Below are 105,892 nucleotides of genomic sequence, written 5' to 3' on the forward strand. Positions count from 1 at the left end.
GGGCCATAGCTCAGCTGGGAGAGCGCTTGCATGGCATGCAAGAGGTCGCCGGTTCGATCCCGGCTGGCTCCACCAACGTTCCGGACAGCAGGCCGTCCGCAGCGACAAAGTCAACGCGCGTCCCCATCGTCTAGAGGCCTAGGACATCACCCTTTCACGGTGGCGACCGGGGTTCGAATCCCCGTGGGGACGCCAACCGCTGCAGCACACGAACCCGGCCATGCCGGGTTTTTCTTTGCCTGCTTGCAGGTCCGCAGCGCCGTGGCGAGCGCCGCTCGCGGGGGGCATGCCACGGCGGACCCGCCAGACCGGTGCACGTCCATGCCCATGCGGGACGTACGACATGCGCGCCGCGTGTCCGCGCCCGCTGCTCGCGTGCCGACCTGTGCGCCGCTGCGCTCGCCGGCGGCGCTCGCGGCATGGGAGCGGCACAAACGAAAAGCCCCCGGCAAGGCCGAGGGCTTTTGAGCGTTCCTGGGATCGAACGCGATGTCGCTGGTGCCGAAGGTGGGACTCGAACCCACACGCTTTTAAGGGCGGCGGATTTTGAGTCCGCTGCGTCTACCGATTCCGCCACTTCGGCGCGGCCGCGAAGTATAGCCGACCGCGGTTGCGCTTGGGCAGGGGTAAATTCTTCATTTTCGATCCGGCCGCGCAGGGATGGGCCGGCGTATCGGTGCCGCTATACTCTCCGTTCCCAAACCTTAACGAGCAATCGATGTCGGCATTGCGAGGCCTGCGCATCCTGGTGGTGGAGAACGACGAGATGAACGCGACGCTGCTTGAGCTGCAGTTGCTTCAGACCGGCGCACAGGTCGTGGGACCGGCCGAATCCGTGCGCCAGGCGCTGGACTTGATCGCCTCCGAGCGCCCCGACCGCGCGGTGCTGGATTTTCGCCTGGGCGCCGGCGAGACCAGCGAGCCGATCGCGCAGATGTTGACCGAACGCGCCATCCCGTATGTCCTGGCCACCGGCGTGGCCGCCGATTCGCTGCCGGCCGGCTTCGCCTCCGGCGTGGTGCTGACCAAGCCCTACCTGTCCGAGCAACTGGTCAAGGCGCTCGACGACGCTCACGTCAAAATGACCGCCGGGCGCTGATACTGACGGACGGGAACCTGCCGCGCGTGGCGGGGATCGGCACGAGGTAGACCGTCATCGACGTCCATCGCCGTACGACAACCGATGTCTGGCTGCCGGCCGGTAGCGAGGCGGCCGCCTTGCTGCGCGCCACCGACTGGGCCAGCACCGAACTCGGGCCGCTGGCCGAATGGCCGCAGAGCCTGCGCGTGGCGGTGTCGATGTGCCTGGGCTCGCGCTTTCCGATGGCGCTGCGCTGGGGCCCGCGGCTGATCAACATCTACAACGACGCGTATGCCCCGCTCCTGGGGCAACGCCACCCGCAGGCGTTCGGGCGCGCCACCGCGCAGATCTGGCCGGAAGTGTGGACGCTGATCGGCCCGCAGATCGAACGGGTGCTGGCGACCGGCGAGCCGAGCTGGAACGAGCACGTGCCGCTGACCTTGCACCGCAACGGCTACGCCGAGGAAACCTACTTCACCTGGTCCTACAGTCCGGTCGCCGACGAGCGCGGCGGCATCGGCGGCGTGCTGTGTGTGTGCACGGAAGACACCTCCAGGATCCGGCTCGAGCGCGAGCGCGACCAGCTGCTGCGCGCGTTGGACGCGCAGCGCGCGCAGATGGCCGAGGCGTTCGAGCAGTCGCCGGCGGCGCTGGCGGTGTTGCGCGGGCCGGACTACGTGATCGAGAGCGCCAACCAGCGCTACCAGCAGTTGGTCGGCCCGCGCGAGGTCCTCGGCAAGGCCCTGCTCGATGCGCTGCCGGAAATCCGCCAGCAGGGCTTCATCGAACTGCTGGACAGCGTCCGCAGCAGCGGCAAGCCGTTCATCGGCGACTCGCTGACCGTCAGCCTGCGCCGCTCGCCGCACGAAGCCGCCTACGAGGCCACGCTGGACTGCGTGTACCAGCCGATGCGCGACGTCGAAGGCCACGTCACTGGCATCCTGGTGCACGGCATCGACCGCACCGAGCAGGCGCGCGCCGAAGCGCACGACAGCTTCCTGCTGACGCTGGAGGACGCGCTGCAGAACCTGGCCAGCGCCGACGCCATCTGCGAGACCGGCGCGCGCATGCTCGGCCAGCACTTGCGCGCCAACCGCTGCGCCTACGCGATCGTCGGCGAGGACCAGAACCTGTTCCACATCCAGGCCGACTACGTGGACGGCGCGGCCAGCGTGGTCGGCGACTTCCGCTTCAGCGACTTCGGCGGCGACCTGCTGGAATGCGTGCGCGAAAACCGGCCGTGGGTGGTGCAGGACACCGCGCTGCACCAGCCCCCGGTGACGCTGGACGACGACGGCTACCAACGCATCGGCGCGCGCGCGATCCTGGTCGCGCCGCTGCACAAGGGCGGGCGGCTGGTCGCGGCGATCGGCGTGCACCAGCTGACGCCGCGGGTGTGGACGTCGGCGGAGATCGAGCTGGTGCGGCTGGTCGCGGCGCGCTGCTGGGAGTCGATGGAGCGCGCCGGCGCCCAGAGCAGCCTGGCGCTGAGCGAGGCCCGGCTGCGCGAGCTGGCCGATGCGATGCCGCAGATCGTGTTCACCGCCACGCCCGACGGCGACGTGGACTACTTCAACCGGCGCTGGTACGAGTACACCGGCCTGCCCGACGGCGAAGCCGGCTACGAAAGCTGGCGCAAGGCGCATACCGAGGACGGCCTGGCCAGGGCGACGAAGGCGTGGTCGGAGGCGGTGCGCAGCGGCGAACCCTACGAGATCGAGTATCCGCTGCGCCACCGCGGCGGCGGCTACCGCTGGCATCTGGGGCGCGCGCTGCCGATCCGCGACGAGACCGGCAGGATCGTGCGCTGGATCGGCACCAACACCGACATCCACGACCGCCGCGTCACCGAGCAGCGCCTGCAGGAGAGCGAATCGCGCTTCCGCAACCTGTGCGACAACGCCCCGGTGATGATCTGGATGGCCAATGCCGACGGCGACTGCGAGTACGTCAGCCGCCAGTGGTACCTGTTCACCGGGCAGCGCGAAAGCGATGCGCTGGGCAACGGCTGGCTGGAGAAGATCCATGCCGACGACGCGGCCGCGGTCGGGCGCACGCTGGCGCGCGCCTTCGGCGAGCGGCGCCCGTTCGCGATGGAGTACCGGATCCGCCGCCACGACGGCGAGTACCGCTGGTGCGTGGACACCGCCGCGCCGCGTCTCAGCGCCTCCGGCCAGTTCCTCGGCTTCATCGGCTCGGTGCTGGACATCTCCGAGCGCAAGCGGATCGAGAACGCCACCGCGTCCGAACGCGCGGCGCTGGAGATGATCACCACCGGCAAGCCGCTGAAGGCGGTGCTGGAGGCCATCGTGCTGGGCATCGAGGCGCAGAGCGACAACGGCCTGCGCTGCATGATCATGCTGGTCGACGAATTCCGTCAGTGCCTGCTCGAAGGCGCCGCGCCCAGCCTGCCGCCGGCCTACCGGCAGGCCGCGCACCGCCTGCCGATCCGCGAGGACAGCGGCAGCTGCGGCCGCGCCGCGTTCCTGGGCCGGCAGGTGATCTGCAGCGACATCCGCAGCGACCCGAACTGGCGCGGCTTCCTGGCGCCGGCCGCCGAGGCAGGCGTGGCCGCCTGCTGCTCCACGCCGATCCTGGGCAGCGACGGCGTGGTGCTGGGGGTGGTCGCGCTGTACTACCCGTCCCCGCACTACCCGTCGGAGCACGAACAGGAACTGGCGCGCTCGGCCTCGCACCTGGCCGGGATCGTGATCGAGCGCCGCGACATCGACCAACGCCTGCAGCAGCTGCTGGCGGCCGAGCAGAGCGCGCGCGGCGAGGCCGAGCGCGCCAGCCGCATGAAGGACGAGTTCCTGGCCACGCTGAGCCACGAGCTGCGCACGCCGCTCAACGCCATCCTGGGCTGGTCGCGCCTGATGCAGGGCAGCGGCCTGCGCGAGCAGGACCTGGCCAAGGGCCTGGAAGTGATCGAGCGCGGCGCGCGATCGCAGGCGCAGATCATCGACGACCTGCTCGACATGAGCGCGATCCTGTCCGGCAAGGTGCGCCTGGAGCCGGTCGAGTTCGACCTGCTGGCGACGGTCCGCGCCACCATCGACGCGGCGCGCCCGTCGGCGCAGAACAAGGGCGTGGACATCGAACTGACAACAGCGCCCGACTCCGCCCTGCCCTACCTGGGCGACGCGGTACGGCTGCAGCAGGTGCTGACCAACCTGGTCGGCAACGCGATCAAGTTCACCCCCGCATCGGGCAGGATCGCCCTGGGCGTCGACGCGACCGCCTCGCATGTGCGGATCAGCGTCAGCGACAGCGGCGTGGGCATCGAGCCGGCCTTCCTGCCGCACGTGTTCGACCGCTTCCGCCAGGCCGACGCCAGCAGCACGCGCAGCGCCGGCGGTCTCGGCCTGGGCCTGGCGATTGCCAAGCAGTTGGCCGAGCTGCACCAGGGCCAGCTGACGGTCAGCAGCGAAGGGCCCGGGCTGGGCGCGACCTTCACCCTGCTGCTGCCGCGCAACGAACTGCACCTTGCGGCCGGCCCGGCCGGCGGCGGCGCGGCCACGGCATCGGCGGCGCAGGCCGGCAACACGCGCCTGACCGGCGCGCGCGTGCTGGTCGTCGACGACGACATGGATTCGCGCGGCGTCACCCAGCGCTTCCTGCAGGAAGCAGGCGCCACGGTGGAGACCGCGGTGTCCGCCGACGACGCCGAAGCGTTGCTGCGCGAGCGCCAGTACGACCTGCTGATCAGCGACGTGGGCATGCCGCGGCGCGACGGCCACAGCCTGATCCGCAGCGTGCGCTCGCGCGGCGCCGGCGCCACCAGCCGCATCCCGGCAATCGCCTTGACCGCCTACGTGCGCGCCGAGGATCGCGCCAAGGCGCTGGAGGCCGGGTTCAATGCGCACCTGGGCAAGCCGGTGGATCCGCTGAAGCTGGTCGCGCTGGCGGTGTCGCTGACCCAGCCGCCGCTGGCCGCGGCGCAGGATCCGGAGCCGCAGGCGCAACCGGCCTGAGCCCGCTGCGCTGCGCGCGCAGCGTCTCTTCGCCTCGTCAGCTGCGCTTGGCGCGGGCGAAGGCGTCGGCCAAGGCGCTGTTGACCGGCGCGGCCGCCGGCAGCCGCGGCTTGCCGGCGCCGCCCGGGTTGCCGCCGCGTCCATCGCGCTCGCCGCGCCGCGGCGCGCTTCCCGGCATGCGCCCGGCCTCGCGTTCGCCGGCGCGCACCGGTGCCGGGGTGTCCTCCAGGCGCCGGGTCAGGGCGATGCGCTTGCGCGCCACGTCCACTTCCAGCACCTTGACCTTGACGATGTCGCCGGCCTTGACCACGTCGCGCGGGTCCTTGACGTAGCTGTCGGACAACGCGGAGATGTGCACCAGGCCGTCCTGGTGCACGCCGATGTCGACGAACGCGCCGAACGCGGCGACGTTGCTGACCACGCCTTCCAGCACCATGCCCGGCTTGAGGTCCTTGATGTCCTCCACCCCGTCGGCGAAACGCGCGGCCTTGAACTCCGGACGCGGATCGCGGCCCGGCTTCTCCAGTTCCTTGAGGATGTCGCGCACGGTCGGCACGCCGAACTTCTCGTCGGTGAACAGCTCCGGGCGCAGCCCGCGCAGGAAGCCGCCGTCGCCGATCAGCTGCTTGATGCCGCGGCCGCTGGCGCCGGCGATGCGCTCGACCACCGGATAGGCTTCCGGGTGCACCGCCGATGCGTCCAGCGGTTCGTCGCCGTCGGCGATGCGCAGGAAGCCGGCGCACTGCTCGAAGGTCTTCTCGCCCAGCCGCGGCACCTTCAGCAGGTCCTTGCGGCGCTTGAACGGCCCGTTGTCGTCGCGGTGGCGGACGATGTTCTCGGCCACGCTCGACGACAGCCCGGACACGCGCGACAGCAACGCCGCCGAGGCGGTGTTGACGTACACGCCGACCGCGTTGACGCAGTCCTCCACGCGCGCGTCCAGCGCCCGCGCCAAGCGGTACTGGTCCACGTCGTGCTGGTACTGGCCCACGCCGATCGCCTTGGGTTCGATCTTGACCAGTTCGGCGAGCGGGTCCTGCAGGCGCCGCGCGATCGACACCGCGCCGCGCAGCGACACGTCCAGCCCGGGGAACTCCTTGGCCGCGAACTCCGATGCCGAATACACCGAGGCGCCGGCTTCGCTGACCACGACCTTCTCCAGCTTCAGCTGCGGGTTCTGCTTGATCAGGTCGGCGGCGAGCTTGTCGGTCTCGCGGCTGGCGGTGCCGTTGCCGATGGCGATCAGCTCCACGCCGTGCTGGGTGCACAGTTGCCTGAGCGTGTGCAGCGACGGGTCCCACTGCTTGCGCGGCTCGTGTGGATAGATGGTATCGGTGGCGAGCAGCTTGCCGGTGGCGTCGACCACCGCGATCTTGCATCCGGTGCGGATGCCCGGGTCCAGGCCCAGGGTGACGCGCGGGCCGGCCGGCGCGGCGAGCATCAGGTCCTTGAGGTTGTCGCCGAACACCGCGATCGCCTCGGCTTCGGCCTTCTCGCGCGCCTGGTTGAACAGGTCCAGCAGCAGGTGCATGTGCAGCTTGGCGCGCCAGGTCAGGCGGCAGGCGTCGAGCAGCCAGCGGTCGCCGGGGCGGCCCTGGTTGCTGATGCCGGCCTTCAGCGCCACGCGGCCCTCGGCGTACTGGTGGCCGGCTTCGGCATCGGCGCCGGGGTCCAGCTCCAGGTACAGGATCTCCTCGCGGCGCGCGCGGAACAGCGCCAACAACCGGTGCGAGGGGATCTTGTTCAGCGCTTCGGCATGGTCGAAGTAGTCGCGGTACTTGGCGCCTTCGTGTTCCTTGCCCTCGGCCACGCGCGCGCGGATCACGCCCACCTCGCCCAGCCAGCCGCGCAGTTCGCCGACCAGCGCCGCGTCCTCGCCCCAGCGTTCGCTCAGGATCGCGCGCGCGCCGTCCAGCGCCGCCTTGACGTCGGCCACGCCCTTGTCGGCATCGACGAAGCCGGCGGCGAAGCTCTCCGGCGCCAGCGTCGGGTCGGCCAGCAGGCCGTCGGCCAGCGGTTCCAGGCCGGCCTCGCGCGCGATCTGCGCGCGGGTGCGGCGCTTGGGCTTGTACGGCAGGTACAGGTCTTCCAGCCGCGACTTGGTGTCGGCGGCGGCGATCTCCGCGCGCAGCTCGTCGCTGAGCTTGCCCTGCTCGGCGATGCTGGCCAGCACCGCGGTGCGGCGCTCCTCCAGTTCGCGCAGATAGGTCAGCCGGGTCTCCAGATTGCGCAACTGGGTGTCGTCCAGGCCGCCGGTGACTTCCTTGCGGTAGCGGGCGATGAACGGGACGCTGGCGCCTTCGTCGAGCAAGGCGATCGCGGCGCGCGCCTGCGCCGGCTGGGCGCCGATTTCCACGGCGATGGTATGTGCGATCTGCTGGGCAAGCTGAGTGTCGTGCATTGCGTCCGGCCGGAGCCGCCTTGCGGGAAAGCGGCATTTTCGCAGCGCCCGCGCCGGCGGGGAACCCGTTGACAGCGGACGCGCGACCTGTCGGCCTCCATGGCGCGCGTTCGCGGTTCGCGGACTGGACGGCCAGCACAGCGCCGGAGGCCAAGTCGGCTTGCGGGCAGGCCATCGCATGCATCCTGTGCCGGCGACGTCGCCAAGGTTCGGCTTGGCCCTGCTGCGAGCGGCGCCGCAGTGGTTGGTGCGCGCGCCTGCTGGAAGTCCTTTACGCGGATGCGCTCACGCGACCAGGACACAACCGCACGCCGACACAACCGCACGCCGCACGGCGACGTGCGGCTAGCGCGAATACGCCGGCATGTGGTCGCCGTGGTCCAGGCGCGAGTAGTAGTAGTTGTTGAGGCGCTCGACCACGATCTCGTCCTGCAGCGATTCCAGCGCCATGATCCGCACCTGGCGGTCGCTGAGTGCGAGCACGCGTTCGACATAGATTTCCGGGCCGGCGTCGGTCTGCTTCATCGACTTGCTGAAGCCGTACGGCATCACCCCTTTTTCGCCGTCCTTGCTGCCACCGATATAGAGAACCACCGACATGTCGCACTTCCTCTTAAGGGGAATTCGTTGAACTGGCGCGCAGCCTACATAGCGCGCTGTGAGTGATATCTGCACGCAGATTAATCGCGGCTGTTTTCACGCAAATGACTTACTTTCGTGTCACGCGGACTTAACTTTGGCGAGGCGGAAGGCCTGAAAAACCGTAGGCACGGGATGCGCGCCTTGCGCACTGCAACAGATCGCTGCGCAACCGCCGCAGCATTGCGTAACGAAGCGGACGCATAAGGCTGGGCATGTTCGGTAAGAGCAAACGAACGCGCGCTTCGGGCAATCGCCGCCTCGCGGACGGCATGCCGGCGACGTCCCTGCTCGGCGGCGCACAGTTCGGCTCACTCATCGGCTGTGGGCTGGCATCGCGCAGAACGAATTCAATCGTGCGGTTCCGCCCGCATGCGACGGCCGGATCGCTTCAGCGCGTCCCGGGCCACCAGCCGCGGCCGTGCAAGGCGTAGCGGTCGGCCGCGCGTTCGAACGGATTGCGCACGTGCACGCCGCCGCAGGCGAAGTACACCGGCAGGAACAGCGGCCCCAGCAGCAGATACTGCAGCACGTGCGCGCGCTCGTGGTCGCCCAGCCGTATCGCCGGATGCAGGCAATGCCCGGCCGCATGTTCGTAGGTCGCGCAGGCCACGTCGAGGTCGGCGGTCGTGACCAGGATGACGTTGCCCAGGGTCAGCGCTCCGCCCGGCCCCCACGGGAAGCGATGGAACACCAGCGACAGTTCGCGCCGGCTGGCGCGCAGGCGCGCGCCGAACGGCAGGCTGGCCAGCCCCAGCAGCAGGCCGAGCGCGGTGTTGGGCGAGGTCCACAGCGCGCCGAGCGCGAAACCGGCCAGGCGCAGCGACCGCGCCGCCGACGCGCTCAGTCCGCTTCGTTGGGGATCAGCAACCACAGGATCAGGTAGACCAGGATGCCGGGGAACGCCGCCGACGCGATCGAGCCGATCACGTAGATCACGCGCAGCCAGGTGGCGCTCCAGCCGAAACGGTGCGCGATGCCGCCGATCACCCCGGCGATCATGCGATCGTTGAGCGAGCGCGACAGCGTACGGGCGGGCTGGGACATGGCGAAGGGCTCCGTCGACAGGATTCGCGGTCAGTCTATGGCCGGGCGCGCGGCCGGCGCGTGACGGCGCAGCGCATCGAGCTGCTGGCCGAACCATGCCGCCGCGTCCTGCTCCGGCCGGCCCGGACAGGCCACCCGGTAGGCGCGGCCGCTGGCGCTGCTGGCGCTGGCGCCGCGCGCGATGAACTGCTCGGCGCTGTCGGCCAGTTCGCGCTTGCGCAGGTAGTCGTACTTGCGCTGCAGGTGCGCGCTGGCCTCGGCGGCGCCGTACCAGCTGCCGTTGCGCTGGAACCGGCACGGCGAGGCGCGCAACGCCGCCAGCAGGGCCTGGATCTCGCGCTCGGCCGCTGGCGGCGGTGCGGACGCGGCAAGCGGCGCGGCGGTGCACAACGCCAGCGCGAGCGCCCAGCGCAGGCGGCGGCGGCGCGGCGGCATGCCGCCCTGCCCGCGCCTATGCATCGCCGGACCGCTCCGCCAGCCAGCGGTGCAGCGCCGCGGGCACTTCGCGCTGCGCGCGGCCGGACACGTAGATGCCGATATGCCCGCCGCGGAAGCTCAGTTCGGCGTAGTCGTCGCTGCCGACCAGCCCGCGCAGCGCACGCGAGGCGTCCGGCGGCACCAGATGGTCCTGTTCGGCATAGATGTTGAGCACCGGCATGTCCACCTTGGCCAGGTCGACCCGTTGCTCGCCGATGCGCGCGGTGCCGGCGACCAGCGCGTTGTCCTGGTAGAACTGCTTGACGAACTGGCGGAAGGCCTCGCCGGCCAGATCCGGCGAGTCGAAGATCCACTTCTCCATGCGCAGGAAGTCCTCGAGCGCGCGCGGGTCGTCGAGGATGTCGAGCAGGCCGACGTACTTCTGCAGGTTCAGCCGGAACGGCTTGAGCATCAGGTAACTGGCGTTCATCAGGTCGGCCGGGACGTTGCCCAGCGTGTCGACGAACAGGTCCACGTCGACCAGCCGCGCCCAGTTCGACAGCATGTTGTCCGGCGTATGGAAATCCACCGGCGTCACCATCGTCACCAGGTTGCGCACCTTCTCGCGGCGCAGCGCCGCGTAGCACAGCGAGAAGGTGCCGCCCTGGCAGATCCCGAGCAGGTTGACCGCGCCGCCGCCGATGCCGGCGCGCAGGTGGTCCACCGCGCCATCGATGTAGCGCAGCAGGTAGTCTTCCAGGGTCAGGTAGCGCTCGGAGCGGTCGGGATAGCCCCAGTCGAGCACGTAGACGTCTTCGCCCAGCGCCAGCAGGCCCTGCACCAGCGAGCGGTCGGCCTGCAGGTCGACCATGTACGGCCGGTTGACCAGCGCATAGACGATCAGCAGCGGCACCTTGGCGACCGGCGGCTGGCTGCCGACGAAGCGGTACAGCACCGCCTTGCCGTCGCGCCACACTTCCTGCCGCTCGGTCACGCCGTACTGCACCTCGTCCAGGCCGGGCAGCACGCGCAGGGCTTCGAGCAGCTTGCGCTGCAGTTCCAGCGTCTCCTGCACCAGGTCGTCGCTGCTGAAGCTCAACGGTCCCTTCATGCGCGGCTCCCGCGCGCCGGCGATGACTGCTTGCGCTTGCCGCCGGGGGCGGCCGGCGGTGGCTTCGCCGCGGTCCTGGGGGGCGCCTTCCTGGCCGCGGACTTGGCCGCTGCGGCCCGGCTGCCGGCCGGTGTGCGCGCCGGCGGTGCGGCGCCAGCCGCGCGCTTCTTCGTTGCCGGCTTCGCTGCCGGCTTCGCTTCCGGCGCTGCCGCCGGCGCCGCTTCGGCCGGCTGCGGCGCTGCCGCATCCGCCGCCGCGCGCTCCAGCCGGCGCAGCCGGCGCTCCAGATCGGCCACCCGCCGGTGCGCCGCGTCGAGCTCGGTGCGCGTGGGCAGGCCGAGCTGCTCGCAGGCCTGTTCGATCTCGCGCTGCAGCAGCGAACGCAGCCGCATCTGCGCGTTGGCGAAGCCCGCATAGACCTGGCGGAACTCCTCCGACAGCGCGGCGGCCGAATACGCTTCCTCGGCGGCATCGATCCACAGGTCGAACATCGCCCGTGCGCTGGTCAGCTGCCGGCCCGGATCCTCGCGCTCGCGCAGCTTGGCCTCGAACACGCCGAAGGCGCGGTCGATCGCGCCCTGCAGCTGGCTCAGGTAGGCCTGCAGTTGCGCCTGGTAGTCCTGTTGCGCCTTGGCCAGCGCGCGCCAACGCGCATGGTGGTTGCGCCCCAGCCCGAAGCCCGGCATCTCCAGCCACGGCCCGCTGTCGCGCTGCAGGCCTTGCAGCCATTGCGAGGCCTGCTGCAGCCATGGATCGACGCCGGCCTGGCCGGCGCCGCGCGCCGCGCCGAGCAGCCATTGCAGCATCTGCTCGCGCTGGCCCTGCACCTGCCGCTTCCAGGCCTCGGCGACGTCGGCGCTGCTCGCATCGCGCCCGGCGAACTGCGCGGCCACCTGCTGCATCGTGCCGAGCCAGTCGCCGGCCTGCTGACGGAACCGGGCGAGCGCGTCCTCCGCCTCCGGCGCGGTGCCGCGCGGCAGCTGCCGGGTCCATGCGTCGATCGCATCGCGCCATGCCGCCTGCGGCGCATCGCCGGCCGGCGACGCCGCGGACGCGGCGGCGCCCTGGCGCAGGGCCTGGTTCCACGCATCCCAGTACTGCCGCGCCAACGCCTCGAAATCGCCGGCACCGTGGCCGCCGCTAGCCTTCATCGCCACCCTCCCAGGTCAAGCGGGAATGATAGCAACCGCGGCGTCGCGCCGGGGTCAGGGTTTGGGAATGCGCAGCGTCTTGCTGATCATCAGCGAGCCGGACAGCGCGAACAGCAGCACCAGCGGATGCAGCAGCCACGGGCCGATGCGCCATTGGCCCCACCACAATGCATCGCCGATGTGGCCAAGATAGGCCGCCACCGCGAGCACGATCACCAGCGCCAGGCTGGTCGGGATCGGCGTGCCTTCGAAATACGGCACCTTGTCGCCGTCGCCGGTCAGCTGCTCGGCGGTGACGTTGTAGCGCGCCAGGCGGCTCACGCCGCAGCAGACGAAATAGCTCAGCACCAGCCAGTCCCAGCCGCCCTGCATGCCGCAGGCGTAGGCCAGCGCGGCCGGGGCGACGCCGAAGGAGATCACGTCGGCCAGCGAATCCAGTTCGCGCCCCAGCGTGGAGGAGGACTTGCGCCAGCGCGCGACCCGTCCGTCCAGCGCATCGAACACGAACGCCAGCGGGATCAGCGCCATGCCGATCAGCAGGTCGCTGCGCGAGCCCTCCTGCAGGAAGCGCATCGCCGCGAACACCGCGCCGGTGCCGCAGAACGCGTTGGCCAGGGTGAACCAGTCGGCCAGCTGGAACTCGCGCAGCATCGAAAAGTGGCGTTTCATCGGGCTATGGGGCTCGTCCGGGATGGCAGGGATGCGACCGCCACAGGGTAGCGTGGCGTAGCGGGGCTGGCGAGCGCCGCCGCGACGGCGCCCTATGCGCTGTTACGCTGCGCGCTTCCCCCCAGGAGCCACCGCATGCATACCGTCCTCGTCACCGGCGCCGCCAGCGGCATCGGCGCCGGCATCGCCGCCGAACTGACCGCCGCCGGCCGCCACCTGATCGTCAGCGATCTCGACCTGGACGCGGCCGAGGCGGTCGCCGCGCGGCTGCGCGATGCCGGCGGCTCGGCCGAAGCCGTCGCCCTGGACGTGACCCGCGATGCCAGCGTCGCCGCGGCGCTGGCGGCGATCTCGCGCCCGCCGGACGTGCTGGTCAACAACGCCGGGCTGCAGCACGTGGCACCGCTGGAGACGTTTCCGATGCCCAAGTGGAACCTGCTGGTCGAGGTGATGCTCGGCGGCGTGGCGCGCCTGACCCAGGCGGTGCTGCCGGGCATGCGCGAACGCGGCTTCGGCCGCATCGTCAACATCGGCAGCATCCATTCGCTGGTGGCCAGCCCGTACAAGAGCGCCTACGTGGCGGCCAAGCACGGGCTGGTCGGCTTTTCCAAGGTGATCGCACTGGAGACCGCCGACACCGACATCACCATCAACACGCTGTGCCCGAGCTACGTCAAGACGCCGCTGGTGGACCGGCAGATCGCCGACCAGGCGCGCGCGCGCGGCATCTCCGAGGCCGATGTGATCGACCAGGTGATGCTCAAGCCGATGCCCAAGGGCGTGTTCATCGACTACGACGAACTGGCCGGCACCATCGCCTTCCTCGCCACCCCGGCGGCACGCAACATCACCGGCCAGAGCATCGCGATCGACGGCGGCTGGACCGCGCAGTAAGCCACCGCGACGCGCCGGGACGGCACGCGACCGCGCCTGGCGAAAATTTGGTCGAAGCGTGCGCAGGCCTTGCGCCGCAACACGCGCGCACGCTTATCCACAGACTTGCCGGGGTTCGATCCACAGCCGTTGTGGAAAACCCGGGAGCATCGCGGCCTGTGCCCCGCTCTGTTCGACCCGGAAGGTTGGCGAAATTTTCGCCAATCAGCGTCGATGCATCCGGTTTTCAAGCACTTGCACGCCTTGTCCACAGCTTTGCGCGCGCGTGATCCACATCGTGTGTGGACAAGCCGGGCGATGTCCGCGATGTGCGATATCGCGAAAGGCGCCACGCGCGCCTGCTTCTACGCAACGCTGCGCGGCCCGGCTGCGTTCGCGCCGATGGACATCGGCATGGCGAGTACGCCCACTGTGGCGGATGCGCTGGCGCCGGCCCGCGGGCCGCCGGGATATACGAACTCGACGCGCTGGTGGAGGCAAGTCCGCGCATGACGCGCCACGCACCTGCAAGCGAGCTCGGACTAGGCGCCAGCCGCCGCGGCAGACGCTGCGCTCAGATGCGCGAGTACGCCCACGACAGCATGCGCCCGTCGCGGTAGGGCATCACCCCGTGGAACGGGCGCGGATCGGCGTCGAACACCAGCGGCAGGAAATGGCGGTCGCCCTCCCACAGCGGCAGCGTGCCCATCTCAGCCACCGGCACCCAGGCCAGCGTGCCCTCGGCGTTGTCCGCGTAGGGCTCGCCGCTGTAGGCGGTGATCAGGAACAGGAAGCCCAGCCAGTCCTCGCCGTGCTTGCCGAATCCGGGCCAGCTGATCGTGCCGCGCAGCTGCAGCGCATCGCATTCGATGCCGGCCTCCTCGCGGATCTCGCGGCGCATGCCCGCCAGCACGTCCTCGTCCGCTTCGACCTTGCCGCCCAGGCCGTTGTACTTGCCCAGGTGGTGGTCGCCGGGGCGCGCGTTGCGGTGGACCAGCAGGACCCTGGAGCGGTCCGGCGACAGCACGTAGCCCAGCGTGGCGACGATCGGGGTGTAGGGCATGCGACGGAAGGGCGAGTCGAGGGCCGCGCAGTATGCCGCATCGGCGCCGCCGCCGAGCGGGTCACAGCGCCGGGGCGACCGCGCCGCGTACCGCCGGCGCGGTCGGCTTCAGCGTGGCCACGCCATGGCCGCGCTCGGCCAGGTATTCCAGCCATTTGCTCAGGAAGGTGTTCATGCGCATGCGGTGGCTGATCAGTTCCGCCGGCGGCGGGTACAGCCCCATCACGTCCTGCCAGCGGCGGCCGACGTAGCAATGCGTGGTCTCGGCCTGGTGCGCGTCGCGATACAGCCGAACATAGGCCGACGGATCCGGCTCGCCGGTGACCGGGTCGCACAGGTCGTAGGTCAGGCGCAGTTCCACCGTGTAGCGGTGGTGCTCGATCACGTCCAGGCGCAGATCCAGGCCGTCGCCGATCGAGGACAGGTAGCTGCCGGTGGCCAGGTCGCCGGGCGCGAACAGCCGGTTCAGATGGACGTAGTTCTCGGCATAGAGCGCCATCAGCCAGCCGAATCGGCTGAGCCGGGGAATGCGTTCGCTGCGGGTCAGGGCGTGCTGCATGGCCCCGATGCTACACGTTGCATCGCTCGCGCGGCAGCATTGACGCGGCGGCAAACCCGGCCTAACGTGGAGGTCTCGGCGGTGCAGGCCGAACCGTTCAGAACATCTCCCGTTGCAGGCCCAGCGTGGCCAGCACCTTGCTGGAGATCTCCTCGATCGAGGTATTGGTGGTGCTCAGCGTCGGCACCCGCTCCATCCGGAACATCGTCTCGGCGGCGGCCACTTCGCGCCGGCAGGTCTCCAGGTTGGCGTAGCGCGAATTGGGCCGGCGTTCCTGGCGGATCTGCTGCAGCCGGTCCGGATCGATGGTCAGCCCGAACAGCTTGCTGCGGTAGGGACGCAACCGCGGCGGCAGGCGGTCGTGCTCCAGGTCCTCCTCGGTCAGCGGATAGTTCGCCGCGCGCACGCCGTAGTGCAGCGCCAGGTAGATGCAGGTCGGCGTCTTGCCGGCGCGCGAGACCGCCACCAGGATCACGTCGGCCTCGTCGTAGTTGATCGCGATGCCGTCGTCGTGGGTCAGCGCGAAGTTCATCGCGTTGATGCGCCGGTGGTAGGTCTCGAAGTCGACCATGCCGTGCGCCTGCCCTACCCGCGAATGCCGCGGCGCGTTCAGTTCGCGCTCCAGCGGCTCGATGAACGGCGCGAACACGTCCAGCATCAGCGCCCCGCTTTCGGCCAGCAGCATGCTCAGCTGCGGGTCCACGCAGGAGTTCACCACGATCGGGCGGACCTGGTAGCGCTCGCCCGCGGCGTGGATGCGCTGTGCCGCCTCGCGGGCTTTTTCCGGATCGTCTACGAACGACATGCGGTCGGTGACGAAGCTGAAACCGCTGAACTGGGTGAGCAGGCTATGCCCAATGGTTTCAGCGGTGATACCGGTTCCATCGGACACGTAGAACACCGGCCGGATCGTCGACATTGCCTGGATTCTCCTTGCTGAAACCCAACGGACGCCCCTGGCCGAGCTTGTGCCGACTCGGGTGCGCACTGCATGATATCGGCTTCTTCCCTCACGGACGCGGCCACTCAGCCCGCCTAGGGCGATGGCCCAACGGAGCATCGCGCTTGAACGAGAACATCCTTTGGTTGCATGAGCTGCGCCTTACCGACCTGGCCCGCGTCGGCGGCAAGAACTCCTCCCTCGGCGAAATGATCGGCAACCTGGCAGGATTGGGCGTCTCGGTTCCCGGTGGTTACGCTACCACCGCCGAAGCATTCAAGGCGTTCGTCGCCCACAACAACCTCTACCAGCGCATCTTCGACAAGCTCGAGACGCTAGACGTGGAGGACGTCGGCGCGCTGACCGCGGCCGGCAAGGAAATCCGCGGCTGGGTCATCGACGCGCCGCTGCAGCCGGACCTGGACCAGGCGATCCGCGATGCCTACGCCAAGCTGTGCGCGGAGAACGGCGGCGGCGACGTCGCGGTCGCGGTGCGCTCCTCGGCCACCGCCGAGGACCTGCCCGACGCCAGCTTCGCCGGCCAGCAGGAGACCTTCCTCAACGTGACCGGCGCCGACGACGTGGTGCTGAAGGTCAAGGAAGTCTTCGCCAGCCTGTACAACGACCGTGCCATCGCCTACCGCGTGCACCACGGCTTCAAGCACGAGGACGTGTTCCTGTCGGCCGGCGTGCAATTGATGGTGCGCTCGGGCGTGGGCGCCTCCGGCGTGCTGTTCACCCTGGACACCGAGTCCGGCTTCCGCGACGTGGTGTTCGTCACCTCCAGCTTCGGCCTGGGCGAGATGGTCGTACAGGGCGCGGTCAATCCCGACGAGTTCTACGTGTACAAGCCGACGCTGCGCGCCGGCAAGCCGGCGATCCTGCGCCGCTCGCTGGGCAGCAAGCTGATCCGCATGGTGTATTCGGACACGCCCGGCGAACGCGTGCGCATCGAGGACACCCCGGCCGAGCTGCGCAACACCTTCTCGATCAGCGACGAGGACGTGCAGGAACTGTCCAGGCAGGCGCTGGTGATCGAGCAGCACTACCAGCGGCCGATGGACATCGAGTGGGCCAAGGACGGCGTCAGCGGCAAGCTGTTCATCGTGCAGGCGCGCCCGGAGACGGTGAAGTCGCGCGGCCACGCCACCCAGATCGAACGCTTCGCGCTGGACAAGCGCGGCGAGGTGATCGCCGAAGGCCGCGCGATCGGGCAGAAGATCGGCGCCGGCGTCGCCCGCGTGGTGCGCAACCTCGACGACATGAGCCGGGTGCAGCCCGGCGACGTGCTGGTCGCGGACATGACCGACCCGGACTGGGAACCGGTGATGAAGCGCGCCTCGGCGATCGTCACCAACCGCGGCGGCCGCACCTGCCACGCGGCGATCATCGCCCGCGAACTGGGCGTGCCGGCGGTGGTCGGCACCGGCAATGCGATGGAGCTGATCGAGGACGGCCGCGAGGTCACGATCAGCTGCGCCGAAGGCGACACCGGCTACATCTACGCCGGCATCCTGCCGTTCGAGCGCACCACCACCGACCTGGGCAACATGCCGCCGGCGCCGCTGAAGATCATGATGAACGTCGCCAATCCCGAGCGCGCGTTCGATTTCGGCCAGTTGCCCAACGCCGGCATCGGCCTGGCGCGGCTGGAGATGATCATCGCCGCGCATATCGGCGTGCATCCCAAGGCGCTGCTCGAATACGCCAAGCAGGACGCGGCGACCAAGAAGAAGATCGACGAGAAGATGGCCGGTTACGCCGATCCGGTCAGCTTCTACGTCAACCGCCTGGCCGAGGGCATCGCCACGCTGACCGCGTCGGTGGCGCCGAACCCGGTGATCGTGCGCCTGTCGGACTTCAAGTCCAACGAGTACGCCAACCTGATCGGCGGCAGCAACTACGAGCCGCACGAAGAGAACCCGATGATCGGCTTCCGCGGCGCCAGCCGCTATGTCGACCCGAGCTTCTCCGACGCCTTCGCGCTGGAATGCCGAGCGGTGCTCAAGGTCCGCAACGAGATGGGCCTGGACAACATGTGGGTGATGATCCCGTTCGTGCGCACGCTCGAGGAAGGCCGCAAGGTGGTCGAGGTGCTGGAGCGCAACGGCCTTCGGCAGGGCGAGAACGGCCTGAAGATCATCATGATGTGCGAGCTGCCGTCCAACGCGCTGCTGGCCGACGAGTTCCTGGACATCTTCGACGGCTTCTCGATCGGCTCCAACGACCTGACCCAGCTGACCCTCGGCCTGGACCGCGACTCGTCGATCGTCGCGCACCTGTTCGACGAGCGCAACGCCGCGGTCAAGAAGCTGCTGTCGATGGCGATCAAGGCCGCGCGCGCCAAGGGCAAGTACGTCGGCATCTGCGGCCAGGGCCCGTCGGACCATCCCGAACTGGCCGAATGGCTGATGCAGGAAGGCATCGAGTCGGTGTCGCTGAATCCGGACACCGTGGTCGATACCTGGCTGCGCCTGGCCAAGCTCAAGAGCGCCAGCGCATGACGCCGGATTAATATCCGCGTCGCTAGATTCGCCTTGCGAGCCCCGCCGTTGCGGGGCTTCGCATTTCAGCCCCGCCCCGTTCCGGAGAACCCCCCGCATGTCGACCGCACTACCGTTGAACCCGACCAGGCTGGAGGGACTGCTCGGCAAGATCCAGTGGAACGAACTGCTGACCGCGTGGGGCATCAAGATCGCCGCCGCGCTGGCGGTGCTGCTGGTCGGCATGTGGCTGGCGCGGTGGCTGGCCAACCTGCTGCCCAAGGCGATGGGCCGGGTCGGCGTGGACATCATGCTGACCAGCTTCCTGCGCAACGTCGCCTATGCGGTGGGCATCGTCGTGGTGGTGATCGCCGCGCTGGGCACGGTCGGGGTCAATACCGCCTCGCTGCTGGCGGTGATCGGCGCGGCCGGGCTGGCGATCGGCCTGGCGCTGAAGGATTCGCTGTCCAACATCGCCTCCGGGGTGATGCTGGTCACCCTGCGCCCGTTCCGGGTCGGCGATGTGGTCACCATCGCCGGGCAGACCGGCACGGTCGAATCGGTGCGCATCTTCCAGACCGTGCTCAGCGGCCCGGACCGGCAGAGCTTCACCATCCCCAACAACCTGATCACCGCCAGCCCGATCGTCAACCTGACCGCGCAGCCGACCCGGCGCGTGGAGCTGGTGATCGGCATCGGCTACCAGGACGACCTGTCGGTCGCGCGCCAGGTGGCGCTGGAGATCATGCACGGCGACAAGCGCGTGCTCGCCGATCCGGCGCCGGACGTGGTGGTCTACGAGCTTGGCGCCAATTCGGTGAACCTGGGCATCCGCTGCTACGTGATGGCCAGCGACTGGTTCGGGGTCAAGGTGACGCTGCTGGAACAGATCAAGCTCGGCTTCGATCGCGCCAAGGTCAGCATCCCCTACCCGCAGCAGGACATGCACCTGTACCTGCACGACAAGGACGGCGCGCCGGTGCAGCTCGATGCGCTGGTGCGCAATGCGCTGCCCTCGCCCGCCAAGGCGCCGCCGGCGCAAGAGTGACGTTCGCAAACCCCGGCGACGAACGCCGGAACCGGGCTAGACGCTGTCGGGCAGCCCCGACAGCTTGCCCATGAACGGGCGGTAGTAGCGCAGTTCGTCGATCGAGTCGTGCACGTCGCTGAGCGCGGTGTGCGAGGAAGTCTTGTTCAGGCCGCTGGAGATCGCCGGCGCCCAGCGCCGCGCCAGTTCCTTCAGCGTCGACACGTCCAGGTTGCGGTAGTGGAAGAAGCGCTCCAGCCGCGGCATCTGCCGGTGCAGGAAGCGCCGGTCCTGGCAGATCGAGTTGCCGCACATCGGCGAGCTGCCGGCCTTGGACCACTGCGCAAGGAACGCCACGGTCTGCGCCTCGGCCTGGGCCAGGCTGACCTGGCTGTCGAGCACGCGCTGCCACAGCCCGGAGCGGCGGTGCTGGTTGCGGTTCCACTCGTCCATCGCCTCGAGCGTCTCCAGCGGATGGGCGATGGCGAACTCCGGCCCTTCGGCCAGCACGTTCAATTGCGCGTCGGTAACCACGGTGGCGATTTCGATGATCGAATCGCGGTCGGTGTCCAGCCCGGTCATCTCCAGATCGATCCAGATCAGGCGATCGTTGTCCACGTGGTTTTCCGCCATGTCACCATCCATTTGTTCGCGGCGGCTGCGCTGCCACGGGGCCTTGTATCGGCCTTCCATGATAACCCGCGTACCGGAGCGGCTGCAGTGCGGCGCGCGTGCCGTGGCGGCCGCTGCGGGCGCACGGCGCCGGCCCGGCCTGGGGATGGCGGCGCTCATGCGCCGAGCAGCGGCTTGCCGCGTTTGGCGCGGAAATAGTTGGTCAGGCGCAGCGCGGCCTGTTGCGCCAGCACCCCGCCGTGCACCTGCACGCGGTGGTTGTGGCGCGGGTCGGCGAGCAGGTCGAACACGCTGCCGCAGGCGCCGGTCTTCGGGTCGGCGGCGGCGTACACCAGCCGCGCCACGCGCGCATGCACCACCGCCATCGCGCACATCGCGCACGGCTCCAGGGTCACGTACAGGGTGCTGCCGACCAGGCGATGGTTGCCGAGCCGGCGTCCGGCCCGGCGCATCGCCACGATCTCGGCATGGGCGGTGGGGTCGTGTTCGGCGATGTTGAGGTTCCAGCCCTCGCCCAGCACCGCGTCGTCGGCCGACACCAGCACCGCACCGACCGGGATCTCGTCGAACTCGCGTTCGGCGCGGTCGGCCAGCGCGAGCGCATGCGCCATCCAGCGCTCGTCGCGCGCGGTCGCCGGCGCTTGCTCGCCGTCGTTCATCGCGCCGCGCCGGCGGCGTTGCGCACGAACGCGGCGAACACCGCCAGCGTCGCTTCGCTGACATGGTGTTCGATGCCTTCGGCGTCGCGCCGCGCGGTGTCCTCGTCCACGCCCAGCGCCAGCAGGAACTGCTCGACGGTCTGGTGGCGTTGGCGGCTGGCTGCGGCCAGCGCCTCGCCTTCCGGGGTCAGGAACACGCCGCGGTAGGGGCGCTGCACCACCCAGCCGCCCTTCACCAGGCGCTTGAGCATCTTCGCCACGGTCGGCTGGGCCACGCCCAGGCGCGCGGCGATGTCGACCTGGCGCGCCTCGCCGCCGTCGGCGAGCAGGTCGGAGATCAGTTCCACGTAGTCCTCGATCAGTTCCAGGCGGTGCGCCTCGCGCACCTGGCGGAAGCTCTCGACCTGTACCTCGGCGTCGAGCAGCGCCGGACCCGGCGCCGCCAACTTTCCGCTTTTTCCCATCGCAAACGCCCTTGTCCGTTGCCGGCGTACGCGCCGGCCGGTGCCTATTCTGGCCGAAAACCGGCCTATCGCTGCGATTTGATTTGCATATGCTAATCATAATAGCAATTGCTATATAGTACGAACCACCCCGCTTGTGCGTACGCCGCCATGTCCGATCCCCTGCCCTTGTCCTCGTCCGACGGCGCCTGGCCGCAGGCGTCGACCCCGCCGCGGCGCAGTCTCGGGCGGATGAACGCCAGCGTCGCGGTGCCCGGCGGCGGCCTGGGATGGCGCCGCTTCCTGGCCTTCCTCGGGCCGGGCTACATGGTGTCGGTGGGCTACATGGATCCGGGCAACTGGGCCACCGACATCGCCGGCGGCTCGCATTTCGGCTACCTGCTGCTGTCGGTGATCCTGCTGTCGAACCTGATGGCGATCGTGCTGCAGGGGCTGGCGGCGCGACTGGGCATCGCCACCGGCCGCGACCTGCCCCAGGCCTGCCGCGAACACTATTCCAGGCCGGTCAACTTCCTGCTATGGCTGGCCTGCGAGGCGGCGATCGTGGCCTGCGACCTGGCCGAGGTGATCGGCACCGCGATCGCGCTGAAGCTGCTGTTCGGCATCCCGCTGACCCTGGGCGCGATCATCACCGCGGTCGATGCGCTGCTGGTGCTGTATCTGATGCGGCGCGGCTTCCGCGCGCTGGAGGCGTTCGTGATCGCGCTGCTGATGGTGATCTTCGCCTGCTTCGCGGTGCAGATCGCGCTGGCGGCGCCGCCGCTGCGCGAGGTGCTTGCCGGCTTCATCCCGCGCGCCGAAGTGGTGACCAACCCGGCCGCGCTGTACCTGGCGATCGGCATCATCGGCGCGACGGTGATGCCGCACAACCTGTACCTGCATTCGTCGATCGTGCAGACCCGCGCCTACGAGCGCAACGACCGCGGACGCCGCTCGGCGTTGCGCTGGGCGCTGGCCGACAGCACCATCGCGCTGAGCCTGGCGCTGTTCGTCAACGCGGCGATCCTGGTGCTGGCGGCGGCGGTGTTCCATGCGCACGGCCGCACCGACGTGCAGGAGATCGAGCAGGCCCACGAGCTGCTGGCGCCGATGCTGGGCGTCGGCCTGGCCTCCACCCTGTTCGCGGTGGCGCTGCTGGCCTCGGGCATCAACTCGACGGTCACCGCCACGCTGGCCGGGCAGATCGTGATGGAGGGCTTCCTGCACCTGCGCATCCCGGCATGGGCGCGGCGGCTGCTGACCCGCGGCCTGGCGATCGTGCCGGTGGTGGTGGTGACCTCGCTGTACGGCGAACAGGGCACCGCCAGGCTGCTGGTGCTGAGCCAGGTGCTGCTGTCGATGCAGCTGCCGTTCGCGGTGATTCCACTGGTGCGCTTCGTCGCCGACAAACGCAAGATGGGCGCGCTGGTGGCGCCGCGCTGGCTGGTGCGGCTGTCGTGGGCGATCGCGGCGCTGATCGTGGCGCTCAACCTCAAGCTGCTCGCCGACACGCTGCTGCACTGAGGCCGCTCGTCTTCCCCGCGCGCCGACCGCCACCGCGGGATGAACGCGGCGCCCAGACAAACGTAGAGACCGTGCGACTCCCGAGCGACCTGCGACAGCAATTCGCATGACGGCCGGCGAACCTGTCCTTGCCGCCGCCCAACGCGACCGGGGCTTCCCCAGGAGCGTATGCGACGTGCTCGTGCCGCCGCCGGCGCCATCCGGCTCGGTGTACGCCGCGCCGCCGCGCTCAGGAACAGGCGGACGTGGCCTGCTGTTCGCCCGCCGTCGCGCGCACCTGCTGCAGCGCGGCGGCCAGTTCGTCCAGGCGGTAGGGCTTGGGCAGGATCTGCACGCCTTCGGCATCGGCCGCGGACTTGGCCGCTTCGGCGTAGCCGCTGGTGAGCAGCACCGGCAATCCGTGCCGGCGCGCGCGGATCTCGCGGACCAGCTCCACGCCATTCATGCCGCCCGGCATCATGATGTCGGAGAACACCACGTCCACCGCGCGCCCGTTGGCCAAGGCGCCCAGCGCCGCCACCGCACTGGCCACGCGGGTGACCTGGTAGCCCAGCTGGTGCAGCATCTCGCCAACCAGCGCGGCCACTTCGTCGTCGTCCTCCACCAGCAGCACATGCCCCGCCTGGCCCGGGCCGCGGCGCGCGGCCTGCAAGTCCACTAGGTGCCGCTCTTCCGCTACCGGTGCACCGAACGAGCGCGGCAGCAGCAGATGGATCGCAGTGCCCTGCCCCGGTTCGCTGTCGATCCGGATCGAGCCGCCAGACTGCTGCACGAAACCATGCACCTGCGCCAGGCCCAGCCCCGAGCCCTTGCCCACATCCTTGGTGGTGTAGAACGGTTCGAACACACGCGCCTTCACCTCCGACGGCATGCCGGTGCCGGTATCGATGATGGACAGGCCGATGAAATCGGCGCCCGCCGGATCCTGCCGCGGGACGTTCTGCGCCCGCACCACGATGGTGCCGCCGTTGGGCATCGCGTCGCGCGCGTTGACCGCCAGGTTCAACACCACCAGTTCGAGCTCGCCCGGGTCCACTTCGATCGGCCACAGGTCGTCGGCGAAATCGAAATCCACGTGCACGTCGCCGCGCAGGCTGCGGTCCAGCAGGTCGCGCATGCCGCCGATCTGCCGCGGCAGGTCGATCGGCTCGGGCTTGAGCTGCTGGCGCCGCGAGAACGCCAGCAACTGCCGCGTCAGCCCCGCGCCGCGCTGCGCGGCCTGTTGCATGCCGTCCATCAGCCGCTTGCGCAGCGCCGGGTCGGTCTGGATGTCGAGCATCGCCAGGCCGCCGGAAATCACCATCAGCAGGTTGTTGAAATCGTGGGCGACGCCGCCGGTCAGCTGCCCGATCGCCTCGATCTTCTGCGCGTGGCGCAAGGTCTCCTCCATCCGCGCGCGCTCATCCATCTGCGTGCGCAGATGGCGGTTGGCCTGTTCCAGCTCGCGGGTACGCGCGACCACCTGCGCCTCCAGCTCCTGCGCGGCCAGCGCCTGCGCCTGCAGCAGCGAGCGCACTTCGTACTGCCGCGCACGGGCGCGCAGCGCGGCGCGGATGGCGCTGGTGAGGGTGATCGCCTGCACCGGCCGTTCCAGCAGCGCCACGTTGCGCAACGAGGCCACCAGGTTGCGCCGCCAGGTCACCACGAACGGCTGTTCCTGGTGGCTGGTCAGCACCACGAACGGCAGGTCGGACCAGGCCGGCTGCGTCTGCGCCCATTCGAACAGCGGCGTGGCGTCCTTGCCGAACAGCGCCTCCTCGGCGATGAACACCGCCGCCGCGCCGGCGCGCAGTTCGCGCATCAGCGCGTCGAAGTCGGCGCACCCTTGCGCGGCCACGCCACCGCGGCGCAGCAACTCGACCGACGCCGGCCCGTCGCGGCCGATCGGGGCGAAGACCAGTACGCGATCGCCCCCCGTGTCACTCGTCGTCACTGGACTCGGTTTCCATCTGCGGGAGAGTGTCTCCGCCGTAGTGCGGCGTGCCGGTAAAGATGCCGCTGAACTTTTCAATGGGCGGGCCGACATGCACGCCCTTGTTGTCAAGCCGGAACTCGCGGATCGTATTTTCGTGATAACCGCTGCGCTTCTTCACCACCGACAATGCGCGGCGCACCTTACCGCCGACTTCGAAGTAGCGCAGCATCAGCACCGAGTCGCTGAGGTAGCTGAGGTCAAGCGGCGTATCCATCGGCCCAACCAGCCCGTGCTGCGCCAGCACCAGGATGGTCAGCACCCCGCGCTGTCCCAAGTAACTGAGCAGCTCGTGCATCTGCAGGATCAGGAAACGCTCGTCCGGCATCGCGTTGAGATAGCCGTTGAGGCTGTCGATGACGATCACCCTGGCGCCATCGACTTCCACGCTGTGGCGCACGTTCGCGGCGAACTGCCCGGGCGACATCTCTGCCGGATCGATCTGCTGGAACCGGACCACGCCGCTCTGCAGGACATCGTCGAGCGGCAGGCCCAGCCCGCGCGCGCGGGCCTCCACCGTGCCTCGGCCTTCGTCGAAAGCGAAGAACACTACCCGGTCGCCGCGGCGTGCCGCCGCGATGGCGTAGCTCAGTGCCAGGGACGACTTGCCCACGCCGGCTGCGCCCAACAGCAGCGCATTGGTGCCGCGGTCCAATCCGCCGCCCAGCAACACGTCCAGTTCGCGGTTGCCGCTGGATACGTGCTCGTCGATGACGTGGTGCTTGTACTCGGCGGCCACCAGGCGCGGGTAGATCTCCAGCCCGCCCTTTTCGATGGTGAAGTCGTGGTAGCCGCCACGGAACTGGATGCCGCGCATCTTGATCACGCGCAGGCGCCGGCGTTCGGCGCCATAGTCGATCGCCAGCTGTTCCAGCATCACCACGCCATGGGTGATCGAATGCAGCTGCAGATCGTTTTCCTGCGAGGACAGGTCGTCGAGCAGGATCACCGTGCACTGGCGCCTGGCGAAGAAATGCTTCAGCGCCAGCACCTGCCGGCGATAGCGCAGCGGGCTCTGCGCGAGCAGGCGCAGTTCGGACAGGCTGTCCAGCACCACGCGGGAGGGATTGAGCCGTTCGACCTCGTCGAAGATCAGTTTGGTGGTCTCGGTCAGCTCCATTTCCGCAGGATGGAACACGGTCAGCTCGCGCTCCGGATCCAGCGCGGTCTCCGGCGGCACCAGCTCGAATACGTGGACCTGGTCCAGGCTCCAGCCATGGCGCGACGCCACCAGGCGCAGTTCGCGCTGGGTCTCGGACAAGGTGATGTAGAGCACGCGCTCGCCCTGCCGCGCGCCTTCCAGCAGGAACTGCAGCGCGATCGTGGTCTTGCCGGTGCCGGGGCGGCCTTCGTACAGGTACAGGCGATTGGCGTCCACGCCACCGCCGAGGATGTCGTCCAACCCGGCACTTCCGGTGGAAATGCGTGGCAACTCGTCGTCAGTCACGGGATCGCGCTGTCGATGCGGGGTCATGGTCGTCCTTTGGTCGTGCGAAGGGAAACACACGTCGACGTCCGCGTGCCGGCACCACCACGAGGCGGCAATGGCCTCGGCTGACGTGCAGGTCCGAATCGCTTCGACGCCGGACCGGGCAGTGCAGGCGCCGATCCGCCTGCCAGCCCGGGCCCCGACGCACGTGCCGTCGACGCCGGGAACACTACGTTTTGGAAAGTGATTTTCTTGTGTAGACAACACGCCGCCAGGCGGCTTGCGCGGCGCCCGGGCTTGCTGGCGGACTGCGGGCATCCTGCCCTGCCCAGCCGGCGATTCCGGCTGCCTTAGCGATAGCCTACGAGCAGCCATCCACCTGATACGCGCGCCCTGCCCTGCGCCTGGCCCACAAGCAAGCGCCTCGCAGCCGCACGCTCGCGCTGCCGACTAGGCCTGCGCCCCGGCGCCCCGCAGCTGGGCCTGTATCGCGACCTTGTCGATCACCGACCACACCTGCCGGATCCTTCCGTCGCGATATTCATAGAAGACGTTCTCGCTGAAGGCCACGCGCCGGCCGCCGACATCCAACCCGAGGAAACGGCCAGCGGGGGTGCAATCGAAGTTCAGGCGCGCCGCGACGGAGGATGCGCCTGCCACGACCAGCTGTATGGCAAAGCGCAGGTCCGGTATGTCCCGGTAGTTGCCTTCCAGCATCGCGCGATAGCCCATCAAGCCGATCCGATCGCCGTTGTATTCGACGTCCTGGTCGACGAACTCGCCAAGCCGGTCCAGGTTCCGGTCGTTGAGGCAATCGATGTAGCGACGGTAGACGGAAACCAGTTCGCTTTCGCGCATCGCAAGAGCCCTCGCATCCAGATGTCGTCTGCATGGTCACGGCAGAGGCAGGCCCGGCCGCAAGTGCAATGGTAGCTGTGCCACCTGCGCGCGGCGCCGTCGTCACTTCGGCTTTGGCGTGGCCGTGTTGGGCTTGCGCCCGGAGCCCGGCCTCGGCGGCACGCTTTGTCCGTACTCGTTCCACCATGCCGTGAGCGCCTCCAGCACCGGCCCAAGCCCAAGGGCCTTCTGCGTGATCCCGTATTCCACACGCGGAGGCACTTCCGCGAACACGGTGCGCGACACCAGGCCATCGCTTTCCAGCTCGCGAAGCTGCGCCGTCAGCATGTGCTGGGTGATGCCGGGAATCGCCTTGCGCAACTCGCCGAACCGGTAGATCCGCTGATTGAGCAGCCACATGATTTCGAGTTTCCACTTGCCCGACAACAATGCGAACGCGCGGCGCATCTCCTCGTGCATGTTGGCTTCTCCGCCGCCATCGGTCTGCTTTTCCATACTAGGCGCCACGTTTTCATCCTGCTTGATGCCTTCGATAGTAGGCGACATTCTGACTGCACGTCGACGCAACGACGTTCAATCAATCGGAAAACATCGTGACCGCCAATTATCTGTATTGGACAAGCACGGCGCTGCTGTGCCTGCTCTACCTCGCGTCGGCAACCCTGTACATCGCCAGGAGGGGCTGGGTCCGCCAGGCCTTGGCCGATCTCGGCTATCCCGGCTATCTCGTGCCGATCCTCACCGCCGCCAAGCTGCTGGCCGTGGCCGCCGTCGCGTCGCGCTTCAGCGTGGCGGTGAGCGATCTCGCCTACGCCGGCGTCTTCTATCACCTGCTGCTGTCCGCGTTCGCGCACCTCGGCGTTCGCAAGCCCGGCGGCGCCGTGCCGGCTGCGTTGGGGCTGGCGCTTGCGATCGTGTCGTTCGCGACCCAGAACGCCGCCCGCGACGTGCCGTCGCCGTATGCGCCCGACGCGACGCAGCACCACACGACCCTCGACTGACTGGAGATGCACATGGGCCGACTCACTGGAAAAGTAGCCGTCGTCACCGGCGCCGGCCGCGGCATCGGCCGCGCCACCGCGGAACTGTTCGCCGCGGAAGGGGCGAAGGTGGCCGTCCTTTCGCTCACGGCCGCGAACATCGGCCAGGTCGTCGCCGACATCGAAGCCGCTGGCGGCACCGCGCTCGGCGTCGTCTGCGACATCGCCGACCCCGAGCAGATCCGCGCCGCGACGGAGAAAGTAGTGGCCGCGTACGGCGGCATCGACATCCTGGTGAACAACGCGTTCGACGCCGCCTCGGCGCTGTCGCCGATCATCGACCTTTCCATCGCGCAGTTGCAGCGCAACTTCGACACCGGCCCGATCGCCTACCTGCGCACGATGCAAGCGTGCCATCCCTACCTCAAGGCGAGCGGCGAGGGACGCATCATCAACTTCGGCTCGATGGCCGGCGTGGCCGGGCTGGCGGACTACGGCCCCTACGCGATGGCGAAGGAAGCGGTCCGCGCCCTGACCCGGGTCGCGGCGCGCGAATGGGCGGGCGATCGCATCACCGTCAACAACGTCCTCCCGCTGGCCAATACCTGGGGAGCGCAGGACGTTCCACCGCCCAACAACGCGCTCGCGCGCTACGGCTCGGCCGAGGAGGACATCGCGCCGGTGGTGCTGTTCCTGGCCAGCAGGGACGCGCAGTTCATGACCGGCTACAGCCTGGCGCCGGACGGCGGCCTGATCATCGACAGCGCACGTTGAACCGGAGGACGACGCCGAGCGGCACCGTGGCGGCTCGACCGCACGGCCACCGTCGCCTGCCGGCGCTTCGGCATCGCATCGGCCGCCGGTTCGCGCATCGGCGCCGGCGCGATGCGGCGGCGCTGCCAAGCGGCGCCCACCCCCATGGCGCGTTGCCAGGCGGCGAGCTCGATTTCGATATTCGATGCAGCGGTGCCAGGCATCCTGCCTACCGGATCAACCGAAGACCTCCGCCGCATGCATCAGGTCGGTGTATTCCTTCACTTCCACCACCTTTCCGCCGCGAAGCCTGAAGAGCATGTGGTAGTCGTTCTGGTAGATCTTCCCGCTCCTGGTCACGGCACGGGAGCGCACCTCGGCGGCCACACGGTCGCCTTCGGCGATCATGCCCACGACCTCCATCCTCAGGCCGCCAACCAGCCTTGCGTAGAGCCCGTGCCAGACCTGCGCCATCTGCGCCTTGGTCTTGCTGCCCGCTCCGGGAAACAGATGCGGCTTGCCGTTGATCCACCAGGTCGCATCGTCGCTCATCATCGCCAGCACCGCGTCGATGGCGGCGTGCCCGAAGTGGCCGCAGAACATCTCGACGCTACGTTTGTTCTCTTCGATGCCCATCTCGATGCCTCCGTCGATCCACTGCGATGCGATCAGCCCACGCGCGCGATCAACTTGCCGCGGTTCGGATTGCCGCGGTCGTACAGCCGCAGGAACGCGGCGGGGATATTGTCCAACCCATCCACGAACTCCTCGCTGTACTTGAGCCTGCCCTGCGCCACCAGCGGGGCCATCTCGGCGAGGAATGCGGGGTAGTCGGCGACGTGGTCCGGCATCGCGAAGCCGTGGATCCGGATGAAGCGGTACAAGAACAGCTTCAACAACTCCGGCAGGCGATTCGGGCCGGGCGCCGCGCCCGGGTGGGCGTACTGAGCGATCGTGCCGGCGATGACGATCTGCGCGTGGTGGTTGAAGTGCGGCATCAGCGCCTCGAACATATGTCCGCCGACGTTGTCGAACAGCGCATCCAGCCCGTTCGGCAACGCGCGCAGCAGTTGCCCGGCGAAATCCGGCGCCTTGTAGTCCACCGCCTCGTCCAGACCGAGCTCGTCCTTCAGGTAGCGCAGCTTGTCCGCGCCGCCGGCGATACCGACGACGCGATGCCCGCGCAGCCTAGCGAGCTGGGAGGCGACCGACCCCACCGAGCCGGCGGCGGCGGTCACCACCAACGTGCCGCCGGGCCTGGGGCTCATGAACTTGGTGAAGCCGAGCCAGGCGGTCAGGCCGGTATGCCCTAGCACGCCGAGCGCAGTGGACAACGGTGCGGCCTGCGGATCGATCTTCCTGAGATCCGAACCGTCGGACAGGCCGTACTGCTGCCAGCCCGACCAGGCGACGACGTGATCGCCCTCGGCGAACTGCGGGTTCCTGCTGTGCTCGACGATGGCGACCGTCGGACCGGACATGGGCTGGCCGAGGTCGATCGGGGGCAACTCGGTCGACGCGTTGCCCATCAGGCTGCGCTGGTAGGGATCGATGGAGATCAGCAGGTTGCGGGTCAGGACCTCGCCTTCGCCGGGCGACGGGACCGCCCGTTCGACGAATGCGAAATCGCCCAGCCGGGCATCGCCGTCAGGACGTGCCGCGACGACGATCTGGCGGTTCGACTTGCTTGCCATTTCATTTCCTCATGCCGGTGGTTGGAAGGTGGATGACGGAGGCTCCCGCCCTGTGTTCACGTGCTCGAGTTTTGTATCGAGCAATCGATATAGAAATAAAACGCCTGCAAAGGCGACCGCCGCCGCACTGCACTATTTATGTATCGATCAATACATAAAAATACTATGGGCCTTGCTCGCCGAAGTCAACAGGTTTATATAACGACTGATGCAAAATTCAGTGCGACCGCCGCAAGCCACCGCAACGCGCAAGGGCCGCCCCCGTGGCCGACCGCGCGCGTTCGACCGCGAAGCCGCCCTGGCGCAGGCCACCCGCCTGTTCTGGACCAAGGGCTACGAAGCCACGTCCATTGCCGACCTCACCCAGGCGATGGGGATAGGCTCGCCCAGCCTGTACGCGGCGTTCGGTTCGAAGGAAGCGCTGTACGCCGAGGCACTGGATCACTACCGCCGCAATTACGAGGCGCTGGTCTGGGCCAAGTTCCTTGCTGCCGGCACCACCCGCGAAGCGGTCATGTCGCTGTTGCTGGATTCGGCCGCAGCGCTGACCGGGGCCATTGCCGACCTGCCGCGCGGCTGCATGGTGACGCTCTCCTCGGTCGGCAGCGAAGGCCATCCGCAACTCGGCGAACGGGTGAAAGCGGCGCGCGCCGCCACGCTCGACCACCTGAAGGCACGCCTGAGCCGCGCCGTGGCCAAGGGCGAAATGCCGGACTCGACCGACGTCCACGCCCTCGCCCGCTTCGTGCAGACCGTGCAGAACGGCATGTCGATCCTGGCCCGCGACGGCGCCAGCCGCACGGAACTGGAAGACGTGGCGCGGGTCGCCATGCTGGCGTGGGAAGCGCGCATCAGCGGCCCATGAAGGGCGATACCGCGTCCATCACGCGGAAAACAGAAGCAATCGGACCGTTCGCGCGCCTCTGACTGTTCGCCGCTGGTGTGGGGTTTACGAAAGAAGCCGACACGAATTGCGAATCCTCGGACTTCCGGCGCGCCCCGTCGTCAGCTCAGCCTCCCGCGAGCGATGCATTGCGGCCAGCACGGCGACCATAGCCCTCCGGGCGCCACCCGCGGCTCACCCGGCCGATGGAGGCCCATCCCAGGCCGGCGGCGATGGCCATGCCGCCAACCGCGGACCGAGTGCGTTGGCGGCATTGAAGACGACATGCTGATCGACACGGCCAGGTTCCGCCTATCGTGTCCGCCGTCTGAATCCGCCGCCACAGCCGATGCCTCCGTACGCATTGGCGCATGGGCTGCCGACGGAGCATCTGGCGCTTGGCCAGCGCTCTCGGTCGTTGCGCTTGCCACATTCATATATTACGACCATCATATAAATAGGAAAGACCATGCGCCCGCGGACGCCAATCTTGCCGAAGCCGTCCGCGCCTGCACCGGCCCACATTGGAGACATGCCAGTGAATCTCGTCGACCAAATCGCCCCCGGCCTTTCCGGGCTCGAGACCCTGCAGGCGCTGATCGCCGCCGGAGGCCGACCGCCAATCGGCGATTCGCTGGACTTCACCTTCGTCGAAGTCGGCGATGGATGGGCCGTGTTCGCAGGCACGCCCGGCATGCATGCCTACAACCCGATCGGCACCGTCCACGGCGGCTATGCCGCGACGCTGCTCGATTCGGCGTGCGGATGCGCCGTGCACTCCAAACTGTCGGCGGACCAGGCCTACACCACCTTGGAACTGAAGGTGTCGTACCTGCGCCCGATCAGCGCCGACACCGGCCCGCTCCGTGCGGAAGGCCGCGTCCTGTCCGTCGGCCGCCGTGCCGCCTTTGCCGAGGCGACGCTGAAGGACGCCAACGCGCGCATCTACGCCAGCGCGACCTCGACCCTGCTGGTGATGCAGCGCCCGCAAACGCAGCGTTCCTAACCCGAAGAAAACAGCAACTGCAGTAGCCCGAGTGCGCCGGAAGATCCCGATCCGGCCTTCGGCCTCACGCTGCTACCGCGCCGGACGCTTTGGCCGGCGATGGTCACCGAGCGGCCGGTTTCACTCCCACTCGATCGTCGCCGGCGGCTTGCCGGAGATGTCGTAGACCACGCGCGAGACGCCGCGCAGTTCGTTGATGATGCGGTTGGACACGGTGCCGAGGAAGTCGTACGGCAGGTGCGCCCAGTGCGCGGTCATGAAGTCGATGGTCTCCACCGCACGCAGCGCGATCACCCACTCGTAGGCGCGCGCGTCGCCGACCACGCCCACCGACTTCACCGGCAGGAACACCGCGAACGCCTGGCTGGTCTTGTCGTACAGGTCGGCCTTGCGCAGTTCGTCGATGAAGATCGCGTCGGCCTTGGCCAGCAGTTCGGCGTACTCGCGCTTCACTTCGCCGAGGATGCGCACGCCCAGGCCCGGGCCCGGGAACGGGTGGCGGTAGACCATGGTGCGCGGCAGACCCAGCTCCACGCCCAGCCGCCGCACCTCGTCCTTGAACAGCTCGCGCAGCGGCTCGACCAGGCCCAGCTTCATGTGCTCGGGCAGGCCGCCGACGTTGTGGTGGCTCTTGATCACGTGCGCCTTGCCGGTCTTGCTGCCGGCCGACTCGATCACGTCCGGATAGATCGTGCCCTGCGCCAGCCACTTGGCGTTGGCCAGCCTGCCGGCCTGCTCGTCGAAGATCTCGACGAACAGGTTGCCGATGATCTTGCGCTTGGCCTCCGGGTCGCCGACCCCGGCGAGCGCGGCGAAGTAGCGCTCGGCCGCGTCGACGCGGATCACCTTGACCCCCATATGCTCGGCGAACATCGCCATCACCTGGTCGCCTTCCTGCCAGCGCAGCAGGCCGGTGTCGACGAACACGCAGGTCAGCTTGTCGCCGATCGCCTTGTGCAGCAGCGCCGCGACCACCGACGAATCGACGCCGCCGGACAGGCCCAGGATCACCTCGTCGTCGCCGACCTGCGCGCGCACGCGCGCGATCTGGTCGTCGATGATGTTGGCCGCGGTCCACAGCGTCTGGCAGCCGCACACGTCGACCACGAAACGGCGCAGCAGGGTCTGACCCTGCAGCGTGTGGGTGACTTCCGGATGGAACTGCACGCCGTACCAGCGCTTGTCCTCGTTGGCCATCGCCGCCACCGGTATGCGGTCGGTCACGGCGGTGATGGTGAAGCCCGGCGGCGCCTTGGACACGTGGTCGCCGTGGCTCATCCACACGTTCAGGCGCGCGGCGCCGGCGTGGTCGGTCAAGCCCGAGAACAGCGCGTCGGGCGCGACGACCTCGACCTCGGCATGGCCGAACTCGCGCTGGTCGGCCGCCTCGGTGGCGCCGCCCAGCTGCGCGGCCAGGGTCTGCATGCCGTAGCAGATGCCGAAGATCGGCAGCCCGCTGTCGAACACCTGCTGCGGCGCTTTCGGCGCATCGGCCTGGGTGGTCGATTCCGGCCCGCCGGACAGGATGATGCCCTTGGCGCCGAAACCTTCGATCTGCGCCGGATCGTGGTCCCAGGCCCAGATCTCGCAATAGACCCCGAGCTCGCGGATGCGGCGGGCGATCAGCTGCGTGTACTGCGCGCCGAAATCGAGGATCAGGATCTTGTCGGTGTGGATGTTTGGCATCGGGACTCGGGACTCGGGACCCGGGACTCGGGATCCCGCGATCCGGTGGCGATTGACGATGAAGAAACGGCGAGGAGGAATCGCTTCCTCCGTCGCCGCTCAACTGCTGTGCCGAGTCCCGAGTCCCGAGTCCCGTGTCCCGGCATTTAGCCCATGCGGTAGTTCGGCGGTTCCTTGGTGATCTGCACGTCGTGGACGTGGCTCTCGCGCTGGCCGGCGCCGGTGATCTTCACGAACTTCGGCTTGGTGCGCATCTCTTCGATGGTCGCGCAGCCCACGTAGCCCATCGTCGCGCGCAGGCCGCCGATCAGCTGGTGGACGATGCCGCTCAGCGGGCCGCGGTACGGCACGCGGCCTTCGATGCCCTCGGGCACCAGCTTGTCGGCGTCCGAGGCGTCCTGGAAGTAGCGGTCCTTGCTGCCCTTCTCCATCGCCGCCAGCGAGCCCATGCCGCGGTAGCTCTTGTAGCTGCGGCCCTGGAACAGCTCCACTTCGCCCGGGGCTTCCTCGGTGCCGGCGAACAGGCCGCCGATCATCACCGTGGAGGCGCCGGCGACCAGCGCCTTGCCGATGTCGCCGGAATAGCGGATGCCGCCGTCGGCGATCAGCGGGATGCGGTCCTGCAGCGCCTCGGCCACCATGTCCACCGCGGTGATCTGCGGCACGCCGACGCCGGCGACCACGCGCGTGGTGCAGATCGAGCCCGGGCCTACGCCGACCTTGACCGCGTCGGCGCCGGCGTCCATCAGCGCCAGCGCGGCATCGCCGGTGACGATGTTGCCGCCGATCACCTGCAGTTGCGGGAAGCGTTGCTTGGCCCAGGCCACGCGGTCGATCACGCCCTGCGAATGGCCGTGCGCAGTGTCGACGATGATCACGTCCACGCCGGCCGAGGCCAGCGCCTCGATGCGTTGCTCGGTGTCGCCACCGACGCCGACCGCCGCGCCGACCAGCAGGCGCGTGGCGCTGTCCTTGGCCGCGTTGGGATTGTCGGTCTTCTTCTGGATGTCCTTGACCGTGATCAGGCCGCGCAGCTCGAAGCTGTCGTTGACCACCATCACCTTCTCGATGCGGTGCTTGTGCAGCAGCTTGAGCACTTCGTCGGCGCCGGCGCCTTCCTTGACCGTGATCAGCCGATCCTTCTTGGTCATGATGTGGCGCACCGGATCGTCCAGCTCGGTCTCGAAGCGCATGTCGCGATGGGTGACGATGCCGACCAGCTGGCCGCCGTCCACCACCGGCACGCCGGAGATGTTGCGCGCCTGGGTGATCGCGAGCACTTCGCGGATCGTGGTCTCCGGGCCCACCGTGATCGGGTCGCGGATCACGCCGGACTCGAACTTCTTGACCTTGGCCACCTCGGCGGCCTGCTGCTCCACGCTCAGGTTCTTGTGGATGATGCCGATGCCGCCCAGCTGCGCCATGGCGATGGCCAGGCGGGCTTCGGTGACGGTATCCATCGCCGCCGACAGGATTGGCAGTTTCAGCCGCAGCGAGCGGGTCAGCCGGGTTTCCAGGCTGACGTCCTTGGGCAGGACGATCGAATGGGCGGGGACGAGCGAAACGTCGTCGTAGGTTAGAGCTTCAGCCTGGATGCGCAGCATCGGCGGACCCGAATGTGGGGAAGCGCGGCATTTTAACCGGAAATGGGGGGCGGAGGCTAATGGGGAAGAAGCCGGGACCGGGGACCAGGGACCGGGGACCCGAAGAACGTCTCTCGGTAAAGCCACATGTATCGGCCGCCGACGCCTCAGTTCGGCTTTGCTTTTACCGGGTCCCTGGTCCCCGGTCCCCGGTCCCGGCAGCCCCAGCCGCATCGGCCGCCTCGATCGTGTTCTGCATCAGCGTGGCCACGGTCATCGGCCCCACTCCGCCCGGCACCGGGGTGATCCAGCTGGCGCGCTGCGCGGCGGCGTCGAAGCCGACGTCGCCGACCAGGCGGCCGTCGTCCAGGCGGTTGATGCCCACGTCGATCACCACCGCGCCGGGCTTGACCCACTCGCCCGGGATCAGGCCGGGGCGGCCGACCGCGACCACCAGGATGTCGGCGTCGCGCACCCGTGCCTGCAGCACGTCGGGCGGCGTGAACTTGTGGCAGCAGCTGACGGTGCAGCCGGCGATCAGCAGTTCCAGCGCCATCGGCCGGCCGACGTGGTTGCTGACCCCGACGATGGTGGCGTTGCGCCCGCGCACCGGCTGGTCGGTGTGCCCGAGCAGGGTCACGATGCCGCGCGGCGTGCACGGACGCAGGCCGAACTCGCGCAGCGCCAGGTGGCCGACGTTCTCCGGATGGAAGCCGTCCACGTCCTTGCGCGGATCGATGCGGTGGATCAGCCGGCTGGCGTCGGGGATGCCCGGCAGCGGCAGCTGCACCAGGATGCCGTGCACCTTGGGATCGGCGTTGAGCCGGTCGATCAGGGCCAGCAGCTGGGCCTCGCTGGTGCCGGCAGGCAGGTCGTGGTCGAAGGCCTCGATGCCGACCTTCTCCGCCGCGCGGCGCTTGTTGCGCACGTACACCGCCGAGGCCGGATCGCCGCCGACCAGCACCACCGCCAGGCCCGGGCGCGGCTGCCCGGCGGCCAGGCGCGCGTCGACCCGGAGCTTGAGCCCGTCGAGCAGTTCTTCGGCGATGCGCCGCCCGTCGAGAATGCGGGCTGGAACGGACGGGACGGGCGCGGAATCGGTCATCGGGGCAAGCGGGTGTAGAGTCTTGGGACCCCATTGTCCCCGATTCCGCCATGACCGACACCACCGCCATCGAAGCGGCCGCGTTCCGCCGGCTGCTGCAGCACCTCAACCACGACCGCCGCGACGTGCAGAACATCGACCTGATGATCCTGGCCGGCTTCTGCCGCAACTGCCTGGCCGACTGGTACCGCGACGCCGCCGCGGCGCAAGGCCAGACGCTGAGCAAGGAGCAGGCGCGCGAGCGCATCTACGGCATGCCGTTCGCCGAATGGAAGGCGCAGTTCCAACAGGACGCCACGCCGGAACAGCTGGCGGCGTTCGACGCCGCGCAGCGGCGGCACGGCTGAGGATGCTGCGTTACCTGGCGGTGGCGCTGGCCATCGTGGCCGCGGCCTACCTGGCGATCTGCGCGCTGCTCTATGTCGGCCAGCGCGAGCTGATCTATTTCCCGGCCGCCACGCGGGTGCCGGCGGCGCAGACCGATTTCACCCTGGAGCGCAACCCCGGCCTGCGCCTGCGCGGCTGGCAGGTGAACCCGGGCCGCGACAAGGTGCTGCTGTACTTCGGCGGCAACGCCGAGGACCTGCGCGGCTTCCGCGCGCAGGCGGCGGCATGGCTGCCCGACCGCACCACCTACCTGCTCGCCTACCGCGGCTACGGCGCCAGCGACGGCGCGCCCGACGAGGCGGCGCTGGTCGCCGATGCGATGGCGCTGTACGACCGGGTCCGCGCCGACCACCCGCGGGCCGAGATCGCGGTGTTCGGTCGCAGCCTGGGCAGCGGCGTGGCCAGCCAGCTCGCGGCGCGGCGTCCGGTGGCGCAGCTGGTGCTGGCCACCCCGTTCGACAGCCTGGCGACCGCCGCGCAGGCACACTACCGCTGGGCGCCGGTGCGCTGGCTGCTGCGCGACCGCTACGACTCGGCCAGCGCGCTGCGCGCCTACCGCGGGCCGCTGCTGATCCTGCGCGCCGGCCGCGACCGGGTGGTGCCGCCGTCGAGCACGCAGCGCCTGCTCGAGGCCTTGCCGCAGCCGCCGACGCTGGTGACGCTGGCCCATGCCGGGCACGACGACATCAGCGCCGACCCGCGCTATGCGCAGGCGTTGCAGACGTTCCTGCGCTGAGGACGCCGTCCCTGAGGGCCGTGCAGAGAAGTACCCGTTTCCCAGGGCTGCGAAGATGCGTTGCCGTCGGGCCTACGAACGGCGCGGCAATGGACCGCGCCTGGCGCCTATCGGTCCTGTAGAGGATCCCCGCGCCGTTGCACGCGTCCCTCGCCCGCGTCGCCCGGCAGCGGACGCGCCCACGGAGCGAGCACGCGCAGCCAATGCGGGCGCCAGGCCAGGGTGAAGGCGACCAGCAGCGACGCGCCGGTCAGGGCCATCACCCAGACCAGGGCCGCCATGGAGGCATGGTCGACCGCCAGGCACAGCCCCAGCGCCACGGCCAGCCCGCACGCGCCCATCCAGCGCAACACGCGCGCCGCGCGCAGCGACGGAATCCCGCCCAGGACCTGTTGCGCGTGCGCCTGCATCGACAGCGCCAGCCAGCCCATGCCGGCCACGCTGGCGAGCAAGGCCGCCGATAGCAGGCAGGCCGCGGAGAGGGCGTCAGGCACGTGCGGGCTCCTCGGCCAGCGACCGCGGCTGCGCGACGGCGGCGCGCCGTCCCAGCCTGCGTGCGGCCACGAACGCCAGCGCGGCGCTGGACAGCAGGAACAGGTCGATGCCGGCGACCGGCCAGTAACCGGCCGCGAGCGTACGCACGAGGTGGTCGCCGGTGGTGATCCAGTTCAACGCCACCGCGGCCAGCGCAGCCGCGGCGATCGCCCAGCACTGTTCGCGCCAGGCGGGATTGGGCAGCCCCTGCGCGACCGCCGCGCTGCGCCAGGTGGCGTGCAGCAGCGCCAGCATCCAGGTCGCCCAGAACGCCCAACGCTCCCAATCGCCGCGCGCCGGCAGGTCTTCCGGCAGCAGGCGGTTGGCCAGCAGGATGCCCAGCGCCGCCAGCACCATGCCGGTCACCGTGGTCACGGCCAGCGCATCGACGATGCGCGCGCCCTGGCTGCCCTGCTTGGCATGCTGGCGCTTGCGTTTCTCGACGAAGAACACGAAGCCGGTCGCGATGCACACCGCGCCGGCCAGCCCGCCCAGCACGTAGAACCAGCGCAGCAGCCAATGGCGGAAGTGCTGCAGGTGCAGCCCGGTAAGGAACTCGCTGACCCGCCCGACCGGCGTGGTCGGCGGGTCTTCCCGGATCAGCGCGCCGGTGGAGGCCTTGAAGTGCACGCCGTCGCCGACCAGCGCGATGCGGTCGGTGCCGGCGCGGTACACGCTGACGTAGCCGTTGGCGTCGCCCACGTGCTGCAGCACCAGGAACCCGACCTCGCCGGCCTTGCCCTTGGCCTGCCAGCGGCGCTGGGCTTCGGCGACCATCGCATCCACCGGCGCCAGGCCCGCGGGCACGCCGGCGCGGTCGTGCGGCAGCCCGGTCTCGCGCGCTTCCACCTGCTCGTGCAGGTCGTGCAGGTCGTGCAGCTGGGTATGGCCGACCGGGAAGTAATAGCTGCTGGCGAAGATCACCAGCCCGGTGAAGGCGAAGAAGAAATGGAACGGCAGCGCCACCACGCCGGTGAGGTTGTGCAGGTCCAGCACGCTGCGCAGCCGCGCCTTGCCCGGACGGAAGGTGAAGAACTCGCGGAACAGCTTGCGGTGCATCACCACGCCGCTGACCAGCGCGACGAGCATCATCAGCGCCGAGAAGCCGACGATCCAGATGCCCAGGTTCTTCCAGTCCAGCGTCAGGCTGTAGTGCATCGGGTAGAAGAACTCGCTGCCGAGCTTGAGGCGGTCATCGGGCAGCGCGCGGCCATTGCGCGGATCGATGGTGCTGTAGGCCCAGATGGCTTCTTCCGGATCCTTGGCGTTGGGCACGTCGTAGCCGGCGTACAGCGCCAGCACCGGGTCGCGGTGGGTGGTGTAGGCGCTCCAGCTGACCACCGTATCGAAGCGTTCGGGCATCGCGCCGTCCACGCGCGGGCGCATCGCGTCGATGGCCTCGGGCGTCGGCCGCATCCGCTCGAACGCCGGGCGCAGCACGCGCTCGAACGAGGGCATGGGCTGCGGCTCGATGCGGGTGGCCGGGATCGCCCAGCGGTCGATCTCGCGGTCGAACACCGACAGCGCGCCGAAGAAGAACGCGGCCATGAGCACGAAGCCCAGGACCAGGCCGAACCAGGTGTGCAGCCAGGCCATGGATTGACGGAAGCTCTGGAACACGACTATCTCCGTTTCAAGGTGGGCACATTCAAGGTCGGCACATTCAAGCCAGCAACGATTGTACGTACGACGCGCCGGCAGCCATCAGCGCGCCGGCGCCCAGCAGCACCGCCCACACCCGCGCCAGGCGCCGCGCCGCGATCGCCCATAGGAACGCTACGAGATAGGCGAGCAGTCCGGCGACGGCACCCAGGAACTCGGCATCGTGGAACTCCAGGTCGGCTGCGAACAGCGCGGCGGTGACTGCGGCGACCGTTCCCCACGCGAAGGCGTAGCCGCCGAGCACCGCCGCGGCGATGCGCGAGGCCAGGCGCAGGCGCGGGGCGGCGAAGGAAGCGGAGGGTGCGGCGGTGCGGGACATGGCGTCGGCTATGGTCTGTGCGTGGGTCGGAGCGGTCAGAACCGCCAGTTCAGGCTGAGCGTGTAGTTGCGCGGCGCGCCGTAGTAGCCGCTGTAGCGCAAGGTGTTGATGTACTTCTCGTCGGCGAGGTTGTTGGCGTTGAGGCGCACCGTCGCGTTGGGCAGGAAATCCCAGGCGACGAAGCCGTTGAACACCGCATAGCTGCCCTGGCGCACGGTGAAGCCGCTGCTCTCCACGTTGGAGATGGCGCTCTGCCAGCGTCCGCCGATCCCGAAGGACAGCGCGGTGTAGCTGGGCAGGCGCGCGCTGAGCATCAGGTTGGCGGTGCGCCGCGGCACCCAGCGGTAGGTGTCGTCGCCGTCCTGGCCGGTCAGCTTCAGCGCGGTGTAGCCGAACACCACGTCCAGGTCGTCGGTGAGCTTGCCGGTCGCCTCCAGTTCCACGCCCTTGGACTCGACATCGACGCCGGTGTAGTAGAACTGGCCGAGCGCGTTGTAGCCGGCGCCGGTGGCCAGCCCGTCCTGCTCGGCCTTGAACACGGCCAGCGTGGTCAGCAGGCGCTGGTCCAGCCAGTCGGCCTTGACGCCGATTTCGTAGTTCGAACCCTTGGTCGGATCCAGGTAGCGGCCGTTCTCGTCCGATTGGCTCTGCGGCTGGTAGATGTCCGAATAGCTGGCGTAGCCGAGCACGTGTTCGTTGAAGTCGAACGTCAGCCCCGCGTACGGGCTGGTCTTGCTCTCGGTCTGGTCGAAGACCACGCCGTAGTTGACGCCGTCGCGGTGGTACTGGGCGTAGTTGACGCCGACCACGGCCTTGAGCCGGTCGCTCAGCGCCAGCCGGGTCGCGCCGTAGGCGCGCTTGAGCCGCTCGTCCAGGGTGCTGTACACGGAACTGTCGCCCCACACCGGCTCGGCGATGGCGTCGCCGGGCCAAGGGAAGCTGGGCATGGCGAGATAGCCGCAAGGCGCGGCGCCGCACATCGCCTGGGCGTATTCGCGATTGGTGTTCTCGCTCCTGGACCAGCTCACCCCCAGCATCACCTCCTGGTCGCGGCCGAACATCTGGAAATGGCCGTTGAGCGTGGCCGCGCCCAGGTCGGCGGTCAGTTCGTCCTTGCCGCCCCAGGGGTAGCCGTACAACCCCAGGTTGGTGCCCGGCTCCAGGCCGGTGCCGGCCAGGTCGGTGGCGTAGAACAGCTTGTCGTCGTTGCGGATGTCGCGGCGGTTGTAGGACAGCTTCAGCAGCCAGTCCGGGCCGAACTGGTGCATGTACTCGACGAACGCGGTCTGGGTGGTGGTGTCCCAGTAGGTCCAGTCCTGCGTGGTCGAGGCGCTGCGGCTCCATTCGGCCTGGGTGCCATCGCTGTACATGAAGCCCAGCGCGCCCCACATGTTGCCGTCGGTCTGCGCGTCCTGCCAGGAGTAGCCGAACGTTAACGTGCCGTTCTCGCCGATCTGCCCGTCGACCACGCCATAGAAGAAATCGCGCTGGTCGTCCTTGCCGCGCAGGTAGGAACCGCCTTCCTCGTGGGCGGCCACCACGCGGCCGGCCCAGGTGCCGTCGGCGGTGAACGGGGTCGAATAGTCCAGCTCTTCGCGCGTGGTGCCCCACGAGCCATAGCTGATGCCGACCGTCCCGCGCGGATCGTTGGTCGGGCGCTTGCGCACGTAGTTGATCGTGCCGGCGGCGTTGCCCACGCCGGTCAACAGGCCGTTGGCGCCGCGGATCACTTCCAGCTTCTCGTAGCCGAAGGTGTCCACCGCGCCGGTGACGATGCCCCAGCCGTTGGGCAGGCCGACGCCGTCGATCTGGGTGTTGGCGATGTCGAAGCCGCGCGCGGTGAAGGTGGTGCGGTTGGTCTCCCACTCCTCGACCTGGATGCCGGTGCTCAGGCGCAGCGCCTCGTTGAGGCTGTCGGTGCCGAACTGCTCCATCTGCTCGGCGCTGACCACGCTGATCGACTGCGGCGTGTCCTTGATGTCCAGGTCCAGGTTGGTCGCGCCGTTGCTGACCCGGCTGGCGCGCTGGGACACGACCAGCACCGCGTCCAGGTCGGTGGCCGCGGTGTCGGCGCTGCCGCCCTGCGCACCGGCCGCGGCGTCCTGCGGCGCGGCGAGCGCGGCGCTCGACAGGCAGGCCAGGCCCAGGCCGATCGCGATGGCCAGGTGGCCGCGCATGAAGGGCGACGGATGCTTATACGTATCGACGGAGTGCAGCCGACTGGAATTCTTTGAGCGCATTGGCCTGTCTGGGGACTAAGGAAGAAACGGTGAGCGCGGCTACGGCACCGGGCAGGCGGGCTTTCAGGAAGCGCGCATGGTCGGTGCCGCCGCGTGGAACACTCGATGAGTGCAATTAAGAATGATTCGCATTTTATAGGCGGGTTCAGCGGCCCGTCAATCGCTGCACTCATTCGAGACATCGCGCAGCCGCAGCCCAATCGGCGCTCAGGCTGGCGTCATGGCGCGCCGTCAGGAACCGCCTGGCCTTCGGAACCTCTCCAGCATCTGAGGTATGGCCCCTGGCCTTTCTGCCGTGGCAGGAGACCGGTCGCGGGGCCCGGGCGTTCTGCCGACCCCACAGGAACTCTTTCCGGACAGTCGAACGTCGGCCGCTTGCCGGACGAACGGAGCGCGGCGTCCCGCTGTCGGCAGCGGCCCTGCCCTACCCGTCCCGGCCCGACGGCGCGTCTTCCGGCACCGGCGCCGGATTGAGCGTGCGGCTCTCGCGCCGCGGCGGCGTGAACGGCGTCGGCTTGGGCACGGTCGGGGTGATGTTGCCGTACATCAGCACGGCGCCGGCGCGCACGTTGCCGGCGGCGATTTCCAGCTCAAAGCGTTCTGCGTCGCGGCGGCGGATCTCGCGCGCGATCGCGCCGGCTTCGTTCTCGTCCACGCCCAGCTCGACCAGCGCGGCCTGGCCGAACTCCACCGCCGACTCGAAGGTCTCGCGGATCTGGTAGTCCACCCCGGCGGCGATCAGCTGCAGCGAATGCTCGCGGTCGTAGGAGCGCACCAGCAGCTTGGCGTGCGGAAACTGCTGCGCAGCCAGTTCGACGATGCGGTTGGCGGCCTCGCGGTTGTCGACGCAGACCGCGATCGCCCGCGCCGAATGCGCGCCGGAGGCGTGCAGCACGTCGAGCCGGGTGCCGTCGCCGTAATAGATCTTGAAGCCGAACTCGGCCGCGCTCTGGATCATCTCGATGTCGTTGTCGATGATGGTCACGTCCACGTCGCGCGCCAGCAGCGACTGACTGGCGACCTGGCCGAAGCGGCCGAAGCCGATGATCAGCACGCTGCCGGACAGGCCATCGGCCTCTTCCACGCCCTCCAGCGACGGCGCTTCCACCGGCGCCCAGCGGCGGTGGGCGAGCACGAACAGCGGGGTCAGCGCCATCGACAGCACCACGATCGCGGTCAGGTTGGCGTTGACCTGCGCGTCGATGACGCCGGCGCTGCCGGCCGCGGCGAACAGCACGAACGCGAACTCGCCGCCCTGCGCCATCAGCACGCCGCGATCCAGCGCCTGCGCGTGGTGGCTGCCGGTCATCCGCGCCACCAGGTAGATGCACGCCGCCTTGGCAGCCATGAACGCGAGCACGCCGCTGACGATCAGCGTCCAGTTCGCGGCCACCACCGCCAGGTTCAGCGCCATGCCCACGCCGAGGAAGAACAGGCCGAGCAGGATGCCGCGGAACGGCTCGGTGTCCGCCTCGATCTGGTGGCGGAAGGTGGACTCGGACAGCAGCACGCCGGCCAGGAACGCGCCCATCGCCATCGACAGGCCGCCGAGCTGCATCAGCAGCGCCGCGCCCAGCACTACCAGCAGCGCGGCGGCGGTCATCACCTCGCGCGCCTTGGCCGCGGCCAGCAGGCGGAACAGCGGATTGAGCGCCCAGCGCCCGACCACCAGCAGGCCGACGATCGCCGCGGCGCCCACGCCGATGCCGACCCAGCGCGACGGCGCGTCCGGCATCGCCGGCAGCGGCGCCATCCATGCCACCACCGCCAGCAGCGGCACGATCAGCAGGTCCTCGAACAACAGGATCGCGACGATCTTCTGCCCGGCCGGCAGGGCGATGTCGCCGCGCTCGCCGAGCAGTTGCATCACCACCGCGGTGGAGGTGAGCACGAAACCGGACGCGGCGATGAACGCGACCGGCAACGGGAACCCGAGCCCCAGTCCGACCCCGGTCAGCACCGCCGCGCAGACCACGATCTGCAGCGTGCCCAGGCCGAAGATCTGCTTGCGCAGGCTCCACAGGTGCGACGGCCGCATCTCCAGCCCGATCACGAACAGGAACATCACCACGCCCAACTCGGCCACGTGCAGGATCGCCTGCGGATCGGCGAACCAGCCCAGGCCGAACGGCCCGATCGCCAGGCCCGCGGCGAGGTAGCCGAGCACCGAGCCCAGGCCAAGGCGCCGGAACACCGGCACCGCCACCACCGCGGCGCCCAGCAGGGCCACCACCTTGATCAATTGACTGCTGTCCACTGCGCTGCTCATGCGCCGATTCTACGCACAAGGCCGCGACCGCCCCACCCCGTGCGCCGGCGCGCGGCATGGTGGCGCGGCGCGCGGCGGGAGTCTCTTCGTGTTGTATGGAGGCAGGCGCGCGTCGGCTGTCGCTGCCCCTTCTCCCACCGGGAGAAGGGGCCCCGCAGGGGCGGATGAGGGTACGGGCGCAGCCTCGTGTACCCAAACCCCACAAGACGCTTCGCGCCGCACCCTCACCCCAACCCCTCTCCCGGCGGGAGAGGGGCGAGGCTGCTCCCTTCTCCCATTGGGACCATGGCCCCCTTTTCGGGGGAAGGTGCCCCGCAGGGGCGGATGAGGGTACGGGCGCAGCCTCGTGTACCCAAACCCCACGAGACGCTTCGCGCCGGACCCTCACCCCAGCCCCTCTCCCGGCGGGAGAGGGGCTTTGTTGCTTCATGGCGTTTTTGCGGCGACCGGCCGCCACTGCATGTCGCGCATAGCGGCGCCCCGGTGTTGGACTCAGATGCCCGCGCCACAGAACTGCGCGTAGTCGATATAGCCGGGGAATGCCTGCCCCGGCGCGCACACCGGGCACTGCGGATCGGCGGACAGGCGGGTTTCGCGGAAGCGCATCGCCAGCGCGTCGAAATACAGCAGCCGCCCGCGCAGCGGTTCGCCGATGTCCAGCAGCAGCTTCAGCGCCTCGTTGGCCTGCAGCAGGCCGACGATGCCGGGCAGCACGCCGAGCACGCCGGCCTCGGCGCAGCTCGGCGCGAACTCCGGCGGCGGCGGCTCCGGGAACAGGCAGCGGTAGCAGGGCGCCTGCCCGCGCCGGCGGCCGGCATCGAACACGCTGACCTGGCCTTCGAAGCGCTGCACCGCGCCGTACACCAGCGGCTTGCCGAGCTTCACGCAGGCGTCGTTGAGCAGATAGCGCGCCGGGAAGTTGTCCGAACCGTCGATCACCACGTCCACGTCCTGCAACAGGCGCTCGACGTTGGCCGAGGTCACCCGCTCCTGCACCGCCTCGACCTGCACGCCGGGGTTGAGCGCGCCCAGCGCCACGGCCGCCGAACGCACCTTGGCCTGCCCTACCCGGTCCTCGGCATGCAGGATCTGCCGCTGCAGGTTGCTGCGGTCGACCACGTCGTCGTCGGCGATGCGCAGGTGGCCCACCCCCGCCGCGGCCAGGTAGAAGCCGGCCGGCGAGCCCAATCCGCCGGCGCCGATCAACAGCACGCGCGAGGCCAGCAGGCGCCGCTGGCCGTGCACGCCGACCTCCGGCAGGCGCAGGTGGCGCGAATAGCGCTCGAAGAAGTCCTGCTCGTGCGCCGGCAGCGCCGGCCGCAGCAGCGGCAGGCCATCGCGCTGCCAGCGCGTGGTGCCGCCCATGACCGACGCCACCTGCGCGTATCCGGCCTGCTGCAGGAACGCCGCCGTGTCGTGCGAGCGCTTGCCGCTCTGGCAGATCAGGATCACCTCGCTGCCGGTGCCGGCGATATGCGCGGCCGGGTCGTCCTGCAGCTGCGCGCGGGCCACCCCGATCGCGCCCTCGGCGATGCCGCTGGCGCGCTCGTGTTCCTCGCGCACGTCGATCAGCCGCGCGCCGTGCGCGAGGCGTGCCCGGGCCTGTGCCGGCGTCAGTTCTCGGATGCTCATGCGAGCATTATCGACTCAAAGCCGCCGCACGTCCGGCGCATGTCCGGAACACTCAGTACGTGAATACCTCGACCACTTCGCCGGCCTCGAAGCGGCGCGCGCCTTCCGGCAGGCGCAGCAGCACGTCGCTGTCGGCGGCGCCGCGCAGGCGGTGCGAGCCATCGGCCGGATTCGGCTCCGCCCACAGCTGGCCGTGCTCGTCGCACTGCATGCGCCCGCGCAGGAACTCCAGGCGGTCGTGGCGCTTGTCCCAGGCCGAGGTCAGCCGCGCACGCCACTGCGGGCGCGGCTCGCGCCGCTGCTGCAGCGCGTCCAGCAGCGGCCGCCCCAGCGCCAGGAACGTCGCCAGCACCGACACCGGGTTGCCGGGCAGGCCCAGGAACAACGCGCGGTCCAGTTCGCCGAACAGCAGCGGCATGCCCGGGCGCATGCGCACCTTCCAGAAGTGGATGCGGCCACGGCGGGACAGCAGCGCCGGCAGGTAGTCCTTCTCCCCGGCCGACACCCCGCCGCAGGTCAGCACCACGTCGAACGCCGAGGCCGCATCGCACAGCATCGTCTCGATGCGCAGCGGATCGTCCGGCAGCGTCGGCCATGCGGTGGGCTCCAGGCCGAGCAGGCGCAGTTGCGCCATCAGCATGTCGCGATTGCTGTTGTAGACCTGCCCCGGCTGCAGCGGCAGGCCCGGTTCGACCAGTTCGTCGCCGGTGGCGAACACGGCCACGGTCGGCCGCGCCGACACCGCCAGCTGCGCCACGCCCAGCGCCGCCGCCAGCCCGATCCGCGGCGGCGTCAGCATCACCCCGGCTTCCAGCACGCGCTCGCCGCGGCGCACGTCCTCGCCGCGCCCGCGCACGTGGGCGCCGGCACGCTGCCCGGCCGGCACCAGCACCTGGCCGTCGCGTTCCTGCACGTTCTCCTTGATCACCACCGTATCGGCGCCCGGCGGCAACGGCGCGCCGGTGGTGATGCGCAGGCATTCGCCGGCACCGACCGCCTGCCGCAAGTCCTCTCCGGCGAACTGCTCGCCGACCAGCCGCAATGCGCTTGGCGCGTCGGCGGCCAGGTCGACATGGCGCAGCGCGAAGCCGTCCATCGCGCTGTTGGCGAACGGCGGCAGGTCGATCGGCGCGTCGACCGGCTCGAGCAGGACGCGCCGGTCGGCGCGCGGCAGCGCCAGCCGTTCGACCGGCAGCGGGCGCGAGGCGGCGACGGCGGCGACGATGGCCAGCGCGTCGGCGTAGGCGATGCGGGTGGGATAGTCGTGGGTAGCGTTCATGGCGCCGGCAGGATACCCGCTGCATGCAGATCCTGCGGCAGGTTGAGGTTGCCCAGGCGCACCCCGGGCAGGCGCACGCGCGCCATCGCCAGGTCCTGCTGCAGCGCGCGCGGCGCGTAGCGCCCGCCCGCCAGCGCCGCGGCCAGCGCCGGGCGCAGCGCCGCGACGCGATACAGCGCCACCAGCGGCTGCACGCCGTCCTCGTCCTCGGCGTAGGCGCCGGCGGCGGCCGCGCCGGCGCAGAGCGTGTCCAGCAGCGTGGCCGGCAGCTGCTGCAGGTCCACCGGCAACGTCAGCAACCACGGGGTGGCGCACGCGGCGGCCAGGGCCTCCAGGCCGGCGATGGGTCCCAGCGAGCGAGACGCGTGCGCGTCGGCGCGCAGCCGATCGGCGAGCGCGACCAGCCCCGCCGCGGCATAGCGTTCGTGGTGCCGGTTGGCGCTGACCCGCACCGCCGCCACCGAAGGCGCCAGCGCCGCCGCCAGCCGCTGCACCAGCGGCTGGCCGTCGAGCTGCAGCCAGGCCTTGTCCAGCCCGCCCAGGCGCTGCGCGCGGCCACCGGCGAGTATCCCCAGGGTCACCTCGCGCCGCGCGTCCATGGGCACGACCTACTTGCCGCGGACGTGCTTCATCAGGCGGCGCTTCTTGGCGATCTGGCGCTCGGTCAGCACGTTCTTCTTGCCCTCGTAGGGATTGGCGCCCTCGCGGAACATGAAGCGCACCGGCGTGCCGACCAGCTTGAAGCGCTTGCGGAAGAAGTTCTCCAGGTAGCGCTTGTACGACTCCGGCAGCACCTTCAGGCGGGTGCCGTGGACGATGAAGGTCGGCGGGTTGCTGCCGCCCGGATGCACGTAGCGCAGCTTGGACACGTGGCCGCGGATGCTCGGCGGCGGGTTGGTCTCGTAGGCCACTTCCAGCGCCTGGTTGACCTCGCTGGTGCTGAACTCGCGCACCGCCGAGGCGTGCGCGTTGTGGATCGCGCGGAACAGCTCGCGCAGGCCCGAACCGTGCTTGGCCGAGATCCGCACCGCCTCGGCCCACGGCACGAAGCCGAGCTTGCGCGACAGCAAGGCCTCGGCCTGCTCGCGCTGGTAGTCGGTCAGCCCGTCCCACTTGTTGACCGCCACCACCAGCGCGCGGCCGGCATCGAGGATCGCGCCGAGCACGCTGGCGTCCTGATCGGTGACGCCCTCGGTGGCGTCGAGCAGCAGCACTGCGACCTCGCATTGTTCGATCGCCTGCAGCGTCTTGAACACGCTGAACTTCTCCACCGCCTCTTCGACCCGGCCGCGGCGGCGCAGGCCGGCGGTGTCGATCAGCCGGTACAGGCGGTCGTCGCGCTGCAGGTCCACCGCGATCGAATCGCGGGTGGTGCCGGGCACTTCGGAAGCGATCATCCGCTCCTCGCCGAGCAAGCGGTTGACCAGGGTGGACTTGCCCACGTTGGGGCGGCCGACGAAGGCGATGCGCATGCGCCCCGGATCGGTGTCCAGGGTGGCGCCGGCGCCTTCCTCGGGCAGCCGCGACAGCACCTCCTCGAGCAGGTCGTCGATGCCGTGGCGATGCGCCGCCGAGACCGCGATCGCATCGCCCAGGCCGTAGCGCGCGAACTCCGCGCGCACCTGGTCCTCGTCGGTACCGTCGATCTTGTTGATCAGCAGCAGCGTCGGCCGCGCCAGCTTGCGCAGCCAGGCCAGGATCTCGTCGTCGAGCGAGGAGGATCCTTCGCGGCCGTCGACCACGAACAGCACCAGGTCGGCCTCGCCCGCGGCGGCGCGCGCCTGGCCGGCGGTCGCGCCGGCCAGGCCTTCTTCCTCGCCGGAGATGCCGCCGGTGTCGACGATCACGAACGGGGTTTCCGGCTCCAGCCGGCACACGCCGTAGTTGCGATCGCGGGTGACGCCGGGCTGGTCGTGGACCAGCGCGTCGCGGCTGCGCGTGAGCGCGTTGAACAGCGTGGACTTGCCGACATTCGGCCGTCCAACCAGGGCGACCAGCGGCAGCATCGCGAATTCCTTCCCTTTATTGACCCAACCGGAACGCGGTCAGGTCGCCTTTCGTGTTCTGGACCAGCAGGATGCCGTCGGCAACCACCGGCTGCGCTAACAGCGCCTTGCGGCCGACGCGTTCGCGTGCGGCGATCTCACCATTGTCCAGCTTCAACCAGTGCAGGTAGCCCTTGTAGTCGCCGACCACGGCGTAGTCGCCTTGGATCGCGACACCGGTCAGCGAACGCCGCGCCAGCGCGGCCTGCGACCAGGTCGCCGAGCCGGTGCTCTTGTCCAGCGCCCACACCGAACCGGCGTTGTCGGCCACCACCACGCTGTTCGCGCTGACTCCGATCCCGCCCGGGCCGCCATGATCGCGGGTCCACAGCGGGCGCCCGCTCGGGCCTTCCAGCGCCAGGGTCTCGTTCTTGAAGCTGGTCGCATACACGGTGGTGCCTTCCAGCACCGGCGCGCCGTCCACGTCGGACATGCGCTCCAGCTCGGTACGGCCTTCCGGCACGCCGATGGTCTGCTCCCACAGCGGACGCCCGTCCTGCATCGCCAGCGCCGCCAGCGTGCCGTCGTCGTTGCCGATGAACACCACGCCCGGACCGGCCACCACCGGCGCGTTGCCGCGCACGGTCAGGGTCGGCAGCTCCTGGGTGTTGAACCAGCGCTGCTGCCCGGTGGCCGCATCGAAGGCGGTGGTGCGGCCGTCGTTGCTGCGCACGAACACCAGGTTCTGCGACACCGCCGGCGCGGCGATCACCTCGTTGGGCACCTTGGCGCGCCACTTCTCGGTGCCGGTGGCCGCGTCCAGCGCGATCACTTCGCCGTTCAGGCCGCCGACCACCACCAGTCCGTCGCCCACGCCCGGGCCGCCGGTGAAGCGCGACAGCGGGCGCTTCTTCTCGATGCGCTTGCGTTCCTTGGCCTGCTGCTTCTCGTTGCGCAGGCGCTGCTTGTAGGCCGCGCGCTCGTCCTTGGACAGGTCCTTGGTCGACTCATCGGCCACCGTGTTGGACTGTTCCTCGTCGGGCTGTTCCTCGATCTGGTTCAGGCGCTCCTTGCGCGCCTTCTTGGCGTCGTATTCCCACAGCGTCTTGCCGGTCTGCAGGTCGAGCGCGTAGACCGAGCCGGACGCCGCGGCGACGTAGACCTTGCCGTCGGCCACGGCCGGACGCTGGCGCACGCCGATGCGCTTTTCGCCCTTGCCCGCGCCGGTCGACCAGATCTCGTCCACCTTCACCGACGGGGTGAAATCGACCAGCTCGGCCGGCTCGGCGGCCTTCTTGGCCTCCGCGTCCTTGCCCGCGAACCAGCCCTTGACCGTGCTGCACCCGCTCAGCGCCACGGCCAGCAGGGCGACGGCCGCAACGCGCTTGAACATGACTACCTTCATCAGATCGGCTCCGCAGGATCCGGCACGGTGCCGCCCGCATCCATCAACTTCGTTTCCAGCAGCCGCCGTTGCGGCGCCGCCACGTCCAGGGTCGCCAGCGACTTGGCGTACGCATCGCGTGCCGCGTCGCGCTTGCCCTGGGCGATCAGCGCGTCGCCGCGCAGCTCCAGGCTGAGGTTGTCGCTGGCCGACAGCAGCTTCAGCGCGTCCTCGCTCTTGCCGGTCTCGATCAGCAGGCGGGCGATGCGCTGGTCGACCAGCAGCTTCAGTTCTTCGCCGGGCTTGATCGCGCGCAGCGTCGCCAGCGCCTGCTCGGGCTTGCCGGCGTCGGCCTGTGCCTTGGCCAGGTGCAGGCCGGCCAGGTCGGCGTAGATGTTGGCGCCGCCCTGCTCGAGCGCCGCCATGTCCTTGGCGGCCTGGTCCAGCTTGTCGGCCTGGACGCTCTTCAATACGGTTTCGTAGCGCGCGTTGGCCTGGGCCAGGTCGCTGGAATGCTGCTTGGTCCACCATTGCCAGCCGATGATCGCCGCAATGCCCAGCGCTACGCCGCCGATGAGGCCGGCGCCGTTTTTCCTGAGCCAAGTGCGGACGCGTTCGCTTTGTTCGTGCTCGTCGAGCAGGTCGTCGATCGCCATGCGTACTCTCGCCCCGCCGATTGGACGGGACATGGAAGTTGATAATGAGGAACCGCGCCGCGGCTCAGTCGGACGCCGGCACCACGGAACCGTCAGAGGATACCGCAAAGCGCGCCACGTTCGCGCGCTTGTACGGCGTCATATCCACGGTACTACCGGATTGCTGAACCTCGACCGCCGAGGCATTGCCGAGCACGATCCGGCCGACCTGACCCGCCGTGTACTCGCGCTTCTCGCCCGCCTTGAGCAGGGCCTTCTCCAGCGAGCTTCCGTCCGGCGCGCTGATCTGCACCCAGCTGTCGCCGTTGAACGACAGGCTGATGCCCGGCTTGGTCGCCGCCAAGGACGCGCGCGGCAGCGGCGTCAGCGACGCGATGTAGGGCGCCGCAGGGGTGGCGTTGGCGCGAGGCGCCGCGGTCGCGGCCGGCACGGGCGCCTGCGGCGTTCCGTCCGTGGCCGGCGCCGCGCCGTCGGCGCTGGCCGGCACCACGTCCAGCGATGCAGTGCTCGGGCCTTCGTTGGCGAAATGCGAGCGCGAGGCGTACCAGATGGGCACCGCCAGGCCGGCGGTGATCACCACGTAGACCATGCGCCGGGTGACGCTCTCGAGCATGCGCCGCAGCGGCGGGGTGTGGGTGTGGCTGATCAGCTCCACCGGCTGCACCGGGGCGATGTGCGCGCGCTCCAGCAGCGGGTCCAGGTCCACCGACAGCAGCCGCGCGTAGCTGCGCAGCTGGCCGCGGACGAACACCGGCGCGCCCAGGCGCTCCCACTGCTCCGCTTCGAGGGCGCGCACCACGCGCGCCGGCATGCGCAACCGGCTGCCCACGTCCTCGATGCTGAGCCCGGCCGCCTCGCGCGCTTCGCGGAGTTGTTGTCCGCAGCCTTTGGCGCCGTCGAAAGCGTTCGGATTGGAATCACTGATCACAATGCACTGGCCCCGGGAGTGGTGGTTGCGGTATTGGGAAACTCCTTGCGCAACCGCTGTTGGTAACGGCCGGCGGCAGCCATGTCGCCCAGCCTTTGTTCAATCTGAACCGCAAGTTGTAACACGGATGCGGTGGCCGCCGCAGCCGACAAACGCCGCTGCGAAAACGCCCTAGCTTCGAAGTAGCGCCCATGCGCGACTTCGTTGCGCGTCATCGCTTCCAAGGCATAGGCGTTGTTCGGCTCCAGCGACAGGGCCTTGCGCAGGTCACGCTCGGCGCGTTCGCCCTGCCCGACCAGCAACGCGCAGCCGCCGGCGTTGGCCAGCGCCGATGCCGGCGTCGCGTAGCCCGGCGCCGCCAGCGCGCGGTCGAACCACAGCAGCGCCTCGGCCGGATGGCCATTGGCGCATAGCCACGCGCCGTAGTTGTTCATGCCCGCGCCCTGGGTGGGCGCAAGCTCGGTGACCTTGCGGTAGTACTCGCCGGCGGTGGCGGCATCGCCGCGGCGGTCGGCGATCACCGCCAGCAGCGTGTACGCATCGACCGAGCCGGGGGACTGCGCCAACGCCTTGCGCGCGCTCTGCTCGGCACGCACCAGATCGCCGGCGCGCAGCCGGCTTGCCGCCAGCCCGAGGTTCTCCTGCAGCGCGTAGCGCGCCTTGACCGTGGCGTTGTCGCGGAAATCATAGTCCGGCGCCACCTGCTCGACGGCGCGCACCTTGCCGGCCTTGGCGTTGCGCCAACCGCATCCGCCCAGCCCCAGCGAGATCGCCAGCAGCAGGCCGATGCCACCGATCAGGCCGTTACGCCGCCGCATCCCGGTCCGCCTGGCGCTGCAGCTGGCGCTGGAAGTCGGCCTGGCGTCGGGTGCGATCCATCACCTGCCCCTTGAGCTGGCCGCAGGCCGCATCGATGTCGTCGCCGCGCGTGCGCCGCACCATCGTCAGCACCTGCGCATCGAGCAGGATCTTCTGGAACGCGCGGATCTCGGTCTCGCCGGAGCGCTCGTAGCGCGTGCCCGGGAACGGGTTGAACGGAATCAGGTTGACCTTGCCCGCGTCCTTGGTCTGGACCGCGTTGTCGAACTGCCGCATCAGCCTGGCCAGCTGCCGCGCGTGCTCGGGCTGGTCGTTGATGCCCTTCATCAGCGTGTATTCGAAGGTCACCGATTCGCGCCGCTTGTTGGCGCGCAGGTAGCGCGCGCAGGCGGCCATCAGCTCGGCGACCGGGTACTTCTTGTTCAGCGGCACCAACTGCTCGCGCAGCGCGTCGTCGGCCGCGTGCAGCGACACCGCCAGCGACACGTCGCTCTCGCTGGACAGGCGGTCGATCATCGGCACCAGGCCGGAGGTCGACAGGGTCACGCGCTTGTTGGCCAGGCCGTAGCCCAGGTCGTCGCGCATCACGCTCATCGCGCGCACGACGTTGTCGAAATTCATCAACGGCTCGCCCATGCCCATCATCACCACGTTGGTGAGACGGCGCTGCTGGTGCGGCACGTTGCCCAGGTGGCGCGCCGCGACCCACACCTGGCCGATGATCTCGGCGGTGGACAGGTTGCGGTTGAAGCCCTGGGTGGCGGTGGAGCAGAACGTGCAGTTCAGCGCGCAGCCGACCTGCGAGGACACGCACAGCGTGCCGCGGCCCTTGTCGGGGATGTAGACCGTCTCGATCGCGTTCTTGCCGTCGGTACCCATCGCCAGCAGCCACTTGTGGGTACCGTCGGTGGAGGGCTTGTCGAACACCACGTTCGGGACCACGACCTCGGCATGCTGCTGCAGCTTGGCGCGCAGCGCCTTGCCCAGGTCGGTCATCTGGTCGAAGTCGGTGACGTAGCGGTGGTGGATCCACTTCATCACCTGGTGGGCGCGGTAGCGCGCTTCGCCGAGGGTCTCGGCGAAGAAGCGCTCCAGACCCTCGCGATCGAGGTCGAGCAGGTTCTGCTTGGCCGCGCCGCTGGCCCTGACCGGGTCAGCGAGCGGCAACGACGTGTGGACGACCTCGTTCACGGTGTCACTCTCTCAGCGCGAGACCACGTCGGTGGCGGCGAAGAAGTACGCCACCTCGATGGCGGCATTCTCGACCGAATCCGAGCCGTGCGCGGCGTTGGCATCGATGGAATCGGCGAAATCGGCACGGATGGTGCCCGCCGCCGCGTCCTTGGGATTGGTGGCGCCGAGCAGTTCGCGGTGCGCGGCGACGGCGTTCTCGCCTTCCAGCGCCTGGATCATCACCGGGCCGGAGATCATGAACTCGACCAGCGCGTTGAAGAACGGACGCTCGCGGTGCACGGCGTAGAAGCCCTCGGCCTCCTGGCGCGACAGCTGCTTGTACTTGGCGGCGACGATCTTCAGGCCGGCCTTCTCGAAGCGGGCATAGATTTCGCCGATGACGTTCTTGGCGACGGCATCGGGCTTGATGATGGACAGGGTGCGCTCCAGCGCCATGGAAGTTCTCCGTTGGGCGGGCCACTGAAGGCCCGAGGTTAGCATGAAAAAAACCCGCGTCAAAACGCGGGCTTAGCCAGAATTGCGATGGAGGATTCTATCCAATCGCAGCCGGCTTTGCACGGCCCGGCGCTGAATCGATGCTGCATTGCAGCATGACGCCGCCGGTGACCGGCCGTAGACTCAAACAATCGTTTGATTGATTCGGCTGGCATCCATGGCAAAGCAGGCCCACTTCTCGACCAAGGACCGCATCCTCAGCGCGGCCGAGGAGCTGTTCGCCCAGCACGGCTTCTCCGGCACCTCGCTGCGCCAGCTCACCAGCCAGGCCGACGTCAACATCGCCGCGGTCAACTACCACTTCGGCTCCAAGGAGAACCTGGTCAACGAGGTGTTTCGCCGGCGCATGGACGAGATGACCGCAGCCCGGCTGAGCCAGCTGGAGGCGGCGCAGCGCGAGCACCCCGGGCAGCTGGGCCGGGTGCTGGCGGCGTTCGTCGAGCCGGCGCTGGCCATGGCCCAGGACCGGCAGAGCGGCGGCGCCTTCGTCCGCGTGATCGCCCGCGCCTACGCCGAGAAGAACGACAGCCTGCGCCAGTTCCTGTCCGACCACTACGGCCACGTGCTGCGCGAGTTCGGCAAGGCCATCTCCGGCTGCGTGCCCGGGCTGAACAAGGAAGAGCTGTACTGGCGGCTGGATTTCCTCGCCGGCGCGCTGACCTACGCGATGGCCGACTTCGGCCTGATCAAGCGTCCCGCCGGCGTCAGCGAGGCCGCGCACCGCGCCCACGCCGCGCGCGAACTCATCCGTTTCGCCGAAGCCGGCTTCCTGGCCCGCTCCGCTCCCTGACCCCGCACTCGTTGCACCCACAAAGGCTGATCGCTATGTCCAACCCCCTGCTAGTCCGCCGTGCCGCCGTCCTGGGCGCGGGCGTGATGGGCGCGCAGATCGCTGCGCACCTGACCAACGCCGGCGTCGACACCGTGCTGTTCGACCTTCCCGCCAAGGAAGGCCATCCCGATGGCATCGTGCTCAAGGCCATCGCCAACCTGACCAAGCTGAGCCCGGCGCCGTTGGCCAGCGCCGCGCTGGCCGAGGCCATCACCCCGGCCAACTACGAGACGGGGCTGGAGCAGCTGAAAGGCTGCGACCTGATCATCGAGGCCATCGCCGAGCGCATGGACTGGAAGCAGGACCTGTACAAGAAGATCGCCCCGTTCGTCGCCGAGCACGCGGTGCTGGCGAGCAACACTTCCGGCCTGGGCATCAACGCGCTGTCCGACGTGCTGCCCGAACAGCTGCGCCACCGCTTTTGCGGCGTGCATTTCTTCAACCCGCCGCGCTACATGCACCTGGCCGAGCTGATCCCGGCCAAGGGCACCGACGCTGCGGTGCTGGAAGGGCTGGAAGCGTTCCTGACCACCACCCTGGGCAAGGGCGTGGTGTACGCCAAGGACACCCCGAACTTCATCGGCAACCGCATCGGCGTGTTCTCGATCCTGTCCACCATCCACCACACCGCGCAGTCCGGCCTGGGCTTCGACGAAGTGGACGCGCTGACCGGCCCGCTGGTCGGGCGGCCGAAATCGGCGACCTACCGCACCTCCGACGTGGTCGGCCTGGACACCATGGCGCATGTGATCAAGACCATGGCCGACACCCTGCCCGACGATCCGTGGCACCAGTACTTCGCTTCGCCGAAGTGGCTGGACGCGCTGATCGGCAAGGGCGCGCTCGGGCAGAAGGTCGGCGCCGGCATCTTCCGCAAGGTCGGCAAGGACATCGTGGTGCTGGACCTTGAGAAGCAGGACTACCGTCCGGCCGACCGCAGCGCGGCGCCGGAAGTGGTCGAGATCCTGAAGATCAAGAACCCGGCGGAGAAGTTCGCCAAGCTGCGCGAGAGCCAGCACCCGCAGGCGCAGTTCCTGTGGGCGACGTTCCGCGACCTGTTCCACTACAGCGCCTACCACTTGGCCGACATCGCGCAGACCGCGCGCGACGTGGACCTGGCGATCCGCTGGGGCTACGGCTGGTCGCTGGGTCCGTTCGAGACCTGGCAGGCGGCCGGCTGGAAGCAGGTGGCGCAGTGGATCGCCGACGACATCGTCGCCGGCAAGACCATGAGCAGCGCGCCGCTGCCGGACTGGGTGTTCGACGGCCGCGATGGCGTGCATGCCGCCGAAGGCAGCTACAGCCCGGCGCGCAACGCCAAGCTGCCGCGCTCGGCGCTGCCGGTGTACCAGCGCCAGCGCTTCCCCGATCCGCTGCTGGGCGAGAAGTTCGCCCCGGGCGAGACCGTGTTCGAGAACGACGGCCTGCGCATGTGGCACGACGGCGACGACGTCGCCGTGGTCAGCTTCAAGACCAAGATGAACACCGTCTCCGACCAGGTGCTCGACGGCCTGCAGGAAGCGGTCGGCCGCGCCGAGCAGGGCTTCAAGGGCCTGGTGATCTGGCAGCACAAGGAGCCCTTCTCCGCCGGCGCCGACCTGGCCGGTGCGCTGGGCCTGCTGCAGGCGGGCAAGGTCGACGCGTTCGAGGCGATGGTCGCCAACTTCCAGGCCACCAGCCAGCGCATCAAGTATTCGCTGGTGCCGGTGGTCGCGGCGGTGCGCGGGCTGGCGCTTGGCGGCGGCTGCGAATTCCAGATGCACAGCGCCAGCACCGTGGCCGGGCTGGAAAGCTACATCGGCCTGGTCGAGGCCGGGGTCGGTCTGCTGCCGGCCGGCGGCGGCCTGAAGGAGTTGGCGGTGCGGGCGGCGCAGGCGGCCGGCCCGAACGGTGACGTGTTCGCCGAGCTGAAGAAGACCTTCGAGACGGTGGCGATGGCCAAGGTCTCAACCTCGGCGGTCAACGCCAAGGAACTGGGCCTGCTGCGCGCCACCGACAAGGTGGTGTTCAACGCCTACGAGTCGCTGCACATCGCCAGGCAGCAGGCGCGCGCGCTGGCCGACACCGGCTACCGCCCGCCGCTGCCGGCGCGGCGCATCGCAGTGGCCGGCGACGTCGGCATCGCCACCTTCAAGATGCTGCTGGTCAACATGCTGGAAGGCCGCTTCATCAGCGAGTACGACTACGAGATCGCCACCCGCATCGCCACCGTGCTGTGCGGCGGCGAAGTCGACCGCGGCGCGCTGGTGGACGAGGAATGGCTGCTCAAGCTCGAGCGCAAGCACTTCGTGGAGCTGGCCCAGCAGGAAAAGACCCAGGCGCGCATCGGGCACATGCTCAAGACGGGCAAGCCGTTGCGGAACTAATGAAGCCGGGACTCGGGACTCGGGACCCGGGACTCGGAAAGCAAGAGCCGCCACGGTGTGCTTTTGACTTTCCGAGTCCCGGGTCCCGGGTCCCGAGTCCCGAACCAGCAAACTTCCAGCCATTCGAGACTCCCCAGATGACCAGACAAATCCAGGACGCCTACATCGTCGCCGCCACCCGCACCCCGGTCGGCAAGGCGCCCAAGGGCGTGTTCCGCAATACCCGTCCCGACGACCTGCTCGCGCACGTGCTGCGCGCCGTCGTCGCGCAGGCGCCGGGCATCGACCTGGGCCGCATCGACGACGCCATCATCGGCTGCGCGATGCCCGAGGGCGAGCAAGGCATGAACGTGGCGCGCATCGGCGTGCTGCTGGCCGGCCTGCCGGACACCATCGCCGCGCAGACGATCAACCGCTTCTGCTCGTCGGGCCTGCAGGCGGTGGCGCTGGCCGCCGACCAGATCCGCCTGGGCAACGCCGACCTGATGCTGGCCGGCGGCACCGAATCGATGTCGATGGTGCCGATGATGGGCAACAAGGTCGCGCTGTCGCCGTCGGTGTTCCGCGACGACCATGTCGCCATCGCCTACGGCATGGGCATCACCGCCGAGAAGGTGGCCGAGGAATGGAAGGTGTCGCGCGAGGACCAGGACGCGTTCGCCCTCGCCTCGCACCAGAAGGCCATCGCCGCGATCGCCGCCGGCGAGTTCCAGCAGGAAATCAGCCCGTACGAGATCCTGTCGCACCAGCCCGACCTGGCCGGAAACGTCATCGCGCTGCGCAAGCGCCTGGTCGACACCGACGAAGGCCCGCGCCCGGACAGCTCGATCGAAGGCCTGGCCAAGCTGCGCCCGGTGTTCCGCAACGGCCAGTTCGGCGGCAGCGTGACCGCCGGCAACTCCTCGCAGATGAGCGACGGCGCCGCTGCGGTGCTGCTCGCCTCCGAGCAGGCGATCAAGGACTACGGCCTGACGCCGCTGGCCCGCTTCGTCAGCTTCTCGGTGGCCGGCGTGCGTCCGGAAGTGATGGGCATCGGCCCGATCGCGGCGATCCCCAAGGCGCTCAAGCAGGCCGGCCTGAGCAAGGACCAGTTGGACTGGATCGAGCTCAACGAGGCCTTCGCCGCGCAGTCGCTGGCGGTGATCCGCGACAGCGGCCTGGACCCCTCCAAGGTCAACCCGCTGGGCGGGGCGATCGCCCTGGGCCATCCGCTGGGCGCGACCGGCGCCATCCGCACCGCCACGCTGGTGCACGGCCTGCGCCGCCGCCAGCAGAAGTACGGCATGGTGACGATGTGCATCGGCACCGGCATGGGCGCCGCCGGCATCATCGAAGCGCTCTGAGGCCTTCGCCGCGGCAAGAGAAAGGGCAGCCTGGGCTGCCCTTTTTCGTTCTGGCGCGTCTGCGCGACCGCTCAGCCCTTCGCTTCCGCCTCGGCGAGTGCGCTGCGCATGATCGCCTGCGCCGGCTTGCTCAGCTTCTCGTGTTCCAGCGCGTAGCGGATGGTCGCCTCGATCAGGCCGATGTGGGTGCCGCAATCGAAACGGGTGCCCTCGAAGCGGTACGCCAGCACCGGGTCGATCTTGATCAGCTCGGCGATGGCGTCGGTCAGCTGGATCTCGCCGCCCGCGCCGGGCGTGGTCTTCTCGAGCAGGTCGAAGATCTTGGAACTGAGCACGTAGCGCCCGACCACGGCCAGATCGCTCGGCGCATCGGCCGGCTTGGGCTTCTCGACGATCGCGTTGATGCGGCCCTGGCTGCCGTCGAACGCGTCGGTGGCGACGATGCCGTAGCTGCCGGTGTTCTCGTGCGGTACGTCCTGCACCGCGATCACGCTGGCGCCCGAGGCTTCGGCCGCGTCGGCCATCTGCGTCAGCGCGCCGGCGCCGCGGTTCCAGATCAGGTCGTCCGGCAGCAGCACCGCGAACGGCTCGTCGCCGATGATCGGCTTGGCGCACAGCACCGCATGGCCCAGGCCCAGCGCTTCGGCCTGGGTGACGAAGATCGCGCGCACGCCGTTGGGCAGCACGTGGCGCACCAGTTCCAGCTGTTCGGTCTTGCCGGCGCGCTCGAGCTTCTGCTCGAGCTCGTAGGCCTTGTCGAAATAGTCCGCGACCGCGTGCTTGTAGCGATTGGTGACGAAGATCAGCGTGTCGCAACCGGCTTCGATCGCCTCGTCGACGGCGTACTGGATCAGCGGGCGATCGATGATCGGCAGCATCTCCTTCGGCACGGTCTTGGTCGCGGGGAGGAAGCGGGTGCCCAGACCGGCCACCGGGAAAACTGCTTTGCGGATTCTCTTGCTCATCAGAGCCTTCTGGCCTCGCGTGCGGGGAAAGGAACGATAGTAGCGGAGCTGTCGTGGTGGACTTGTCGAAGCGGCGCGAACTCCGGCATCGTCGCGCGCAGCACATTGTCGATGGCATCGCAGTCGTAGTCGGCCACCGCCGCGCGCAGCTGCTGCAGGCCCTGCAGCACGTCGTCGCGCGAGAAGCTGCGCACGCCCGCCTCCAGGATCTTCGGATGCGAGGTCGGACGATAGTTCTCGTCGGAATAGAACAGCGTCTCGTGCAGCTTCTCGCCCGGCCGCAGGCCGGTGTAGACGATGGCGATGTCGCGGCCGGGCTGCTTGCCGGCCAGGCGGATCATCTGCTCGGCGAGCAGCCGGATCGGCACCGGCTCGCCCATGTCCAGCGTGTAGATCGCCCCGTGCGACGCCGACGCGGCGGCCTGCACGATCAGCTGGCAGGCCTCGGGAATGGTCATGAAGTAGCGCGTCACCTGCGGATCGGTCACGGTGACCGGCCCGCCCTGGCGGATCTGCTCGCGGAACAGCGGCACCACGCTGCCGGCCGAATCGAGCACGTTGCCGAAGCGCACGGTGACGAAGCGCGTGCCCACGGCCTGGTCGTCCAGCGACTGGCAGACCATTTCCGCATAGCGCTTGGAGGCGCCGAGCACGTTGACCGGGTTGACCGCCTTGTCGGTGGAGATGAACACGAAGGTCGACACCTTGGCCGCCACGCAGGCGCGTGCGACGTTCTCGGTCGCCAGCACGTTGTTTCGCACCGCCTCGCGGAACTGGCGCTCGAGCAACGGCACCTGCTTGTAGGCCGCGGCGTGGAACACCGCGTCCGGCTCGGCGATCCGCATCGCGTGGCGGGTGACCGCGGGATCGCCGCAGTCGCCGAGCACGCATTCGATCTCCAGGTCAGGGAAGGTGCGGTGCAGGTCGGCGTGGATGGTGATCAGCGCCAGTTCGTCGATTTCCAGCAGCACCAGCTTGCGCGCGCCATGACGCGCGCACTGCCGGCACAGCTCCGAGCCGATCGAACCGCCGGCGCCGGTGACCATCACCGTGCGCCCGGACAGCCAGCCCTTGATCAGCTTCCAGTCCGGCGTCACCGGCTTGCGCCCGAGCAGGTCCTCGATCGCCACTTCCTTCAGCTCGCCCGGCAGGTAGTGGCCTTCCAGCACGTCGAGCAGGCGCGGCACGGTGCGGAACGGCAGGCCGGTGCTTTCGCAGATCGCCACCACCCGCTGCATGCCGGCCGCGTCCAGCGACGGGATCGCGATGACCAGCAGCTTGGCCGCGGTCTCCTTGGAGATGGCACCCGCCTCGTCGATGCGGCCCAGGATCGGCAGGCCCTGCAGCTTGGCGCCGTGCAGATGGCTGGCGTCGTCCACGAAGCCGACCGGATGGTAGGCGCCGGAGCGGCGCAGGTCGCGGACCAGCGCCTCGGCGGCGCGCCCGGCGCCGATGATCAGCACCCGCCGTGCGGTGTCGTCCGAGTGCGCGACCTGGTAGTCCTTCCACGCGCGGTACAGCAGGCGCGGCGCGCCCAGCAGCGCCGACAAGGCGAACGGATACACCATCAGCACCGACAGCGGGATCGAGTCGAAGCGGCTGTACGCCAGCCCGAGCACCAGGGCGACCAGGCCGTAGAAGCTGGCCTTGAAGATGTTCAGCAGGTCGGGCACGCTGGCGAAGCGCCACAGCCCGCGGTACAGGCCGATCTTCCAGAACACCAGGCCCTGCGCGGCCAGCACGATGGCCGTGTTGAGGTTCCACAGCGGCAGCGGATGCTCGCCTGGCAGCATCGCGTAGCGCGCGGCATGAAGCAGCTGCCAGCAGATCCACACGATCAGCAGATCGTGCGCCACCACGGCCACCTTGGGAAACAATCCGGTAAAGCGGTCTCTAATCGAGAGCATCAGTCGTCCAATTATTCAGCGCATTCCCTTACGCAAGGTCAGCCAAACAGCACTCGCCAGCACGAACCAGGCAACCGCTGCCCCAGCCTCCCCCCAGGACTGCAGGAACTCACACATCCAGGCGATTGTAATCGCGACGATGCTGAACAGGGCATAGGCAAGCGTGACGAATCCGTGGCTTCTGCCCGTCCGCACCCAACGTTGGTAGACATGTTGCGCGTGAGGCTGCCACCACCGTTCGCCGGCGAGCATGCGCGCCAGCAACGTGAAGCCTGCGTCGACGAGAAACACCGACACCGGCAGCGCCAACAGCAAGGGCGTGCTGTCGCCGGCCACGCTGCACAGCGCGAACACCGTGGCGACCAGATAGCCGAGCGCGCCGCTGCCGACGTCGCCGAGGAAGATGCGCGCCTTGGGAAAATTGAACGGCAGGAAACCCAGGCAGGCTGCAGCCAGCGCGTACGGCAGCCAGCGCAGCGGCGCCGGCAGGAACCAAGCCAGCCCCAGCGCCGCCAGCATCGCCTGGCTGGCCGCCATGCCATTGATGCCGTCCATGAAGTTCCAGATATTGATCAGCGACACCGTGGCCAGCCAGATCAGGACGGTCAGCCACAGGTCGTGGCTGGCGCGGTAAACGAGTCCGGCCAGCAAGGTCGCCGCGACCGCGTGCACCGCCAGCCGCAGGCCCGCGGAAAGCGGCCAGTGGTCGTCGATCCAGCCGATCGCCGCGACCAGGACCAGCCCGGTGGCGAAGACCGCCAGCGCCGGCCGCTGCGCCGGCGCCGCGACGCCCATCCACAGGCAGCACACGAGCAGCGCCGCGACGATCGCGATGCCGCCGCCGCGCGGCGTGGCCACGGTATGGCTGCGTCGCTCGCCGGGCGCATCGAGCAAGCTGCGACCCAGCGCGTAGCGGCGCGCCAGCCAGGTGCCGGCGGCGCCGACGACGACCATCGCCGCCAGCAGCGGCCAACCGATCGGCACCTACACCACCGCGTAGTTGAGCAACGGTTTCACCGTGCCCCACTCCTTGCAGCTCGGGCATTGCCAGTGGTGGGTGCGCGCGCCGAAGCCGCAACGGGTGCAGCGGTAGCTGGGATTGCGCACCAGCAGCTGGTCGGTGATGTGCTTGAGGTCCTGCAAGGTGGCGGTGGAGTCCGCGCCTTCGGCCAGGGTCAGGTCGATCAACGCCGATTCGCCGCGTACCGACGGCCGGTCCTTGAGTTGCCGTCCCAGATAGGCCCGCGCCGCCGAAACGCCCTCCTGCGACTCCATCAGCCTGGTCAGCGCCAGCACCGGCGCGATGCCGCGGTAGTGCTCGGTCATCTCCGACAGGAACGCGCGCGCGCCGGTGAGGTCGCTGCCGCGCCGGTAGCAGTCCATCAGCGCCGGCATGATCTCGGGCAGGTAGTCCGGGTCGTGGCGGGCGGCGCGCTCGAAGGCGCGGATCGCGGCCTCGTCGTTGCCGTCGTCGACATCGATGTGGCCCTCCAGGATGCCGGCGCGCACGCACTTGGCGTCGGCCTGATACGCGCGCGCGATGGCCTGCCGCGCCAGTTCGGACTTGCCCGAGGTGCGGTAGCGGTCGGCCAGCTCGCACTCGAACTGCGCGATCAGCTTGCCCATCGGCTCACCGGTCACCTCCTCGTAGCGAGTGGCGTTGTCGATCGCCTTTTCCCAGTCACGCTCGGCCTGGTAGATGCTGATCAGGTGCTTGAGCGCCTGCGGCGCGCGCTGGTCGATCTGCGCCAGCTCGGTGAACACCGTCTCGGCGCGGTCCAGCAGGCCGGACTTCATGTAGTCCTCGCCCAGCGCCAGCAACGCCTGCACGCGCTGCGCATCGCTCAGGTCGGGGCGTTGCACCAGCCCCTGGTGCAGGCGGATGGCGCGGTCGACCTCACCACGGCGGCGGAACAGGTGGCCGAGCGCCACCTGGGTCTCGAAGGTTTCCTTGTCCAGTTCGGCGATATGCAGGAACAGCTCGATCGCCTTGTCCGGCTGCTCGTTGAGCAGATAGTTCAGGCCACGGAAATAGGTGCTGGACAGGCGGCTGACCTGGGTATCGCCATGGCGTTGCCCGCCGCGCCGCCCGATCACCCAACCGCTCAGCGCCGCCAGCGGCAGGCACAGGAAAAACCAGAACCACTCGGTCAGGAAGTCCATCGAAGGTCAGCGTCCGTCCACGGGCTGGATCACGGGAGACACCGGCACGGTCGCCGGAGCGGAAGCGGCGGCGGCCTTGTTGGCTCGGCGCAGCTTGGCATACAGGGGGATCACCAGACTCGCCAGCACCAGCGCGGCGCCGATCAGCACGCCGGCGAACAGCGACACCATGATGGCGATACCGGAGGTGGTGTTGATGCCGGTGAAGCCGAAGTCGACCAGGATCGGTTGCGAGTTCAGCGACCCGATCACCAAGCCGGCCAGAAGGAAGGCCAGCAGGATCAACAGACGGGCGATTTTCATGAAGGGGTTTCCAGCATCGGGAGACGCTAGATTAGCCGACCGCGGGCGGATTCCGGCAAACGGATCCGCAAGTCAGGGCGTATCGGATTCGACCGGGACCACGTCGCTGACGCGTTCGCGCAATTCCTTGCCGGGCTTGAAATGCGGCACGTGCTTGCCGGGCAATGCGACCGACTCGCCGGTCTTGGGATTGCGTCCCAGGCGGGGCGGACGGTAATGCAGGGAGAAACTGCCGAAGCCGCGGATTTCGATGCGGTCGCCGCCGGACAGCGCGCCACCCATCATTTCCAGCAACGACTTCACCGCCAGATCGACGTCGTCCGACTTCAGATGCGCCTGCTTGCGCGCCAGGATTTCGATCAGTTCGGACTTGGTCATTGCGATTCGTGCGGTAGGGTCACAACCCGACACGGCCCGGGATGACCCGGGCCGTGCCAGACACGCAGACAGGCTGCGGCTTACTCGGACTTGTTGCCATTCAACTGCGCGCGCAGCAGCGCACCCAGCTGAGTGGTACCGCCGGACGCGGACTGGTATTCCTCCAGCACTTCGCGCATTTCGGCATCGTCCTTGGCCTTGATCGACAGCTGCAGGGTGCGGCCCTTGCGGTCCATGCCCACGAACTTGGCTTCGATCTTGTCGCCCACCTTCAGGTGCTGGGTGGCGTCGTCGACGCGTTCGTTGGCGATGTCGCGCGCGGCGACGTAGCCTTCGATGCCGTCGGCCAGGTCGATGGTGGCGCCCTTGGCGTCCACTTCGCGCACCACGCCTTCGACCTTCGAGCCCTTCGGATTGGCCGCCATGTACTGGCCGAACGGATCCTGCTCAAGCTGCTTGACGCCCAGGCTGATGCGCTCGCGCTCCGGATCGACCGCCAGCACCACCGCTTCCAGCGTGTCGCCCTTCTTGAAGTTGCGCACGATGTCTTCGCCGGTGGTGTTCCAGCTGATGTCCGACAGGTGCACCAGGCCGTCGATGCCGCCGTCCAGGCCGATGAAGATGCCGAAGTCGGTGATCGACTTGATCTGGCCGGACACCTTGTCGTTCTTCTTGTGGGTGGCCGCGAAGGTCTCCCACGGATTGGCGGCGACCTGCTTCATGCCCAGCGAGATGCGGCGACGCTCCTCGTCCACGTCCAGCACCATCACCTCGACCTCGTCGCCGACCTGCACGACCTTGGACGGGTTGACGTTCTTGTTGGTCCAGTCCATTTCCGAAACGTGGACCAGGCCTTCGACGCCCGGCTCGATCTCGACGAACGCGCCGTAGTCGGTGACGTTGGAGACCTTGCCGAACACGCGGCTGTTGGCCGGGTAGCGGCGCGCGATGTTGTCCCACGGATCCTCGCCCAGCTGCTTCAGGCCGAGGCTGACGCGGTTGCGCTCGCGGTCGAACTTCAGCACGCGCACGTCCAGCTCGTCGCCGACGTTGACGACTTCGGACGGATGGCGCACGCGCTTCCAGGCCATGTCGGTGATGTGCAGCAGGCCGTCGATGCCGCCCAGGTCCACGAACGCGCCGTAGTCGGTCAGGTTCTTGACCACGCCCTTCAGGATCGCGCCTTCCTGCAGCTTGTCCATCAGCTGCTCGCGCTCTTCCGAATGCTCGCTCTCGACCACCGCACGGCGCGAGACGACCACGTTGTTACGCTTGCGGTCCAGCTTGATGAGCTTGAATTCCAGCTCCTTGCCTTCCAGGTAGGCCGGGTCGCGCACCGGGCGCACATCCACCAGCGAACCGGGCAGGAACGCGCGGACATCCTTGATGTCCACGGTGAAACCACCCTTGACCTTGCCGCTGATGCGGCCGGTGATGGTCTCGTTCTTTTCCAACGCTTCTTCCAGCTCGTCCCACACCATCGCGCGCTTGGCCTTCTCGCGCGACAACACGGTTTCGCCGAAGCCGTTCTCGAGCGAGTCGAGGGCGACCTTGACCAGGTCGCCTTCGGCGACGTCGATCTCGCCAGCGTCGTTACGGAACTGTTCGATCGGCACGATGCCTTCGGACTTCAGGCCGGCGTTGATGACTACGACATCGCCACGGACCTCGACCACGGTACCGGTGACAATGGAGCCCGGCTTGAGCTTGGCCAGATTGGCTTGGCTCGCTTCGAACAGTTCGGCAAAAGATTCGGTCATTAGAGATTTACTCAATTGAACACACGGACAGTCGGTTCCGATCGGAACGGCGTACTGCCCACCCTGGTTAGTCGACCCAAGAAGCAGGCCGGGTGTGAAGTGGGAAAAACCGCTGCGCGGCACGCAACGGAGCCTTTGGAACACTGCAAATACGAACGGGTGACGCCCATGGCGCGACGGGCGCGCCATGCTGCTGCAACCTCCCGGCGCGACCCTCAGGCGGGCAGCAGTTCCAGGACGCGGCTTACGACTTGATCGATGTCCATGCCGGTGGTGTCGAGGAGGACGGCGGCGTCGGCCGGCCTCAAGGGCGCCACTGAACGTTGGGCATCACGGGCATCGCGGGCCATGATCTCGCGCAGCAGGTCGTCGAATATAACGGAAACTCCTTTTTCCTTCAACTGCTTATGCCGGCGCCCGGCGCGCTCCTCGGCGCTGGCGGTCAGGAACACCTTGTACGGGGCGTCGGGGAAAATCACCGTGCCCATATCGCGGCCGTCGGCGACCAGCCCCGGCGGCTGCCGGAACGCCCGCTGGCGCTGCTTGAGCGCCGAGCGCACCTCCGGGATGGCGGCGATTGCCGAGGCCACCGCGCCGGTGGTCTCCAGGCGCAGCTCGTCGGTGGCGTCCACGTCGTTGACCCGCACCCGCAGTCCGCCGCCGGGCTGCTCGACGAACTCCACGTGGGTGTCGAAGGCGCAGCGCACCAGCGCCGCCGCGTCGGAGATGTCCAAGTTGGCCCAGCTGGCGGCGACCCCCACCGCCCGGTACAGCGCCCCCGAATCCAGGTAATGCCAGCCCAGCTTGGCGGCCACGATGCGGCTGACGGTACCCTTGCCCGCCCCGGAAGGGCCGTCGATGGTCAGGACGGGAGACGGTTCGTTCATGCGCTTCCTTCGGGTGGGGAAGGCGCATTGTAGCCCCGGCCGCCGCCCGATCGGCGCAACCACTTGAAACCATGAAGAAAAGCAGGCTAGAATCGCCGGCTTACTCATCCAGCGATGCCGCGAAGGCGCGTCGCGCTCCTTCCGAATCCACAGTTTATCCCGAGGTGTGCCATGAAAGTCCTGTCCTCCCTGAAGTCGGCGAAGGCCCGTCACCGCGACTGCAAGGTGGTCCGCCGCCGCGGCAAGGTGTTCGTGATCTGCAAGTCGAACCCGCGTTTCAAGGCTCGCCAGCGCTGATCCACGACGGCCCGTCCTGCGGCGGTACGCGCATGGCGACGGGTTTTCGCGAAAGGCCGCCTTCGGGCGGTTTTTTGTTGCCGAAGTTTGCTGTAATCGCCGTTCGTCCTCTGGGGAGTACACCGTGATGAAGCATCGTCTGTATGTGGCGCCGCTGCTGGCGTGCCTGGGCCTGGCGGGCATGGCCCGCGCCGAGACCCTGCTGGTGGACCGGGTCAAGGAAGAGCCCGCCGCGGCCCTGCCGACCCGCGGCCTGAGCATGGCCGAGGTCGAGTCGCGTTTCGGCGCGCCGCAGCAGAAGCTGGACCCGCGCGGCGGGCAGAAGCGGCAGTGGCCGACGATCAACCGCTGGGTGTATCCGGCGTTCACCGTCTACTTCGAAAGGCAGAAGGTCGTCGACGTGGTCGCCAACCAGGCCGGCCCGGGCGAGATCGGCCCGAAACCGCCGATCCGCTGATGCCGTTCCTCCCGCAGGGGTGGGTGCGGTGCGGTGCGGTGCGGGATCGCGGATGCAGGCAGCTCCGAGCCCGGATTGATGCGAGTCCCTCGCAAGAGCCCGCACGTCCATGTGCGGGGATTGGATTAACCGCCTGGCTTCGGCCGGCAGCACCCGAGCAGTAGCCCGCAATGACCGACAGGTTTCGCCTTCCCGCCGAATGGGAGCCGCAGTCCGCCATCCTCATCGCCTGGCCGCATGCCGGCACCGACTGGGCCGAGCGCCTGGCCGACGTCGAGGACACCTACATCGCCCTGGTCGCGGCGATCGTGCGCTTCCAGCCGGTGCTGATCTGCGTCGCCGACGCCGACCTGCAGATCTACGCCGAAGCGCGGCTGCGCTCGGCACGGGTGGACATGGGCCGGGTGCGCTTCGTCGAGGCCGAGTACGACGACACCTGGCTGCGCGACTCCGGCCCGATCACGCTGAAACGCGACGGCGACGGCTTCCAGCTGCTGGATTTCCGCTTCACCGGCTGGGGCGGCAAGTTCGCCGCCAGCCGCGACGACCAACTGGTCGCCGCATTGTCGGCGCAGCGCCTGTTCGCCGGGCATCCGGTGCGCAGCATCGACTTCGCCCTGGAAGGCGGTGCGATCGACAGCGACGGCGCCGGCACCCTGCTGACCACCTGGCAGTGCCTGCACGAACGGCACCCGCAGCGCTCGCGCGAGTCGCTGTCGCACGACCTGGCCGACTGGCTGGCGCAGGAGCGGGTGCTGTGGCTGGACCACGGCTACCTGGAAGGCGACGACACCGACGCGCACATCGACACCCTCGCCCGCTTCGCCGGCGAGGACGCGATCGTGTACCAGGCCTGCGACGATCAAGAAGACTCGCACTACGCCGAGCTGCAGGCGATGGGCCGGGAACTGGCCGCGTTGCGCACCCGCGACGGCCGGCCGTACCGCCTGTTCCCGCTGCCGTGGGCGCAGCCGGTGCTCGACGAAGGGCGCCGCCTGGCCGCCTCGTACGCCAATTTCCTGATCGTCAACGGCGCGGTGCTGATCCCGGCGTACGGCGACCCCGCCGATGCGCAGGCGCAGGCGATGATGGCGCAGGCGTTCCCGAACCACGAGGTCGTGCCGATCCCGTGTCGCGCGCTGATCTGGCAGAACGGCAGCCTGCACTGCATCACCATGCAGCTGCCCGCCGGCGTGCTGGCGGCCGACGCCTGAGCCAGCCCCGCCGCAGCGGCTAGCCGCCCGCGCGATCCCGCCGCCGTGCCCCGCTCCACCGCGCGCCGTGCCATCGGCGCGTGTCCTGCGACCGCATGCGGGCGTGGCCGCAGTGCGGCGCCCGTCCGTTCATGCCCAGCGGGCCTGCCGCGGCGCCATCCGCGCTACCATGCGTTTTTCCGCCCAATCCCCTTCAAGCAATGACCCGAACCTCTCTTTCCGTCGCGCTGATCCAGGAGCGCAACCACGGCGATGCCGAGGCGAATCTGGCCGTGATCGAATCGCGGGTGGCCGAAGCCGCCGCGCAGGGCGCGCAGCTGGTGCTGCTGCAGGAACTGCACAACGGCGCGTACTTCTGCCAGCACGAATCGGTGGACGAGTTCGACCTGGCCGAACCGATTCCCGGCCCCAGCACCGAGCGCCTGGGCGCGCTGGCCAAGCGCCACGGCGTGGTGCTGGTGGGTTCGCTGTTCGAGCGGCGGGCGGCCGGGCTGTACCACAACACCGCCGTGGTGCTGGAGAAGGACGGCAGCCTGCTCGGCAAGTACCGCAAGATGCACATCCCCGACGATCCGGGCTTCTACGAGAAGTTCTACTTCACCCCCGGCGACCTCGGCTTCAAGCCGGTGGACACCTCGGTGGGCCGGCTCGGCGTGCTGGTGTGCTGGGACCAGTGGTATCCGGAAGCGGCGCGGCTGATGGCCCTGGCCGGTGCCGAGATGCTGCTGTATCCCACCGCGATCGGCTGGGACCCCGGCGACGAGCAGGCCGAACAGGAGCGCCAGCGCGATGCGTGGATCCTGAGTCACCGCGGCCACGCGGTGGCCAACGGCCTGCCGGTGCTCAGCTGCAACCGGGTCGGGCACGAGCCGTCGCCGCTGGCGTCGGAAAAGCCGGTGGGCGCGGCGGGCATCCAGTTCTGGGGCAACAGCCACGTGCTCGGCCCGCAGGGCGAGTTCGTCGCCGAGGCCGGCGCCGAGCCGACCGTGCTGGTGTGCGACGTCGACCTGCAGCGCAGCGAGCATGTGCGCCGGATCTGGCCGTTCCTGCGCGACCGCCGCATCGATGCCTACGGCGACCTGCTCAAGCGCTACATCGACTGAGCCCGGGCCTTGGACGACCTGCACCTGCGCGCGGCCGAAGCCGCGGACATCGCCGCGATCACCGCGCTGTATGCCGAGGAAGTGCGCAGCCACGTCAACACCTACGAGTACGACGCGCCGGACCAGGCGGAGATGCTGCGGCGGATGCATGAGGTGACCGCGCGCGGCTATCCGTACCTGGTCGCGACCGTCGGCGGCGAGCTGGCCGGCTACGCCTATGCGAGCAGCTACCGCGCCCGCGTCGCCTATCGCTGGACCGTGGAGAACACCGTTTACGTGAATCCGGCGATGCACGGCCGCGGCGTCGGCACGGCGCTGCTGCAGGCGTTGATCGAGGCCTGCCAGGCACGCGGTTTCCGGCAGATGGTGGCGGTGATCGGCGAGCCGGCCAATCGCGCCTCGATCCGCCTGCACGAGCGCATGGGCTTCCGCCACGTCGGCGTGTTCACCGGCCTGGGCCGCAAGCACGGCCGCTGGCTGGACACCGTACAGATGCAACGCCCGCTGGGCCCCGGCGCCGACGAGGCGCCCATTGATGAGTGACCCGATGAACGAACTTTCCGAGGCGACCAGCGACGAACTGCTGGCCGGCCAGCCGTACCGCATCGTCGAGCGCGATGGCGTGCGCTACACCCTGCTCGGCACCGCGCACGTGTCGCTGGCTAGCGTCGCGGCGGTGGAACGGGCGATCGGCAGCGGCCGCTTCGACGCCGTCGCGGTGGAGCTGGACCCGCAGCGCCTGCAGGCGCTGACCGATCCCGATGCGCTGACCAAGCTCGACCTGGTGCAGGTGATCCGCAAGGGCCGCGTGGCGCTGTTCGCCGCCAACCTGGCGCTGGCCGCCTACCAGCGGCGCCTGGCCGAGCAGCTGGGCATCGAACCGGGCGCCGAGCTCAAGCGCGCGGTGGTGCTGGCGCGCGAGCACGGCCTGCCGGTCTACCTGATCGACCGCGAGGTCGGCCTCACCTTCAAGCGCGCGTCCAATCGCCTGGGGTTCTTCGGCAAGTTGAAGCTGGGCAGCGGCCTGCTCGGCGGCCTGTTCGCCTCCGACGAGGTCGGAGAGGCCGAGATCGAGAAGCTCAAGCAGGGCGACATGCTCGAAGCCAGCTTCGGCGACTTCGCCAGCGAAAGCCCGGCGCTGTACGACACCATCATCGCCGAGCGCGACCACTACATGGCCACGCGCCTGCGCGAGGAACACGCCAGTCGGGCGCACGCCGGCGGCGCGTTCGACGCGGCACATGGCCCGCTGCACGCCGAGGGCCCGCGCGAGATCCTGGCGGTCATCGGCGCCGGGCACCTGGCCGGGCTGGCGCGCCATCTTCAGGACGACCAGGAACCGCCGGCGCAACTGCGCGCGGCGCTGGAGGACGTGCCGGTCAGGAAGAAGGTGCCGTGGGTCACCCTGGTCCTCACCGCGCTGGTGCTCGGCGGCGTGGTCTGGGGCTACTGGCGCGGCGGCTTCGCGCTGGGCACCGACCTGCTGCTGCAGTGGGTGCTGTTCACCGGCGGCCTGGCCGGGCTCGGTTGCCTGATCGCCGGCGGGCATCCGCTGAGCATCCTCGCCGGCGCGATCGCCGCGCCGCTGAAGCCGTTCCGTCCCGGCGTGCCGGCCGGCGCGTTCAGCGCGCTGGTCGAGGTGCACATGCGCAAGCCGGCCTACGGCGATTTCCTGGCGCTGCGCGACGACGCACAGACCGTACGCGGCTGGTACCGCAACCGCGTGTCGCGGGTGGTGCTGACCTTCCTGCTGACCAACCTGGGCAGCATGCTCGGCGTATGGCTGGCGGGCTTCCGCATCTTCGGCAAGCTGGCCGGTTGAGCGCAGCGTGGCGGCAGGGCCATGCGCCCTGCCCCATCGGATAACCGCGGTGCCCTCGCCGCGGCAGGAAGGGCTTGGGCCGGCGCCTTGCTGACCCAGACGCCGGGTTGAAGCCCTCCCGCGGATGGTCTGCACGCTGCCGGCGAGGCTACGGCGAGGATCGCGCCGCGCACCGATGCGCCGCGCGGCCGGTCGCTCAGTGACCCCTCCGCGCGCGGTTATCGCTGCATTCGTCAGGACACCTGCGGTGCCGGCACCCCGCGGCCGCCGCGGGCGCGGCGCACCAGCTGCGCCACGCCGTTGCTCAGGTCGTCGAGGATCGCGTAGATCGTCGGCAGGAACAGCAGGCTGACCACGGTGGAGAACGCCAGCCCACCGGCGATCGCGCGCGCCATCGGGTAGTAGGCCGGGCCATCGCCGAACATCTGCGTGGTGGTCAGCGAGATCGGCACCATCGCCAGGATCGCCGTGCCCATCGTCATCATGATCGGGCGCAGCCGTTCGCGCGAGCCTTCCACCAGCGCCTGGGTGCGGCCCAGGCCGCGCCGGCGCAGGTTGTTGATGTGCTCGATCATCACGATGCCGTTGTTCACCACCACGCCCATCAGCACCAGGATGCCGATGAAGGCCATGATCCCGAAGTTGGTGCCGGTGAGCCAGAACAGCCAGAACACGCCGAAGATCGAGAACAGCACGCCGCTCATGATCGCCGCCGGGAACAGCAGCGACTCGAACACCGCGGCCATCACCACGTAGATCATCAGCAGCGCGATCAGCAGGTTGAACAGCATCTGCTGCATCGCCGCGCCGTCGTCCTGCCCGTCGACCCCGTCGAAGGTGTAGTGGTAGCCGGCCGGGAAGCTGACGCCCTTGAGCGTGTCCTCCATCGCCTTCTTCGCCTCGGGCTGGGTCACCTTGAACCCGAGGTTGGCGGTGATGGTCAGCGTGGTCTGGCGATTGGTGCGCCCGATCTGCGTCGCCGCCGGCCGCACCTGCACGTCGACCAGGCTCAACAGCGGCACGCTGCGGCCGTCCTTGGTGCGCACGTTGAAGCCGGCCAGGTCCTCCGGTGTGGTCTGCTCGGCGCCTTCGAAGCGCACCCATACCGGCACTTCGTTGTCGCCGCGGCGGAACTCGCGCAGGGACGAGCCGCGCAGCGCCAGGCCGACGAAGCTGGCCACCTGTTCGGCGTTGAAACCGAACGCGGCCGCGCGCTCGCGATCCACCCGCACCGCCAGCTCGCTGGTGCGGTCGCCGGTATCCACGCGCACGTCGCGCAGTTCCTTGCGCCGCGCCAGCAGCGGCACCACGTCGTCGGCGATCGCGCGCAGGGCCTGGGTGGAATCGCCGACCAGTTGCACCTGCACGCTCTGCGCGCCGGCGCCGCCGCCCTGCCCGTCTCCGCCGTTGGTGCCGACGCTGTAGTCGGCCAGCGCCGAGCGCGGCAGGTCCTTGCGGATCTGCTCGATCAGCGCCTGCAGGTTGCCGGCCTTCTTGACGTCGATGGTCAGCGTGGTGCTGCTGCCCTCGACCTCGCTGAACCACGAATAGACCTGGGTGACGTGATAGCGCTCGCGCCGGGTGTCGATGAAGCGCTCCAGCTTGCCGACTTCGGCCGACAGCTGCTCGCGCGTGTACGAGCCCTTCCACTGGTAGGAGATGAAGATCTGGTCGCCGCCGTCGCCGCCGAACATGTCCTTCTTGGTCTGCATCATCGGGATCACGCTGAGCGCGCTGACCAGCACGATGCCGGCCACGCTCCAGCCGCGGTGCGCCAGCGACCAGCTCAGCATGCGCGCATAGCGCCGCTGCAGGCGCGGGATCAGGCCGCGCTCGGAGGTCACCAGCGTCGGCGTGCGCATCCGCGCCGACAGCATCGGGATCAGGCTCACCGCCACCAGCCACGAGGCCAGCAGCGACACCGAGATGGTGATCGCGATCTGCGCCATGAAGATGCTGATGTCGTTGGTCTCGCCGAACAGGTTCGGCACGAACACGATGCAGTGGCACAGCGTGCCGGCCGACAGCGCGATGGCGACGTTGCGGGTGCCGAGGATCGACGCCAGCTGCGGCTGGTCGGGCATGCGCTCGCGTTCCTGGTAGATGCTCTCCACCACCACCACCGCATTGTCGACCAGCATGCCCACCGCCAGCAGCAGGCCCATCATGGTCAGGATGTTGAGGGTGACCCCGGCGAAGTACATGAAGCCCAGGGTGATGGTGAAGCAGATCGGGATCGCCAGGGTGACCATCAGCGTCGACGGCCAGTGGCGCAGGAAGAAGAACAGCACCGTGACCGACAGCAGCAGGCCGACCGCGCCGGCCTCGGCCAGTTCGGTCAGCGACGAGGTCACCGCCTTGCCCTGGTTGTCGATGACCTTGACCTGCACGTCGCTGAGCGCGGGCTGCCTGCGGATCTGCTCCACGTCGGCGAGCACCGCGCGCGAGACCTCCACCAGGTTGGCGCTGCGCTCCTTGTAGATGTCCAGGCCCACCGCCGGGCGGCCGTCCAGGCGCCGGCCGTAGTTCATCCGCGTCGGCTTCAGCCGCACCTGGGCAATGTCGCCCAGGCGCAGGCCCTTGTTGTCGATCACCAGGTCGCGCAGTTCCTGCAGGTCGCGCAGTTCGCCGACCGGCTGCACCCGCAGGCGCTGGCCGTTGTCGTCGATCTGGCCGGCCGACAGCGAGAAATTGAGCTTGCCCAGGCGCTCGCTGAGATCGTTGAGGCTGAGGTTGTGCGCGCTCAGCCGGTCCGGCGCGATCGCGATTTCGACCTCGCTCGGCGGCGCGCCCGACACCTCGACCTTGGCCACGCCGGGGATGCGCTCCAGGCGCCGCTTGAACTCGCGGTCGAGCATGTCGTAGGCGCCGGTCAGGTCGGCCTTGCCGGCCAGACGCACCTTCAGCACCGGCTCGTCGCTGCTGGACCACTTGAACACGTGGTAGCGCTGCAGGTCCTCGGGCAGGTCGGAGCGGATCGCATCGATGCGCTCGCGCGCATCGGACGCGGCGATGGCGATATCGCGGTCCCAGTCGGAGAACTCGATGAAGATGTTGGCGCCGTCGGCGGTGGCGGTGGAACGCATGCGCTTGATGCCGGTCATCGTCGCCAGCGCTTCCTCGGCCGGGCGCACCAGGTTGCGTTCCACCTCGTCCGGGGTCGAGCCGGTATACGGCAGCTGCACGAACAGGAACGGCGCGGAGATGTCCGGCAGCGCCTCCAGCGGCAGCCGGAACGCGGCGATCAGGCCCACCACCACCAGCGAGATGAAGCACATCACCGTCGTCACCGGACGGCGGATGCTGAACTCGGCGATGCTCATGCCGGTTCCTCCGCCGCCGTCGCCGCGTGCCCGTCGCCGCCGCCCAGGCGGCGCCGCGCGCGCCGGCCGCGTTCCAGGTAGTAGCCGTCGGCGCGACGGTCCAGCCGGTCGTAGACCACCGGGATCACCACCAGGGTCAGCAGCGTGGACACCAGCAGCCCGCCAATCACGGTGATCGCCATCGGCGCGCGCACCTCGGCGCCCTCGCCCATCGCCACCGCCAGCGGCAGGAAGCCGAACAGCGTGCACAGCGTGGTCATGATGATCGGGCGCAGGCGCGAGCGCGCGCCTTCGATCAGCGCCTCGCGCTTGGCCACGCCGTCCTCGCGCAGCTGGTTGACCTTGTCGATCAGGATGATCGCGTTCTTGGTGACCAGTCCGACCAGCAGGATCAGGCCGATGAACACCACCACCGACACCGGCTTGCCGGTCAGCAGCAGCGCCAGCACCGCGCCGACCATTGCCAGCGGGATGGTGAACAGGATGACGAACGGATGCAGCAGCGACTCGAACTGCGAGGCCATCACCAGGTAGACCAGGAAGATCGCCAGGCCGAAGGCGAAGATCAGCGACTTGGCCGACTGCGCCAGTTCCTCGCCCTGTCCGCCGATATGCATGCCCACGCCGGCGCCGAGCGGTTCGCGCTGCACCATGTCCTGCACTTCGCGCACCGCGCCGCCCAGGTCGATGTCGCGCAGGTTCGCCGACACGATCGCCACGCGGATCTGGTCGGCGCGGTGGATCTCGCTCGGCCCGGTGGTGGCGACCACGTCGGCGACCGCGTCCAGGGTCACCGGGCGGCTGCTGCCCGGGTTGACGATCAGCCGGCGGATGCTGTCGACGCTGGCGCGGTCGCTCTCCTGTGCGCGCACCAGCACGTCGATCTTGCGGTCGCGGAAGCTGTAGCGGGTGGCGACGTCGCCGCGCACCTTCTTCACCACCACGTCGGCGATCTGCCGCGTGGTCAGGCCCAGCGCGCCGGCGCGCTCCTGGTCGAAGCGGATCTGGATCTCCGGGAAGCCTTCCTCCACGGTCGACTTGACGTCGGCGTAGTGCGCGTTGCCGCGCAGCATCGCCGCCAGCTTCTGCCCGGCCTGCTGGATGGTGTCCAGGTCCTGCCCGCGCAACTCGATTTCCAGCGGCGTGGAGAAACTGAACAGCTCCGGCCGCCGGAAGCTGACCTGCACGCCCGGGTGCTGGCGCATCGTCTCGCGCATCCGGTCGCTCTGCTGCGCCTCGAAGCGTTCGCTGCCGCCGCCGGCCATGGCGATGGTCAGCTTGCCGATGTTCTCGCCGCTTTCGGTGGGACTGGCATCCAGCCGCGTGCCGCTGCCGCTGACTCCGTACAGGGCCTGCACGCCGGCGTCCTTGCCGTGCTTTTCCTGCAGCTCGCGCACCAGCGCATCGGTCTGCCGCAGCGGCGTGCCCGCCGGCAGCTTCACCATCATCTCGAAGCGGTCCTGCGCCAGCTGCGGGATCAGGTCGGCGCCGAGCATCGGCGCCACCGCCAGCGTGGCGAGGAAGGCGGCGGCGGCCAGGCCCAGCACCAGCCACGGCCGCGCCAGCGCGCCCGGCAGCAGGCGCAGATAGCCGCGCTCGGCGCGCGCGTACGGCGCCATCGCCAGGTCGCTGGCCTTGCGCATCACCGGCGCGATCACCGCCACCGCGCCGCGCCACAGCCGTACCACCAGCCACGCCGCGGCGAAGAAGCCGCCGCGCACGGCCGCGGCCGCGCCGCGGCGGCCCCACGCAGCCGGCTTCTGCCAGGCGCGCGTGGGCTGCCATTGCGGATGCGCCGGCTCGGCCGGGAACGCCATCGGCGGGCGCCCTTTCAGCGAGCTCAGCATCGGGATCAGGGTCATCGACACCACCAGCGAGATCGCGATGGCGATCGCCACGGTCAGCGCCTGGTCGCGGAACAGCTGCCCGGCCACGCCCTCGACGAACACCAGCGGCAGGAACACCGCGATCGTGGTCAGCGTCGAGGCCACCACCGCCATGCTCACCTCGCGGGTGCCGACGATCGCCGCGTCGAGAATGCTCAGGCCGCGCTCGCGCGCCTTGGCGATGCTCTCCAGCACCACGATCGAGTCGTCCACCACCAGCCCGGTGGCCAGCGCCAGCCCGCCCAGCGACATCACGTTCAAGCTCAGCCCCAACTGGCCCATGAAGAAGAACGTGGCCACGATCGACACCGGCAGCGACAGGCTGATCACGAACGTGCTCCAGCCGTCGCGCAGGAACAGGAAGATGATCAGGATCGCCAGCAGGCCGCCGATCACCGCGTCCTTCTTGACGTCGTCGATCGCATGCTCGATGAAGCGCGACTGGTCTTCCAGCGTGGTCAGCTCCACGTCCGGCGGGATCTGCGCCTTCAGCTGCTCCAGCCGCTTGCGCAGCGAGGCCGCGGTGGACACGGTGTTGGCGTCGCCCTCCTTGTAGATCGCCAGTTCCACCGCCTCGCGCCCGCCCAGGCGGATGATCGCCTCGCGTTCCTTGTAGCCCTGGCGTACCTGCGCCACATCCTTCAGCCGCACCGGCATGCCGCCGGCGATGGTGGTGGTGGAACTGGACGAGGCGCTCTGCGCCGCCGAGGCGGCGGCCAGCGCCGCCTCCGAGCCGGTCGACGCGGCGATCGCGTACATCTGCTGCATCGCCGCGTCGGCGGCGCTGCTGCCGGCGCCTTGCGTGGTCAGCAGCAGGTTGTTGATCTCGTCCAGGTCGGCGAACTGGTTGACGGTGCGCACCAGGTAGCGCTGCGAACCCTGCTCCAGACGGCCGCCGGAGATGTTGATGTTCTCCTCCTTGAGCCGGGTGATCACGTTCTCGATCGGCAGGCTCAGCTGCGCCAGACGCTGCTGGTCGATATCGACCTGGATCTCGTCCTCCAGGCCGCCGCCGACCTTGACCGCGGCCACGCCGGCGACCGGTTCGAGTTTCTTCTTCAGGTCCTCGTCGGCGTAACGGCGCAGCTGGGTCAGCTGGCGCACCGCGTCGGCGTCGCTGGCCGGCGCGGCCTTGGTCGACAGCACCAGGCGCATGATCGGCTCGGTGGACGGATTGAAGCGCAGCAGCACCGGCGCCTTGGCCTCCAGCGGCAGCTCCAGCGCCTCCATCTTGTCGCGCACCTCCAGGCTGGCCTGGTCCATGTCGGTGCCCCAGGCGAACTCCAGCACCACGTCGCTCTGCCCGGTGCGCGAGACCGACTTGAGCTTGCGCAGGTTCTTGACCACGCCGACCGCTTCCTCCACCGGCTCGGTCACCAGCGTCTCGATCTCCGCCGGCGCCGCGCCGGCGTACTCGGTGCGCACGGTCAGCGTCGGGTAGCTGAGGTCGGGCAGCAGGTTGACCTTGAGGCTGTTGAGCGCGATCACGCCGAACAGCAGCAGGGTCACCGTGGCCATGGCGATGGTGACGCGGCGGCGCGTGGCGAACTCGACCAGGCCGCCACCGCGGATGCCCGGCGGCGTGTGCTCGTGCGGATCGCTGCCGTGATCGGAGCCGGCGCTGGTCATCAGCGCTTCTCCGCCGCGTTGCCGGCGCCGCTGGCCACGTCGCGCGCGGCCGGCGCGCCGATCACCTGCACGCTGCTGCCGTCGCGCAGCGCGACCTTGCCGGCGGTGACCACCTGGTCGCCCATCTGCAGGCCTTCGCGGATCTCGACCCACGGGCCCTCGCCGTAGCCCAGCTTCACCGGCACCCGCGCGACCTTGCCGTTCCTGACCCGGAACACGGCCGGGTCGCCGTCGTCGAGCAGCGCCAGGCGCGGCACCACCAGCGCGTCGGCGCGCTGGTCGTAGTCGATGCGCACGCGCCCGAACATGCCCGGCTGCAATGCCTCGGCGCCTTCCTCGAACGCGCACACCACGCGGAAGGTGCCGCTGCCGGAGTCCACCACCGGCGCGATGCGGTCGACCTTGCCGACGAAGGTCTTGCCCGGCAGCGCGTCGGCCAGCAGCGTCACCGGCTGGCCGGCGCGCAGCGTGGACAGCTCGCGCTCGGGCACGTTGAGCGTGGCTTCCAGGCGCGAGTCGTCGACGATGCGGAAGATCGGCGTGTTGATCTGCACGAAGTTGCCGGTCTTGATCGAACGCGACGCGATCACCCCGGAGATCGGCGCCACCACCGTCGCGTACGACAGCTCCAGCGTGGCCAGCTGGTGCTGCGCGCGTACGTTGGCCAGGTCGTACTTGATCTGGTCGACGTCGGCGGCGCTGACCAGCTGCTGGCCCACCAGCTGCTGCGAACGCCGGAAGTTGTTCTCGAGCTTGCGCAGCTGCGCCTCGCTCTGCGCCACCGCCAGCCGCGCGCGGTCCGGGTCCAGGCGCACCAGCGGCTGCCCGGCACGGACCTGCTGGCCTTCCTCGGCCAGCACCGCCAGCGCCACGCCGGAGGTCTTGGCCACCACCTGCGACTCGGCGCGCGCTTCCAGCGCCGCGGTGCCGCTGTAGCTGGCCGCCACCGCGCGGCGGCTGACCTTGGCCACTTCGACCGGTACCGCCTCCGGGGCCTTCTCCGCTTCCTTGCCCTGGGCCTGGGCCTCGCCGCCACCGGGCTTGCAGCCGGACAACAGCAGGCTGGTGGTGAGCAACAGCGCAGCGGCGCAGGGGGTGGAGCGTCCTAGCAGAAACGGGCGGCGCGTCATCGTCTTGTCCTGGTGGATGGCGTAAATGGTGTTGTAGGTAAGTAAACCACCTACTGACGGACAGATGAATGAGCCAAAGGTCATGGTGACGAGGGGTGCACTGCTTCCGTCCCTGCGCCAATCGCGGCGACCTGTTTCGGAGCCGGGAAAGCGCAGGCTATACTCGGCGCGTTCCGTGTTCCCCCACGCCGGAACGCCAGTCCCGTCTCCCGGACCACGAAACCATGCGCACGCAGCCGCTAGTCGCTTGTTTTGCTCTGGCCGTACTCGTTTTCGTCGGGGCCGCCCCGGCGTCGGCGCAGAACGTGCCGGCCCCTGCCGCCCCGTCCGCTCCCGCCGCGGTGGCGACCCCCGCTGCCGGCAATGCCGACAACGGCCGGACGATCGCCTATACCTGCCAAGGCTGCCACGGCGTCACCGGCTACAAGAACGCCTACCCCAGCTACCGCATTCCCAAGATCGGCGGCCAGTCGGCCCAGTACCTGACCCAGGCGCTGACCGAATACCGGCTCGGCACGCGCAAGCACCCGACCATGCAGGCCCAGGCGGAGAGCTTCTCCGACCAGGACATCGCCGACGTCGCCGCTTTCCTGTCCACTCTCAAGTAAGCCTTCCCATGACGAAAGCCGAGCACGCCATGCGCCATGCCATCGTCCTGCTTGCCGCCCTGTGGTTGGGGGCCTGCTCGCAGTCGCAGGTGGAATCCACCGGCCAGTCGGCCGGCGACCCGGGCCACGCCAGCGGCGAACACGGTTCCGGTTCCTCTGCCGGGCTGCCCCACGGGCGCCTGGAGGCCGGCGAGAAGCTCGCCCAGGCCAAGGGCAAGGCGACCGGACAGAGCTGCGTCGACTGCCACGGCGCCGACGGCAACGCGCCGATCGACGCGACCTATCCCAAGCTGGGCGGGCAGTACGGCGACTACATCGCCCACGCGCTGCAGGCCTACCGTGCCGGCGATCGCCAGCACGCCCTGATGACGCCGCAGGCCACCAACCTCAGCGACCAGGACATCGCCGACCTGGCCGCCTACTTCGGTTCGCGCACGTCCCAGCTGCGCGATCTGCACCACATGAACTGAGCGCGCCGCCGGCTTCTGCCGGCGCGCGCGTCGCGGCACCTGCATCGCATCCGCCGACTGTGGATCGCGGCCGGCGAACCCGCAGGACGCTCGCGGCTCCTTTTCCGCATCTGCCGCCGGCGACGCGTCCGGACGGATCGATCCTGCGCCCGGCGCACGCGGCCGGCGCTGCATCCGCAGCGTGTCCGGACTTCGGTCGATGGCAGAGCGTGGCCGGCAAACCCCGCAGCCTGCTCGGCACTCCTTAATCTGCCGGCGACGCGTCCGGACGGAGCGGTCCGTGCCCAGCGCACGCGGCCATCGCTGCATCCGCAGCGTGTCCGGGTCGGTCGATGGCAGACAAACCCGCAGCCCGCCGGGCTCCTTTTCCGCATCTGCCGGCGACGCGTTCGGACGGATCGATCTTGGTGGACGCCATCCAGGCGCGCATGCCTAGGAGGCGACAGCCCCTCCCGTGCCTAGCGGCTGCCGTTGTCTTCCTGCAGGCCCGGCTTGAACGGTACGTCCGGTGGCGGGCGCGCCGTCGCCGGCTGCTCGTTGAGGTTGGGATCGGTAAGGCTGCACCCGCCACCGAACTGCAGGATCGAGATCGTGCAGGAGATGCTGCTGGTCGTGCCCGGGATCGGGATGGTGACCTGCTTGACGCCGCGCCGCACCCATTCCTCCAGCAACGACTCGTTGGGGATCCAGTACTTGTCGAACGAGGTCGGCGTGTAGTCGTACGGCGGCCGCTTGAGCCATTTGCCGGATTCGGCGATCCGGTCGCGGCTCCAGGTATCGCGCTCGCTGCCCGGCGCGCCGCGCGGCGGCGACTGCTGGCTCCCGTCGCCGCCGGGCACGCGTACGCTGCCGTCGCCATTGAACAGGCCGTCGCGCTGGCCGGTGCCGGCATCGCCGGCGCGATTACGCGCCGATGCGCCCCAGTCGTCGCCACGCTGCGGCGTGGTCCAGCCGCCGTCGCGCGCCGTGCTCGCCGGGCCGCTGCCCGGCGCGGCGGCGCGGCTGCCGGGTGGGGCCGCGGCGGTGCCGGCCGGGGCCGTGGCCTGGCTGGTGCCGGCGGCGGCGCTTGGCGGGGTCTGGGCGGCGGCAGCCGTGGTCGCTGCGGTGCGGCCGGCGGCATCGGCATCGGCATCGGCATTGGCATTGGCCGGAGCCGGGGCCGGCGGCGCCGGCACGCTCGGCGAAGGCAGCTCGATCTGGCGTACCTGGGCCTGCGGCATGCGCAGCGTCGGACTGGACTCGCGCGGACGGATCTGCGGCACGGCGACCTGCGGCAAGGGCGCAGGCACCTCGCGCTCGCGCACCTGCAGTTGCGGTTCGGCCGGATGCGGCACCACCACCTCGCGCGGCCGGATCTGCACCGTGGGCGTCTCGGTGACCACGTCGATCTGGCGTACCGGCACCTGCACCTGCGGCGGCGCGACCTCGCGCGGCGTCACCGCGATCTCGCGCATCGGTGGCGGCGGCGGCAACACGAAGTCCTGGGTCGGCTGCGGGGTCTCGGTGACCTGCAGCGGCTGTTCGGCCGGCGGCGGCGGCACGGACTGCGGTGGCGACGCCGGCGCTTGCGCAGCGCCCGACGCAGCGGCGGCGGGCTGGGCGCGCGTGGCGGCGGCGCGCGCGTTCGCCTGTGCCTGTGCCTGCGCTGCGGCGGCGGCTTGCGCTGCCGCAGCCGCCGCATCTTCGGACGCCGCACCGCCGCCTTCTTCGGCCGGCGTGCCGCGACCGATGAATTCCACCTGCACCCGCCCGGCCTCGCCCGCATCCGGCCGCGGCGGCAGCAGCCGCACGAAGGCCATCCACAGCAGCAGCAACGCGAACACCGCATGCAGCAGCAGGCTGCACAGCGCCGCGGTGCGTCGCCACCAGCGCTGGTCGTGAGGCGCCGGATCCCAGTCCTGCCACCACAGCCGGCGGAACGCCTGCCAGGCATTGAGCCCGGGCGAGCGCGGCGCCGCCGCCGGGAGCGCGCGTTGCGCCAGGATCGCGGTCACGTCGCTGCCGCTGAACGGGCGCGGCAGCGGCGGCAACGAGACGAGCCAGTGCGCCCACCCGTACGGCAGCCCGGTGCGACGATCGCGCGGCAGCGTCCTCGGCGAACGCGCCAGCAGCGCGTCGAGGATGTCGGCGGCTCTCGTCACCGGCGTGGCAGGGAAATCAGGCCGCGGTATCGCGCGGGATGTACGGTGCGCTGCCGCCGTCGTGGTCGGTGGCGTCGCGCACCGCGGTGATGCCCGGCACGCGCCCCATCAGCGTCTTCTCGATCCCTTGCTTCATGGTCACGTCGGCCATGCCGCAGCCCTGGCAGCCGCCGCCGAAGCGCAGCAGCACCACGCCCTCGGCCGACACTTCCTGCACCGCCACGCGTCCGCCGTGCTGGGCCAGCTGCGGGTTGACCTCGTTTTCCACCACCCAGCGCACCCGTTCGACCAGCGAGGCGGCCTCGCCCGGCACCTCGCCCTTGATCTTCGGCGCCTTGATGGTGAGCTGCTGCCCGGTGCCCTGGGTGACGTAGTCGATTTCGGCGCCGTCCAGCCAGCCCACGCTGTCGGCGGCCACGTACAGGGTGAAGCCGGCGCAGTCGATGGCCCATTCGTCGCCGGCCAGATCGGCCGGTTCGGCGAACTCCAGGCGCGCGTCGGCGCGCGGGGTGCCGGGATCGACCGCGCTCAGCCGCACGCCCATGCCGGGCACCGCCTCGCGTTCGATCAGTTTGCGGAAATGGGTTTGCGCGTTGTCGGAGATCTGGATCATCCGGTTATTCTAGCCCCGTCCGCGTTATCCGCTCATCGCCAATTCTACCGTCGGGCGGCCGCTGCGGCCCGCCTGCCCCGGAGGCCCCACATGAACGACCTGATTCCCCTCGTCCAGGCGCACTGCGCGCCGCGCAAGGGCAGCGAATACAAGCTCAGCCAGGCGCGCCTGGCCGAACTGCTGCCGCAGGTACCCGGCTGGGAGGTGGTGGAGAACGGCATGGCGATCAGCCGCACGTTCCGCTTCCCGGACTATCACCGGACCCTGGCGTTCGTGAACGCGCTGGCCTGGATCGCCCATCGCGAGGACCACCATCCCGACCTGGGCGTGCACTACGACCGCGTGGTGGTGCGCTACTCCACCCACGACGTCGGCGGCCTGAGCGAAAACGACTTCATCTGCGCCGCCAAGGCGTCCGCCCTCACCGAGTGACTGCCATGCCTATCGTTTCCCGCGCCGCCGCCCTGCCCCTCGCCGCCCTGGGCGCCGCCCTTCTCCTGGGCGCCTGCGGCAAATCCGAACAGAACCAGACCCAGACCGTGGCCGTGCCGCCGACCGAGGTCGCGGCGGTGCAGACCCCGCCGCCGGAGTATCCGATCGAGCTGGCCTGCGCCGGGATCGGCGGCAAAGCGGTGCTGAACGTGGTGATCGGGGTGGACGGCAAGCCCAGCGACGTGCGCGTGGCGACCAGCAGCGGCCAGCCCAAGCTGGACGAGTCGGCACAGCAGCGGGTGCGCGAGTGGCTGTTCAAGCCGGCCACCCGCAACGGCAAGGCGGTGCCGTGGACGATCCAGGTACCGGTGAACTTCACCGCGCCGCAGCCGCGCCCCGACCAGTGCTTCGCGCTGGACGCGCAGCGCCGCCCGGGCTGAGCTGTCCGGCCGACGCGACGGCCCATGCGCCCGTTGTTCCGCATTCGCCGGCGCCGGCCCCACGGCAGGCGCCAGGTGCCGCGTTGACGCGGCACGCTCCCCGCCTTCACGCCGTGCCAGCCCCGCGCCAGCTCTCATCCTCGCCACCGATACGCAACTAGAGAAGCTGGCGCATGCTCGATATCCCGCTGCACAACGTCTGGATCGCCCTGGCCGTCACCCTCGCCGCAGGGCTGGCCACGGGCCTGGGCAGCGTGCTGGTGCTGTTCTCCAAGGGACCCAATCCGCGCATGCTCGCCTTCGGGCTGGCCTTCGCCGGCGGCGCGATGGTGTACGTGTCGCTGTCGGAAATCCTCAACAAGTCGATCGCTTCGTTCACCCACGCCTTCGATCCGCGGCTGGGCTACACCTACGGCACGCTGGCGTTCCTGGCCGGCGTGGCGCTGATCGTGGTGATCGACCGGCTGGTGCCCAATCCGCACGAAAGCCTCAACGCCGACGATCCGCTGTTCCGCGACAACAACCGCGCCTACATCAAGCGCGTGGGCCTGCTGACCTCGGTGGCGATCACCGCGCACAACTTCCCCGAAGGCCTGGCCACGTTCTTCGCCACGCTGGAAAGCCCGTCGGTCGGCATGCCGCTGGCCTTCGCCATCGCCGTGCACAACATCCCCGAGGGCATCGCGATCGCGGTGCCGGTGTACTACGCCACCGGACGCAAGTCCTATGCCTTCGCCGCCAGCCTGCTGTCCGGGCTGGCCGAGCCGATCGGCGCGGCATTGGGCTACCTGCTGTTGTCCCGGTTCCTGTCCGAGGCGGTGTTCGGCAGCGTGTTCGGGGTCATCGCCGGGGTGATGGTGTTCCTGGCCCTGGACGAACTGCTGCCGGCGGCCAAGCGCTACGCCAAGGGCCACGAGACCGTGTACGGGCTGATCGCAGGCATGGGCACGCTGGCGATCAGCCTGGTGTTGTTCAAGTGGTGATGGAGCCGGGACTCGGGACGGGGGACTCGGGACTCGAAAGAAGCGCGGCGGCGATCTTCCTGCGTCATGACCACCAGCAGGCCAGCCGATCAGGAGCTCCCGCTTCAGCAATTCCGAGTCCCGAGTCACGAGTCCCGGCCCCTCTCACCCCAGCCGGTTCAGCGCCTCGCTCAGTTCGTCGGCCAGCGGCGCGTTGAGCACGTACGGCGTCTGCCCGCCGTCCAGCGCGAATTCCAGCGATGCCGCGTGCAGGAACAGGCGCTTGAGTCCGATCTGCTCGCGCAGGCGCTTGTTGGTCGCCTCGTCGCCGTACTTGTCGTCGCCGGCCACCGGGTGCCCCAGGTGCTGGGCGTGCACGCGGATCTGGTGGGTGCGCCCGGTCTCGATGCGCACCTCGCAGAACGAATGCCCGCCGCGCCGCTCGAGTACCCGGAAGTGGCTCAGCGACGCCTTGCCGGCGGCGTTGACCTGCACGTGGCGCTCGCCGCCCTGGCGCAGGCCGATATGCAGCGGCGCGTCCACACTCATCACCCCGTCGGGCATGCGCCCGACCAGCAGGGTCAGGTAGCGCTTGCTGATGCCGCCGCCGTCGACGCTGTCGCCTTCGCGCATCAGCGCCTGCATTTCGGTCAGCGCCGAGCGCTTCTTGGCCACGATCAGCAGCCCGGACGTGTCCCGGTCCAGCCGGTGCACCAGTTCCAGGCTCTGGTTCGGCCGCAGTGCGCGCAGGGTCTCGATCGCGCCGTGGCTGATCCCGCTGCCGCCATGGCTGGCCACGCCGGAGGGCTTGTTCAGCACCAGCAGCCGCGCGTCCTCGTAGACGATCGCCGCCTGCAGCCGGGCCATGAACGCCTCCGGCGGCAGCGCCTTCTCGCCCTCCTCGGCCAGCCGCACCGGCGGGATGCGCACCTCGTCGCCCGCTTCCAGCTTGCGTTCGGCCTTGGTGCGGCCGCCGTTGACCCGGACCTGGCCGCTGCGCATCAGCTTGTAGACCAGGCTGCGCGGCGCACCTTTCAAGTGCCCGAGCAGGAAGTTGTCTACACGCTGGCCGGCCCGGTCTTCGGGAACCTTGAGAATGCGGACCGCGGCAGCGCCCTCGCGGGGCTTCGGGGGGATCGGGGGGGAAGTCATCAGGCAGTTTATTCTGTTACACTCGGGGCGCGAGATAAGGGTTTGATTTCGTTGAAAGTTAGCTCAGGGCCAGAAGCCCGGCTTGCGACGAATCCGGCACAGTGCGCGGCCACCGCCCCCGGGGCGGCCATGTTAGCGGCTCACCGGCCTACCCGGCCATCGCCGGACGCCACAAGCGTCCGCGCTGAACATGCCCCGTGCGGCGACCCAGCCTGGCTGGAGTCGCTACCGGCCCTGAAACACCTAAAAAGAAAGAAGCGCTCCCGCGGCTCGCCGTGGTGTCGTAGCGCTGGAAGCTCAAGCCGCCCTCCCCGCGCCTGCGCGATGGGCAGCGAACCGTGACCAGAGGCGAAACCCCATGGCGTTCCGCGCGGTAGCAGCGCGAGGAACGCAACAATGAAGCGAATGCTGATCAACGCCACGCAGGCAGAAGAACTGCGCGTGGCCATCGTGGACGGCCAGACCCTGTACGACATCGACATCGAACAGCCGTCCAAGGAACAGAAGAAGTCCAACATCTACAAAGGCCGCATCACCCGGCTCGAACCCTCGCTCGAGGCCGCCTTCGTCGAATACGGCGGCGAGCGTCACGGCTTCCTGCCGCTGAAGGAAATCTCCCGCGACTACTTCCAGGCCGGGGTCGACCACAACAAGGCAACGATCCGCGAGCTGTTGCGCGAGGGACAGGAGGTGGTGGTCCAGGTCGACAAGGAGGAACGCGGCAACAAGGGCGCCGCCCTGACCACGTTCATCTCGCTGGCCGGGCGCTACATGGTGCTGATGCCGAACTCGCCCAGCGCCGGCGGCGTCTCGCGCCGGATCGAGGGCGAGGACCGCGCCGCGCTGAAGGAAGCGCTGGACAAGCTGAACATCCCCGACGACATGGGCGTGATCATCCGCACCGCCGGCGTCGGCCGCGATGCCGAAGAGCTGCAGTGGGACCTGGACTACCTGCTGCAGGTGTGGAAGTCGATCGCCGAGGCCGCGCTGGCCAAGCCGGCGCCGTTCCTGATCTACCAGGAATCGCGCCTGATCATCCGCGCCCTGCGCGACTACCTGCGCGCCGATATCGGCGAGATCCTGGTCGATACCCCCGAGATGTACGGCGATGCCCAGGAGTTCATGCAGCAGGTGATGCCGCAGAGCCTGCGCAAGCTCAAGCACTACACCGACGACATCCCGCTGTTCAACCGTTTCCAGATCGAATCGCAGATCGAGGCGGCCTACGAGCGCAGCGTGCGCCTGCCGTCCGGCGGCTCGATCGTGGTCGACCAGACCGAGGCGCTGACCGCGGTGGACGTCAATTCCTCGCGCGCGACCAAGGGCAGCGACATCGAGGACACCGCGTTCCAGACCAACCTGGAGGCCGCCGAAGAGGTGGCGCGCCAGCTGCGCCTGCGCGATCTCGGCGGCCTGGTGGTCATCGACTTCATCGACATGGCCTCCAGCAAGCACCAGCGCGAGGTCGAGAACCGCCTGCAGAACGCGCTCAAGTACGACCGCGCGCGGGTGCAGATCGGCCGCATCTCGCGCTTCGGCCTGCTGGAGATGAGCCGCCAGCGCCTGCGTCCGTCGCTGGGCGAGTCCAGCCAGATCGTGTGCCCGCGCTGCGACGGCCATGGCCGCATGCGCAGCGTCGAGTCGCTGTCGCTGTCGATCATCCGCGTCGCCGAGGAGCACGCGATGAAGGAGAATACCGGGCAGGTGCTGGTACAGGCCCCGGTGGAGATCGCCAACTACCTGCTCAACGAGAAGCGCCGCGCGCTCACCGAGATCGAGAAGCGCCACGACGCGCCGATCGTCATCGTCGCCGACGAGCAGATGCACACGCCGCACTACGAAGTCACGCGCCTGCGTGACAACGAGCTCGGCGAGGAAAGCGCCAAGCCCAGCTACCAGCGCAACACCCCGCGCAAGCTGCCGGTGCATGCGCTGACCAAGGCGCAGCTGAACATCCCCGCCGCGCCGGCGGTGACCCACGTGAAGCATTCGCAGCCGGCACCGGTGCGCGAGATTCCGGAACCGCAGGAACCGGTGGCCGCGGCGCCCGTGGCCGCAGCGCCGGCGCCCGTCGCGCCCGCCCCGGCGGCAGGCGTGGTCGGCTGGCTCAAGCGCATCTTCGGCGGCGGCGATGCCGCGGCGCCGGCCCCGGTGCCGAACGAGCCGGCGCAGCGCCCGCGCCAGGACGGCGGACGCGGCCGCAACGATCGCGGCGAGCGCAATTCGCGCCGCGACGGCAGTCGCGCCGGCGGCCAGGGCGGCAATGCCGCCCGCGGCAACAATGGCGGCGGCAATCCGCGGCGCGAAGAACGCCGTCCCAACGGCGGCGGCGCGCAGGGCGGCAACAATGCCCAGCCCAAGCCGCAGCGCAACGAGCAGCCGCTGCAGCAGGCCAAACCGGCGCAGGCGCCGCAGCCGCCCAAGCCGCCCAAGCAGCAACAGCCGCAGAACCCGCCACGCCAGCCCAGGCCGCAGCAGGATCCGGCACAGGCGCAGACCGACAGGCCGGCGCGTGCGCCGCGTCCGGATGACGCCGGCGCCAGGCCTACGGCCATCCCGGCCACGCCCGCGGCAGATGCCACGACGATCGCCGCCGCGGCGGCCGCCGGCGGCGCGCTCGCGGCCGGTACCGACAAGCAGCCGGCCGAGCCGGCGGCGTTCGCGCCGACGCCCTCGCCCGTGGCTGCAGACCCGGCAGTGGACCTGCGCGACAGCGAAGCGGAAACCGCGCAGGCGGTGCCCGCCGGCGAGAACGGCGACAATGCCGAAGACGGCGGCGAAGGCGGCAGCCGCCGCCGCCGCGGTCGTCGCGGTGGACGCCGTCGCCGTCGCGGCAATGGCGAGGCCGGCAGCGGTGCCGAAGCCGGGTCGCTCGACGACCAGGACCTGGACGCCGGCGACAACGACGGCGAGCCGAGCAATGCGCCGAGCCGCAGCCAGCCCGAGTTCGACTTCGACGACGACGCGAGTGCGGCGGAAACGAGCGAGCCCAAGCCGCCGCGTGCCGCGCAGGAAAAGCGCGAGCCGCGTCCGGAGCGTCGCGAACGTGCGCCGGCCGCCGCCGTAGCGGCCGATGGCCCGGCGGCCGCGTCGGCACCGGTGCAAACGCAGCCGCAGACGCCGGCCACGGTGGCGGCGAGCTTGTCGGCGGTGCCGGTGGCGGCTTCGGCCGACATTTCGGCCGAGCCTGCCGCTGCCGCGCCGCCCGTCGCGCCTCCGGAGCCCGTGCAGGCGGCGGCACCTGCGGCCGAACCGCCGCAGGCATCCGCATCGTCGGCGATCGAAGCGGCGCAGGCATCGGTCCAGGCCGAAGCGCCTGCGGCCGTCGAAACGCATGCACCGGCCGCAACGCCGGCGCCTGTGGCGGCAGCGGAAGCGGTGCCGGCACCGGAAAAGGTCGCCGAATCGTTCTCTGCGTCCGCGCATCGCGAGCCCGAGTTCGCACCGGCGCCGGCTCCTGTCGCCAAGCTTGCGCAGGCGGACGATGCCTTCGCGCCCAGCGCCTCGGAACCGGAGCCGGAGCCGGCTGCAACGGCCACGGACGAAGCCAGCAAGCCGACGCCCTACATGCCGGTGCAGACGACGCTGCTGGATGCGTTGCCGGAAGAGCCGGCGGTGTCCGACGATGCGCCGGCCCCCGCGCCGGTCGCGGCGGCGCCGGCCGAACGCGCGGCGGCACCTGCCTCCGCGCCGGCACCGGCGAGCAGCGGCTTGTTCGATGCGCCATCGACTCCATCGACGGCACCGGCGATTCCGGCCGACGCGCCGGCACCGGTCGCCCAGCACGTCGTCGCTTCGGCGGACAAGCCGGGCGACAACGACGATGACGCCGACGACAAGCACAAGGAACGCGCCGGCTGATCGACGCCGTCGCAGTGCAAAAAAAAAGCGGCCTTCGGGCCGCTTTTTTTTGAGGAGCGTCTGCCTGTTTTGAGGAGTGTCTGCCTGCGACAGGACAAGTTCCGCCTGACCCGATGTCCAGCCTACAGCCCGAGCACGAATCTCTGCCCAGGCTCCCGTTCGCCAGGCGAACGCAGGCGGTGGGAGGAACGCCAGTCCCGACGGGCTCCACCGAACATCTCACGGCCAGCGCCTGCTGCGCGCTTTGCAGCGTCGAGAACCCATACGCAGAAAAAGCGGCCCGGTGGCCGCTTTTCCAATCCATCCCATCCGCTGGCGGGCGCGCGCTACAGAGGATGCGCCGGGTCCAGCAAGCCGTACTGCGTGGCAAGACGTGCCAGCGCGATGTTGTCGTGGATGCCGACCTTCTCGAACAGCCGCGCCTTGTGCGTGTTGACCGTCTTGGCGCTGAGGCTCAGGCGCTTGGCGATGTCTTCCTGGCGCAGACCGCGGGTCAACAGCAACGCCACTTCCAGCTCGCGCGGCGACAGCGCGTCGAACGGCGAACTGCCGCCCTCGAGATTGGCCAGCGCCAGGTTCTGCGCGATGTTGCTGCCGAGGTAGCGTTTGCCCATCGCCACGTCGCGCACCGCGCGCAGCAGTTCCTGCGCATCGCCGGCCTTGCCGACGTAGCCGGACGCGCCGGCCTCGAGCAACCGCTTGGGCAGCGGGCCGTCTTCCAGCACCGAAACGATGATGACCTTGGTGCCGTGGTCGCCTTTCATGATCCGCTCGGTCACTTCCAGACCGCTGACGCCGGGCATGTGCAGATCGCACAGCACGATGTCCGGCTTGAGCTGGCGGATCTGCGGCAGCGCGCTTTCGCCGCTGTCGGCCTCGCCTACGATTTCGATATCGGTCTGGTTCGACAGGATCAGCCTCATGCCGGTCCGGACGAGAGCGTGATCGTCGACCAAAAATACTCTGATGGCCATCTCGTGTTAACCCCAACGCAGCGAACGCCGCAGCGGCCAGACTAGCGGCGTGAACTGTTCAGGGCAACCCGCGGCTGTAGACAAATCGTGAAAACGCCACGGGCAGCGCGATGCATCGCATCGCACTGTCGTTCGGGATTCAACAGCACCACGCCGGACTTACTCAAGGCCCGGCCCGCAGGAGCGAGTGACCAGCCTTGCGTGTTTTCCAAGGAAAATCGAGGCGGTACCTGCGTTAGGCAGGCGCAGTGTGCCCGGTCGCGGCGGACATGGTTATCAGGGCATATCCTGATATGGGGTCAGACTTTTCTGACCCCGTGCATGGATGAAACCTTCATGTTCGAGCGCCAGGCGGCGACCGCAGTACAAGAAATTTCCTACTGCGGGCATCTGCGCGCAGACGCGCCCGCTCTGCCGGCGTCCGCTGGGGCAAAACCCGGGCGCGACGCATATACGCGAACCGGTACGGACAATGGCGGAGAGAGTGGGATTCGAACCCACGGAAGGTTTGACCCTTCGCCGGTTTTCAAGACCGGTGCCTTAAACCGCTCGGCCATCTCTCCGATGCATGTCGCGTTGCCCCCGCACGCGGCAGGGCCCGCCGCAGACGTCGCCGCGCATGGCTGGACGCGCGACCGCGGCGGCATTTTCGCACGGGCGCGGCGGATTTGCTCAGCCGGCCTCCACCGCCATCGCGCTGATCGTGGAGTGCTTGATCGCCTTGCGCTCCGGGCAGCCGCTGCAGTCCAGGCGCGAGGCCTCGATCTGGCGCGGCAGGTGTTCGGCGAGGAAGTCGATGAACACCCGTACCGCCGGCAGCAGGCCGCGGCGCGATGCGAACACCGCATGGCAGATGCCCTGCGGCAGCGACCACTGCGGCAGCACCACTTCCAGTTCGCCCTTGCGCACGGCGTCGGCGCAGACGGTCTCCGGCAGCATGGTGATGCCGAAGCCGTCCTTCACCATCGACTGCAGCAACGGGAAATCGAACCCGGCCACGCGCGGCTGCAGGTCGACGCGGCGCACCTCGCCGGCCGGGCCGTGCAGTTCCCAGCGCTGGCGCGCCTCGTCCTCGCTGGTGCTCAGGGTGACATGCGAGCTCAGTTCCTCCGGATCGCTCGGGCGACCGGCGCGGTCGAGGTACTTCGGGCTGGCCACCAGCAGTTCCTGCACCTGGCCGAAGCTGCGCATCACCAGGCTGCCGTCGTCGTCCAGTCGCGAACGCACGCGCAGCGCCACGTCGTAGCCTTCGTTGATGATGTCCACGCGACGGTTGCTGATGTTCAGCTGCAAGCGCACCTTCGGATACTGGTCCAGGAAGATCGGCAGCAGCTTGGGCAGCTGCATCTGCGCCAGCGATACCGGCACGCTGACGCGCACCAGTCCGCGCGGTTCGGCGCTGAGCCTGTCCACCACCTCGCGCGCGGCCTGCGCCTCGGCGAGCATGGTCTGCGCGTGGCGGTGCACGCTCGTGCCGACGTCGGTGACTGCGAAACGCCGCGTCGAGCGCTGCAGCAGGCGCACGCCCAGGTCGGTCTCCAGCTGGCTGATGCGGCGGCTCAGTCGCGACTTGGGAATGCCAAGCGCGCGTTCGGCGGCGGCGAAACCACCGTGGTCGACCACCATCGCGAAGTAGTACAGGTCGTTGAGGTCGTGCATGTCAGGTTCCGAATTTAGAACGATACGTGGTATTTAATCATCTTTATCCCACCATCGCAACGATCTACCTTGTCTCCCAACGCGGCGCCCGCCGCCACTCTAGGAAACAAGGTACTGCCATGAAACTACTGCACCTGGATTCCAGCGCGCTCGGCCAATCCTCGGTCACCCGCGAACTGTCCGCCGCCATCGTCGCCCGTTGGCAGGCGAACGTGCCCGGCCTGCAGGTCGACTACCGCGACCTGGACCGCGATCCCCTGCCCCATCTGACCGCGGCGTCGCTGGCCGGCAGCGACGCCGCGCAGGCCGAAGCGGCCGAACGCGTATTGCAGCAGTTCCTCGATGCCGACGTCTTGGTGATCGGTGCGCCGATGTACAACTTCGGCATTCCGTCCACGCTGAAGGCGTGGATCGACCGGGTCGCAGTCGCCGGACGCACCTTCCGCTACACCGAAAAAGGCCCGCAGGGGCTGGCCGGCGGCAAGCGCGTGATCGTGGCCAGCGGCCGCGGCGGCATCCACAGCGGCGCGCCCACCGATTTCCAGGAGCCCTATCTGCGCCAGGTGTTCGGCTTCCTCGGCATCGCCGACGTGGAATTCGTCCGCGCCGAAGGCGTGGCGTATTCGCCGCAGCATCGGGTCGAGGCGATCGCCGCCGCTCTCGCCTCGATTCCCGGGCCGCAGGCGATGCCGGTCGCGGCGTAGGCGCAGGGCCGGCTCCCGGCGGACGAGGCCGCTGTGCGAGCGTTCGCCGAGTTGCAGGGCACGCCGTTCGCCTGCGCATTCGGATCGCCCGCACTGTGGCACTGGGGCGAAGCTGCGGCACTCCACCATGCGGTCGAACCAGGCTCCATGGCAGCGCTCGCGTCCATCGCAGCGTCGACCAGCCGGGCGAGGCCGGGTGCCGCGAGCCGTATCCGCAGAACCTGTCGCGATCGAAGCCGCTCCATGCGCTTTCGTCGCAGCAATGCGATCTGGCGGATCTCGGCGCCGAGCCGGCCCCCGATGCACTTCCTCCGCACCGCCACGCAGCCCGGCGGCGCGGATGCGATGCCGCTTGCTTGTAGCCCCATACCGCCGCGCTGGTTCCCGCCGCCGCGATGCGGCGGGAGCGAGCGGACGGCGATCAGGCGATACGGTCGACGCCGCCCATGTACGGGCGCAGCGCCTCGGGCACGCCGATCGAACCGTCGGCGTTCTGGTAGTTCTCCATCACCGCGATCATCGCCCGACCCACGGCGGTGCCGGAGCCATTGAGCGTATGCAGCAGCTCCGGCTTGCCGGTGGCCGGATTGCGCCACCGCGCCTGCATCCGCCGCGCCTGGAAATCGCCGCAGTTAGAGCACGAGGAGATCTCGCGGTAGGCCTGCTGCGACGGCAGCCACACCTCCAGATCGTAGGTCTTGGTCGCGGAGAAGCCCATGTCGCCGGTGCACAGCAGCACCTTGCGGTACGGCAGCCCGAGCTTTTTCAGCACGGCCTCGGCGCAGCGGGTCATGCGCTCGTGCTCGGCGGCGCTGTCCTCGGGGCGGCACACGCTGACCAGTTCGACCTTCTCGAACTGGTGCTGGCGGATCATGCCGCGGGTGTCGCGGCCGTGGCTGCCGGCTTCGGCGCGGAAGCACAACGAGTGCGCGGTCATGCGCAGCGGCAGGCGCTCGGCGTCGAGGATCTCGTCGCGGACGATGTTGCTCAACGGCACTTCCGCGGTGGGGATCAGGTAGCGCGGCGCATCGCCGATCGCGGTGCGGAACAGGTCGTCCTCGAACTTGGGCAACTGCCCGGTCCCGCGCAGCGCGTCGGCATTGACCAGCAACGGCACGTTGGTCTCCTCGTAGCCGTGCGCGTCGACATGCAGGTCGAGCATGAACTGGGCCAGCGCGCGGTGCAGCTTGGCCACGGCGCCGCGCAGCACGGTGAAGCGCGCGCCGGACAGCTTGGCCGCGGTGTCGCCATCGAGCCAGCCATGGCGCGCGCCGAGCTCGACGTGGTCCTTGACCTCGAAGTCGAACGCACGCGGCGTGCCCCAGCGATGCACCTCGGCGTTGTCGGCTTCGTCCTTGCCGGGCGGCACGTCGTCCTGCGGCAGGTTCGGGATCTCCAGCGCGATCGTTTCCAGCTGCGCGCGGATCTCGTCCAGGCGCTGCTCCGATGCCTTCAGCTCGTCGCCGAATCCGGCCACCTCGGCCATCAGCGCGCTCGCGTCCTCGCCCTTGGCCTTGGCCTGGCCGATGGCCTTGGAGCGGCTGTTGCGCAGGCTCTGCAGTTCCTGGGTACGCACCTGGATGCGCTTGCGGTCGGCCTCCAGGGCCTCCAGGGCGGTGACGTCCAGGGCATAGCCGCGGCTGCTGCGCAGGCGTTCGGCGAGGTCGGCGGGCTGTTGGCGGAGCAGGACGGGATCGAGCATGGGCGTGGCACGTGGACGGATCGGAGCGGCGCATTATCGCCTGTCGGCCGCGATTGTGCCGCGCCCTGGCCGGCGCGGCGCGCCGATTCACCGACGCTATGCCAGAATCGTGCGCTCATCCGAAGGTGAGCTCCATGTCCACGTCGCGTCCGTCCTCGAACACCGGCATCGTGCTGCGCCTGCCGCGCCGCCTTCTCGTGATCATCGGCATCGCGTTCTGCGCCGGTCTGCTGCTGTTCCTCGCGGTGTGGCTGGCCGGGCGCAAGAACAACGATTTCTACAAGCCGCAGCCGGCGCAGGTGCAGCAGGACGCGGCCGCGGACATCAAGCCGCTGCCCGAGCCGCTGCCTGCCGGTACCGGCGCCAGCGACATGCCGCAGGCCAAACCGGCCGCGCCCGACGACGAAGTGCCGCAGCTGGTCGAGACCGCACCGCCGCCGCCCCCGGCCGCCGCTCCTGCGGCGCCCGGCGATGCGGCCCCCGGCAACCAGCAGGCGATGGCGCCGGGCAACCGCCCGCTGCCGATGGAGGGACAGATGCCGCCGCCGCGATATCCGCCGGCGGCGCTGCGCCGTGGCGACAGCGGCACGGTCGTGGTCCGCGTCGAGGTGGACGCCAGCGGCGCGCCTGCCGGGGTGGCATTGCTCAAGCGCAGCGGATCGCGCGACCTGGATCGCGCGGCGATGGAGGCGGTGCGCCGCTGGCGGTTCCGGCCGGCGCAGCGCAACGGCCAGGCGGTGCCCGGCAGCATCGAGATTCCGTTCGATTTCAAGCCGGGTCAGTAGCTGAACGAAACCACCGCCGCGGCGCCCCCGTTCACGGCCGGCTGACACACCCGGAACATTTCCCGCGCAAGACTGGCCGCGTCACAAGACGCAGGACCAAGGCCATGTCGACACGACACGATACGCAGGACATGCATTCGCGCGATGTCTCCACGCCCACCCATGCCCACCGCGGCTCGCCCTGGGCCTGGGTGATTCTGCTGGCCATCGTGCTGGCCGCCAGCGGCTGGTGGCTGGCGCGCGAACGCCCGTCGGCAACGCCGCCGCTGCCGGCGACACCGTCCGCACCGCAACAGGCCACGCCGGCCGAGAACCCGCCGCGCGCCGAGCCGGCCCGCACCAGTTCCAGGCAGCCGCAGCGCAAGCCTGCCGTCGCGGCCAATCGCGACCCGCGCCCGCTGGCCGGCAACGCCGAACTGCGTTACCCGCCGGCCGCGCTGCGCGCCGGCATCGAAGGCAGCCTGGTGGCGCAGCTGGATATCGATGCGCGGGGCAATGTGGTCGATGCGAGCATCATCGAGCATCGCGGCCAACGCAACCGCGACCTGGACCGCGCCGTGCTCGGCACGGTCCGCGAATGGCGCTTCGAGCCGGCGCTGAAGGATGGCCGCGCGGTGCCCAGCAGCGTGCGCCTGCCGGTCGAATTCAAGCCGGCGTCGTAAGCCCGAAGCCGGCGCGGCGCGCCAGCGCGTCGAACCCGGGGAACGACGTCGCCACATTGGCGACGTCGTTGATCCGGACCTGCCCGTCGGCCAGTTGCCCGGCGATCGCGAACGCCATCGCGATACGGTGATCGCCATGGCTGTCGATGACGCCGCCGCTCAGCCCGCCGCCGCCGTGGATGGTGGCGCCGTCGGCGGTCTCATCCACGGTCACGCCCAAGCTACGCAGTCCGGTGGCCATCGCCGCCAGCCGATCCGATTCCTTGACTCGCAATTCGGCCACACCGCTGACCACCGTGCGCCCGGACGCGGCAGCAGCGGCAACGAACAGCGCCGGAAACTCGTCGATCATGTCCGGCACCACCGATTCTGGAATCTGTGCGCCACGCAGCGGCGCGTAGCGCACGCGCAGATCGGCCACCGGCTCGCCGCCGCGGGTGCGCGGGTTTTCCTCGGCGATGTCCGCGCCCATCAGGCGCAGCGCGGCCAGCAGACCGGTGCGCCGCGGATTCAGGCCCACTTCGCGCAACAGCAGCTGCGAACCGGGAATCACGCTGGCGGCGACGATGAAGAACGCGGCCGAGGAAAAGTCCGCCGGCACCTGGATATCGGTCGCACGCAGCCGCTGCCCGCCGCGCAATGCGGCGAACCCCGGCGAGAACCCGATGTCCACGCCGAACGCGGCGAGCATGCGTTCGGTGTAGTCGCGGGTAGGGTGCGGCTCGTGCACGCGGGTTTCGCCTTCGGCATACAGGCCGGCCAGCAGCACCGCCGACTTGACCTGCGCGCTGGCCACCGGCGAGGCGAAATCGATCCCGCGCAGCGGCTGTGCGCCGTGGATGCGCAACGGCGGCACGCCGTTGGCTTCGGTGTCGATGCGCGCGCCCATCCTGGCAAGCGGTTCGGTGACCCGGCGCATCGGCCGCTTGGACAGCGACTCGTCGCCGACCAGGACGCTGTCGAACGGCTGCGCCGCAAGCAGGCCTGCGAGCAGGCGCATGCCGGTGCCGGCGTTGCCGCAATCCAGCGGCCCCTGCGGCGCCTGCAGGCCATCGACGCCGACGCCGTGCACGATCCGCTGCGACGGCGACGGCGTTTCGATCCTGACGCCGAGCCTGGCGAAGATCGCCGCGGTCGAACGCGTGTCTTCGCCCTCCAGGAACCCGTCGATGCGCGACACGCCATCGGCCAGCGCCGCGAACATCACCGCCCGGTGCGACACCGACTTGTCGCCCGGCACCTCCAACGTCCCCTGCAATGCAGAGCCCTTCGTCGCGATCCAGTACTGCTCGTTGCTCATCACCGTTCCTGAAATGTCCGTCGCCGCCCGCAAGCGGGCTCCGCTGTTGCTCTTGCTCTTGCTCTTGCTCTTGCTCTTGCTCTTGCTCTTGCTCTTGCTCTTGCTCTTGCTGTTGCTATTGCTGTTGCTCTTGCTCTTGCTCTTGCTGTTGCTGTTGCTATTGCTGTTGCTATTGCTGTTGCTCTTGCTCTTGCTCTTGCTCTTGCTCTTGCTGTTGCTATTGCTGTTGCTCTTGCTCTTGCTCTTGCTATTGCCGTTGATCTTGCTGTTGCTGTTGCATGTGCTCTTCAGGAGTCCCCATTGAGGGGCGGCGAGCGGCCTGGGAAAAACCCCGTAGGGGCGACGCGCAGGATGCGCGTCGTTTTTCGTTGGCACAGGGATGTGCCATCGAAAAATCCCAGGTTGCTAGCGGACCCCGCGCGCAGCGCGGGGCGACCCGACTGGGGAAGGCCTTTCTTTTGCTTACTTTTCTTTGGCCGTTCAAAGAAGCGCTCCTCAGCGGCCGCAGGCCGATCAAAGTAAGTCGCGCAACGCGCGAAAGCCTTTGCCTTTGCATCTGCTGTCGCTAGTGCATCTGCTATTGCTTTTGCATCAGCCGTCGCAGTTACACCAGCAAGTTCAAGGCACCGCCACCGGATAAGACCCCAACACCTTGATCTGCGCAGAATGCGCCTTCAACTCCGCCAACGCCTGCTTCATCGCCTCGTCCTCCACATGGCCGGCCAGATCGATGAAGAACCCATATTCCCACTTGGCCTGGTGCGACGGCCGCGACTCGATCCGGTTCATGCTGATCCCATGCCGCGCGAACGGGCTGAGCACGTCGAACAGCGCCCCCGGCTTGTCGTGGATGAACACCAGCACCGACGTGCGGTCGTGCCCGGACGGCGGGAAGATCTGCCGGCCGATCACCAGGAAGCGCGTGGTGTTGTCGTCGTCGTCCTCGATCGACTTCATGATGACCTTCTTCAGGCCATAGACATGCGCCGCGCTCTCGCCGCCGATCGCCGCCGCATCCTCGGCGTTGCGCGCACGCCGCGCGCCCTCGGCGTTGCTCGACACCGGGATCTTCTCGACCTTGGGCAGATGCGCGCGCAGCCAGCCGGCGGTCTGCGCGAACGATTGCGGATGCGCGTAGATGCGCTCGATCGCATCGAGCCGGCCGCTGCGCGACAGCAGGTACTGGTGCACGCGCAGCTCGGTCTCGCCGCAGATCTTCAGGTTCGAGGTCAGGAACATGTCCAGCGTCACCTGGATCGTGCCCTGCCCCGAGTTCTCCACCGGGACCACGCCGAAATCGGCGCTGCCGCTCTCCACTTCCTGGAACACTTCCTCGATGCTGGCCATCGGCAGGCCCACCGCCGAACGGCCGAAGTGCTTGAGCACCGCCTGCTGGCTGAAGGTGCCTTCCGGGCCGAGATAGCCGATCTTCAACGGCTCCTGCTGCGCCAGGCACGCGGACATGATCTCGCGGAACACATGCACCAGCACCTCGTCGCTGAGCGGGCCCTGGTTGCGGTCCACCACCATGCGCAACACCTGCGCCTCGCGTTCGGGACGGTAGTAGTCCACCGCCGCGGCGAGCTTGCCCTTGGCCTTGCCGACCTGGTGCGCGAACTGCGCGCGCTCGGCGATCAGCGCCTGGATGGTGCGGTCGATCTCGTCGATCTTGGCGCGCACGTCGGCCAGCGCCGGCGCGGCGGCCGCGGGCTTGGCGACGCCGGTCGATGTCGCCTTGGCCGGCTTGGCGTCTGCGGTTCGGGGTTTCTTCGGCTTTGCGGCCATGGATCGTGGTTCCTCGATGTTCCTGAGCGCCTGCGAGGCGATCTGGTCGCGGCTGATGGCCCGAGGCCACCTTGAGCCGCTCCTACTGGGGACGGCTCAGCCGTTGCGTTGCTGGAAGTCGCGCATGAACTCGACCAGCGCCTGCGCGCCGGCCACCGGCATCGCGTTGTACAGCGAGGCGCGGATGCCGCCGACCGCCTTGTGCCCCTTCAGCGCCAGCAGCCCGGCCGCCTTGGATTCGGCGACGAAACGCGCGGTCAGCGTCTCGTCCGGCAGGAAGAAGGGGATGTTCATCCGCGAGCGCGCGGCCGCCGCGACCTCGTTGCGGTAGAAGCCGCCGGAGCCGTCGATCGCCGCGTACACCGCCGTGGACTTGGCCAGGTTGCGCCGCGCGAACTCCTCCACCCCGCCCTCGGCCAGCATCCACTTGAACACCAGGCCGGCCAGGTACCAGTTCCAGGTCGGCGGCGTATTGAGCATCGAGTCGCGCGCGGCGTGCGAGCGGTAGTCGAAGATGTCCGCGCGCGGCTGGCCGCTGCGCTGCAGCAGGTCCTTGCGGATGATCACCACCGCCACGCCGACCGGGCCCAGGTTCTTCTGCGCGCCGGCGTAGATCACCGCGTACCTGGACACGTCGATCGGCTCGGCGGCGATGCTGGAACTGAAATCGGCGAACAGCGGCAGCTCGCCCACGTCCGGCGCGTGGCGGAACTCCACGCCGTGGATGGTCTCGTTGGCGGTGATGTGCACGTAGGCAGCATCGGCGCTGAGCTGCCAGTCCTCGCGCGGCGGGAGGTCGCGGAAGCCGCCGGCCTCGCTGCTGGCGGCCACGTGCACGTTGGCGTACGGGGTGACCTGCTTGATCGCGGTCTTGCCCCAGTGCCCGGTCACCACGTAGTCCACGGTCTGTCCCGGCGCGGCGAAGTTCAGCGCCAGCAAGGCCTGCTGGGTGGTGGCGCCGCCGGACAGGAACAGCACCGCGTAGTCGTCGGAGATGCCGATCAATCGGCGCAGGTCGGCCTCGGCCTCGGCCGCCACCGCCATGAACTCGGCGCCGCGGTGGCTCAGTTCCACGATAGAGGCGCCGACGCCGTTCCACTCCAACATCTCCGCCTGCGCCTGGCGCAGGACCGATTCCGGCAACGCCGCGGGGCCGGCACTGAAATTGAACGCGCGTGTCATGGGGCACCTGTGGGACAAGACGCCTAGTATGCCGCAGCGCACCAGCGTTGCGGCCCGGGATTTAGGTTGCATTTGCATCCATTGGCCGCCGGGCGCGTAGTCTGTGTGCAACTCGCCGGCCGCTGCCGGCCGCCCCAGCCGGAGTCAGCCATGTCACTGCGCGATGTGCTCAATATCCCAAGCCGCGAGGTCACTGACGAGGCGGTCTACCGCGATCGCCGGCGCCTGCTGCAGGCCCTGGCGCTGGCGCCGGCGGTCGGCCTGTCCGGCTGCGCCGAGGCCGAGCCGCCGGCACCGCCGAAGACCGTGGTGAGCGCGCAGCAGGCGCGCAGCGGCTTTCGCACCAGCGAACCGCAGACCCGCTACGAGGACGTCACCAGCTACAACAACTTCTACGAGTTCGGCACCGACAAGACCGACCCGTCGAAGGCCGCCAAGACCCTGCGCACCGCGCCGTGGTCGGTGAAGGTGTCCGGCGAATGCGACAAGCCCGGCACGCTGGCGCTGGACGACCTGCTCAAGGGCCTGGTCCCGGAAGAACGCATCTACCGGCTGCGCTGCGTGGAAGGCTGGTCGATGGTGATCCCGTGGCTGGGCGTGCCGCTGGGCGAGGTGCTCAAGCGCTTCGGGCCGACCTCCAAGGCCAAGTACGTGGCCTTCACCACGCTGGCCGATCCGCAGCAGATGCCGGGCATCCGCTACCGCTCGATCGACTGGCCGTACAAGGAAGGCCTGCGCATCGACGAAGCGATGAACCCGCTGACCCTGCTGGCCACCGGCCTGTACGGCAAGCCGCTGCCGCAGCAGAACGGCGCGCCGCTGCGGTTGCTGGTGCCGTGGAAGTACGGCTTCAAGAGCATCAAGTCGATCGTGGAGATCCGGTTCGTCGAACGCATGCCCGAGACCGCCTGGCACGAGCTGCAACCGTCGGAGTACGGCTTCTTCTCCAACGTCAATCCGGCCGTAGACCACCCGCGCTGGAGCCAGAAGACCGAGCGCCGCATCGCCGGCACCGCGAGCAAGCTGTTCGCCGAGCGCATCCCCACCCGCGCGTTCAACGGTTATGCCGAGCAGGTGGCGTCGATGTATGCGGGGATGGATCTGAAGAAATGGTACTGAAGGTGCGGGACCGGGGACCGGGGACCGGGGACTCGGGAAAAGCCGGCAGTTCCGGCGCTTGCCGTCTGCGACGCTTGCCGTGGGCGTTTGCCGCATGTCCATGAAGCGTGGTTCCTTCGGCCTGGTCGCGGCCAAGGGGGTGGTCCATGTCCTGGCCTTGCTGCCACTGGCGTTCCTGGGCTGGCAGTTCTGGCAGGTATGGCAGACCGGCAGCGACGCGCTCGGCGCCGACCCGGTGGCCGAGATCGAGCATCGCACCGGGCTGTGGGCGTTGCGCCTGCTGCTGCTCACCCTGGCCATCACCCCGCTGCGCCAGCTCAGCGGACAGCCGGTGCTGCTGCGCTTCCGACGCATGCTCGGGCTGTATGCGTTCTTCTACGCCAGCGTGCACTTGGCCGCGTATCTGGGCCTGGACCTGCGCGGCTACTGGACGCAGATCTTCGAGGAGATCGTCAAGCGCCCCTACATCACCGTCGGTTTCAGCGCCTGGTTGCTGCTGGTGCCGCTGGCGATCACCTCCACCCAGGGCTGGATGCGCCGGCTCAAGCGCAACTGGGGCAAGCTGCACAAGGCGATCTACGCGATCGGCGTGCTGGCGGTGCTGCACTTCTGGTGGCTGGTGAAATCGGACGTGCGCGAGCCGTTGCTGTACGCGACGATCCTGGCGCTGCTGCTCGGCTGGCGCGCGTGGCGCGCGTTCAGCGCGCGCCGAACCACAGCAGCCCGCTGAGCGCGGCCGCCAGCAGCAACGCGCTGAGCAACAGCCACGGCCAGCGCCGCGCGGTAGAGGCGCGTTTCGCCGGCGGCGGCGCGGTGCTGGCCGAGTCGGTCGCCGGATCGGGCTTCAGGGCCTCGCCGGTGGCGGCCTGCGGCACTTCGAGCACGAACCGGTGCTGCGCGTCGAACACCAGCTGGTCGCCCGCCTGCAGCCAGCAGTCGTGCACGACGTTGCCGTTGACCTGGGTCTGGGCGTCGCCGAGCCCGCGCAGCAGCACGCGTTCGCCGTGCCGTTCCAGGCGTGCGTGGCGTTCGGCGAAGGTGGGATCGTCGATGCAGATGTCGGCCTCACGCAGCCGCCCGACGATGCGCGGGCGGTCCACGGTATAGCTGCGCCCATGATGCTGGCCGCCCACCCCGCGCAGCACCAGCCGCGGGTCCTCGTGCTCGGCCTCGCCCTGCTGCGCGTCCGGCACCCGCTGCAGCGGCGCGCAGGCGCCCTGCACCACCAGTTCCACGCCGTCGGCATAGATCGCATCGCCGGCGCGCAGCAGCGCCATGCGCCGCACCGGGCGCCCGTTGACGTGGATGCCGCGCACGCCGTTGGCCACCTGCAGCCACAGCCCGCGCCGGTCCAGGCAGAACTGCGCCAGCAGCAGCGCGCCCTGGGTGTCGTCGACCACGCGCACGTGACCCGAGGCCTGGCGCACGATGCGGTGCACGCCCGCGCGCAGGGGCCGGTCGGGTTGCTGGCGATTGCTGAAATGGACTTGCAGGTCGGGCACGCGGCGCAGCCTAGCAGGTTGCCTGCGCTTCCAGAAGCGACCGTTGCCGCGCGCTGCACTTGGACTCCACCTCGCGCATACGCACAATGCGCGATCTTTTCCGCAGGGCCACGCCCGCACCAGGAGCCAGCATGTCCAGCATCGACATCCGCCACGACCATGGCAAGACCCCCGCGCAGGCGCGCAAGGCGATCGAGGACGCCGCCAAGAAGCTGTCCGAGCGCTTCGACCTGGACTCGCGCTGGGACGGCGACGCGCTGCTGTTCTCGCGCTCCGGCGTGGACGGCCGGATCGAACTGCTGCCCAAGCAGGTGCATGTCACCGCCGAGCTGGGCTTCCTGCTGTCGGCGCTGAAGGGCACGGTGGAAAGCGAGATCCGCCGGGTGCTGGCCGACAAGCTGGGCTGAGCGACGAAAGCCCCTCTCCCCTCGGGAGAGGGGTTGGGGTGAGGGTACGGAAGCGAAGCCCTCGTGGGCCGGGCGCACGAGGCTTCGCTCCGCACCCTCATCCGGCCCTTCGGGCCACCTTCTCCCGATGGGAGAAGGGATAGGATGTCGGCGCCGGCGGCGCGGCCGGGGCACGGCGTAAAGTCCGCCAAGTGCTGGCCGCCAAACAGGGCTGAGCAGCGAAAGCCCCTCTCCCACCGGGAGAGGGGTTGGGGTGAGGGTACGGAGCGAAGCCCCTCGTGGATCAGGCGCACGAGGCTGCGCCCCGTACCCTCATCCGGCCCTTCGGGCCACCTTCTCCCGATGGGAGAAGGGTGTCGGCTTCGGTGCGTGGCCGGGGCACGGTGCAAAAGTAGGCCGAGTGCTGGCCGCCAAGCAGGGCCGGGCAACGAAAGCCCCTCTCCCACCGGGAGAGGGGTTGGGGTGAGGGTACGGAGCGAAGCCCCTCGTGGATCAGGCGCACGAG

General features: G+C 69.3%; 92 protein-coding genes and 3 tRNA genes. 34 read left to right on the forward strand and 61 right to left on the reverse strand.

Features of this window, described 5'->3' with window-relative positions:
- Positions 1 to 119 precede the first annotated feature (119 nt).
- Positions 120 to 195 (forward strand) — tRNA-Glu (locus JR065_RS14480).
- A gap of 301 nt (positions 196 to 496) precedes the next feature.
- Here JR065_RS14480 and JR065_RS14485 read toward each other — a convergent pair.
- Positions 497 to 583, reverse strand: a tRNA-Leu gene (locus tag JR065_RS14485).
- A 135-nt stretch (positions 584 to 718) separates the two neighbouring features.
- Here JR065_RS14485 and JR065_RS14490 point away from each other — a divergent pair.
- Positions 719 to 1,099 (forward strand): response regulator, encoded by a 381-nt coding sequence (locus JR065_RS14490; RefSeq protein ID WP_206234979.1) that lies wholly within the window; start codon positions 719 to 721, stop codon positions 1,097 to 1,099.
- A 119-nt stretch (positions 1,100 to 1,218) separates the two neighbouring features.
- On the forward strand, positions 1,219 to 5,055 hold the full coding sequence (locus JR065_RS14495) for a PAS domain-containing protein (protein WP_206234980.1): 3,837 nt from the start codon (positions 1,219 to 1,221) through the stop codon (positions 5,053 to 5,055).
- A 37-nt stretch (positions 5,056 to 5,092) separates the two neighbouring features.
- Here JR065_RS14495 and JR065_RS14500 read toward each other — a convergent pair whose 3' ends face one another.
- The 8 genes from JR065_RS14500 to JR065_RS14535 all read right to left on the reverse strand — a co-directional run bounded on the left by JR065_RS14500 (position 5,093) and on the right by JR065_RS14535 (position 12,490).
- Positions 5,093 to 7,456: a Tex family protein gene (locus JR065_RS14500; protein ID WP_206234981.1), complete on the reverse strand. Its 2,364-nt coding sequence runs from the start codon at positions 7,454 to 7,456 to the stop codon at positions 5,093 to 5,095.
- 345 nt (positions 7,457 to 7,801) lie between these two features.
- On the reverse strand, positions 7,802 to 8,056 hold the full coding sequence (locus tag JR065_RS14505; RefSeq protein WP_206234982.1) for a hypothetical protein: 255 nt from the start codon (positions 8,054 to 8,056) through the stop codon (positions 7,802 to 7,804).
- Between the two features lie 430 nt (positions 8,057 to 8,486).
- Entirely contained in the window at positions 8,487 to 8,942 is a 456-nt protein-coding gene (locus JR065_RS14510) for a hypothetical protein (RefSeq protein ID WP_206235069.1), read from the reverse strand.
- Positions 8,939 to 9,142, reverse strand: a complete 204-nt coding sequence (locus JR065_RS14515; protein ID WP_206234984.1) for a PspC domain-containing protein — start codon at positions 9,140 to 9,142, stop codon at positions 8,939 to 8,941. Before JR065_RS14515 ends, JR065_RS14510 begins: the two co-directional genes overlap by 4 nt.
- Positions 9,143 to 9,172: 30 nt before the next feature.
- The gene (locus tag JR065_RS14520) at positions 9,173 to 9,577 is read right to left on the reverse strand and encodes a DUF5329 family protein (RefSeq protein ID WP_206234985.1); all 405 of its coding nucleotides are present in this window, start codon (positions 9,575 to 9,577) and stop codon (positions 9,173 to 9,175) included.
- 16 nt (positions 9,578 to 9,593) lie between these two features.
- Entirely contained in the window at positions 9,594 to 10,670 is a 1,077-nt protein-coding gene (locus tag JR065_RS14525; protein ID WP_206234986.1) for a class III poly(R)-hydroxyalkanoic acid synthase subunit PhaC, read from the reverse strand.
- Complete coding sequence (gene phaE, locus JR065_RS14530) at positions 10,667 to 11,821, reverse strand: class III poly(R)-hydroxyalkanoic acid synthase subunit PhaE (RefSeq protein WP_206234988.1); 1,155 nt, start codon at positions 11,819 to 11,821, stop codon at positions 10,667 to 10,669. The genes JR065_RS14525 and phaE overlap by 4 nt, the downstream gene beginning before the upstream one ends.
- A 54-nt stretch (positions 11,822 to 11,875) precedes the next feature.
- Entirely contained in the window at positions 11,876 to 12,490 is a 615-nt protein-coding gene (locus JR065_RS14535; RefSeq protein ID WP_206234989.1) for a CDP-alcohol phosphatidyltransferase family protein, read from the reverse strand.
- 135 nt (positions 12,491 to 12,625) lie between these two features.
- On the opposite strand from JR065_RS14535, the gene JR065_RS14540 reads away from it, so the two are divergent.
- Complete coding sequence (locus tag JR065_RS14540) at positions 12,626 to 13,384, forward strand: 3-hydroxybutyrate dehydrogenase (protein WP_206234990.1); 759 nt, start codon at positions 12,626 to 12,628, stop codon at positions 13,382 to 13,384.
- Positions 13,385 to 13,937: 553 nt separating this feature from the next.
- Here the strand turns inward: JR065_RS14540 and JR065_RS14545 are convergent.
- The 3 genes from JR065_RS14545 to ppsR all read right to left on the reverse strand — a co-directional run bounded on the left by JR065_RS14545 (position 13,938) and on the right by ppsR (position 15,904).
- A complete protein-coding gene (locus tag JR065_RS14545) occupies positions 13,938 to 14,426 on the reverse strand; it encodes an NUDIX hydrolase (protein WP_206234992.1) in 489 nt (162 codons plus the stop codon).
- A 61-nt stretch (positions 14,427 to 14,487) separates the two neighbouring features.
- Positions 14,488 to 14,985, reverse strand: a complete 498-nt coding sequence (locus JR065_RS14550; protein WP_206234993.1) for a DUF1249 domain-containing protein — start codon at positions 14,983 to 14,985, stop codon at positions 14,488 to 14,490.
- A 97-nt stretch (positions 14,986 to 15,082) separates the two neighbouring features.
- Positions 15,083 to 15,904, reverse strand: coding sequence for a posphoenolpyruvate synthetase regulatory kinase/phosphorylase PpsR (gene ppsR, locus JR065_RS14555; RefSeq protein WP_206234994.1), 822 nt, complete (start codon positions 15,902 to 15,904; stop codon positions 15,083 to 15,085).
- A gap of 146 nt (positions 15,905 to 16,050) precedes the next feature.
- Here ppsR and ppsA point away from each other — a divergent pair, with 146 nt between their 5' ends.
- Positions 16,051 to 18,429, forward strand: a complete 2,379-nt coding sequence (gene ppsA, locus JR065_RS14560) for a phosphoenolpyruvate synthase (protein WP_206234996.1) — start codon at positions 16,051 to 16,053, stop codon at positions 18,427 to 18,429.
- Between the two features lie 97 nt (positions 18,430 to 18,526).
- Positions 18,527 to 19,456, forward strand: a complete 930-nt coding sequence (locus tag JR065_RS14565) for a mechanosensitive ion channel family protein (RefSeq protein ID WP_206234997.1) — start codon at positions 18,527 to 18,529, stop codon at positions 19,454 to 19,456.
- 36 nt (positions 19,457 to 19,492) lie between these two features.
- Here the strand turns inward: JR065_RS14565 and orn are convergent, their stop codons facing one another.
- The 3 genes from orn to mntR all read right to left on the reverse strand — a co-directional run bounded on the left by orn (position 19,493) and on the right by mntR (position 21,191).
- A complete protein-coding gene (gene orn / locus JR065_RS14570; protein ID WP_206234998.1) occupies positions 19,493 to 20,068 on the reverse strand; it encodes an oligoribonuclease in 576 nt (191 codons plus the stop codon).
- A gap of 155 nt (positions 20,069 to 20,223) precedes the next feature.
- A complete protein-coding gene (tadA, locus tag JR065_RS14575) occupies positions 20,224 to 20,727 on the reverse strand; it encodes a tRNA adenosine(34) deaminase TadA (RefSeq protein ID WP_206234999.1) in 504 nt (167 codons plus the stop codon).
- The gene (mntR, locus tag JR065_RS14580) at positions 20,724 to 21,191 is read right to left on the reverse strand and encodes a manganese-binding transcriptional regulator MntR (RefSeq protein ID WP_206235000.1); all 468 of its coding nucleotides are present in this window, start codon (positions 21,189 to 21,191) and stop codon (positions 20,724 to 20,726) included. The genes tadA and mntR overlap by 4 nt, the downstream gene beginning before the upstream one ends.
- Positions 21,192 to 21,341: 150 nt before the next feature.
- On the opposite strand from mntR, the gene JR065_RS14585 reads away from it, so the two are divergent.
- Positions 21,342 to 22,694 carry an Nramp family divalent metal transporter gene (locus tag JR065_RS14585; protein WP_277420155.1) on the forward strand — a complete coding sequence of 451 codons (1,353 nt, stop codon included), beginning with the start codon at positions 21,342 to 21,344 and terminating at the stop codon, positions 22,692 to 22,694.
- 229 nt (positions 22,695 to 22,923) lie between these two features.
- Here JR065_RS14585 and JR065_RS14590 read toward each other — a convergent pair whose 3' ends face one another.
- From JR065_RS14590 to JR065_RS14605, 4 genes are all read right to left on the reverse strand, one after another.
- A complete protein-coding gene (locus JR065_RS14590) occupies positions 22,924 to 24,627 on the reverse strand; it encodes a response regulator (protein ID WP_206235001.1) in 1,704 nt (567 codons plus the stop codon).
- Positions 24,614 to 26,140: an ATPase domain-containing protein gene (locus tag JR065_RS14595; RefSeq protein WP_206235002.1), complete on the reverse strand. Its 1,527-nt coding sequence runs from the start codon at positions 26,138 to 26,140 to the stop codon at positions 24,614 to 24,616. Before JR065_RS14595 ends, JR065_RS14590 begins: the two co-directional genes overlap by 14 nt.
- Before the next feature lie 405 nt (positions 26,141 to 26,545).
- Complete coding sequence (locus JR065_RS14600; protein WP_206235003.1) at positions 26,546 to 26,953, reverse strand: ester cyclase; 408 nt, start codon at positions 26,951 to 26,953, stop codon at positions 26,546 to 26,548.
- A 102-nt stretch (positions 26,954 to 27,055) separates the two neighbouring features.
- Entirely contained in the window at positions 27,056 to 27,448 is a 393-nt protein-coding gene (locus JR065_RS14605) for a winged helix-turn-helix transcriptional regulator (protein WP_241093640.1), read from the reverse strand.
- A 98-nt stretch (positions 27,449 to 27,546) separates the two neighbouring features.
- Between JR065_RS14605 and JR065_RS14610 the strand changes: the two genes are divergently transcribed.
- Together JR065_RS14610 and JR065_RS14615 are read left to right on the forward strand one after the other, a co-directional pair.
- The gene (locus JR065_RS14610; protein WP_343237275.1) at positions 27,547 to 27,954 is read left to right on the forward strand and encodes a DoxX family protein; all 408 of its coding nucleotides are present in this window, start codon (positions 27,547 to 27,549) and stop codon (positions 27,952 to 27,954) included.
- 6 nt (positions 27,955 to 27,960) lie between these two features.
- Positions 27,961 to 28,707, forward strand: a complete 747-nt coding sequence (locus tag JR065_RS14615; protein WP_241093641.1) for an SDR family NAD(P)-dependent oxidoreductase — start codon at positions 27,961 to 27,963, stop codon at positions 28,705 to 28,707.
- A 216-nt stretch (positions 28,708 to 28,923) separates the two neighbouring features.
- Here JR065_RS14615 and JR065_RS14620 read toward each other — a convergent pair whose 3' ends face one another.
- Positions 28,924 to 29,322: a nuclear transport factor 2 family protein gene (locus tag JR065_RS14620; protein WP_206235004.1), complete on the reverse strand. Its 399-nt coding sequence runs from the start codon at positions 29,320 to 29,322 to the stop codon at positions 28,924 to 28,926.
- Positions 29,323 to 29,354: 32 nt separating this feature from the next.
- Complete coding sequence (locus JR065_RS14625) at positions 29,355 to 30,380, reverse strand: NADP-dependent oxidoreductase (protein WP_206235005.1); 1,026 nt, start codon at positions 30,378 to 30,380, stop codon at positions 29,355 to 29,357.
- Between the two features lie 220 nt (positions 30,381 to 30,600).
- Between JR065_RS14625 and JR065_RS14630 the strand changes: the two genes are divergently transcribed.
- Positions 30,601 to 31,245 (forward strand): TetR family transcriptional regulator, encoded by a 645-nt coding sequence (locus JR065_RS14630; RefSeq protein WP_206235007.1) that lies wholly within the window; start codon positions 30,601 to 30,603, stop codon positions 31,243 to 31,245.
- A gap of 556 nt (positions 31,246 to 31,801) precedes the next feature.
- A complete protein-coding gene (locus JR065_RS14635) occupies positions 31,802 to 32,269 on the forward strand; it encodes a hotdog fold thioesterase (protein WP_206235008.1) in 468 nt (155 codons plus the stop codon).
- A 120-nt stretch (positions 32,270 to 32,389) separates the two neighbouring features.
- Here JR065_RS14635 and guaA read toward each other — a convergent pair whose 3' ends face one another.
- The 3 genes from guaA to folD form a co-directional block, all read right to left on the reverse strand.
- Complete coding sequence (gene guaA / locus JR065_RS14640) at positions 32,390 to 33,955, reverse strand: glutamine-hydrolyzing GMP synthase (RefSeq protein ID WP_206235009.1); 1,566 nt, start codon at positions 33,953 to 33,955, stop codon at positions 32,390 to 32,392.
- A gap of 146 nt (positions 33,956 to 34,101) precedes the next feature.
- The gene (guaB, locus tag JR065_RS14645) at positions 34,102 to 35,559 is read right to left on the reverse strand and encodes an IMP dehydrogenase (protein ID WP_206235010.1); all 1,458 of its coding nucleotides are present in this window, start codon (positions 35,557 to 35,559) and stop codon (positions 34,102 to 34,104) included.
- A gap of 163 nt (positions 35,560 to 35,722) precedes the next feature.
- On the reverse strand, positions 35,723 to 36,643 hold the full coding sequence (gene folD, locus JR065_RS14650) for a bifunctional methylenetetrahydrofolate dehydrogenase/methenyltetrahydrofolate cyclohydrolase FolD (protein ID WP_206235012.1): 921 nt from the start codon (positions 36,641 to 36,643) through the stop codon (positions 35,723 to 35,725).
- 50 nt (positions 36,644 to 36,693) lie between these two features.
- On the opposite strand from folD, the gene JR065_RS14655 reads away from it, so the two are divergent.
- Both JR065_RS14655 and JR065_RS14660 read left to right on the forward strand, forming a co-directional pair.
- Entirely contained in the window at positions 36,694 to 36,990 is a 297-nt protein-coding gene (locus tag JR065_RS14655) for a DUF1244 domain-containing protein (RefSeq protein ID WP_206235013.1), read from the forward strand.
- Between the two features lie 2 nt (positions 36,991 to 36,992).
- Complete coding sequence (locus JR065_RS14660; protein WP_206235014.1) at positions 36,993 to 37,766, forward strand: alpha/beta hydrolase; 774 nt, start codon at positions 36,993 to 36,995, stop codon at positions 37,764 to 37,766.
- Between the two features lie 107 nt (positions 37,767 to 37,873).
- Here the strand turns inward: JR065_RS14660 and JR065_RS14665 are convergent, their stop codons facing one another.
- From JR065_RS14665 to ndk, 15 genes are all read right to left on the reverse strand, one after another.
- The gene (locus JR065_RS14665; protein WP_343237276.1) at positions 37,874 to 38,260 is read right to left on the reverse strand and encodes a DUF3325 domain-containing protein; all 387 of its coding nucleotides are present in this window, start codon (positions 38,258 to 38,260) and stop codon (positions 37,874 to 37,876) included.
- Entirely contained in the window at positions 38,253 to 39,920 is a 1,668-nt protein-coding gene (locus JR065_RS14670; protein WP_206235015.1) for a PepSY domain-containing protein, read from the reverse strand. Before JR065_RS14670 ends, JR065_RS14665 begins: the two co-directional genes overlap by 8 nt.
- A gap of 43 nt (positions 39,921 to 39,963) precedes the next feature.
- Positions 39,964 to 40,281: an iron uptake protein gene (locus JR065_RS14675; protein WP_206235016.1), complete on the reverse strand. Its 318-nt coding sequence runs from the start codon at positions 40,279 to 40,281 to the stop codon at positions 39,964 to 39,966.
- Positions 40,282 to 40,316: 35 nt separating this feature from the next.
- Positions 40,317 to 42,458, reverse strand: a complete 2,142-nt coding sequence (locus JR065_RS14680) for a TonB-dependent siderophore receptor (RefSeq protein WP_206235017.1) — start codon at positions 42,456 to 42,458, stop codon at positions 40,317 to 40,319.
- A 487-nt stretch (positions 42,459 to 42,945) separates the two neighbouring features.
- Complete coding sequence (locus tag JR065_RS14685; RefSeq protein ID WP_206235018.1) at positions 42,946 to 44,790, reverse strand: monovalent cation:proton antiporter-2 (CPA2) family protein; 1,845 nt, start codon at positions 44,788 to 44,790, stop codon at positions 42,946 to 42,948.
- Positions 44,791 to 45,282: 492 nt separating this feature from the next.
- Complete coding sequence (gene moeB / locus JR065_RS14690) at positions 45,283 to 46,422, reverse strand: molybdopterin-synthase adenylyltransferase MoeB (RefSeq protein WP_206235019.1); 1,140 nt, start codon at positions 46,420 to 46,422, stop codon at positions 45,283 to 45,285.
- 52 nt (positions 46,423 to 46,474) lie between these two features.
- Positions 46,475 to 47,701 carry a molybdopterin molybdotransferase MoeA gene (locus JR065_RS14695; protein WP_206235020.1) on the reverse strand — a complete coding sequence of 409 codons (1,227 nt, stop codon included), beginning with the start codon at positions 47,699 to 47,701 and terminating at the stop codon, positions 46,475 to 46,477.
- Entirely contained in the window at positions 47,698 to 48,300 is a 603-nt protein-coding gene (gene mobA / locus JR065_RS14700) for a molybdenum cofactor guanylyltransferase (protein ID WP_206235021.1), read from the reverse strand. The genes JR065_RS14695 and mobA overlap by 4 nt, the downstream gene beginning before the upstream one ends.
- A 9-nt stretch (positions 48,301 to 48,309) precedes the next feature.
- Positions 48,310 to 49,707 (reverse strand): ribosome biogenesis GTPase Der, encoded by a 1,398-nt coding sequence (der, locus tag JR065_RS14705; RefSeq protein ID WP_206235022.1) that lies wholly within the window; start codon positions 49,705 to 49,707, stop codon positions 48,310 to 48,312.
- A gap of 16 nt (positions 49,708 to 49,723) precedes the next feature.
- Positions 49,724 to 51,094: an outer membrane protein assembly factor BamB gene (gene bamB / locus JR065_RS14710; protein ID WP_429001873.1), complete on the reverse strand. Its 1,371-nt coding sequence runs from the start codon at positions 51,092 to 51,094 to the stop codon at positions 49,724 to 49,726.
- Positions 51,091 to 51,726 carry a YfgM family protein gene (locus tag JR065_RS14715; RefSeq protein ID WP_206235024.1) on the reverse strand — a complete coding sequence of 212 codons (636 nt, stop codon included), beginning with the start codon at positions 51,724 to 51,726 and terminating at the stop codon, positions 51,091 to 51,093. Before JR065_RS14715 ends, bamB begins: the two co-directional genes overlap by 4 nt.
- A gap of 64 nt (positions 51,727 to 51,790) precedes the next feature.
- On the reverse strand, positions 51,791 to 52,654 hold the full coding sequence (locus tag JR065_RS14720) for a RodZ domain-containing protein (protein ID WP_206235025.1): 864 nt from the start codon (positions 52,652 to 52,654) through the stop codon (positions 51,791 to 51,793).
- Positions 52,651 to 53,472, reverse strand: coding sequence for a type IV pilus biogenesis/stability protein PilW (locus tag JR065_RS14725; RefSeq protein ID WP_206235026.1), 822 nt, complete (start codon positions 53,470 to 53,472; stop codon positions 52,651 to 52,653). The genes JR065_RS14720 and JR065_RS14725 overlap by 4 nt, the downstream gene beginning before the upstream one ends.
- Positions 53,459 to 54,664: a 23S rRNA (adenine(2503)-C(2))-methyltransferase RlmN gene (gene rlmN / locus JR065_RS14730; protein ID WP_429001872.1), complete on the reverse strand. Its 1,206-nt coding sequence runs from the start codon at positions 54,662 to 54,664 to the stop codon at positions 53,459 to 53,461. Before rlmN ends, JR065_RS14725 begins: the two co-directional genes overlap by 14 nt.
- A 12-nt stretch (positions 54,665 to 54,676) precedes the next feature.
- Positions 54,677 to 55,102 carry a nucleoside-diphosphate kinase gene (ndk, locus tag JR065_RS14735; protein ID WP_206235027.1) on the reverse strand — a complete coding sequence of 142 codons (426 nt, stop codon included), beginning with the start codon at positions 55,100 to 55,102 and terminating at the stop codon, positions 54,677 to 54,679.
- 217 nt (positions 55,103 to 55,319) lie between these two features.
- On the opposite strand from ndk, the gene JR065_RS14740 reads away from it, so the two are divergent.
- The 3 genes from JR065_RS14740 (at position 55,320) to JR065_RS14750 (ending at position 59,703) form a co-directional block, all read left to right on the forward strand.
- On the forward strand, positions 55,320 to 55,952 hold the full coding sequence (locus JR065_RS14740; protein WP_206235028.1) for a TetR/AcrR family transcriptional regulator: 633 nt from the start codon (positions 55,320 to 55,322) through the stop codon (positions 55,950 to 55,952).
- Between the two features lie 35 nt (positions 55,953 to 55,987).
- Complete coding sequence (locus JR065_RS14745) at positions 55,988 to 58,360, forward strand: 3-hydroxyacyl-CoA dehydrogenase/enoyl-CoA hydratase family protein (protein ID WP_206235029.1); 2,373 nt, start codon at positions 55,988 to 55,990, stop codon at positions 58,358 to 58,360.
- Between the two features lie 137 nt (positions 58,361 to 58,497).
- Positions 58,498 to 59,703: an acetyl-CoA C-acyltransferase gene (locus tag JR065_RS14750; RefSeq protein WP_206235031.1), complete on the forward strand. Its 1,206-nt coding sequence runs from the start codon at positions 58,498 to 58,500 to the stop codon at positions 59,701 to 59,703.
- Between the two features lie 71 nt (positions 59,704 to 59,774).
- On the opposite strand, the gene galU is transcribed toward JR065_RS14750, so the two are convergent.
- The 8 genes from galU to cmk all read right to left on the reverse strand — a co-directional run bounded on the left by galU (position 59,775) and on the right by cmk (position 68,066).
- Complete coding sequence (galU, locus tag JR065_RS14755) at positions 59,775 to 60,668, reverse strand: UTP--glucose-1-phosphate uridylyltransferase GalU (RefSeq protein ID WP_206235032.1); 894 nt, start codon at positions 60,666 to 60,668, stop codon at positions 59,775 to 59,777.
- On the reverse strand, positions 60,668 to 62,575 hold the full coding sequence (locus JR065_RS14760) for a polysaccharide biosynthesis protein (RefSeq protein WP_206235033.1): 1,908 nt from the start codon (positions 62,573 to 62,575) through the stop codon (positions 60,668 to 60,670). The genes galU and JR065_RS14760 overlap by 1 nt, the downstream gene beginning before the upstream one ends.
- A 15-nt stretch (positions 62,576 to 62,590) precedes the next feature.
- Positions 62,591 to 63,529, reverse strand: coding sequence for an MraY family glycosyltransferase (locus JR065_RS14765; protein ID WP_206235080.1), 939 nt, complete (start codon positions 63,527 to 63,529; stop codon positions 62,591 to 62,593).
- 30 nt (positions 63,530 to 63,559) lie between these two features.
- Entirely contained in the window at positions 63,560 to 64,738 is a 1,179-nt protein-coding gene (lapB, locus tag JR065_RS14770; RefSeq protein WP_206235034.1) for a lipopolysaccharide assembly protein LapB, read from the reverse strand.
- 6 nt (positions 64,739 to 64,744) lie between these two features.
- Positions 64,745 to 65,041: a lipopolysaccharide assembly protein LapA domain-containing protein gene (locus tag JR065_RS14775; protein ID WP_206235035.1), complete on the reverse strand. Its 297-nt coding sequence runs from the start codon at positions 65,039 to 65,041 to the stop codon at positions 64,745 to 64,747.
- Between the two features lie 72 nt (positions 65,042 to 65,113).
- The gene (locus JR065_RS14780; RefSeq protein WP_206235036.1) at positions 65,114 to 65,419 is read right to left on the reverse strand and encodes an integration host factor subunit beta; all 306 of its coding nucleotides are present in this window, start codon (positions 65,417 to 65,419) and stop codon (positions 65,114 to 65,116) included.
- An 80-nt stretch (positions 65,420 to 65,499) separates the two neighbouring features.
- Positions 65,500 to 67,179, reverse strand: a complete 1,680-nt coding sequence (gene rpsA, locus JR065_RS14785) for a 30S ribosomal protein S1 (RefSeq protein WP_128420018.1) — start codon at positions 67,177 to 67,179, stop codon at positions 65,500 to 65,502.
- A gap of 215 nt (positions 67,180 to 67,394) precedes the next feature.
- Entirely contained in the window at positions 67,395 to 68,066 is a 672-nt protein-coding gene (cmk, locus tag JR065_RS14790; RefSeq protein WP_206235037.1) for a (d)CMP kinase, read from the reverse strand.
- Between the two features lie 171 nt (positions 68,067 to 68,237).
- Between cmk and ykgO the strand changes: the two genes are divergently transcribed.
- From ykgO to JR065_RS14820, 6 genes are all read left to right on the forward strand, one after another.
- On the forward strand, positions 68,238 to 68,363 hold the full coding sequence (ykgO, locus tag JR065_RS14795; protein ID WP_010342887.1) for a type B 50S ribosomal protein L36: 126 nt from the start codon (positions 68,238 to 68,240) through the stop codon (positions 68,361 to 68,363).
- Positions 68,364 to 68,490: 127 nt separating this feature from the next.
- Complete coding sequence (locus JR065_RS14800; RefSeq protein ID WP_206235038.1) at positions 68,491 to 68,820, forward strand: hypothetical protein; 330 nt, start codon at positions 68,491 to 68,493, stop codon at positions 68,818 to 68,820.
- A 170-nt stretch (positions 68,821 to 68,990) separates the two neighbouring features.
- Positions 68,991 to 70,034: an agmatine deiminase family protein gene (locus JR065_RS14805; RefSeq protein WP_206235040.1), complete on the forward strand. Its 1,044-nt coding sequence runs from the start codon at positions 68,991 to 68,993 to the stop codon at positions 70,032 to 70,034.
- A 200-nt stretch (positions 70,035 to 70,234) separates the two neighbouring features.
- Positions 70,235 to 71,137 carry a carbon-nitrogen hydrolase gene (locus JR065_RS14810; protein WP_206235041.1) on the forward strand — a complete coding sequence of 301 codons (903 nt, stop codon included), beginning with the start codon at positions 70,235 to 70,237 and terminating at the stop codon, positions 71,135 to 71,137.
- A gap of 9 nt (positions 71,138 to 71,146) precedes the next feature.
- A complete protein-coding gene (locus tag JR065_RS14815) occupies positions 71,147 to 71,680 on the forward strand; it encodes a GNAT family N-acetyltransferase (protein ID WP_206235042.1) in 534 nt (177 codons plus the stop codon).
- Positions 71,673 to 72,959 carry a TraB/GumN family protein gene (locus tag JR065_RS14820; protein WP_206235043.1) on the forward strand — a complete coding sequence of 429 codons (1,287 nt, stop codon included), beginning with the start codon at positions 71,673 to 71,675 and terminating at the stop codon, positions 72,957 to 72,959. Before JR065_RS14815 ends, JR065_RS14820 begins: the two co-directional genes overlap by 8 nt.
- Positions 72,960 to 73,192: 233 nt before the next feature.
- Here the strand turns inward: JR065_RS14820 and JR065_RS14825 are convergent, their stop codons facing one another.
- From JR065_RS14825 to JR065_RS14835, 3 genes are read right to left on the reverse strand one after another with little or no spacing between them, the layout of a single operon-like run.
- Positions 73,193 to 76,282, reverse strand: a complete 3,090-nt coding sequence (locus tag JR065_RS14825; RefSeq protein WP_206235044.1) for an efflux RND transporter permease subunit — start codon at positions 76,280 to 76,282, stop codon at positions 73,193 to 73,195.
- Entirely contained in the window at positions 76,279 to 79,797 is a 3,519-nt protein-coding gene (locus JR065_RS14830) for an efflux RND transporter permease subunit (protein WP_206235045.1), read from the reverse strand. Before JR065_RS14830 ends, JR065_RS14825 begins: the two co-directional genes overlap by 4 nt.
- On the reverse strand, positions 79,797 to 80,927 hold the full coding sequence (locus JR065_RS14835; RefSeq protein ID WP_206235046.1) for an efflux RND transporter periplasmic adaptor subunit: 1,131 nt from the start codon (positions 80,925 to 80,927) through the stop codon (positions 79,797 to 79,799). The genes JR065_RS14830 and JR065_RS14835 overlap by 1 nt, the downstream gene beginning before the upstream one ends.
- 224 nt (positions 80,928 to 81,151) lie before the next feature.
- Here JR065_RS14835 and JR065_RS14840 point away from each other — a divergent pair, with 224 nt between their 5' ends.
- Both JR065_RS14840 and JR065_RS14845 read left to right on the forward strand, forming a co-directional pair.
- Positions 81,152 to 81,535: a c-type cytochrome gene (locus JR065_RS14840; protein ID WP_206235048.1), complete on the forward strand. Its 384-nt coding sequence runs from the start codon at positions 81,152 to 81,154 to the stop codon at positions 81,533 to 81,535.
- 8 nt (positions 81,536 to 81,543) lie between these two features.
- A complete protein-coding gene (locus JR065_RS14845; protein ID WP_206235049.1) occupies positions 81,544 to 82,005 on the forward strand; it encodes a c-type cytochrome in 462 nt (153 codons plus the stop codon).
- Between the two features lie 458 nt (positions 82,006 to 82,463).
- On the opposite strand, the gene JR065_RS14850 is transcribed toward JR065_RS14845, so the two are convergent.
- Together JR065_RS14850 and JR065_RS14855 are read right to left on the reverse strand one after the other, a co-directional pair.
- Entirely contained in the window at positions 82,464 to 84,146 is a 1,683-nt protein-coding gene (locus JR065_RS14850; protein WP_206235050.1) for a hypothetical protein, read from the reverse strand.
- Between the two features lie 16 nt (positions 84,147 to 84,162).
- Positions 84,163 to 84,759 (reverse strand): NfuA family Fe-S biogenesis protein, encoded by a 597-nt coding sequence (locus JR065_RS14855; protein ID WP_206235051.1) that lies wholly within the window; start codon positions 84,757 to 84,759, stop codon positions 84,163 to 84,165.
- A 90-nt stretch (positions 84,760 to 84,849) separates the two neighbouring features.
- Here JR065_RS14855 and JR065_RS14860 point away from each other — a divergent pair, with 90 nt between their 5' ends.
- The 3 genes from JR065_RS14860 to zupT all read left to right on the forward strand — a co-directional run bounded on the left by JR065_RS14860 (position 84,850) and on the right by zupT (position 86,614).
- Positions 84,850 to 85,191, forward strand: a complete 342-nt coding sequence (locus tag JR065_RS14860) for a 4a-hydroxytetrahydrobiopterin dehydratase (RefSeq protein WP_206235052.1) — start codon at positions 84,850 to 84,852, stop codon at positions 85,189 to 85,191.
- Between the two features lie 5 nt (positions 85,192 to 85,196).
- The gene (locus tag JR065_RS14865; protein WP_206235053.1) at positions 85,197 to 85,631 is read left to right on the forward strand and encodes an energy transducer TonB; all 435 of its coding nucleotides are present in this window, start codon (positions 85,197 to 85,199) and stop codon (positions 85,629 to 85,631) included.
- 173 nt (positions 85,632 to 85,804) lie between these two features.
- The gene (zupT, locus tag JR065_RS14870; RefSeq protein ID WP_206235055.1) at positions 85,805 to 86,614 is read left to right on the forward strand and encodes a zinc transporter ZupT; all 810 of its coding nucleotides are present in this window, start codon (positions 85,805 to 85,807) and stop codon (positions 86,612 to 86,614) included.
- Positions 86,615 to 86,758: 144 nt separating this feature from the next.
- Here zupT and JR065_RS14875 read toward each other — a convergent pair whose 3' ends face one another.
- Complete coding sequence (locus JR065_RS14875) at positions 86,759 to 87,745, reverse strand: RluA family pseudouridine synthase (protein ID WP_206235056.1); 987 nt, start codon at positions 87,743 to 87,745, stop codon at positions 86,759 to 86,761.
- A 405-nt stretch (positions 87,746 to 88,150) separates the two neighbouring features.
- Here JR065_RS14875 and JR065_RS14880 point away from each other — a divergent pair, with 405 nt between their 5' ends.
- A complete protein-coding gene (locus JR065_RS14880; protein WP_206235082.1) occupies positions 88,151 to 91,606 on the forward strand; it encodes an Rne/Rng family ribonuclease in 3,456 nt (1,151 codons plus the stop codon).
- 326 nt (positions 91,607 to 91,932) lie between these two features.
- On the opposite strand, the gene JR065_RS14885 is transcribed toward JR065_RS14880, so the two are convergent.
- From JR065_RS14885 to JR065_RS14895, 3 genes are all read right to left on the reverse strand, one after another.
- Positions 91,933 to 92,580 carry a response regulator gene (locus tag JR065_RS14885; protein WP_206235057.1) on the reverse strand — a complete coding sequence of 216 codons (648 nt, stop codon included), beginning with the start codon at positions 92,578 to 92,580 and terminating at the stop codon, positions 91,933 to 91,935.
- 473 nt (positions 92,581 to 93,053) lie between these two features.
- Positions 93,054 to 93,143, reverse strand: a tRNA-Ser gene (locus JR065_RS14890).
- A gap of 109 nt (positions 93,144 to 93,252) precedes the next feature.
- The gene (locus JR065_RS14895) at positions 93,253 to 94,239 is read right to left on the reverse strand and encodes a LysR family transcriptional regulator (RefSeq protein ID WP_206235058.1); all 987 of its coding nucleotides are present in this window, start codon (positions 94,237 to 94,239) and stop codon (positions 93,253 to 93,255) included.
- A gap of 119 nt (positions 94,240 to 94,358) precedes the next feature.
- Here JR065_RS14895 and JR065_RS14900 point away from each other — a divergent pair, with 119 nt between their 5' ends.
- Complete coding sequence (locus JR065_RS14900; protein WP_206235059.1) at positions 94,359 to 94,943, forward strand: FMN-dependent NADH-azoreductase; 585 nt, start codon at positions 94,359 to 94,361, stop codon at positions 94,941 to 94,943.
- Between the two features lie 421 nt (positions 94,944 to 95,364).
- Here the strand turns inward: JR065_RS14900 and serS are convergent, their stop codons facing one another.
- Positions 95,365 to 96,645, reverse strand: coding sequence for a serine--tRNA ligase (serS, locus tag JR065_RS14905; RefSeq protein WP_206235061.1), 1,281 nt, complete (start codon positions 96,643 to 96,645; stop codon positions 95,365 to 95,367).
- Positions 96,646 to 96,779: 134 nt separating this feature from the next.
- Between serS and JR065_RS14910 the strand changes: the two genes are divergently transcribed.
- Both JR065_RS14910 and JR065_RS14915 read left to right on the forward strand, forming a co-directional pair.
- Positions 96,780 to 97,430 (forward strand): energy transducer TonB, encoded by a 651-nt coding sequence (locus tag JR065_RS14910; RefSeq protein WP_206235062.1) that lies wholly within the window; start codon positions 96,780 to 96,782, stop codon positions 97,428 to 97,430.
- Between the two features lie 104 nt (positions 97,431 to 97,534).
- Positions 97,535 to 98,092, forward strand: coding sequence for an energy transducer TonB (locus JR065_RS14915; RefSeq protein WP_241093643.1), 558 nt, complete (start codon positions 97,535 to 97,537; stop codon positions 98,090 to 98,092).
- On the opposite strand, the gene aroA is transcribed toward JR065_RS14915, so the two are convergent.
- The 3 genes from aroA to serC form a co-directional block, all read right to left on the reverse strand.
- Entirely contained in the window at positions 98,076 to 99,392 is a 1,317-nt protein-coding gene (aroA, locus tag JR065_RS14920) for a 3-phosphoshikimate 1-carboxyvinyltransferase (protein ID WP_206235084.1), read from the reverse strand. The genes JR065_RS14915 and aroA overlap by 17 nt on opposite strands.
- Before the next feature lie 618 nt (positions 99,393 to 100,010).
- The gene (pheA, locus tag JR065_RS14925) at positions 100,011 to 101,177 is read right to left on the reverse strand and encodes a prephenate dehydratase (protein WP_206235063.1); all 1,167 of its coding nucleotides are present in this window, start codon (positions 101,175 to 101,177) and stop codon (positions 100,011 to 100,013) included.
- A gap of 96 nt (positions 101,178 to 101,273) precedes the next feature.
- The gene (serC, locus tag JR065_RS14930) at positions 101,274 to 102,359 is read right to left on the reverse strand and encodes a 3-phosphoserine/phosphohydroxythreonine transaminase (RefSeq protein ID WP_206235064.1); all 1,086 of its coding nucleotides are present in this window, start codon (positions 102,357 to 102,359) and stop codon (positions 101,274 to 101,276) included.
- Between the two features lie 150 nt (positions 102,360 to 102,509).
- On the opposite strand from serC, the gene msrP reads away from it, so the two are divergent.
- On the forward strand, positions 102,510 to 103,478 hold the full coding sequence (msrP, locus tag JR065_RS14935; RefSeq protein WP_206235065.1) for a protein-methionine-sulfoxide reductase catalytic subunit MsrP: 969 nt from the start codon (positions 102,510 to 102,512) through the stop codon (positions 103,476 to 103,478).
- Between the two features lie 100 nt (positions 103,479 to 103,578).
- Positions 103,579 to 104,208 (forward strand): protein-methionine-sulfoxide reductase heme-binding subunit MsrQ, encoded by a 630-nt coding sequence (gene msrQ, locus JR065_RS14940; protein WP_206235066.1) that lies wholly within the window; start codon positions 103,579 to 103,581, stop codon positions 104,206 to 104,208.
- Here msrQ and JR065_RS14945 read toward each other — a convergent pair.
- On the reverse strand, positions 104,177 to 104,980 hold the full coding sequence (locus JR065_RS14945; protein ID WP_206235067.1) for an FHA domain-containing protein: 804 nt from the start codon (positions 104,978 to 104,980) through the stop codon (positions 104,177 to 104,179). The genes msrQ and JR065_RS14945 overlap by 32 nt on opposite strands.
- Positions 104,981 to 105,111: 131 nt before the next feature.
- On the opposite strand from JR065_RS14945, the gene JR065_RS14950 reads away from it, so the two are divergent.
- Positions 105,112 to 105,387 carry a polyhydroxyalkanoic acid system family protein gene (locus JR065_RS14950; protein ID WP_206235068.1) on the forward strand — a complete coding sequence of 92 codons (276 nt, stop codon included), beginning with the start codon at positions 105,112 to 105,114 and terminating at the stop codon, positions 105,385 to 105,387.
- Positions 105,388 to 105,892 lie beyond the last annotated feature (505 nt).

Origin of the sequence: Xanthomonas sp., from assembly GCF_017163755.1 — a bacterium.
Lineage (GTDB): Bacteria > Pseudomonadota > Gammaproteobacteria > Xanthomonadales > Xanthomonadaceae > Xanthomonas_A.

Coding starts and splice junctions, on each gene's coding strand:
- JR065_RS14490 (WP_206234979.1), top strand. CDS start 719: ATGTCGGCATTGCGAGGCCTGCGCATCCTGGTGGTGGAGAACGACGAG.
- JR065_RS14500 (WP_206234981.1), bottom strand. CDS start 7,456: ATGCACGACACTCAGCTTGCCCAGCAGATCGCACATACCATCGCCGTG.
- JR065_RS14505 (WP_206234982.1), bottom strand. CDS start 8,056: ATGTCGGTGGTTCTCTATATCGGTGGCAGCAAGGACGGCGAAAAAGGG.
- JR065_RS14515 (WP_206234984.1), bottom strand. CDS start 9,142: ATGTCCCAGCCCGCCCGTACGCTGTCGCGCTCGCTCAACGATCGCATG.
- JR065_RS14520 (WP_206234985.1), bottom strand. CDS start 9,577: ATGCCGCCGCGCCGCCGCCGCCTGCGCTGGGCGCTCGCGCTGGCGTTG.
- JR065_RS14525 (WP_206234986.1), bottom strand. CDS start 10,670: ATGAAGGGACCGTTGAGCTTCAGCAGCGACGACCTGGTGCAGGAGACG.
- phaE (WP_206234988.1), bottom strand. CDS start 11,821: ATGAAGGCTAGCGGCGGCCACGGTGCCGGCGATTTCGAGGCGTTGGCG.
- JR065_RS14535 (WP_206234989.1), bottom strand. CDS start 12,490: ATGAAACGCCACTTTTCGATGCTGCGCGAGTTCCAGCTGGCCGACTGG.
- JR065_RS14540 (WP_206234990.1), top strand. CDS start 12,626: ATGCATACCGTCCTCGTCACCGGCGCCGCCAGCGGCATCGGCGCCGGC.
- JR065_RS14545 (WP_206234992.1), bottom strand. CDS start 14,426: ATGCCCTACACCCCGATCGTCGCCACGCTGGGCTACGTGCTGTCGCCG.
- JR065_RS14550 (WP_206234993.1), bottom strand. CDS start 14,985: ATGCAGCACGCCCTGACCCGCAGCGAACGCATTCCCCGGCTCAGCCGA.
- ppsR (WP_206234994.1), bottom strand. CDS start 15,904: ATGTCGACGATCCGGCCGGTGTTCTACGTGTCCGATGGAACCGGTATC.
- JR065_RS14565 (WP_206234997.1), top strand. CDS start 18,527: ATGTCGACCGCACTACCGTTGAACCCGACCAGGCTGGAGGGACTGCTC.
- orn (WP_206234998.1), bottom strand. CDS start 20,068: ATGGCGGAAAACCACGTGGACAACGATCGCCTGATCTGGATCGATCTG.
- tadA (WP_206234999.1), bottom strand. CDS start 20,727: ATGAACGACGGCGAGCAAGCGCCGGCGACCGCGCGCGACGAGCGCTGG.
- mntR (WP_206235000.1), bottom strand. CDS start 21,191: ATGGGAAAAAGCGGAAAGTTGGCGGCGCCGGGTCCGGCGCTGCTCGAC.
- JR065_RS14585 (WP_277420155.1), top strand. CDS start 21,342: ATGTCCGATCCCCTGCCCTTGTCCTCGTCCGACGGCGCCTGGCCGCAG.
- JR065_RS14595 (WP_206235002.1), bottom strand. CDS start 26,140: ATGACCCCGCATCGACAGCGCGATCCCGTGACTGACGACGAGTTGCCA.
- JR065_RS14600 (WP_206235003.1), bottom strand. CDS start 26,953: ATGCGCGAAAGCGAACTGGTTTCCGTCTACCGTCGCTACATCGATTGC.
- JR065_RS14605 (WP_241093640.1), bottom strand. CDS start 27,448: ATGGAAAAGCAGACCGATGGCGGCGGAGAAGCCAACATGCACGAGGAG.
- JR065_RS14615 (WP_241093641.1), top strand. CDS start 27,961: ATGCACATGGGCCGACTCACTGGAAAAGTAGCCGTCGTCACCGGCGCC.
- JR065_RS14620 (WP_206235004.1), bottom strand. CDS start 29,322: ATGGGCATCGAAGAGAACAAACGTAGCGTCGAGATGTTCTGCGGCCAC.
- JR065_RS14625 (WP_206235005.1), bottom strand. CDS start 30,380: ATGGCAAGCAAGTCGAACCGCCAGATCGTCGTCGCGGCACGTCCTGAC.
- guaA (WP_206235009.1), bottom strand. CDS start 33,955: ATGCCAAACATCCACACCGACAAGATCCTGATCCTCGATTTCGGCGCG.
- guaB (WP_206235010.1), bottom strand. CDS start 35,559: ATGCTGCGCATCCAGGCTGAAGCTCTAACCTACGACGACGTTTCGCTC.
- folD (WP_206235012.1), bottom strand. CDS start 36,643: ATGACCGATTCCGCGCCCGTCCCGTCCGTTCCAGCCCGCATTCTCGAC.
- JR065_RS14655 (WP_206235013.1), top strand. CDS start 36,694: ATGACCGACACCACCGCCATCGAAGCGGCCGCGTTCCGCCGGCTGCTG.
- JR065_RS14660 (WP_206235014.1), top strand. CDS start 36,993: ATGCTGCGTTACCTGGCGGTGGCGCTGGCCATCGTGGCCGCGGCCTAC.
- JR065_RS14675 (WP_206235016.1), bottom strand. CDS start 40,281: ATGTCCCGCACCGCCGCACCCTCCGCTTCCTTCGCCGCCCCGCGCCTG.
- JR065_RS14680 (WP_206235017.1), bottom strand. CDS start 42,458: ATGCGCGGCCACCTGGCCATCGCGATCGGCCTGGGCCTGGCCTGCCTG.
- JR065_RS14685 (WP_206235018.1), bottom strand. CDS start 44,790: ATGAGCAGCGCAGTGGACAGCAGTCAATTGATCAAGGTGGTGGCCCTG.
- moeB (WP_206235019.1), bottom strand. CDS start 46,422: ATGAGCATCCGAGAACTGACGCCGGCACAGGCCCGGGCACGCCTCGCG.
- JR065_RS14695 (WP_206235020.1), bottom strand. CDS start 47,701: ATGAACGCTACCCACGACTATCCCACCCGCATCGCCTACGCCGACGCG.
- mobA (WP_206235021.1), bottom strand. CDS start 48,300: ATGGACGCGCGGCGCGAGGTGACCCTGGGGATACTCGCCGGTGGCCGC.
- der (WP_206235022.1), bottom strand. CDS start 49,707: ATGCTGCCGCTGGTCGCCCTGGTTGGACGGCCGAATGTCGGCAAGTCC.
- JR065_RS14715 (WP_206235024.1), bottom strand. CDS start 51,726: ATGGCGATCGACGACCTGCTCGACGAGCACGAACAAAGCGAACGCGTC.
- JR065_RS14725 (WP_206235026.1), bottom strand. CDS start 53,472: ATGCGGCGGCGTAACGGCCTGATCGGTGGCATCGGCCTGCTGCTGGCG.
- ndk (WP_206235027.1), bottom strand. CDS start 55,102: ATGGCGCTGGAGCGCACCCTGTCCATCATCAAGCCCGATGCCGTCGCC.
- JR065_RS14740 (WP_206235028.1), top strand. CDS start 55,320: ATGGCAAAGCAGGCCCACTTCTCGACCAAGGACCGCATCCTCAGCGCG.
- JR065_RS14745 (WP_206235029.1), top strand. CDS start 55,988: ATGTCCAACCCCCTGCTAGTCCGCCGTGCCGCCGTCCTGGGCGCGGGC.
- JR065_RS14750 (WP_206235031.1), top strand. CDS start 58,498: ATGACCAGACAAATCCAGGACGCCTACATCGTCGCCGCCACCCGCACC.
- galU (WP_206235032.1), bottom strand. CDS start 60,668: ATGAGCAAGAGAATCCGCAAAGCAGTTTTCCCGGTGGCCGGTCTGGGC.
- JR065_RS14760 (WP_206235033.1), bottom strand. CDS start 62,575: ATGCTCTCGATTAGAGACCGCTTTACCGGATTGTTTCCCAAGGTGGCC.
- JR065_RS14765 (WP_206235080.1), bottom strand. CDS start 63,529: ATGGTCGTCGTCGGCGCCGCCGGCACCTGGCTGGCGCGCCGCTACGCG.
- lapB (WP_206235034.1), bottom strand. CDS start 64,738: ATGGACTTCCTGACCGAGTGGTTCTGGTTTTTCCTGTGCCTGCCGCTG.
- JR065_RS14775 (WP_206235035.1), bottom strand. CDS start 65,041: ATGAAAATCGCCCGTCTGTTGATCCTGCTGGCCTTCCTTCTGGCCGGC.
- JR065_RS14780 (WP_206235036.1), bottom strand. CDS start 65,419: ATGACCAAGTCCGAACTGATCGAAATCCTGGCGCGCAAGCAGGCGCAT.
- rpsA (WP_128420018.1), bottom strand. CDS start 67,179: ATGACCGAATCTTTTGCCGAACTGTTCGAAGCGAGCCAAGCCAATCTG.
- cmk (WP_206235037.1), bottom strand. CDS start 68,066: ATGAACGAACCGTCTCCCGTCCTGACCATCGACGGCCCTTCCGGGGCG.
- ykgO (WP_010342887.1), top strand. CDS start 68,238: ATGAAAGTCCTGTCCTCCCTGAAGTCGGCGAAGGCCCGTCACCGCGAC.
- JR065_RS14800 (WP_206235038.1), top strand. CDS start 68,491: ATGAAGCATCGTCTGTATGTGGCGCCGCTGCTGGCGTGCCTGGGCCTG.
- JR065_RS14805 (WP_206235040.1), top strand. CDS start 68,991: ATGACCGACAGGTTTCGCCTTCCCGCCGAATGGGAGCCGCAGTCCGCC.
- JR065_RS14810 (WP_206235041.1), top strand. CDS start 70,235: ATGACCCGAACCTCTCTTTCCGTCGCGCTGATCCAGGAGCGCAACCAC.
- JR065_RS14820 (WP_206235043.1), top strand. CDS start 71,673: ATGAGTGACCCGATGAACGAACTTTCCGAGGCGACCAGCGACGAACTG.
- JR065_RS14825 (WP_206235044.1), bottom strand. CDS start 76,282: ATGAGCATCGCCGAGTTCAGCATCCGCCGTCCGGTGACGACGGTGATG.
- JR065_RS14830 (WP_206235045.1), bottom strand. CDS start 79,797: ATGACCAGCGCCGGCTCCGATCACGGCAGCGATCCGCACGAGCACACG.
- JR065_RS14835 (WP_206235046.1), bottom strand. CDS start 80,927: ATGACGCGCCGCCCGTTTCTGCTAGGACGCTCCACCCCCTGCGCCGCT.
- JR065_RS14840 (WP_206235048.1), top strand. CDS start 81,152: ATGCGCACGCAGCCGCTAGTCGCTTGTTTTGCTCTGGCCGTACTCGTT.
- JR065_RS14845 (WP_206235049.1), top strand. CDS start 81,544: ATGACGAAAGCCGAGCACGCCATGCGCCATGCCATCGTCCTGCTTGCC.
- JR065_RS14855 (WP_206235051.1), bottom strand. CDS start 84,759: ATGATCCAGATCTCCGACAACGCGCAAACCCATTTCCGCAAACTGATC.
- JR065_RS14860 (WP_206235052.1), top strand. CDS start 84,850: ATGAACGACCTGATTCCCCTCGTCCAGGCGCACTGCGCGCCGCGCAAG.
- JR065_RS14865 (WP_206235053.1), top strand. CDS start 85,197: ATGCCTATCGTTTCCCGCGCCGCCGCCCTGCCCCTCGCCGCCCTGGGC.
- zupT (WP_206235055.1), top strand. CDS start 85,805: ATGCTCGATATCCCGCTGCACAACGTCTGGATCGCCCTGGCCGTCACC.
- JR065_RS14875 (WP_206235056.1), bottom strand. CDS start 87,745: ATGACTTCCCCCCCGATCCCCCCGAAGCCCCGCGAGGGCGCTGCCGCG.
- JR065_RS14880 (WP_206235082.1), top strand. CDS start 88,151: ATGCTGATCAACGCCACGCAGGCAGAAGAACTGCGCGTGGCCATCGTG.
- JR065_RS14885 (WP_206235057.1), bottom strand. CDS start 92,580: ATGGCCATCAGAGTATTTTTGGTCGACGATCACGCTCTCGTCCGGACC.
- JR065_RS14895 (WP_206235058.1), bottom strand. CDS start 94,239: ATGCACGACCTCAACGACCTGTACTACTTCGCGATGGTGGTCGACCAC.
- JR065_RS14900 (WP_206235059.1), top strand. CDS start 94,359: ATGAAACTACTGCACCTGGATTCCAGCGCGCTCGGCCAATCCTCGGTC.
- serS (WP_206235061.1), bottom strand. CDS start 96,645: ATGCTCGATCCCGTCCTGCTCCGCCAACAGCCCGCCGACCTCGCCGAA.
- JR065_RS14910 (WP_206235062.1), top strand. CDS start 96,780: ATGTCCACGTCGCGTCCGTCCTCGAACACCGGCATCGTGCTGCGCCTG.
- JR065_RS14915 (WP_241093643.1), top strand. CDS start 97,535: ATGTCGACACGACACGATACGCAGGACATGCATTCGCGCGATGTCTCC.
- aroA (WP_206235084.1), bottom strand. CDS start 99,392: ATGAGCAACGAGCAGTACTGGATCGCGACGAAGGGCTCTGCATTGCAG.
- pheA (WP_206235063.1), bottom strand. CDS start 101,177: ATGGCCGCAAAGCCGAAGAAACCCCGAACCGCAGACGCCAAGCCGGCC.
- serC (WP_206235064.1), bottom strand. CDS start 102,359: ATGACACGCGCGTTCAATTTCAGTGCCGGCCCCGCGGCGTTGCCGGAA.
- msrP (WP_206235065.1), top strand. CDS start 102,510: ATGTCACTGCGCGATGTGCTCAATATCCCAAGCCGCGAGGTCACTGAC.
- msrQ (WP_206235066.1), top strand. CDS start 103,579: ATGAAGCGTGGTTCCTTCGGCCTGGTCGCGGCCAAGGGGGTGGTCCAT.
- JR065_RS14950 (WP_206235068.1), top strand. CDS start 105,112: ATGTCCAGCATCGACATCCGCCACGACCATGGCAAGACCCCCGCGCAG.